Raw genomic sequence first — 112,724 nt, 5'->3', positions numbered from 1 at the left:
CCGCACCGGGTCTGACCACCGGTTCGATGCTGGCGATCGCTCGCGGTATCGGTGAGACGGCGCCGCTGCTGCTGACCGCCTTCGGCACGGGTCTGGTCGTGACGTCCTTCCAGGGCGACCCGCAGGGCGCGGTCCCGATGCAGCTGTACAGGGGCGCCACGCAGCCCTTCGAGTCCGGTATCGACCGTGCGTGGGGCGCCGCGCTGTGCCTGTTCGTCCTGGTGCTGGCCTTCACCGTGGTCGCCCGCTGGGTGGGCTCGAAGGCGTCCACGAACACGCACTGATCGCCGGAGTCCCCGGAGGGGCCGTCTCCCGCCCACCGTGCGGGGGACGGCCCCTCTCTCGTGTCGCGGGACACGGGCCGGTGGGTCCTCCGGTCGGGGGCAGACCTCCCGGTGGCCCCGCGGGGCGTGCCTCGATAGCCTGGCGCGAGCCCGTTCCCCAGCAGATCCGGAGAGCCACCGATGGCCGACACCACCGAGTACGCCGCCACCTTCACCCTCGTGGACACCGACAACGACGGCCTCATCTCCGCCCAGGAGCTGGCCGCGCTGATGCGCAACCTCGGTGACCAGACCACCGACGAGCAGGCCGCCGAGGTCGTCCGTGCGATGGACGGCGACGGCGACCAGCGGATCTCCCTGGAGGAGTTCGCCAGCTACATGTCCCGCAACCAGGGCTGACCGCGCCTCAGAGGGGGTTCGAGGCCAGGTAGACCACGTCCGGGACGCCCCGGGCCACCACCACCTCCACGACCTCCACCGTGGCGAAGCGCCCCCGCAGCAGGGCCTCGAAGCTGTCCACGGCGTTGGCGCTCCAGAACGAGAGGACCCCGCCGGGGGTGAGCAGCCGGGTCAGCTGTTCGAGCCCGGCCGCCTCGTACAGGCGGTTGTTGTTCTCGACCACGGTCCAGTCCGGGCCGTTGTCGGTGTCCAGGCACACGACGTCGTAGCGGCCGGGCCGGTCGGCTGCGGAGGCCTCCGCCAGCCAGGTGACGATGTCGGCGTTGTGGACGCGGCAGCGGGGGTCGCGGTGGACGTACTCGGCGGCCTCACCGAGTTCGTCCTCGTGCCAGGCGATCACCTGGGGTTCGAGCTCCACCACGTCCACTCGGGAGACCCGGGGGTTGTCGAGCGCCTCGCGGGCGGAGAAGCCGACGCCGAGCCCGCCGACCAGCACGCGCGCGTGCGAGCGGCCCGGGGGAAGCGCCGCCAGGCTCGCGCGCACCATCTCGCGCTCGGACGTGCCGTCGCGGGTGTCCATCAGGAAGAGCCCGTTGGAGTAGATCTCATAGTGGGCGCCCACCCGGCGTAGTACCAGGTCACCGCCGGTCTCGCCGGTCACCCGGGCCAGGGTGACCGTCTCTCCCTCGGATGCGGGATCTCGTGTTCGCTGGTTCATGACCCACATTGTGCCCGTTCCCCTCGCGGCGGACCGGTGGTATCCGGTCGGCGGGCCGGTGGAGGACCGCTGGTTGACTCACGAGTAGGTTGGGTTCCGGCGCGTCACGTGAGGAGTGTGTATGTCCATGGGTGAACGCCTGGAGAAGCTGCGCGGAGCGGCCCCGCTCGCTCTGGGAGCCCTGTTCGTGGGTTCGGGGGTGCTGCACTTCGCGGCGCCCCGGCCGTTCGAGTCGATCATGCCGCGCCGCCTGCCCGCGCACCGCGCGTTCGTGTACGGCAGCGGTGTGGCCGAACTGGCCTGCGGCGCCGGACTGCTGACCCGCCGGAGGTGGGCGGGACCGGCCAGCGCGGCGCTGCTGCTGGCCGTGTGGCCCGCCAACGTCCAGATGGCGCTCGACTCCGGCTCCGGACGGCTGCCGTCGGTGGCCGACAACCGGGCCGTCGCCTGGGGACGCGTCGCCCTCCAGGTCCCCCTGGTCTGGGCCGCCCTCCAGTCCCGCCGCACACCGCGCGGCGACGCCTGAGGGCCGGGTCTCGTGCTCTCTGGATCGTTCCGCCCACCCGTCGCCCACCACCCTCGACGGACGCGGTCGAACCGTCGCCGCTGATCCGACTCCGCCACCACCGGCGACGGCATCCGGTCGCCTCCCTACGGTGAAACGGTCTCCGGGCGGGTGAGGCGGTGGGTCAGGGCGGCGGGCACCGCGCACAGCCAGCCCAGGCAGACCGCCCACAGCAGTCCGGACAGGGCCCCGGCGAGGGCGTAGGAGAACAGGGCCACCGGCCCCGCGCCCACGGCCAGGACGGCGGCGGACGCGCGCAGGGCGTTGGCCAGGGCCAGGCCCAGGACCACGCCGGACCAGGCGGACAGCAGGGTCCGCCAGGCGTTCGCCCGGGGGCGGACCCGCCGTGCCCGGTGGACCCACCCGGCGGTGACGGCGGCCAGCGCGGCGACGGCGACGAGCTCGGCCGCCAGGTGCCAGCCGGGCTGGCCCACGAGGGTGGTGGCGCTGAGTCTCGGGAAGGCGAAGGGGACGCCCAGTGACGTGGGCAGTGTCAGCCAGGCCGCGCGGGATCCCAGCCAGGTGAGGAAGGCGGCGTTCCCGAAGAGCAGGCACGGGACGAGGGTGGCGGCCCCGGCGACACCGGGGACGAGGAGGGGGCGGGTGGCCGGGGGGCTGTTGCGAATAACATTCACCTTTTGCATGATAGTGATCCAGGTCTCATCAGCACACCTCCCGGAGCCATCCTCCCCCCAGGAGCGAGATTGCAGCCCACCGGCAAGCGCAGGCTCGTCACCGCCGCCCTGACCGTGCTCGTGCTGGTGGCCGGTGGTCTCACCGCCGCCGCCACCCGGCACGAACCCGGGCCCACCCGGTACCTCACCGACGATCAGGGAAGGGCGCTCTTCCTCCACGGCCTCAACACGTCCGGGTCGGCCAAGGGCGACCCCGACCGGCTGCCGTGGATCACCGAGGACGACGTCCAGGCCGAGTACGACGCCATGGGCACCAACTTCGTCCGCTTCCTCATCCAGTGGCAGGCCCTGGAACCCGAGGAGGGCGTCTACGACGAGGAGTACCTGGACGCCGTGGCCGAGCGCGTGGAGTGGTACGCCGACCGCGGGTACCACGTACTGCTCGACATGCACCAGGATCTGTACGGCCGCCACACCAGCCCCGAGGAGCACTCCGGCAACGGCGCCCCCGAGTGGGCGACCCACAACGACGGGCTGCGGGTGGAGAGCCGGGAGATGTGGGAGCTGGTCTACCTGGAGCCCGGGGTGATGCGCTCCTTCGACCACTTCTGGGGCACCACCGGGGAGCACCCCGGGCTGATGGACGCCTACGCCGACGCCTGGGGCCACGTGGCCGAGCGCTTCTCCGGCCACCCGGCGGTGATCGGCTACGACCTCATGAACGAACCCTTCGGCGGCAGCCTCCAGGGCGCCGACTTCGAGACCGGTCCCCTCGCGGAGCTCTACCGCCGCTCCGTCGCGCGGGTCCGGGAGGTCGACCCGGACACGTGGATCTTCGTGGAGGGCCAGGCTGTGGGCGTGAACTGGGGCCTGCCCTCGTTCCTGCCCCGGATCGAGGACCCCCGCGAGGGTGAGCCCAGGATCGTCTACGCCCCGCACATGTACGCCCTGCCCATGGACCTGGGCCAGCCCTACGAGGGTGCGGCCCGGGAGCGGATCGACGCCAGCGTGGAGCTGTGGTCCCGCAACGTCCGCGTGGTGGGCGAACGCCTGGAGGCGCCGATCGTGCTGGGCGAGTTCGGCCTGGACATGTCCGGCGCGGGCGCCCCGGAGTTCGTCGGCCGGATGCTGGAGGAGACCGAGGCCATGGCGGCCGGGCGCGTCTACTGGTCCAACGACCACGACGGGTGGGGCCCCTGGGAGGACCGGGCCGAGGGTGCGGAACTCACCCCCGGCCCGTTGGCCCACGTCATGAACCGGGCCTACCCGCGCGCGGTGGCGGGTCAGCCCCTGGAGCTGGGGCTGGACGACGCCTCCGGGGCGCTGTCGGTGCGCTACGCCGAGAACGGGGCGTCCGGGGCGACCGAGCTGTACCTGCCCGAGGACGTCTTCGGGGAGGGGTACCAACTGACCGTGGACACCCCGGCCGGGGACGACGGCTGGACGTCGCGCTGGGACGACGCGAGACGGGTCCTGCACGTCACCGTCACGGGCGCCGCCGACGGCGACGAGACCCTGCTGACCGTCGCCCCCTCCTGAGCGGGGTCCCGGTCAGAGGCGGCAGGCGTAGATGTCGGTGACCAGGATGGCGCGGGCGCCGAGCTGCCAGAGGTCGTCCATGATCCGCTGGGCCTCCCTGCGCGGCACCATCGAACGGACCGCGACCCAGCCCTCGCGGTGCAGCGGGGAGACCGTCGGCCCCTCCATGCCCGGGGTCAGGGCGACCGCCGCCTCCAGGTTCTCGGCGTGCACGTCGTAGTCCATCATCACGTAGTCGCGGGCCACGAGGACGCCGCGCAGACGGCGCAGCAGCTGGTCGATCTGCCGGTCCTCGGGGGCGTCCGTCGGCCGGATGACCACGGCCTCGGAGACCAGGATCGGGTCACCGAAGGTCTCCATCCCCGCGTTGCGCAGCGTGGTGCCGGTGGAGACGACGTCGGCCACCGCGTCGGCCACGCCGAGCTGCACCGAGCTCTCCACGGCGCCGTCCAGGTGGATGACGCGGGCGTCGATGCCGCGCTCGTCCAGGTAGGCGCGGAGCAGGCCGTCGAAGGAGGTGGCGACGCGCTTTCCGTTGAGGTCGGAGACCTCCATGGCGCCACCGCCGGGCGCGGCGAAGCGGAAGGTGGAGCCGCCGAAGCCCAGCGGGAGGACCTCGTCCACCGGGGCGCCGGAGTCCAGCAGCATGTCGCGGCCGGTGATCCCCGCCTGGAGGATCCCCTCACCGACGTAGACGGCGATGTCCTTGGGGCGCAGGAAGAAGAACTCGGTGTTGTTGTCGGGGTCGACCAGCACGAGGTCGCGGCTGCTCTTGCGCTGCCGGTACCCGGCCTCGCCCAGCATCTGGACGGCGGGTTCGGACAGCTGGCCCTTGTTGGGCACGGCGATGCGGAGCATGTCGGGCATGACGGGTTCCTTCTCAGTTCTGGCGTGGTTCGGGGACGTCCGGTGGGCCGGTCCGCGCACGCGCCCGGTGAGGGGCGCGCGGTACCGGCCTACAGATGCTTGTAGACGTCCTCGAGGCGCAGGCCACGGGCCAGCATCAGAACCTGGAGGTGGTAGAGGAGCTGCGAGATCTCTTCGGCGGCCTCGTCGTCCGACTGGTACTCGGCGGCCATCCAGACCTCAGCGGCCTCCTCGACGACCTTCTTGCCGATGGCATGGACGCCGGCGTCGAGTTGGGCGACGGTCCCGGACCCCTCGGGGCGGGAGCGTGCCTTCTCTGACAGCTCGGCGAACAGCTCTTCGAAGGTCTTCATGGTCTCTTTCCTCGACCGGCAGTGCGGTACCAGGGTAGGCGCAACCGGCGGCCCGTGACCAACCGGGGACCGAATGTCTCAGTATGTGGGAGACCCAGGTCAGGCCATCCGGCGGGCGACGGCGCGGACCAGCGGGCGGGGCAGGAGGCGCAGGATGCCGTCGGCGGCCTTGTACTGGGCGCCGGGGATGACCGCCGAACGCCCGGCGGACCAGGCGGCCAGGGAGTCGCGGACGATGTGTTCCTTGGGCACGAAGGCGAAGGCGGGCATCCCCTGCTCCTGGACGCCCCGGGTCATGTCGGTGCGCACGAAGCCGGGCAGGACCACGGTGACCTGGACGCCGTGTTTGCGCACCTCGGCGGCGACGCTCTCGCTCCACAGGGTCACGAACTTCTTGCCCGCGCCGTACACGGACCCGCCCGGGTTGGCGGGGATCTCCCCGGCCATCGAGGCCACGTTCACCACGCCAAGCGGCTCCGTGTACCCGTTGGCGCGGCGGGCGATCTGCACCGGCAGGACGGCGCGGGCCAGCTGGAGGACGGCGCGGACGTTGAGGTCGATCATGGCGTCGATCTCGGCGGGGTCCTGGTCCGCGAAGGTTCCCCCGTCGCCGCGCCCGGCGTTGTTGACGAGCAGGTCCACCGGCGCGAGCGCACCGGTGCCGTCCTCGGTGAGGCGGGCGGCCACGGCGGCGACGCCCTCGGACGTGCCGAGGTCGGCGGGCAGGACCTCGACGGAGGTCCCGTACCGTTCCCGGACCTGTCCGGCGAGTTCGTCCAGGAGGTCGTGGCGGCGCGCGGCCACGACGAGGGCGTAGCCGCGCTGGGCGAGGCGCCGGGCGTACTCCTCCCCGATCCCGCCGGAGGCCCCGGTGACCAGTGCGGTCCGGGAGCGGGAGGGTGCGGGGGTCGTGTCGGCGTCGCTCATGCCCTCAGGGTAGGGCGTGCCGCCGCGCCCGCCCGGCGCGGGCGCACCGCGGGGTTCCCGTTCCGGTGGTGGTGATGGCCACGCGGTGTTTCCCGGACAAACGGCCGCGCGGTCTCCCCTGGGAGACACCGACGCGTTAGCGTTCACTCATGTCCGAGACCCAGAGCCCCACCGGACCCCTGGCCGCCCTCAGGCTGGAGGAACGTCTGCGTGACACCAGACTCTTCTTCAGCCAGGCGCTGCGCACCTTCCATGCGACGGGTTCCATCGTGCCCAGCAGCAGCGCCCTGGCCCACGCCATGGCCGAGCACATCCGCCACCGACCCGATCCGGACGAACCGTTGCGCATCCTGGAGGCGGGTGCCGGGACCGGCGCCATCAGCCGCGGGATCGCGGCGGCCATGCGTCCGGGTGACACCGTGGACTTCGTGGAGGCCAACCCGGAGTTCGCGTCCTACGTGGAGCACCTGTTGGAGACCGACCCGGTGATGTCACCGATCGCGGACGGCGCGGAGGTGCACGCCTGTCTCGTGGACGAGATGGGCACCGACCGCACCTACGACGTGATCGTCTCCGGCCTGCCGTTCGCCAACTTCACCGCCGACAACGTGCGCGGCATCCTCGACTACTACTTCACCGTGCTCCGCCCCGGCGGGACGCTCTCCTTCTACGGCTACCTGTACACGAAGGAGGTCAAGGCGGTGATCGCCCGCCGCGAGGACTACCTCCGCCAGGCGCGGACCAGCTGGGTGGTGCAGGACTGGCTGGACCGTTACGGGATCGGCTCGGAGAAGGTGTTCGCCAACATCCCGCCCGCGTGGGTCCACCACCTCCGCAAGCCGGAGTGGGAGTCGTCGAGCTCCTGACCCGGCGCTTCGGCGCGCCCACGATCACTCCCCGTCTTCCGCGCACCCCGTCCACCGGCCGTGGACCCCGCTCCACGGCCCGCGGGCGGGGTCCTGCGTGTCCGGACCACCCACCATGTGAGTGATCTGCATCACTCTCTTCACGTGCACGCGCACGTGTGGGGCGCAGGTAGTCTCGCGTTGACTTCTGAGGCACCTGATCTTTTACAGAGCAGCACGGATGACCGTTTTATCCGTTTGAATGCCAAATGTTCTTTAGGTCTACTCAAAGGCCCGCGAAGTTCATCCCGCGCCCTACGCCCCTGGGTCTACGTTTTCCGTACGAGACCCATGTGATCCGGAAACATGCGCGCGGAGTCCTACATCTCACCTATTTCCCAGGTCGGTAATGGACCAGTGGAGGAGGCAACGTGACGCTCACCCAGGTGGTCAGAGCGACTCCGGCGGTCCCGCAGGGACCAACCGACACGATCCTGGAGACCATGCCCCTCGACGTCCGGCAGCGCGTCTCCGCGCTGGCCCGCACCTCACGCCTGCTCGTGGCCTGCGACTACGACGGCGCCCTGGCCCCGGTCGACTCCGACCACCGGGGCCCGCTCCCCGAGGCCGTCCGCGCCCTGCGCGACCTCGCTGACCTGCCCGGCACCGTGTGCGCGGTGATCTCCGCGCGCCCCCTGCGCGACCTGGCCGCCCTCTCCCGGCTGCCCGCCGAGGTCCGCCTCGTGGGCGCCTACGGCACCGAGTTCGACACCGACCTCACCATCGACCCCCGCCACCCCGGCACCGGCCCCGACGCACCGCCCGCCGACAAGTCCGCCGCCCTCGAACTCCTGCGCGAACAGGTCGAGGCCACCGCGATCCTCTACATCGGCGGCGGCGAGGGCGAGGAGCCGGTGTTCGTGAACCTGCACGCCGGAGCCGACGCGGGTGTGCGGGTCGGTGAGGAGCCCACCGAGGCCGCGCACAGCGTCCCGGACACCCCCACCGCCGCGTCCCTGCTCACCCTCCTGGCCACCGAGCGCCGATCCTGGGTGTTCGGGGAGCGCCCCACGCCCATCGAGCGCATGTCGATGCTCTCCAACCAGGCGTCCGTCGCCCTGCTGGGCCCGGACGCGCGCCTGCTCTGGTTCTGCCACCCCGAGCCGGACTCCAACGCCCTGTTCGCGGAGGTCCTGGGCGGCCGTCAGGCGGGGGTCTTCGCGATCTCGCCCGCCCACGGCGGGCTCCCCCTCGGCCAGCGCTACCTGCCGGGCACCATGACCGTGCGCACCCGCTGGTCCCGCCTGGAGGTCACCGACTACCTCGCCCACGACACCGAGCCCGGCCGCACCGACCTCGTCCGCGTGATCGGCGGCGTCACCCCCGCCACCGTCGAGTTCGCCCCGCGCCCCGACTTCGGCCGCGCCCCCATCCGCATCACCGTCGAACCCGAGGGCCTGCGCGTCCAGGGCGCCGACTTCCCCATGGTCCTGCGCTCCCCCGGTGTGGAGTGGTGCGTGGACCACGACGGCACCGACGACGTCGCCCGCGCCACCGTCCACCCGAGGTCGGAGCGGCCCGTGGTGCTGGAACTGCGCTGCGGCACCGACTCCCTGGCCGCCGAGGAGCGCACCGAGGCGGAGCGCCAGGAACAGGCGGCCCTCCACTGGTCCTCGTGGGTGCGGGACCTGGACCTGCCGCGCACGGAGAACGCCCTCGCCGCCCGTTCGGCGTTGACGTTGCGTGGGTTGTGCACCCCGACCGGCGGGGTGATGGCGGCGGCGACCACGTCCCTGCCCGAGGAGATCGGCGGGGTACGGAACTGGGACTACCGGTACTGCTGGCTGCGTGATGGCGCCCTGACCGTGCAGGCCCTGGTCTCGCTGGGCTCGACCACCGAGGCCGAGGCGTTCCTGGACTGGGTCCACCGCGTCGTGGACTCCCTGCCCTCACCCGAACTCCTGCGCCCCCTCTACTCGCTGCGCGGCACCGACCTGGGCCCCGAAGAGGTCATCGAGTCCCTGTCCGGCTACGCCGGATCCCGCCCCGTGCGCATCGGCAACCTCGCCGACCACCAGGTCCAACTCGACGTGTTCGGCCCCGTCGTCGAACTCATCACCCACCTGTGCCGCGCCCGCGGGGAACTCACCGACCGCGACTGGGACCTGGTCCGCTCCATGGCCCAGGCCGTGGCCCGCCGCTGGCACGAGGCCGACCACGGCATCTGGGAGGAACGCGACGAACCCCGCCAGCGCGTCTACTCCAAGGTCATGTGCTGGCTCACCCTGGACCGCGCCATCACCCTGGCCCAGACCTACGGGCGCACGGTGGACCCCACCTGGCCCGACCTGCGCACCGACATCGCCCAGGAGGTACTGGAGAAGGGCTGGAACGAGCAGGCCCAGGCCTACACCACCGCCTACGACGGCACCGACCTGGACGCCGCGTCCCTGCACATCGGCCTGTCCGGGCTGATCGACCCCGCCGACGAACGCTTCCAGGCCACCGTCACCGCCGTGGAGGCCGAGCTGCGCTCCGGGCCCACCGTGTACCGGTACCACCGCGACGACGGCCTGCCCGGCGGCGAGGGCGGCTTCCACCTGTGCACGACCTGGCTGATCGAGGCCTACCTGCTCACCGGCAGGCGGGCCGAGGCCGAGGAGCTGTTCAAGCACCTGGTGGACAGCGCCGGACCCACCGGTCTGATCCCCGAGGAGTTCGACCCGGTCACCGAGCGCGCTCTGGGCAACCACCCCCAGGCCTACTCGCACCTGGGCCTGATCCGCTGCGCCCAACTCCTCGACCAACACTGACCCGCATGACCGCCGAAGGGGGTGTCCCGCCCGGGACGCCCCCTTCGGCGCGTCCGGGGGGCCGTTCCGTCAGAGTTCGGTCCGCTCGTCACCACGCCCGGGTCGGGACCGGACCCGGTACGGCGTGGATCACCCGGCTCCGTCCGAGGTGAGAGGTAGGGTTCCCGCACGTTCCGCACACCGGAAGGGACCCAGCATGGCCACGACCCTCACCCGACGCGAGCTCAACCGCGCCACCCTGGAGCGCCAGTTCCTGCTGGGCCGGGTGGCGCGACCGGCCACGGAGGTGCTGACCCGCCTGGCCGGACTCCAGGCACAGACCACGCACACCTGGTACGTGGGGTTCCAGAGCCGTGTGGAGGACTTCGACCCGCACGAGGTGGGCCGCCTGCTCACCGACGGGGCCCTGGTCCGCATGTCCCTCATGCGCTCCACCCTGCACCTGGTCACCGCCGAGGACGCCGCCTGGATGCGCCCGACCACCCAGGAGGTCATGGAGCGGGACCTGTCCCACGGCTCCCACGGGAAGGCCACCGCCGGGGTGGACCTGGAGGCGGTGGTGACCCTGGGACGCAAGATCCTGGAGGAGCGCCCGCTCACACCCAAGGAACTGGGGGACCAGATCGGTGCCCGCTGGGACGGGGTGGACGGAGCCGACCTGGCCTACGTGGTCCGCTGCCTGCTGCCGGTGGTGCAGCTCCCGCCGCGCGGCGTCTGGGGCGCCTCCGGACAGCCGGTGCTCGCCCCCGCCGACACCTGGACCGGTCTGCCGATGGCGCCCGGTCCCGACCGGGAGGCGCTGGTACTCAGGTACCTGGCGGCCTTCGGCCCGGCGAGCGTGCGGGACGTGCAGGCCTGGTCCGGGCTGACCCGGCTGAAGGAGGTCGTCGACGGCCTGCGTGAGCGGCTGGTGTCCTTCCGGGGCCCGTCGGGCACCGAGCTGTTCGACCTGCCGGAGGCCCCGCGTCCCTCGGCGGACGTCCCGGCTCCGGTGCGCTTCCTCTACGACTTCGACAACCTGCTGCGCGGGCACGCCGACCGGAGCCGGGTGATCTCCGACGACCACCTGCGCGGGCTCTCCGCGCGCAACGGCATGCCGCCCGCGACGGTGCTGGTGGACGGCGAGGTGGCCGCGTCCTGGAGGGTGGACCGGAGCCGCGGCAGGCCCTCGCTGGACGTCGCTCCGTTCCGCTCGCTCGACAGGGCGGACATCGAGGAGATCACCGCCGAGGGCACGCGCCTCCTCGCCTTCCTCCTCCCAGATGAGGAGGGTGTGCGCCTGCGCTTCACGGACCCCGACTGACTCCCCGCCCACACGGGATCCGCCCGTTTTGTGCACGTGCATCCTGACCACGGAGGGCACGGGCGGGTATGACAGGATTCTGGGGTGACTGAAGAGTTCCGCGCCGCGTTCCAACGTGTGCTCGACACCGCCGCCAGCCAGGCACCCGGCTTCCCCGAAGCCGTGCACGACGTGTTCCGGCTCTCCTCCCAGGTGTCCCGGGAGGAGCTGGCCATCGCGCTGGAGGCGCTGACTCCGGTCCTGGGGGACTGCGAACCGCACGCGGGGGTGGCCGCCGACCTCTCGGTCCTGGCCGGAGCCCTCGTCGAGTCCGGCGCGCCCGCCGGACAGGTGGGCCTGGAGGTGCTGCGCCAGCTCGGCAGCTACGGACAGGCCGCCGTGGCCTTCATCCACGCGTGGGAGAAGACCGGCGGCGGCTCCCTGCCCGCCCCGAACGACGTCGGCGAGGCCGAGGAGAAGCGGGTCGAGCAGGTCCTCGGGGACAACGCCCCGCTGGCCACCGTCGGCTGGTGGACCTCGCTCCGCTACGGCCTCGCGGCCAAGGCCATGCTCGGTGACTCCGGGGTGCGCGCCGCCGTGCGCGCCGACCCCGGCGCGCTGCACGAGCTGGGCCAGATCGTGCAGGCGCTCTCCACGCGGCTGAACGAGTTCGGTGAGGTGGGCGAGCTCCTGCGGATGTCCGAGGCGGACCGGCTCCTCGTCCTGGACCGGGCCTCCTGGCGGGGGTTCCGGGTCGCCTTCGACGGCGTGAGCGACAACTTCCAGCTCCACACCCTGCTCGCCGACGCGCTGATCGGCAAGGAGGGGCACCGCCTGCCCGGCACGCGCCCGGACCCGCGCTGGGTCGCGGCCTCCCTGGACGGCCCGGTGGACCCGCTGGCCGACGTCGTGCGCGGCGAATGGGACCTGGTCGGCGGGGACGGCACCTGGGTGGGGAACGAGGCCTGCCCCGGGGACGTCCCGGTGGTGGACGGCGAGCGGGTCCTCGTGCTGGAACCGCAGTCGCTGCTGCACTCCTGGCGGGCCGGGCGGCGCCATCCGCACATCACCGGCTCCCTCACCGTCCTGGAGGAGCTGCGCGCGGACCAGGCGACGGCCTGGTGGGCGCGGACGCACCCGGCCGGGGCGGTCCGCCACCCGCAGGCCCCGCCGATCGAGAACGACGACACCGGCGCGCACCGGCGCCCTCCCCGGCACTTCGGCGTGGCCGCGCACTTCGCGGAGGTGGACTCCGGTCCGATGTCGGCGCCGTTCGCCGCCCTGGACCCGGACCTGGACGCCCCCGGCGGCGGTCTGTCGACGTCCTTCGAGGACGTCACCATCAACCCCGGGACGGCCCCGGTGTTCCCGGACTCCCCCGCCTCGCTGTTCGACCCTCCCGCGCGACCTCCGGACGCCGGGGAGGAGGACGAGGACGACCTCGACGACTTCACCGTCCCCGCTGCCTGGTCCGGCGCGCTGTCCCCCGGTCCGGGACTCGACGGCCCCCTCGACGACCCCCTCGGCCCGCCCCTCGACGAACCCCTGTGGCGCGAACCCCGCTCCCTCTCGGAGTCGGACCCCCTTCCGGAGCCCGACCCCCTCGACGCCCCTCCCCCGGCGGACACCCCCGTCGCCGACGCTCCCCCCGCCGACGACCGGCCGCCCGGCGCCCGGCTGCTGCCGCCGATGCCTCCCGGGGTGTCGGACAGCAGCACCTGGGCCCCGCACTGGAAGTGGCCGATGGGGCCGCCCGGGCGCTGACCCCGCCCCGCCCGCGCACCCGACCCCTCCTCGGCGCGCGGGTACATGACAACTGTCATCCCCCTCGCACCGCGCCCCTCACACGAGGCCGGTGACGGCTGGGACTGTGGGCCGGGCGCCGGTTCACGGAATCATGGAGGACATGATGACGACGAGGGACACCCCTCAGGACCGCGGTCGCCCGGACGGGGACGGTGACTCCTCCCGGCCCACCCGCGAGGAGGCGCTCAAGGAGGCGGGCCGGGTCTGGGACGAGGAGGAGGCGCTCAGGGCCAAGGAGCAGTGGAGGAACCAGCGGCCCTGGCCGAGCACGATGCAGCGGCAGGACAAGGTCCTGGCCTGGATGCTCATCGGTATCCCGGCGTTCTTCCTCCTCACCATGCCGCTGCGCCCGCTCTTCATCGCGGACCACGCCATCCCCCTCGCCTTCGCCACCGGCAGCCACGCGGCCGTCGGCGCCGCCGCGGCCTTCGCCAGCATCGGTGAGGCGCCCCTGTGGCTCGTGGTCGTCGCGGGCGTGGTCGGCAAGGTGAAGATCGACTGGTTGTTCTGGTGGGTGGGCCGCCGCTGGGGACAGGGCATGATCACCTTCCTCGTCCCGAGCGAGCGGGGCCGCCGGTTCGCCGCGCGCCTCCAGACCATGAACCCCTGGGTGATGCGACTGCTGATCCCGCTGAGTTACCTGCCGGGTGTGCCCGGGGGCATCCCCCACGTCGTGGCCGGGGTGAACGGGATGCGCCTGGGCACCTACATGCTGCTGGACACCCTCGGCGCCCTGATGGTCACCGGCGTCGTGGCCGCCGTCGGGTACGGCTCGGGACAGGCGGGGGTGGACGTGGTCCTGCTCGTCGACAGCTACGCGCTGTGGCTGACGCTCGCGCTCATCTTCGGTATGGCGGCGATCCCCACCTACGGCGCGATCAGGGACCAGCGGGCGCGCCGGGCGCAGGCGCTCGGTGAGGCCGCCGAGGCCTACGACGCCGAGACGGACCGCCTCGCCGCCGGGGAGGGGAGCGCGGCCGGGCCCGCGGAGAAAGCGGTGGGGGAGGTTCCCACCACCCCCACACCCCCCAGCAGCGACGACGCCTGAAAGTCATCTCCCGGTCGCACCGGGTCGCGCGCGGAGGCGGACTCCTTGGCTAGGCTGGCGTTCGGCAATCCGACACCCCGGGCAAGCCGGCTGCGCTGGGTGCGTCACAAACACACTCAAGGAGATCCCGTCATGGGACAGCAACACTTCGATCTGGTCGTCCTAGGCGCCGGGCCCGGCGGCTACGTCGCGGCGATCCGCGCGGCCCAACTGGGCCTCAAGGCGGCCGTCGTCGAGGAGAAGTACTGGGGCGGCGTCTGCCTGAACGTGGGCTGCATCCCCTCCAAGGCCCTGCTGCGCAACGCGGAGCTCGCCCACCTGTTCAACAACGAGGCCGACGAGTTCGGCATCAAGGTGAACGGGACCGTGGAGTTCGACTACGGCAAGGCGTTCAGCCGCAGCCGTCAGGTGGCGGACGGCCGGGTCAAGGGCGTCCACTTCCTGATGAAGAAGAACAAGATCACCGAGCTCAACGGTCGCGGCACCTTCGTCGACGACCACACGATCGAGGTGCGCGGCGAGGACGGCTCGACCGAGACCGTCACCTTCGACAACGCGGTGATCGCGGCGGGCTCCTCCACCAAGCTGATCCCGGGCACCTCGCTGTCCGAGCGGGTCGTCACCTACGAGGAGCAGATCCTCAGCGAGGAGCTCCCCGGCAGCATCATCATCGCGGGCGCGGGCGCCATCGGCGTCGAGTTCGCCTACGTCATGCGCAACTACGGCGTCGACGTCACCATCGTGGAGTTCCTCGACCGGGTCGTGCCGATGGAGGACGAGGAGATCTCCAAGGAGATCGCCCGCGCCTACAAGAAGCTCGGCGTGAAGGTCCTGACCTCCACCAAGGTGGAGACGGTCGAGGACACCGGCGAGGGCGTCAAGGTCACGGTCACCGGCGCGGACGGGCAGAAGCAGACCCTGGAGGCGGACAAGCTCCTCCAGGCGATCGGGTTCGCGCCCAACGTCGAGGGCTACGGCCTGGAGAAGACCGGTGTGGCGCTGACCGACCGACGCGCCATCGAGATCGACGGGCGGGGCCGCACCAACGTCCCGCACATCTTCGCGATCGGTGACGTGACCGCCAAGCTCATGCTGGCGCACACGGCCGAGGCGATGGGGATCGTGGCGGTGGAGACCATCGCGGACGCCGAGACCCAGGAGATCGACTACCGGTTCATCCCGCGCGCCACCTACTGCCAGCCGCAGATCGCCAGCTTCGGCTACAGCGAGAAGGAGGCGCGGGAGGCGGGGTTCGACGTCCAGGTCGCCAAGTTCCCGTTCATGGCCAACGGCAAGGCGCACGGTCTGGGCGACACCCGGGGCTTCGTGAAGATCATCTCGGACGGGAAGTACGGCGAGTTCCTGGGCGCCCACATGGTCGGCCCGGACGTCACCGAGCTGCTGCCCGAGCTGACCCTGGCCCAGCAGTGGGACCTGACAGTGCACGAGGTCGCGCGCAACATCCACGCGCACCCGACCCTCAGCGAGGCGGTCAAGGAAGCGGTGCACGGCCTGGCCGGGCACATGATCAACTACTGATCCGCAGCGCCCGCACGTGAGTGAACGGGGCCGGTCCCTCGGTTGTCCGAGGGACCGGCCCCGTCGTCTCGGGGTCGCCGTTCCGCGTCAGCGGATGAGCGACTCCACGTAGCCGTCCAGGCCCACCGACGCGTAGTGGGCGCGGGCCATCTCGATCTTGGTGAAGACGTCCTCGTACCCGGTCTGGGTGCCGTCCTCGTCCACGTACACCATCGCGCCGCTGATGTTGAAGAAGGTGACCATGTGGTCGCAGTCCTCGGGGACGGCGAGGGTGTGGATCTCACCCGGCGGCTCGTAGACGAAGTGGCCGGCCTCGGCCACCCAGTCGTGCTCGTGGTAGTGCCAGCGGCCCTCGATGACGTAGCCGAAGACCGCACCGGGGTGGCGGTGCCGGGAGACGATCCCGGACGCGGTGACCTTGAGCAGGTTGCACCACTGGCCGGTGACCGTGTTGAGCATCAGGGGACGGAACCACACGTTGGGGGCCTGCGGCACCCACACGCGCGGGTCCTCGGGGACGGCCGGGATCGCGATCTCGTCGGGGATCCCGGCGGAGGGGTTGATGACGGGGGCTCGGTTCGGTGACACGGTTCCTCCAGGTGGACGGGGTGGGACGGAACTGGGGGCGGCTCAGGCGGCCAGGTAGCCGCCGTCGACGGGGAGGACCGCGCCCGTGACGAACCCGGCGTCCGGGCCGCACAGGAACTCGACCGCCCCGGCGACCTCGGCCGGGTCGCCCCAGCGGGCCATCGGGGTGCGGCCCAGGATGCGCGCCTCGGCCTCCTCGTCGGCGCGGACCCCCTCGGTGAGCTCGGTGCGGATCCAGCCGGGCGCGACCGCGTTCACACGGATGCCCTGGGACGCCCACGCGACCGCGAGCGACCTCGTGAGCTGGGTGACCCCGCCCTTGCTGGCGCTGTAGGCGGGGACCAGGGGACCGCCGAAGAAGCTGAGCATCGAGGCCACGTTGACGATGCTGCCCCCGGCCGCCTCCAGGGCGGGCCGGGCGGCGACGCACGCCCGCATGGCGCAGGTCAGGTTGATCTCCACGACCCTCGCGAACACCGCCGGGTCGAACTCCTCTTTCCTGCGGATGATCCCGGCCGCGTTGACCAGCGCGTCCACGCGCGTGAAGGAGGCCAGGTACTCCTCCAGCGCGTTCTCGCCGGTGACGTCGAGCTCGGTGACCTCGGCCCGTTCCCGGAGCCGGGCCGGGGCCCGGTCGGCGCCCAGGCCGCAGACGGCGACGCGGCGGCCCCGGTCGGTGAAGCGGGCGGCGACGGCCGCGCCGATGCCGCTGGTGCCCCCGACGACCACGACGGTCCCGTCGTCTGACCTGGGTTCGGGGACGTCCCCGGGTGCTGTCTCCATGCGCTGCTCCTTCTAGGCGTCGGAATCCGGGACGGCGAGGGACTCGATCCAGTACTCCCGGGCGAGGGCGTCGACCCCCGCCGGTGACACCCCTCTGAGGTGGACCGTGGTGTCGGTGGTCCCGGCGACCCGTCCGTGGTCCTGGAGCCTGAGGAAGTGGTAGCGCTCCGGCTGGAAGCCGAGGACCACGTCCACGTCGAAGCGGCCGCGCTCGTCGGGGGCGTCCCCGAGGCCGGGCTCGGCCTTGCCGACCGCCTGGACCCCCAGCCACCCCTGGTAGAGGAGGACGAGGAGCAGCACCAGCGCGATCCGCCGCAGGGTGGCGCTGCGGATCGCCCGCGACCCGAGGGACCTAGCGGACATCGGCGGGGCTCCCGTCACTCTCCTGGGTTCCGGCGCCGTCACGGTCCCGCTCGGCGTCGACCGCCAGGAGCCCGTTGATGCGGGCGACGGTCTCCCGGAAGCCGGGGTGGTCCACCGCCGCCTTCCAGGTGCGCGGGCGGGGCAGGTCCACGGTGACGATCTCCTGGACGGTGCTGGGCCGCGGGGACAGCACCACCACGCGGTCGGAGAGGAAGACCGCCTCGTCGATGTCGTGGGTCACGAAGAACACCGTGGGGCGGCGCTCCTCGAAGATGCGGGTCAGGTCCTCCTGGAGCCGACGCCGGGTCTGCGCGTCGATGCTCGCGAAGGGCTCGTCCATGAGCATCACGGCGGGTTCGTTGGCCAGCACGCGGGCCACGCCCAGCCGCTGGCGCATGCCGCCGGACAGCTCGTGCGGGTAGCGGTTCTCGAACCCGGCCAGCCCCACCAGTTCCAGGTACTCGCGGCCGCGCTCCTCGCGTTCGCGCCGTTTCACGCCCTTCATCCGCAGCCCGAAGACCACGTTGCCGAGCACGGTCTTCCACGGGAACAGGGCGTGCCCCTGGAACACCACGCCCCGGTCGGGGCCGGGGCCGCTGACCTCGCGGCCGTCCACCGACACCGTCCCCGCGGTGGGGTTCGCGAACCCCGCCACGGTGTTGAGGACGGTGGTCTTGCCGCAGCCGCTCGGGCCGAGGACCGACACGAACTCGCCCCGTTCCACCGTGAAGGAGACGTCACCGATGGCGACGACCTCGTCCCCGGTGTAGGTGTCGGTGTAGACCTTCTCCAGGTGCTCGATCACCAACGCGGTCATCTGTCGTCCTCCATGCTTCGCACCAACCCCCACCGCTCCACGGTGGCCCGCTCGAACGGAGCCAGCACCAGCGCGTCGAGCATGTACCAGAGCACCCCGAGCACGACCATGCCGAGGAACACCTGACTGACGTCGCCCACCCGGCGGGCGTCGAACATCATGAATCCGATCCCGCTGGTGCCGACGATGATCTCCGCCGCCACCAGCGCCCGCCAGCCGTAGCCCAGGCCGGTGCGCACACCGGTGGCCACGGACGGCAGCGCGCCCGGCAGGATCACCTCGAAGAACACCCGGACCCTTCCGGCGCCGAGGCTGCGCGCGGCCCGGATCAGCTCCTTGGGAACCTGCTCGACCCCGGAGACCACGCTCAGCATGAGCGGGAAGACGATCGTGTAGACGATGACGAACGTGACGGCGGTCAGGCTGAACCCGAACCACACGATGACGATCGGCAGCCACGCGATGTCCGCGATCGCCTGGAAGAACAGCAGGATCGGCCACACGGCCTTGCGCAGCCGCCAGAACAGGGCGGTGAGGAAGCCCATCGGGAGCCCGATGAGCAGGCCGAACCCCACCCCGTACGCCAGCCGCTCCAGGGAGTCGCCCAGGTAGCCGACGAGGATGCCCTTGCGGACCAGCTCGACGAACTCCAGCAGCACCCGGTCGGGGCCCACGAAGAAGGCCTGCGGGAAGAGTCCGCTCTCCGCGAGGACCCACCACAGGGCCACCACCGGCACGAACGGGCCCAGCGTGCGGAAGGCGGGGCTCCGGGTCAGCCGGAGCCAGACCCGCCTGTGCAGCGGGGCCCGGCGTCGGACCGCCCGTGCGGGCGCGGCTCCCCCTGGGGAACCGTCGCCCGCCGTAGCGGTTCCGGCGGGTCGGACGGTCCCGCCGGAAGTCTCACCCAACGACCGCATCAGCGACCACCCCCCGTCATGCCCCACCGCTCCACGGTGTTCCGCTCCAGCGGGGCGAGCAGGAGGCGGTCCATCAACAGCCACAGGACACCGATGACCACCATCGAGGCGATGATGACGTCGGTGGAGAAGGAGGTCTGGGCCAGGAACAGCGCGTAGCCCAGCCCCGCGCTGGTCGCGATGATCTCCGCCGCCACCAGACCGCGCCAGCCGTAGCCGAGGCCGATCCGCAGACCGCTGACCACGCTCGGCAGGGCGCCGGGGAGGAGGACCTCCCAGAACAGCCGCCAGGGCCCGGCCCCCAGCGAACGCGCCGACCTCAGCAGCTCGCCGGGGATGCTGCGCACGCCCAGCATGGTGTTGTAGGCGAGCGCGAAGAACATCGCGTTCCACACGATGAAGATGACCGCACCGTCCCCGTAGCCGAGCCACAGGGTCGCCACGGGGATCCAGGCGATCCCGGCGAGCGCCACGGAGAAGCGCAGCAGCGGGGTGAAGAAGGCGGAGAGGATCCGGCTGGCACCGAGCGCGATCCCGAACGGGATCGCGGTGACGATCGCGATGACCGCGCCGACCAGGACCCGGTACAGGCTCGCGCTCAGGTGCCGGGCCAGCTCACCGCTGACGGCCATCGCCCACAGGGCGTCGACCACGTCGGTGACCTGCGGGAAGACCCGTTTCGGCACTCCGGTCACGGCCACCGCGGCCGCCCAGGCTCCCACCAGGGCGACCAGCGGCAGCACGAACCAGAGGAAACCGGCGGCCCGGTCTCCGGTACGGCCGCGGCGTGGGGCGGCCGTACCGGATCGCGCGGTGCGTCCGGAACCACGCGTCGGGCCGTGCGTCATACGGCGCACGCCTCCTGGTCGACCTCACGGATGAACGTGTGGTCGGCCTTGATCTCGGCCGTGTTGGGAACCTCGGGGAGATCGTCGAACAGCTCCGGGTTGTTCTCCTCGACGGAGAGGATCGGGCCCGGGACGAACAGGTCGTTGATGTCGGTCTCGTACTCCAGCTGGCCCTGCTCCTCCAGCAGGAGCGCGACGGTGTCCAGCGCCAGGTAGTTGCAGGCGGAGAAGCGGCCGTCCAGCTGGGCGACGTTGTACTCCATGGCGGCCTGGGCGACCTCGGGGTCGGTGCCGGTCAGCCAGCGCGCGGCGGAGTCGGCCGCGTCCTCGGGGTTCTGCCGGATCCACTGGTCGGTGGCGGCGCGGGCGGTGAGGAAGGCCTCCACCATCTCGCCGTTCTCCTCCAGGTACTCCGGCGTGGTGATGATGTACCCGATGAAGGGGATGTAGCCGCCGCCGCGGAGGATCTCCTCGGAGCCCTCGACCTGGTCGGTGATGGTGATCGGCCACGGGTCCCAGATGACGGCGGCGTCGATGCCGCCGGTCTCCAGGGCGACCGGCATGTCCGGCGGAGCGGTGTTGACCATCTCGACGTCGTCCGGGTCGATCCGCAGGTCCTTGAGGAGGCCCAGCAGGTACAGGTGGTTGATGGAGCCGAAGGTGGTGCCGATCTTGGCGTCCTCCAGCGTGGAGAGGTCCTTCGGGTCGATGCCGGAGTCCTCGGCGGCGACGATCGCGGCCGTCTCGTCGATGCTGCGCTGGACGGCCGAGCCGGTGTAGTTGCCGACCAGGGCCAGGTCCACGCCCTCGCCCGCCGCGGCCAGGGCCGGGACGCCGACCTGGATGATGTCGACCTCACCCGCCTCCAGCGCGTTGATCGCGTCGACGCCCGTGGGGAACGGGTCGGCCAGGGTCACGTCGAGGCCGTGGTCCTCGAAGTAGCCGATCTCGGTGCCGACCGGGAGGCCGATCTGGTCGATCGCGGACACGTATCCGGCGCTGATGGAGCCGCTGACGGAGCCGCTGGCTCCCTCCACATCCTCGTCGACGGTGGACCCGCCGCCGCACGCCGTGGCGAGCAGCGCGACGGAACAGACAAGGGAAAGGGGTGTGAGCGGAAATCGCTGCATGAGGGTTCTTCCGGTACGGGGTGTGCGCCCTCACACGAACGCTTGCACGTGCCGTTTCCACTGGTGGAAGACGCACCTGGAACCCGCCCGCGCGGCGGTGAGGGAATGGGGCTGGAGGGCGTGCGAAGCTCCGGAGGACGAGGAGTCGCCCGGAACTTTCATGCTTTCGCTTGCCGACCGTATCGGGATATCGCCCCAACCGTGAAGTTCCCTTCGCTTATACCCTTATCAGGAAAGCGAATACTGCCCGGTCGGGGTGACCTATTCCTCACCGCGTCGTGTGTTCCGTACCCTTGTCGACAGCGTTCCCGCAGGTCGGGGCGCTTCGGTTACAGCCTGGAGAATTCTCCGCGCCGCCGGGGTGAGGGCGCGGGTGGAGTCCCAGCAGACGGCCACACGGCGTCTGGGGGCGCCTTCCAGGGGCCGCACCCGGACCCCCCGGGTGTCGGCGCTCCAGGCGGCCAGCCAGTTGGTGACCCCGACCCCGATCCCGTGCGCGACCAGCGACACGAGCGTCTGCGGCTGGTTGGTGGCCTGGACCGGGGTGATGGTCAGACCGTGTTCCTGGAAGACCCGGTAGGACTCGAACTCCGCCGTCTCGGGGGCGTCGAGGCGTCCTATGACCACGATGGGGTGTTCGGCCACGACCGCCATGGGGACGGGGTCGGGGACGTCGGAGAGCGGGTGGTCCTCCGCGTGCACCACGACCAGCGGTTCGGCCCACAGGGGCCTGCTGACCACCGAGGGGGACGCGGGCTCGGGGGTCATGGGTCTGAGGTAGAGGTCGATGCCGCCCGCAGCGAGGGCCTCGTCCAGTTCGAGGGTGGCGTGTTCCGTGAGCACCACCTTGATGTCCGGGTCGCTGACCGCGAGGGACTGGAGGAGTGCGGGCACGAAGGCCGCGCTGGCGCTGGGATAGGAGCCCAGGGAGACGATGCCGCGCGTGCCGCCCCGCCAGGGCGCCATCGCGGACTCGGCCCGTTCCAGGGCGCGCAGGACGTTGCGGGCCTGGACGGCCAGGGCGCCGCCCGCCTCGGTGAGCTGAACCGGACGCTTCTTCCGGTCGAAGAGCGGTTGGCCGATCTCCCGTTCGAGCGCGGCGACGTGTTGACTGACCCGTGGCTGTGACCTGCGAGTGGACTCTGCGGCGGCGACGAAACTGCCGGTGTCGACCACCGCCAGGAACGAGACGAACCACTCAAGGCGAATGTCCGTGTCGAGCATGTCGGGGGGTGCTCCGGATTGCCTAGGGGATGAGGGGGGTCACACAATACCGAAAAGGGAAACCAGGTGCGAAACCGGTCATAAATCACACTGGCACCTACGGCCCCTCCCTTTTCAGACTATTACCGATACTGATTCTGGCATTCCGGGAACCGGGCGCCGAGGCCGGATCGTCCCCTCCTGCCCCCACCCCCCGCGACGGGCCGCCCCGGAGCCCCGGACTTGCTAGGTTTCCCTGTGTGTCCCCCGCCGGAGCCGCCTCCGCCCGGCGCACCCCCGAACCGAAAGCCACCCATGCGCCTGATCCCGTCCTCACCCCTCTCGTGCCTGGGCACGGCCGTCGCCGCAGTCGTGATCGGCGGTGTCGTCCTCGTCGGCTGCGACGTGGTCGACCTCGACCTGGACCTGAGCATGTCGTCAGGCGGCGCGGACTCCCCCGAGGAGGAGGCGAGCGCCAGCCCGAGCCCCGAGGAGCAGCCGGAGGAGGAGTCGTCCGCCTACGGCCTCCCGGAGTCCTGTGAGGCGGCCGGCGCCGCGCAGATCGTCGGGGACCTGGCACCGGGCCAGGTGCTGACCGAGGAGAGCGGGGAGATCGACGGGATCGAGGACGCCGAGCAGCTCTCCTGCACGTTCAGCGACGGGAGCACGGGGCCCGGGACGCCGTCGTTCACCCTCGTGTTCACCTCGGGCGCCGACCCGAGCGCCAACCCGGACGTCGTCCAGGTGCCCGGCGCCGAGGCGGAGATGAACTGGGAGGTGGACGTCGACGTGGACGTGGACACCTACCACACGGAGGACTCCGACGACCTGGGCGGCGACCTGGAGTACGTCGGCACGGTGGACGGCTCCAGCCGCCACCTGTACCTCCAGCTGCCCGGCGACTTCCACGTCACCGCGATCGCCTACTTCGAGGACGTCGAGCGCGGCGACCTGGAGCGGGTGGTCCTCCAGGCCGCGGGCCAGATCCGCGACTAGACCCCCACGTGCGAGGGGCCGCCGACGCGTGTCGGCGGCCCCTCACGCGTTTTCGGGGTCGGCCGGAACTCCCCATCGGACGGCCGGTCCGGGTGTGCCCGGCCCGGCAAAAGCACCGTCGGCGGACGTTCCCACCCCCGGCCCACCCGGAATCCGCATCGCCTCACCGACGCGCTCAGAGGTTCCTTGCCACCGCCCCCACCTGCTGGGATTCTTCCCGCAACACCGCAGCGAGCCTGGTCTCGCACGTCGTGGCCCGATCCCCCTCCGCCCCTGTCACGCGGCCCCGTGCCGCCCGGAAGGAACCTCTCGTGACCGACGTACACACCACACCGGATCTCGCCCGCCAGTCGGGGACCTTCGCCATCGGTGGAGACCTCCCCGTCCACCGCCTCGGTTTCGGCGCCATGCAGCTGACCGGTCCCGGCGCGTGGGGAGAGCCCCAGGACCGCGACGAGGCCGTGGCCGTGCTGCGGCGCGCCGTCGAGCTGGGCGTCACCCTCATCGACACCGCCGACTCCTACGGCCCCGAGGTCAACGAACGGCTGATCCGCGAGGCCCTGCACCCCTACCCCTCGGACCTCCTCGTGACCACCAAGGTGGGAATGACGCACTCCGGCCCCGGGGAGTGGGAGGCCAACGGAAGGCCCGCGCACCTCAAGCGCCAGGTGGAGGCGAGCCTGCGCAACCTGGGCCTGGAGCGCATCGACCTGCTCCAGCTCCACTGGATCGACCCGGAGGTGCCGCTGTCCGAGCAGCTGGGTGCCCTGGTGGAACTGCGCGAGGAGGGCAAGATCCACCACATCGGGCTGACCGGTGTGACGAGGGAGCAGCTCCGGACCGCCCGCAAGACGACCCCCATCGCCTCGGTGCAGAACGAGTACAGCCTCAGCCAGCGCAGGTCCGAGGACGTGCTGGAGCGCTGTGAGCAGGACGGGATCGCGTTCCTGCCCTGGGCACCGATCGCCCGCGGTGAACTGGCCGGACCGGACTCCCCGCTGGCCCCGATGGCCGCCGAGCTCGGGGTGACCCCGGCCCAGCTCGCGCTCGCCTGGCTGCTGCACCGGTCCCCGGTGATGCTGCCGATCCCGGGCTGCGCGCGGGTCGGGCACCTGGAGGAGAACATGGCCGCCGCCTCGGTGAAGCTCACCGAGGAGCAGAGCGACCGCGTCCGGCGGCTCCTCGCCGTCTGACCCGCGACACGGTGGACGTGGAACGGCCCCGGTCGGCGTACGTACGCCGACCGGGGCCGTTCCCGCTTCCGTGTGCTCAGGAGATGTCGGTGGTGATGGTCTCCCCGAGACCGAACATCTCGTCCATCTCGACGGAGGCGACGTCGACGTCGTCACCGACCACCGCGATCTGGCCCTCGACGCGCTGGCCGGGGCTCAGGGTCACGGCGGAGAGCGGGTTGATGTCCGCGAAGATCGCGTCCGCCCAGTCCGACCGGACGGTCCCGTCGGCCAGGATCACGTTGAAGTAGATCGGGTTGACCTCAAGCGGTTCGTCGCTGTTGTTCTCGACGGTGACGTCGATGACGGTGTACACGGTGTCGTCGATCGTGTCACCGGCCGTGCCCGCGTGGGAGGCGGTCAGGACGATGTCGGAGACCTCCTCGGCGGCCTCCTCCTCGGCGGGCTCCTCCTCGGCCTCCTCGGTCTCCTCGACCGCGGCCTCCTCGGTGTCCGAGGAGCCGGACTCGGTGGAGGAGGACGTCTCGTCACCTCCGCTCAGGGCGGCCACGCACCCGACCATGAGGAGCAGGATCAGGAGGACGCCGAGGCAGCCACCGCACCCGAGGCCGACCTTCTTGCCGGTCGACATGCCGGACTTCGGCGGCACGGGCGGGGGCCCGTAGGGCGGCTGCCCGCCGTAGGGCTGGTTCGGGTCGTACGGACCCTGGTTCGGGTCGTAGGGGGGCGGCTGCGCCCCGTACGGCTGGTTCGGGTCGTACGGAGGCTGGTTGGGGTCGTACGGAGGCTGCTGACCGTACGGCTGGTTCGGGTCGTACGGGGGCTGCTGGCCGTACGGCTGATCGGAACCGTAGGGCTGGTTCGGGTCGTGGGGGTGGGACATGGGGCTCCCTCTCTGGGAACAGGAACGGCGGAGCGGGAGCCGCCGGGGGACGTGTGCGTCGTTCAGACGTGCGGGCCTGGTACCGGGTTCCCGCTCACGGCGCGTCTGTCGACAGACGTTAACCGGCTTCGGAGACACTTCGTCACGAAATGGGGACCAGTTCGGTCACAGGGGGCGAACCCGGTCGAACGCGGGTCCGCGCGGGCGACCGGCCCGGAACACGAGAGGGGCCGCCGACCCGTGGTCGGCGGCCCCCGTGGGTTCCCGGATCAGTACTCGACCGGGATCTCCTCGAACTCACCGAACGGACCCGCGCGCAGGGTCAGTTCCTCCACGTCCACGGGGGGCGCGGGGTAGACCGCGACCAGCTCGTGGGTGTTGCCGGGCTGGATCATGTGGACCTCCTCGGCGAAGCTGCTGTAGCGCCCCTCACCGAAGTCCATCTGGGCCACGTAGCGGACCAGGCCGTTCTCCGGCTCGAAGAGCTGGAAGCCGCCGAGGGTGCCCTTGTTGAACTGCTCGGGCCCGCCCGCGACCGACTCGGAGCCGCCCAGCTCGGGGGTGAGCGGCTGGTCCGTGGTGTTGGTCATCGCCACGGTTCCGATGACGTACGCGCCGTCGCGGCGGAGCGGATGGATCTCCAGACGGATGCCGTCCTTCTCCCCCTCCGCGACCACGGAGCCCGGGTCGTCGCTGTACGGCGCGGGCCACGTGACGTTGCGCTGGGCCACGCCCAGGCCGTCGTCGTCGTACTCCTCGTCCTCGGTGGCCTCGACGGTGGGGTTGAAGACGTACGAGAACTCGACGCGGCGGTTGCGCGCGCGGGCCTCCTCGTCGTCCGGACCGCCCTCGCGGGCGATCGGCTCGCGCTTGCCCCGGCCCTCGACCTCCAGCGCGTAGTCGGTGCCGAGCTCCTCCGCGAGGAGGTTCCGCACGGTCTCGGCGCGCTCCACGGACAGGTTGTCGTTGTACGAGGCGTCCCCGATGCCGTCGGTGTGGCCGATGACGGTGATGGTGGGGTCGTCGGGGTCGACGTTGTTGGCCAGCGTGGTCGCGGCCCTGCGCACGACGTCGGCGGCGGTGTCGGTCAGGTCCGAGCGGTCGAACTCGAACATGACGTCCGAGTGGAGGGAGATGATCTCGCGGTCGCCGTCACGCGTGGTGGAGGCGATCTCGGAGTCCACGAAGCTCTGTACCCAGCCCTCGTCGGCCACGGCGTCCTCGTCGGGACGGCGGTTGGCGAAGGTCAGGTTCTCCCCGCGTCCGGGCGGGTCGTCGAGGCTGAGGTGGTCCGGCCCGTTGGGGTTCTCGGGGTCCGCCCTCTCCTCGTCCACGTCCTGGACGGGGATGCCGGTCATCGCGCCCAGACCGCTGCCGACGAAGGTCACCTGGGACACCTCGTCGGGGATGCGGGGGAAGTACCGGGTGTACTCGTTGGTGACCCCGTCGTGCACGGGGTAGAGGCCGTCCTCGTTCGGGCTCTCGGATCCGTACTTGAGTCCCCCCTCGTCGAGGAACTGCCGGTACACGCGACCGGTCAGGGGGTCGACGAGCGTGTGGGCCATGCTCAGGTTCCGGTTGGGCCCGGCGAAGTCGTCCAGGTAGGTGACCTCGTAGTGCATGACCGTGTAGTCGTCGGTGCGCTCCAGGCCGGTGATCGAGAAGCGCATCTCGGCGTCCTGCCCGGTGTCCTGGAAGATCCGGCCCTCGCGGACGTAGGGGAACTCCTCCTTCACCTCCGGCGGGCCCGACGCGTCGCCGAAGGTCTCCGACCACCAGTCGGACACGGGGGTACAGCCACTGAGCAGGAGGGTGCCAGAGACCATGAGCGCGACCACGGTGAGGGGCGTCTTCCGCGCCATGTGGGGGAACTCCGATCGTTGAGGAGACGTACGGGCAACATCCTCCTGCACTCACGGGGTCGAACCGACCACTGCGTCCCCGTAGGGGCGGCGACGACCTGCCTGGCCAGGGGTGACCCGTATGGGGGATTCTTCGCCCGCGGAGCAGGACCGCCCCCTCCAAAGGTGCGGTCCGCCGGGCCCGGGCGGCGTGTGTTCGTGCCCGGGTGGTGTGAGTCGGGGACCACCCAACAAGCTACCGACGCGTAGCGTCGTATCCCGGTGACGGAAGGACATCACCCGAAGGAGTGACGCATGCGCAGATCCACTCGCGCCGCGGCGACGACCGCCGTGGCGCTCGTCCTCGCCCTCGGAGCCTGTGGTTCCGGGGGCGACGACGAGGACCCTGAAGGGGCGGAGCAGGAGACCGGGGAGGGCTCGGCCGGTGACGGGAGCGCGGCCGGACCCTTCGGCCCCGGGTGCTCGGACTTCCCCTCCGAGGGCGAGGGCAGCCTCGACGCGATGGCCGACCAGCCCTTCGCGACCGCTGTGGCGGGGAGTCCGGTGCTGGGCCGCCTGTCCGACGCCCTCAAGCGGGCCGGGCTCGACGGGGAACTGGACACGGCCGAGGGGATGACCGTGTTCGCCCCGACCAACGAGGCCTTCGACATGTACCCGGACCAGGAGATGGACGACCTCCTCGACGACCCGGACAGCCTGGCGTACCTGCTCAACTACCACGTCGTCGCGGGGGAGGTCGGCAGCGGGGAGCTGAACGGGGGCGTGTTCGACTCCCTCAACGGCGGCCGGGTGCGCACCTCGGGCTCGACCGGCGCGTACACGGTGGACGACTACTCGCCCGTGGTCTGCGCGGACGTGCGGACCGCCAACGCCACCGTGCACGTGGTGGACATGCTCCTCATGCCGTCCTGACCGGGGCGGACGGAGGGGCACGCCGGGGGCCGGGGGAGAAATCCCGGAAAAACCGCCCGTCCACCAATCCGGTTCCCTCCCGGCCCCGAATGACCCACGTGACTACCAGGACACGCGGGGAACAGCACCCGCCACACGACGGACGGCGCCGAGGCGTCGGGGCGGGTCTCGGCCTGCTCGTCGTCGGGGCGGCGCTCGGCTTCGGTGAACTCGCCGCCGGGCTCCTCGGCGTGACGTCCCCGGTGGTCACGGTCGGCGACGCGCTCGTCGACAACAGCCCCCGGTTCCTCATGTCATGGGCGATCGCGCTCTTCGGCACGGCCGACAAGGCCGTGCTGGTCACCGGAGTGCTGCTCGTGCTGGTCCTGTCCGGGGCGGCCCTGGGTGTCGTGGCTTCGCGCCGCCCCGTGGCGGGATACGTGGGACTGGGGTTGTTCACGGCGGCGGGGCTGACCGCCGTGGCCCTGCGCCGCGCCGACGACCTGGGGGCGGCCGCGGCCGTGGTCGTCGGCGGGGTCGCGGGGGCCGTCGCCCTCGCCCTGCTGCTGAGGAGCCTGGGCCCGGTCCGCGCAGAGGGGGCGGGGTCGGATCCCGGAGCCGGGCCGCGGCACGGAACCGACGCGGACCCGACCACCGGGACGGGTTCCGAGGGCGACACCGGGAACGGCTCCGAGGACGACACCGGGCAGGCCCGGGAGCCGGGCGCGAAGGGTGACGCCCCCGGCGTCTCCCGGACGGGCTCGGACGCGGGTCCCGGCCGGAGGGGCTTCGTGCTCACCGCCGCCGGGGTCCTGGCCGCCTCCGGGGCTGCGGGTGCGCTCGGACGCGCGCTGCCGTCCCTGCTGGGCGGCGCCGGTTCCGGAGCCTCGCTGTCCCTGCCCGCCCCGGCCGCGCCCCTGCCCGCCCTGCCGTCCGGCGCCGACCTCGGCGTTCCGGGGCTGGCCCCCTTCACGACCCCCAACAAGGACTTCTACCGGATCGACACCGCCCTGACGGTCCCCCGGCCGGACCCCGCCCAGTGGACGCTGCGCGTGCACGGGATGGTGGACCGCCCGTTCGAGATCACCATGGACGAACTGCTCTCCCGCGACCTCGTCGAGGCGGACGTCACCCTGTCGTGCGTGTCCAACCAGGTCGGCGGGGACCTGGTCGGCAACGCCCGCTGGCTCGGGTTCCCCCTGGCCGACCTGCTGCGGGAGGCCGGGGTGCACTCGGGCGCGGACCAGATCCTCAGCACCTCCAGCGACGGCTGGACCTGCGGCACCCCCACCGAGGTGGTCATGGACGGCCGCGACGCCCTCCTGGCCGTGGGCATGAACGGGCGGCCGCTCCCCCGCGAGCACGGCTACCCCGCCCGCCTGGTGGTCCCCGGTCTGTACGGCTTCGTCAGCGCCACCAAGTGGGTCACCGACATCCGGCTGACCCGCTTCGCCGACGAGGAGGCCTACTGGGCCCAGCGCGGCTGGGGTGTGCGGGCCCCGATCAAGACCATGTCCCGGATCGACGTGCCCTCCCCTCTGGGCCGGGTCGGGTCCGGCGAGGTGGTCCTGGCCGGGGTCGCCTGGGCCCAGCACACGGGGATCGCCGGAGTGGAGGTGCGCGTGGACGACGGCGACTGGTGGGAGGCCGAGCTCGCCGCCGTCCCCGGCATCGACACCTGGGTCCAGTGGGTCACGGAGACCACCGTCGACCCCGGAAACCACTCGGTGGAGGTCCGGGCCACCGACACCACCGGCTTCACCCAACCCTCCGAACGCGTGGACCCGATCCCCGACGGCGCCACCGGCTGGCACCGGATCCGGTTCACGGCCACCTGAGCGGCGGGGCCGAGAGCCGCCGCCGCGCACCGACACCCCCTCACACCGACCGAACGCAGTCACCGACAAGGGAGATCACGATGAACCGCATGACCGCCACCGCCCGCAGGAACACGCTCGCCGCCACCGCCGCGGCCGCCGCGCTCGCCTTCGGTCTGTCCGCCTGCGGTGGCATGGACGACTCCGCCGGTGAGAACACGGACGCCGGGGCCGCCGAGGAGACCGAGGGGACCGGTTCCGAGGAGGGCATGGACGAGGGCACCGACACCGCCGGTGAGAACTTCGGGCCGGGCTGCGCCGAGGTGCCCGCGGACGGCGACGGCAGCTTCGAGGGCATGGCCCAGGACCCGGTCGCCACGGCCGCGTCCAACAACCCGCTGCTGTCCACCCTGGTCACGGCGGTGGGCGAGGCCGACCTCGTCGACACGCTCAACTCGGCCGAGGACATCACCGTGTTCGCGCCCACCAACGAGGCCTTCGACAAGATCCCCGAGGAGGACCTCAACGCCCTGCTGGAGGACCAGGAGCAGCTCACCGAGGTGCTGACGTACCACGTGGTCGAGGGCGAGCAGGCTCCCGACGCCCTGGAGGACGGCACCTTCACCTCGCTCCAGGGTGACGACGTCACCACCGAGGGCGCTGGCGAGGACTTCACCGTCAACGGCGACTCCCGCGTGGTCTGCGGCAACGTGCAGACCTCCAACGCGACCGTCTACCTCGTCGACACGGTGCTGATGCCCTCCTGATGAGAGGCTTCGTCGGAAGGTCACCCGGGCGGTCCGCGCGTTGAGGCCGGGCCGTCCGGGTCCCCGCCGGGAAGCCGACCGGGCCAGCCCCGAGGCCGGGTCACGGAGAGAACGAACCACCGCCGAGACGAGAAGGGTCCGGATGGACAGGGCAGCCGCCGCGCCGCACGACGCGTCCCACGACGCCGATCCGCCCGGGTTGGAGGAGCTGTTGCGCCTCGTGGCGCGCGGCGACGAACAGGCCTTCGGCCGGGTCTACGACCTCATCAGCCCCACCGTGTACGGGCTGGTGCGCCGCATCCTGCGCGACCCCGCCCAGTCGGAGGAGGTCACGCAGGAGGTGCTCGTCGAGGTGTGGCGCAGCGCCTGCCGCTACGACGCCCGCCGGGGCAGCCCCCAGGCCTGGGTGATGACCCTGGCCCACCGGAGGGCCGTGGACCGGGTGCGGTCCGAGCAGGCCAGCAGCGACCGGGAGGCCCGGGCCGCGGCGGCCGACACCCAGCGGCCCTATGACGAGGTGGCCGAGGAGGCCACCAACCGGCTCGAACGAGAACGTGTGCGCCGATGTCTGGACACGCTGACCGAACTCCAGGAGCAGTCGGTGCGGCTGGCCTTCTACGGCGGCTACTCCTACCGTGAGGTGGCCAGACTGCTGTCGGCGCCCCTGGGCACCATCAAGACGCGTATGCGTGACGGGCTGATCAGGCTCAGAGACTGTCTGGGGGTGGAGTGGTGAGAGGGACGATGGGACAGGACACGCACACGCTGACGGGGGCCTACGCCCTCAACGCCCTCTCCCCGACCGAGAGCGCCCGGTTCGAGGACCACCTGGCCGACTGCGACTCCTGTGTCCAGGAGGTGCGGGGTTTCGCCGAGACCTCCGCGCGGCTGGCCGCCGCGACCGCGCAGACCCCGCCCGCCGAACTCCGGGCCCGGGTGCTGGAGGAGGTCGCCCGGACCCGGCAGCTCGCTCCGGCTCCGGAACGCCTCCCCGAGCCGCGCGCCCGCCGCACCTGGCCGTGGATGCTGGGTCTGGCTCTGGCGGCGTGTGTGGCGGCGATCGTCGCGCTGGGCGCCGTGGTGCTCGACCAGGGCCGACAGGTGGACGAGCTGCACGCCAACGAGCAGCGGATCGCGGCGGTGATCTCGGCTCCGGACGCGGTCTCCACCAGTGCGGAGCCCATGGAGGGCGTGAGCGTGACGGTGGTGAGCTCCGAGGCCCTGGGTGACCTGGTGTTCAGCGCGCACGGCCTGGAGGACCTGCACGAGGAGGACTACCAGCTCTGGCTGACCCGCGACGACGGCAGCGTGTACTCGGCGGGCGTGCTGTCCGTGGACGAGGCCGGGTTCGTGCTGCCGGTCCTGGCGGAGCCGGAGGAGGGCACCGAGGGCGTGGCGGTGACCGTCGAGCCTGAGGGCGGTTCGGACCAGCCCACGTCGGATCCGGTGATGGCGATGCCGGTCACCGGCTGACCGGTACGACTCCGGCGCCGTGCGGCGTTCGGACGCGGTGTGGCCCCCGTCCCCCTGGCGGGGGCCGCGCCGTGTCCGGAGCAGGGCGTTCCCCGAGCGAGCTGCACCCCGGGCCAGAGGATTCGGGGGCGCCGAGTACGACGGGGGGCGCCCCCGAGTAGGCACCACGGGACCGGAGGGGTTCAAGGGTCGCCTGGTCCGCCGTAAGGCGCCTTCTCCCCGGGCCAGCGACACCACGGGACCAGAGGTTCGGGGGCCGCGCCGTGTCCGGCGGAGGTCGATCCCCGGGCGAGCGGCACTCGGGGACCGAAGGGTTAGGGCCACGCCGTGTCCGACGAGGGGCGCTTCTCTCCCGGGGCAAGCGCCAAGGGACCGAAGGGTTCAGGACGCGACTGGCCCGGACCGGGGCTCAGCCCTGTGCGACCTCCTCCGGGCGGGGCAGGTCACGCATGGTGGGGCCGAGCGTGAACAGGGCGGCCAGTGCCGACACCACCGCCATCATCAGGAACACCAGGGTGGGTCCGGCGAGGTCGAAGAGCAGCCCGACCATGAGGATCCCGATCGGCTGGGAGAGCAGCGACATGAACGTCACCGCACCGAGCGCACGCCCCTGGTAGCGGTCGGGGACCGAGGTGGCGACGTAGCCGTAGAACACCGCGTTCACGCAGGGCACGGCGGCGAACACGAACCCCACGATCAGTCCGAGCGACAGCACGCCCGGCGCGACCAGGAGCGCGAGCGCGCACACCGGGGCCGTCCAGGCGGTGAAGAGGAAGATCGTGCTGGGGCGCACCTGGCGCACGACCACCCCGGCGGCCAGGGCGCCGAGCAGCCCGCCGGTGCCCGCGAGCGAGACGGTGAGGCCGACCACGAGGTGGGAGGCGCCCCGGTCGTCGGCCGTGGCGATCAGCGCCAGGAACGCTCCTGTCTGCGTGAAGGCCAGATTGAAGCAGACGATCCACGCGAGCATCGGCCGCAGGATCGGGTGCCGGGCGAGTAGCACGAAGCCCCGCACCGCACCGCGCGGGCTCATCCGCTCGGTCCCGTCGTGGCGGGCCTGCATGGGGCGCCGGATGCGCAGGATCAGCGCCCCCGACACCAGGTAGAGGAGCGCCTCCGTGAGGAAGGGGTAGGCGCGGCCCAGGCTGAACAGGAACCCGGCGAGGGGCGCGCCGAGGGCGGTCGTGGTGAAGAAGCGGATCTGGTTCTGCGCGGCGGCGTCGGCCATCTGCGCGGGTGGCACCAGCTGTTTGATCGCGGCCATGGCGACCGGGTTGGAGACGCCCATGAACGCCGAGGACACCACCGCCGTGCCGATCACCACGGGCACCGTGGCGTGCCCGCTGAGCAGGGTCCCGGCGAAGGCGAAGAGGAGCAGCAGGCGACCGAGGTCGCACACCAGCAGCACGGCGCGGCGGTTGACGCGGTCCGCGAGGGAGCCCCCGACGACCGCCGCGACCATGGTGGTCGCCACCTGGGCGGCACCGACGAATCCGGCCTCGGCGGCCGATCCGGCCAGCGTCAGCATGAGCAGGGGGTAGGCGACCTCGCCGCTCTCCTTGCCCAGCCCGGCGAGGAACCGGCTGGACCACAGGGACTGGAAGTCCTGGTTGCGCAGGAGCGGGGCCGACGCGGCCGGGCCCGCTGGTGCCCTGTCCGGGGGCGGGAGGGGGCGCCGCTGTTCGATCGTCATGGTGTCCGACCACCCGTCGTGATACCCGGTGGGTCCCGGGATGCCCCGCGGCCCCGCTCCGCGCTTCGCCCCAGGCACCCCCGTCGCGGTGTGCGTGCGGGTCGCGGGCGTCAGGAGGGGAAGGCGGGGATCACGAAGGAGGGTCTTTCGGGGGGTGGGTTGCTCAGATCGACATTATGCGTCCGTTGTGGGCATTGCGAGCTTGTGAGCACCCATCAGTCGCATATCCGACTATTTGGCCACTACCGGCCGCACCCTCACGAGCGGACGCCCGTGGGGTCGGATGTCGGGACCGGACCGTGGCGCTGGGCGGCCGCCTCGATCGTCCAGGGGGTGCGTTCCACGTAGGCGACCACGAGGGCCACCGCGAGCGAACCGCCAGCGATCACCGCGTAGGAGAGGGTCCACCCGCCGGTCAGCTCGTTGAACAGGCCGAACAGCAGCGGGCCGCCCAGGGCGATACCGCTGCCCGCACCCTGCACGAAGCCGGACAGCGCGGCCGCCCCCTGCGGCGTGGAGCTGCGGGCGTTGATCATGGTCATGGTGACCACGAACAGGCTGGTGCCCATGCCGAGGAAGAGCACCCACAGCGCGGCGTGCTCGGGGGCCAGGGCCACGCCGAGGTAGCCCACGCCGTAGCCCGCCAGCCCGAGGGCGACGATCGGGAAGGTGTTGGCCGCGCGCAGGGTGACGATCGGCGCGACCAGGCCGAACAGGAGGCTGGCGCCGACCATCAGGGAGACCAGGCTCCCGGCCAGGGCGGGGCTGTGTCCGGCGTCGTCGAGCAGGGCGGGTAGCCACGTGAACAGCGTGAAGACGTTCCAGGTGACCATGCCGAACAGCAGCGCCATCCGCCAGGCCATGCCCACGCGCCAGATCGGGCGGGCCAGGGCGGGACCCCCGGAGGGCACCACGGCGCGCGGGGCGCCGCCGGAGCGCCGCCACTGGACGGTCCACAGGAGCGCGGCGACCAGGGCCAGGACGGACCAGGCGCCCAGGGCCACCCGCCATCCGGCGGCCTCGGCCAGGGGGATCGCGACCAGCGGCGGGAAGAGGGCGCCCAGGTGGATGGCGACCATCTGCACGGTGCTGAGGGCGGCCAGCCGGTCCGGGAAGTACTGCTTGATCAGCGGCGGGACCACGACGTTGCCCAGGGCGGCGCCGACGAGCGCGATTCCGGTGAGCGCCAGCAGGGCGCCGGTGTCGGGCGCGAAGGCGCGCGTCACCTGACCCACTCCGGTGAGCAGCATGCTGAGCGCGGCCGTGGCCTCGGGGCCCAGGCGGCGCATGACGGCCGGGGTGATCAGGCCGAACACGGCGAAGGCCACCAGCGGCAGGGTGCCGAAGACACCCACGACGGTGGCGGTGAAGCCGAACTCCGCGCCGATGGTGGTCAGCAGGGGAGAGAGCGCGGTGACGACGAGGCGCAGGTTGAGCGCCGCGCAGACGATGGCGAGCAGGGCCAGGATGCGGCCCCGCGTTCGCGGGCCCACCGACGGTCGGTCGGTGACGGCCACGACGGAGGAAGGTCTCACGGTGACGGACGTCCCTTGTGTTGCGGTGGTGCGACGTTGCACCAGTGCTGGGCCGACCGGCGGGCGACACTGCCGACCGGGAAAGGATCACTTCCCGGCGAGCCAAATACGACCTTTTCGCTCAAATGTTACGCATGCTCCGGAGTCAAACACAACAACCCGTATTAAGTACGGGTAAACTCCGGTCATGGCTGATCTTGACGAACTAGATACGGCGATCCTGGCCGAACTCCAGTCAGACGCACGAAAAACCAACCGCGACGTGGCCGCAGCGGTGGGCGCGTCGCCCACGACGACGCTGGATCGGACCCGCGCGCTGCGAGAAAGGGGTGTGATTCGGGGCTCACTGCTGGACGTGGACCTCGAACTCATCGGCCGCCCCGTCCAGGCGCTCATCACCGTCAGCGTCGTGAAGCCCTCGCGCCACAACATCGAGGCCTTCCGCGACTGGGTCCGGGCCCTGCCGGACACCCTGTCGGTCTTCGTCACCTCGGGGAACGAGGACTTCCTGGTGCACGTGGCCCTGCCGGACAACAACAGCCTGTACGCCTTCGTGGTGGACAAGCTGACCGAGCGCCCGGAGGTGGCCGACGTGCGCGCCTCGATCGTCTACGAGCACCTGCGCAACAACCACATCGCACCCACCAACGTCCGGGCCCACCGCCCCTGACCGGCGCGGCGACCGGGTGAGGGCGGGGGCGCCGCCGGGTGGCGCGGGGGGTGGGGGCTAGCCTTGCGGGGTTCCCCTTCCCCTCTGCGAGACATCCAATGACCACACCCATCGTCTTCGCGGTGCTGGTGGCGGCCCTGCTGCACGCGGCGTGGAACGCGATCGCGCACGCGATCAGCGACCGGCTGCTCGGCTTCGCGCTCATCGGGCTCGGCGGGATGTTCGCGACCCTCCCGCTGCTGTTCGTGGTCGGGATGCCCCCGCCCGAGGCCTGGCCGCTCCTGCTGGGCTCCCTCGCCACCCACCTGATCTACCTGACCCTGCTGATGCTGTCCTACCGGACCGGCGACTTCGGGCAGGTCTACCCCCTGGCGCGCGGCACCGCGCCCTGGGTGGTGGCCCTCATCGGCGTGCTCCTGCTGGGTGATCACCTGCCACCCCAGGAGCTGGTCGGGGTCCTGGTCATCTCGGCCGGGCTCATGATCCTGGTGTTCGCGGGCGGGCTGCCGAAGCGGCACCACGTGCCCGCGCTCCTGGCCGCCTTCGCGACCGGTCTGGCGATCGCCTCCTACACCGTGGTGGACGCCTACGGCGTGCGTCTGACCCAGGACCCGCTCGGGTACATCACGTGGATCATGATGCTCCAGGGTCCCGTGTTCTTCCTCGTGGCCCTGGCCACCCGGCGGGGGAAGCTGGTCGGGCAGCTGAGGCCGATCTGGAAGGTCGGCCTGTTCGGCGGCGCGGTCAGCGCGGGCGCCTACGGGCTGGTCCTGTGGGCGCAGCTGTCCGGGGCGGTCGCCGGGATCGCCGCCCTGCGGGAGACCAGCATCGTCTTCGCGGCGCTGATCGGGCTGGTGTTCTTCAAGGAGCGCGTGGGGCCGATCCGGATCGTCGCCTCGACCGTGGTCGTCGCGGGCGTCCTCCTCCTGACCCTCTGACCCGGGACGCCTGCGCACCTCCACTCAGCGACCGCCTCGCACCGACGGCCCCACCCGCGAGTGGGACGAACAGCGGCTCCTGATCGTCATGCTCGTCGGCTCGGCCTCGATCAGCGGAGCCTGACTCCGGCCCCGGGCCCGAGCGCGGTTCGGATCGGTCGTAGGCTGACGGATGTGACTGGAATCTCACCGCTCCCCGAGGGCGACGAGGAGGCCGAGCTCCGCCGGATCCTGGGCGGGCTCGGGCTCCCCGGCCTCGTGGACGTGCACACGCACTTCATGCCGGACAACGTGCTGCGCAAGGTCTGGGCCTACTTCGACGCCCTCGGTGCGGGGGTCTGGCCGATCAACCCCCGCTACCGGACGGACGAGCGGGAACGGGTGGCGCTCCTGCGCGGGTTCGGTGTCCTGGGCTTCACCGCGCTCTCCTACCCCCACCGACCGGCCATGGCCACCTGGCTCAACGACTGGTCGGCCGACTTCGCGGAGCGCCACCCCGACTCCCTGCGCAGCGCCACCTTCTTCGCGGAGCCCGAGGCGGCCGACTACGTGCCCGAGGCGATCCGCTCCGGTGCCCGCGTCTTCAAGGCCCACCTCCAGGTCGGCGGCTACGACCCGCGCGACCCCCTGCTCTCCGACGTCTGGGGCGCCCTCTCCGACTCCGGGACCCCCGTGGTCGTCCACTGCGGCTCCGGGCCCACCCCCGGGAACTTCACCGGCCCCGGGCCGTTCTCCGAGGTGCTGCGCCAGCACCCGCACCTGACCGCCGTGGTCGCCCACGCGGGAGCACCCGAGTACACGGCCTTCCTCGACCTCGTCGAGAAACACGAACGCGTCCACCTGGACACCACCATGACGTTCACCCCGTTCACGGAGCGGCGGTCGCCCTTCCCCCGCGCCGAGCTGCCCCGCCTCCGGGAGTTCGGGCACCGCGTCCTCCTGGGCTCGGACTTCCCGAACATCCCGTACCGCTACCTCGACCAGATCCGGAGTCTGGTCGGGCTGGACCTGGGCGACGACTGGCTGCGCGGGGTGCTGCACGACAACGCGGCCGCGCTGTTCGGCCTCCGCACCGGTCCCGACCAGGTCCCCGACACCAGGCAGCACCACACAGAGAGGGCACGATGGAACTCACCCTGACCCCCCTGGAGTTCGCCCGCCGGACCCGCAGACTCCACCCCGACCGGGAGGCGCTGGTCGACCGGGAGCTCCGGCTCACCTACGAGGAGTTCTTCGACCGCTGCGACCGCTGGTCGACCGCGCTCCAGGGCATGGGGGTGGAGAAGGGCGACCGGGTCGCCTACATCGCCCCCAACACCCACGCCCAGCTGGAGTCCTTCTACGCGGTCCCGCAGCTGGGCGCGGTCCTGGTCCCGGTGAACTTCCGGCTGACCGCCGAGGACTTCGTGTACATCGTCAACCACTCCGGCGCCAGGGTGCTGTGCGTGCACTCCGACCAGCTCGACGCCGTGGACGGGGTGCGCGACCGGATGCCCGGTGTGGAGCGGTTCGTCGCCCTGGAGGGCGCCCGCGACGGGTGGGAGGACTACGAGTCCCTGGTGGCAGCGGCCTCCCCCGACTTCGCGCGACCGGAGATCGCGGAGACGGACCTGCTCACGATCAACTACACCTCCGGCACGACCGCACGCCCCAAGGGGGTGATGATCACCCACCGCAACGCGTACATGAACTCGGTGGGCACCCTGCTGCACCTGCGGATCGGGCTCGGGGAGAGGTACCTGTGGACGCTGCCGATGTTCCACGCCAACGGCTGGACCTACACGTGGACGGTCACGGCGGCCGGGGGGACCCACGTGTGCCTGCCCGCCATGGAACCGAAGCGGGTGTTCGAGCTCATCCGCACGGAGGAGGTCACCTGGCTGTGCGCGGCGCCGACGGTGCTGATCATGCTCTCCAACACGCCCGAGGCCGTGCGCGGTTCCGTCCCGCCGGGGGTGCACGTGGTCACCGCCGGGGCCTCGCCCGCCGCCGAGACCATCGAGCGGCTGGAGGAGGACTTCGGCTGGACGGTCACGCACGTCTACGGGCTGACGGAGACGACGCCCTTCATCACGGTCTGCGAGCCCCGGCCGGAGCACCGGGACCTGTCCGTGCGTGAACGCGGCGCGCTCAAGGCCCGCCAGGGGGTGGAGCTCATCACCTCCGGTGAGCTGCGCGTGGTGGACGAGACGGGTGCCGAGGTGCCCTGGGACGGGACGACCGTCGGCCAGATCACCGTGCGCGGCAACGTGGTGATGAAGGGCTACTACAACGATCCCGAGGCCACCGAACTCGCGATGGGCGACGGCTGGTTCCGGACCGGGGACGCGGCGGTCACGCACCCGGACGGCTACGTGGAGATCCAGGACCGGATCAAGGACGTGATCATCTCCGGGGGCGAGAACATCTCCTCCGTTGAGGTGGAGGGCGTGCTGCTCCGGCATCCGGCCGTGCTGGAGGTCGCGATCGTGGGTGTGCCGCACGAGCGCTGGGGCGAGACGCCGCGCGCCTCCGTGGTGCTGTGCGAGGGTGTGTCCGCCACGGAGGAGGAGGTCATCGCCTTCGCGCGTGAGCACCTCGCGCACTTCAAGGCGCCCACCCAGGTGGAGTTCGTGGAGCAGCTGCCCAAGACCGCCACCGGGAAGATCCAGAAGTTCGTGCTGCGCGGCGGCGCCTCCGCCGTCTCACGCCAGTAGAGGGCGGCCGAAGGCCCCGCTCCGTGGGTGCCACGGAGCGGGGGCGGACCTACCCGGGGTTCGGGGTGAGCAGCACGAACCCGGCGCCGAACGGGTCGGCGCCCACTGCCAGGCGTCCCACGCCCGGGACGTCGTCCGGTCCCATGTAGACGTGGGCGCCGGCGGAGGTCATCTCCGCCACGGTGGCGTCGCAGTCGGTGACGTGGAAGACCGGGTGCCAGTCGGCCGCGCCCCGGGTGGCGGGCAGGTCGGCTTCGGCGACCTCCATGACCCCGCCGAAGGCCCGGTCGTCGCCCAGACCGGCGGGGCGGGCCACGGAGTAGACGCTTCCGTCTCCGTCTCCGTCGCCCGGGAGCTCGAAGGCCTCGAACTCCCACCCGAAGAGGCCGCTGTAGAAGTCCCTGGCGCCCTGCGCCGAGGGGGTCCACAGTTCGGCCCACACGAGGGTGTTGGGGTCGTCGGTCCGTTCCATGCCCGGGAGGGTTCCGGCCTCCCAGAGTGAGACCGAGCCGCCCTGGGGGTCGGTCACGTAGGCCATTCTTCCCAGGCCCATGACGTCCATGGGTTCGACGTAGGGTGTGGCGCCCAGTTCGCGGGCGCGGTTGAACGTCGCGTCCAGATCGGGGGTGTTGAAGTAGAGGGACCAGCTGACGGGCTGGTCCTCGGACATCTTCGGCCCGAGTCCGCCGATCAGGGACCCCTCGTACCTGAGCAGCATGTAGCCGCCGGTGTCCGGACCTGCGGACTCCGCTGTCCAGCCGAAGACCCGGCTGTAGAAGTCGATCGCCCGGTCCACGTCGGCGGTGGTCAGCTCGATCCAGCAGGGCGAGCCGATCACGTAGTCGGTGGTGATCATGGTGCCTCCCGTCCGTGGCTCCATATTCGAGTCTGCTCCCGGGCACTGCCATGCCGGGGATGAGCGGGGCAAAGTCTTGACAACGAGCCGACGGGGAGACCGTCGGCCAGCGTGCGTCCAAGCCTTGCACTCGCTGGCGACAGGAGCCGTGACCAGGCGGAACGGGGGGAACGATCACGGGACGTGAGGGCGCGGGTGAATAGCATGAGGTGAGGCTGCACCCGCACGCCACGTCACTCGGGAACCCGGAGCACTCCGCCATGAAGTACACCGTCTCGATCGAGATCGCCCTCCCGCGGGAGAGGGTGGCACAGCTGCTCGCTGACCCGGCGCACATGGCGAAGTGGTTGCGGGGTCTGGTGTCGCATGAGCCGGTGAGTGGGGAGCACGGGGAGGTCGGTACCCGGTCGCGGGTCGTGTTTCGGACGGGGCAGCAGGAGATGGAGGCCACCGAGACCGTCACGCGCCGGGAGCCGGAGGAACTGCACGGGATCCCGGAGGACGTGGTTGTTCACTTCGACCGCGAGATCGTTGCTGAGGGCATGTGGAACGCGGTGCGGGACCGGCTGACCGAAGCCGGTCCGGAGACGACGCTCTGGGAGAGCGAGAACGAGTACCGGTTCGATGGACTGATGATGCGCCTGGTGGGGTTCGTGATGCCCGGAGCCTTCCGCAAGCAGTCGCTCCAGCACATGGAGGACTTCAAGGCGTTCGCGGAGCAGGGGAAGGACGTCCGCGACTCGGAGGGTTGATCCACGATCAGCGGTCGGCGCACAGCTGGTAGACGGGGCTCTGGGAGTGCCGGGCACCTCTGGTGAGCGGATGCCGATTCGGATCTTCCTCCCAGGTGCACGCGCGGCGCGGGCGCCCCACCGATGCCGAAGCTGTTCTTCCGAAGCTTCACCTTCAAGGAACTCGGACGACTCATGACCAACCGACCCGCCGACCTCGACCAGCGCCGCCGAGCGCACGAGATGGGCATCTACAAGCGGTACTTCGACCTGATCGCCTCGGGCGAGAAGACGACCGAGATCAGGGTCAACGACTCATCCCGCCAGAGGTTGAAGGAAGGCGACCTGTTGCGGTTCAAGTGCCGCGACGAAGACGAAGAAGTACTCACGCGGATCACCAGGCTGGCCCGCTATCGGGACTTCGACGAGATGTTCGACCACGAACCCGTTTCGTCGGTCAACCCGACCGCGTCCCGCGAAGACCAGCTTCGCAACATTCGGGAGATTTACCCGGCCGAGCGTGAAGCGCTGGGTGTGGTGGCCATCGGTATCGAACTCGTGCGGGACTGCTGAGTCTCACCGAGAGCAGTAGGTACGGCCGACGTGACGGCGGCCCGGACCAGCCTCTTTCGCCCCGGGAACTGGAGGAGTTCCTGAGTGCTCAAGAACGAGGAAGGCCCCGACCAGCACCAGTCGGGGCCTCCGTTGCTTAGCTACTTGGAGGCTCGAAGCAGCGCGGTCCACTCCGAGGACGGGAAGGACAGCGCACCGAGGCCCCTGTTCTGAGTGTCGCGGACAGCGGCGCCGGTGGGCAGGTCAGCGACCTCCACGCAGTCGCGGCTGGTGCTTGAGTAGCTGGACTTGCGGAAGCGGGCGACTTCCACACAGTTGTCGGTGCGGCCTCCGCTGTAGCTGGACTTGTGGAAGGTGAGTTCGTCGATGTGAGGGTGCATCCTGGGAACCTCCGCTGGGGGTGGGGCACTGACTGACTCATGCACAGTCCTGCCCGCTCCTACCCCCTGTGTGCAGAGGAGAACGTCCCGAGCCCGTGGCCTACTGCGGCCACGGGTCGGTCAACGGAGGATCCTTCCCACCTCAGGAGCACCCAGGTACAGTGCTCGCGGGAAATGCATTGGGTGATGCATGCAGAAGGCGCCGACCACTAGAACTCAAGGGGTCGGCGCCTTCTGCACGTGGGATTACCTGCGAATGACTCCAAGCAGCGCAGACCACTCAGCGGTAGGCACAGCCAGATACCCGGCCTCACGATTCTGGGTGTCGCGGACGGCAGCCGCGGACGGGAGGTCTGCGACCTCAACGCAGTTCTGGTCACGGGCGCCGCTGTAGCTGCTCTTGCGCCAGCCGGTGGGGAGGGTTCGGGAAACGCTCATGGGTTTGCTCTCTACGCTTTCTGCTTCTCAGTGATCAGGGTCCGGATCAGAGCCCGGGAGTCCTCGACCGACAGGGCGAACGCGGTGATGTGCCGCCACAGGCTCTCGTACTGCTCCAAGTGTGACGGCTTCTCCAAGAACAGCTCATCAGACCACGTGGAGACATAGACCGTGCCCGGGTCCGGATCAGGGAAATCGAGGATCACGAACGGTGCTGTGAGCGCTGCATGTGGACCGGCCGCGTCAGGAAGGACCTGGACACCCAGACGGGGACCTTGAACCTCCAAGAGGTGTTCCAGTTGTCCGCGAGGGCTCTTGCGGAAGGCAGCTTCGTCCACCACAGCCCAGTACAGGGGTGCGTCGGGACCGGACAGTACTTGCTTTCGGATCATGCGGGCCTGGACTCGACGATCGTCCTCGTCCTCGTCCTCGTCCTCGTCGGTGAACCTTCCCGCTTTGATCACCGCACGGGCGTACTCCTCTGTCTGGAGTAGACCGGGAATCGCGAGTGCCTCGAACGTTCGGACCGATCGGGCCTCGGCCTCCAGACCAACGAACGTTCCCGATCCCCACACATCGCTGTAGCTGACCCACCAGCCTTGCTGCCGGGACTGCTTGACGAGGGACAGGGTCGCCTCTCGACGCTCAGCATCGGTGATCTCGTAGATGTTGAGGAGGTCCTCAATGTCGCAGCGGTTCGGCCTCTTCCACCTTCATCTGGGGGCCTCCGCTGGGGGTGAGGGTATTGACTGGCTCATGCACAGTCCTGCCCGCTTCTACGCCCTGTGTGCAGAGAAAGATGTCCCGAACTCCTGTCCAGCTGTGGACAGAGGAGCCTGCTTCCCGGGGGCAAAGCGACGGGGTACTGTGTCCTCGGGAATAGGTGAAGGGCGCCGGACCAGCTCCGGCGCCCTTCCTTTCTGTCTGGACTACCGCGTGGTACGTACTTGGGCGAGCAGAGCCGTCCACTCGGTGGCAGAGAGCTCCAAGTGCCCCTGCGTAGGGTTCTGAGAATCGCGCACAGCGGAACCGTGAGGGAGACCAGCAACCTCCACACAGTTGTTGCGGTCGCTGTAGCTGGACTTGCGGAAGTTCAGATCTGCGGTCGGGAATAGGTTCATGGTCGGTCCTAGATCAGGTTCTTCAGGATCTGAAGGGATGCCTCAGGGTAGCGCGCAGACGCCCGGACATGGTCAAACAGCCGCGTGTACCGATCCAGCTCCTCGGGCTCCTCCAGGTACAGGTCATCCATGTCCATCTCGAGGTAGACCACAGGACTCACGCCTGGAACGAAGTCCAGAATGACGAACGGTCCCTGCAATCCAGCATGCATGCCGCTGGCGAACGGCAGAACCTGAAGCGTCACGCTGTTGTCACCTTCGGCCACCTCGATGAGGTGCTCCACCTGTTCTTTCAGCACGTCCTCGCGCTGGATACGGCGAAGAGCGGCCTCGTCGATGACCGCCCACAGCTCAGGAGCATCAGGCTTGGCGAGGATTTGCTGCCGCTTTCGTCGGGTTTCAACGGCACGCTCTATGTCGAACGAGCTCTGGTAGAGGCTCGCCCGCATCAGGCTCTCCACATACCGAGGTGTCTGGAGAAGGCCTGGGATTCGTGCGAGTTCGTAGGTGCGGATGCTCTGCGCCTCGCCCTCAAACGCGACGAAATCGTCAGTGAAGACATCACTGAACTTGGACCACCAACCCAGCTCGCGAGCTTGCCGAGTGAGGCTGAGGATCGCCTCGCGGCGACGTTCGTCAGTGACACCGTAGACATCGAGCAGCCCTCGGATCTCCATGACGGTGGGCTTCAAGCGGACACCGGTTTCGATGTTGCTGATCTTGCCCATCGACCACTCGGTGGCCTCCGAGACCTCTTCGATGGTCTTGCCCGCTTCGACCCGGGCCTTCTTGAGCTCAGCTGACAGGCGTCGGCGCCGGATGGACCTGCGGTTATCCGCCATGTCGCCTCCTGAAGTTTCCCGGTCTCGCTCTCGGATGTTACGGGCGGCGCCAGGGCTACGCGAATCGCTCATCTATGAATCTTTCGTTCATGAAGCCTAGAGGAATGAATGAGCCTTCTTTGAAGCAATATCTCATGAAGACTTGAAAACCTGAAGCTTCAGGGTGACACTGGATCTCACCTATTCCCGCCGGACCTCCCATCCGGCATCCGATCCAGGAGGTGCGTGCTCATGGCGCCCCGACCCCTGAAACTCTCCGCGCTGGCATGCGTGTGCCATCTCGCGTCCGTGGCGTTCCATCGCCGTCGTCCCCGGCAGGCCGCGCGTGTGCGGGCCTTCGCCACCAACCCCCGCACCACCACGTCTCGCTCTCGTGGTCCGTTGATCCCCGCGCCCCGGCGCCCGATCGACTCCGTCCCCATGCAGGTCCTGGGGGCCGTCCTGGTCGGTCTGCGGCGGTTGGCGGTGGCCTCGTGAGCGTGTTCTCCCCCGAACTGACCCACCGCGAGGCCACGGTCCCGCTGGCGAGTTTCATCAAGCCGTTTCACGCCCACTACTTCTCCCGGACCGTGGGCACCCCGTTCCGTAAGCGCAAGTACGCCTTCGCTGGATTGCCCGGTCTCATGCCTCTGGTGCGGGCGTTCCTGGACACCAGCGCCGCCGAACGCTCCACCGACTTCCGGTTCCTGTTCACCCTCCTGGGAGTGGAGTTGGCCAACAACGCCATCGCCCACTCCCTGTCGAGCGAGCACGGCAGCACCTACTCACTCACGGTGGACCGGGGCGCGACGGGCCTGACGCTGACCTGCCAGGACCAGGGCAGCCGCCTCCCCCTTGAACCGGGCCCGTTCACCGCGACTGACCTGGACACGCTCGACCCGGAATCGGGTCCGGGGAGCGGCCAGGGCATCGGTTTGGGGCTGGTGAACGCGTTGGCGGACCGGTGGGGCGACAACGGCAACCCCAGGTTCCGGCAGGTCTGGTTCCACCTCTCCTACGACCTCACCCACAACCCCTGGATGCACATCAACACCGAAAAGGACGAGGTGGAGTGCTGATGTTGGACGTCGACACCCGGGACCTGCTGGCCGTGGCCGAAGACGCCCTCACCGCCCCGGCCCATCTCACTCCCGCGCAGCTGGACGTGTGGCACAACCACACCCTGCGCAACCGCCTCCCCCTGGTCCTGGAAGCCCTGCGGACCGCTCGCGAGGAGAGCAACGCCGAACTGGCGATACAGCTGATCGACCAGTCCATCCACGACCACCCCGCACCCACCCGGGTACCCGGCAACAGGCCAGTAGCGAGCACGGTCCCGAAGCAGAACAGCCCCCACACGGAGTCCCTGCCGGTTCCGGAGCACGTGCTCTGCGCCCTGCTCTACAAGCACTGGAACATGACCGTGGAAGGCAAGGCACCCAAAGAGACCTACGTGGCCCGCCGCCCCCTGGGGTGGACCGGTGACGGCGACCCCTACGAGCGCATCACCGCACCCGACCGCACCGAACTCCTGCGGCTACTCACCCACCGCCACCTGGGCACCCACCCGCCCAAACTCCCGCCCAGCGCCTAGCCAGGACCCGATCCCGCCGAGGCTTCGCCCCCGGTCAGAGCTTCGGCGGGAACCCGAACCATGTCGTTCATCCCGGCACCCGCACCGCTCAGCGCCTTCATGGCGACCTGGCGGACCGCCCCCGCACGCCACACAGCCCACACCAGGACCATCGGAACCGGTGGCCCGCACCCCTAACAAGAAGGAGACCACCCGTGTCGACCATCGCCCCCACCCGCCCGACGACCCCCCGCAGCCCCAGCCGACCCCCTCAGTCCACGCCTCAGCCGTCCACCGCCGCGATGTGCGGCGCCTGCAACGGGCAGGGCGGCACGATGGTCACGAACGACGGCCAGACCCCCGGCAAGAGCATGGGGCGCTGGGTCCCCTGCCAGCCCTGCAAGGGGACGGGAAAGATCTGATGGGGCAGAACGTCACCATGGAGCACACCCCTTCGGCCCTCGCCGCCCGACTCCCGGACGAGACCCCCGACCACATCCGCCGGTTGTTCGCGGCCGTCCCCCGGCACCGGTTCCTCACCGACGTCATGTGGGGTCCGGGCTTCGCCCGCTACGACCGCACCTCCGACCCCGAGGCGTGGACGCGTGCGGTGTACACGGACCAGGCGCTCACCACCCAGCTCGACGACGGCCACGAGGGCGGCAGGCTCATGCCCTCCTCGTCCTCCTCCGCCCCCACCGTGATGGCGCGAATGCTCACCGCCGCCGACCTCGCCCCCACTCACCGGGTCCTGGAGGTGGGCACCGGCACCGGGTACAACGCCGCCCTCCTCTGCCAGATGTTGGGATCCAGCCAGGTCACCACCGTCGAGATCGACGCGACCGTGGCCGAGACCGCCCGCTCCGCGCTCTTCACCCACGGCGTCCACCCGACCGTGCTCACCGGAGACGGCGAAGCGGCCGCCGGGGACCTCCTCGGATACGACCGGGTGATCTCCACCTGCTCCGTGTCCCGGGTGCCGTCCGTCTGGCTGCGCCGGATGCGCGGACGGGGACGGATCGTCACGCCGTGGGCACCCACCCCCGGGTCCCCGAGCGGGGCCCTCGCCGTCCTGGACACGACCGCCACCACGGCCGAGGGGCGGTTCGAGGGAGCTCTGGCCTTCATGTGGGCGCGCGGTCAGCGAGACCCCGGAGGGACCCCGCCCCCACATCAGGGGATCGAGGCCCAGACCACCGAACGGGTCCCGGGCGACCCGCGCGCTCCGTGGCTCGACGGCGAGGAGGCACTGCTGCTGTCCCTGCTGATGCCCCACTGGGCCTTCGGAATGGGAATGGAGGAGGGCGGCACGGAGCCCTACGTGTGGGTGACCTCGACCTCCGCCGAGCCCGGGTGGGCGCGGCTGCACGCGGACGGTCGCGTGGAACAGGGCAGCGGCAGGCGACTGGTCGACGAGGCGGCCGGGGCCTGGGACGTGTGGCAGCGCTGGGACCGTCCGGCCGTGTCGGACTTCGGGCTGAGCGTTGACCTGGAACGGGGACTCCAGACCGTGTGGGTCCACGGACCCCAGCACACCCTGTGGAGTACGCCCAGGTAGCGAGTGAGGACCCCACGGCCTGTGGGGTCCCATGAAAAAGCTCTGGCGGGTGCTGACACACCCCCAGAGCAGGCCGACAACAACCCCTGGTTAAAGAAAGCAGATTGCCGACATGGCCATTGTGCCGCACACCCATGCCCTCGACCACACGAACAGCCCACCCGACAACGCCCCCCGGTGGGAGTGCCGCGTCTACCCCGGACAGCTCTCCCAGACCAGCCGGGTCCGCACCGACCTCGCCTTGGACCTAGACCGGATGACCAGCCTCCCGGTCGAGGTGCGGGAGGAGATGGTGTTGTGCGTGAGCGAGATGTTCGCCAACGCCTGTGAGCACTCCCGCTCCGGACAGGACCCCGACGGACGGGTGGTCCGGACCTTGGACCTGCCCCGGCCTGGGACGGTCCGGGTCTCGATCATCGATGACGGCACCCGAACCGACGCCCCCACCGACAGCGCTCCGAGGGTTCCGCGCAGGCGCACGAGGATGGAGTGGGACCGGTCCGAACGCGGCCGGGGCCTGCTCATGATCGGTGAACTGGCGTCCCGGTGGGGCACCCGGCCGGTGCTGGACTTCCCGTTCTGCGCCGGACTCGGCACCGTCATCTGGGCCGAGTTCACCCTGCCCGCCCTGGTCGCTGGTGGGGGTGGCCGATGACCGGCCACCAGCTCAGCCCGGCGGTGCGGTCGGTCCTGACCGCACCCCGAGGCCACCGCTTCCCCCGCCCCACCACCAGCACCCACCGGTCCAGGGCCACCCCACCTCGGCTCGCCTCTCCCCGGGCTGTCCCGCCTCCGGCATCAGGGTCGCCCCGGACCACCCCACCCCGGACCACCCCACCCCGGGCCACCCCACCCCGGGCCACCCCGCCTCCGGCGTCAGAGTCTCCTTGGGACGAGACCTACCAGGCCCGGCAGGAACGCCTGCTGCGCCAGATGGGCGACAACCCCCGCGTGGCCTACATGCTTCAACACGGACCCCTCCCGCACTGGGTCAAGGTGGCCCGCCAACAACGCGAACAGAAGACCCAAGAGGCCCAAAGGGCAGCCGACGCCTCGCGGGCAGAGCCGGAACCCGCCCTCCCCCGGGGCCGCCACCGCGCACCCCGCCCCTGGTGGGGATGGCCCGCCACCGCCATCAGCTCCACCCTCCTCCTGGGCCTGACCACCCTGGAGCTCCTGGGACGAACCCTCACGCACGACATCAGCATCCTGACCTAGGAGCTGTTCCTTGGAGGCGGGAGCGGAGCGGGGCCGACGCCGGTATAGCGGTCGATGTGTCCGGCCGTCATGAACTCTCCGATGCCGAGGGGCCCTGCTCGCCCGCTCCTGCCCAAAAGCAGTGCCTAGCTGTCCGTGAGGGGCATCGCGCGTTTGGCCCAGCCGTCGGTGGATCGGTGGGCGCCCAACCCGGCGGCGTCGAACTCGTCGAGGTCGTCGGGGCCGACGGTCACGCCCAGGTGACGCAGTGCCCGGGAGATCGGGCCGCCCTCCTCCGGGGTGGGAACGCCTTCCCGCTGGTGGAGGGGGCCCAGGACGATCTCGCCCCCGTCCCACACGACCGCGCTCTGGGAGCCGGTCCCGCCGAAGTACTCGGCCTCGACATAGGCCACCGGGCCCTGGTGCGACCACGCGGCGATCCGCTCGGCCAGGTGTTCGGTGAGGCGAACGAATCCGGGCGGGTTGTCGGCGGCCCGGGTGTCCACGGCGGCGAACCCGTCCGTGGCGGGCACCAGCCCCAGCCCTTGGTTCAGGGCCGCAGGCCGAAACGGGGTGGGGTCGTGGGCGACCGAACGCAGGAGCGTGGATTCGGCGATGACGGCTTCGAGGTCATAGCTCACGACGGCCTCCCGGGGTTGAGGTGACGGAACCACACGAGCCTAAGGGGCGAAAAGGCGCGGAAACTCCCAGATTCGCGGCGACACGCTCATGGCTGCGTCCGCTGGTCACGTACGTGACCTCACAGGGCCGCACGGTTCACACGCTGGACGAAGTGGTCACTGGCCTCCGCGACAGACAGCTCCATGGGGCTCAGTGCTCATACCCTCACGACACGCCAACCTAGCCAAGTTGGCCCTCTCAGTGCTTGAAGTGGACGAACAGGCGGCCGAAGTTCTTCGAGTCTTTCTCGACGCGGTGGTAGCGGGCCTTGACATCCTTGCGGTCGAGGAAGCGCAGCACCCGCTTCTTCAACTGCCCCGAGCCCTTGCCCGGGATGATCTCGATGGTCTTGGCCCGCTTCCGTTCGGCCTCGTCCATGATGTCGTTCAGGGCCTTGTCGATGCTGACGCCCTTGTTGAAAATGTCGTGCAGATCGAGCTTGAGTCGCACTCCCGCCCCTTCTCCGATGGCCCGGATAATGCGCGGGGAGACGGCTTCCACGTCTACGACAACTCCCACGTGCACATCGACACCATCACCAAGCCGCCGGAGTCGTCAAGGCCCCGCCCCCGGAACGCGACACCGACAACCCCGGCCCCCGGTCTAGAGCTGGAGCGCGAAGCACACCCGGTCGTCGCCCGGACCGTCGTAGTCCTCGAACGGACCGGTCACCGCGAACCCGAGCGAACGGTGGAACGCGATCGAGCGCTCGTTGGACGGCGAGGTGACCGCGCGCACCAGGGAACGCCCGTCGGCCCGCGCGGCGTCGGTGAACAGGCGGTACATCTCCCGCCCCACACCGGAGCGCCGATGCCTCGGAGCCACCCCGGTGAAGTGCACGTAGGCCTCCGCCGCCCGGTCGGGGCTGGGGAAGCCCACCAGGAACCCCGCGATCCCCTCGTCGTCCTCGACGACCAGGGACGTCCCACCGAAGTGGTCGAGGAACAGCCTCGGCAGGATGTGCGCCACCGGCCTCCCCCACCAGTCGTCGCACACGGCGATGATCCGCCCGTGGTCCTCGGGTACCGCGTTCCGAACCGCGACCCCACCGGGCCCCCGGCTCTCGAACTCACCGCTCCATGCGTTCATCGAAGGCCTCCTCGAAGGGTCTGCGTACCCCGGGATCCCGGTCCAACACCGCGAAGACCACCCGAGCGAACACCCCCGCCAAGTCCCCCTTCAGGTGCTTGGCGAACGCGGCGGCCACCGTCTCGGGACGGTTGCCGAACACCCCGCAGCCCCACGCCCCCAGCACGAGCCGGGTGGTGCCGTGGTGGGCGGCCACGGCCAGCACCGCGCGGACTCGTTCGTCCAGCGCGGGCGGCACCAGCGGCAGGAGTTCGGGCTGGTTCCTCTGGACCATGCGCCGGTTGGGCGCGGCCGCGGTGAGGAAGTCCACCAGCACCGGCTCGGGCAGCCACCCCGCGCGGTCGTCACGGAACACCGGAACGCCCGGTGACCAGATCACCCGGTCGCTGTACAGCAGACTCCGCTCCGCCACGTGGTGGTCGTAGTACTCGGGACAGCGGATCAGCGAGTCGTAGAGCGCGCTGGACCGGGCCAGGCTCTCCTCCTGGGCCTTCGCTCCGTTGGTCACCCCGCCCCCTGGTCTGCGGGCCGAGGCGAAGTTCAGCGCCGCCACCCGGCCCGGCTCCTCCGCGACCAGCCTCCGCGCCGCCGCCAGAGTGCTCTCCCCGGTGACCTCGAAGCGGGTCTCGCGACCAGCCGCCGGGACGGGCAGCTCCGCGATCTCCTCGGGCAGGTGGAGCCGCGTGCCCGCGCGCATCGTCCCCAGGGGCCCGGAAAGATCCACCCGAACGCCGTCGGCCTCGTAGCTCTCCCGCTCGTAGGCGGCACGGGTCTGGTTCCACACCTCACGCAGTCGCTGGGACACGCGGCTCCTCTCGTAGAGCCACGAAGCTACCGCCCGCCCAGGGCCGTCCCCAAGGGGTTTTGGCAGGCGGAAAACCCCTCGACCCCGCCGCGATCCGGCGCGATCATCGGGTCCGTGAAAAACGACAACAGAGAGCTCACCCGCACGTCCAGGTTCCTCTCCCTGGTCCTGCGCCACGACCCCGGCCGGGCCGGGGTCAGCCTCGACCCGCACGGCTGGGTCGAGATCGAGGCCCTGCTCGCGGGCTGCCGCCGTGCCGGGCACCACCTGACCCCGGAGCGTCTGCGGGAGATCGTCGAGACCAACGACAAGAAGCGCTTCGCACTCAGCCCCGACGGCCTGCGGATCCGGGCCCAACAGGGGCACTCGGTGGACGTGGACCTCTCGCTGACGGCGGAGACCCCACCGGAACTGCTCTTCCACGGCACCGTGAGCCGCTTCCTGCCCGCGATCCGCCGCGAGGGTCTGCGGCCGATGAACCGCCACCACGTCCACCTGTCGGCGGACCGGGAGACCGCCCGCCGGGTCGGCGCACGCCGGGGCTCCCCGGTCGTCCTCACCGTCGACGCGGCCCGCATGCACGCCGACGGGCACCGGTTCGGCGTGAGCGGGAACGGCGTGTGGCTGACCGACTCCGTCCCGCCCGCGTACCTGCTCGGCTGACGCGGAAACCGCTACCCCGGCTTGACCGCCGAGAAGATCGCCGTCCCCGGGATCATCCGGCCGCGTACCGGCCCCCAGCCGCCCCACACCTGGTCGTTGTCCTCGGGCCACTCCGGCTCGACCATGTCCCGGAACTCCAGCCCCGCCGCCACGATCCCCCGCAACCAGTCGCCCACGGTGTGGTGGTGCTCGACGTAGACCGCCCGGCCCTCGTCGTCCTCCTCCACGTAGGCGCGGCGGTCGAAGTAGCTCTGCCGCACGGTCATCCCCCGTTCGGTGGGGTCGTCCGGGAAGCACCAACGGATCGGGTGCGTCACCGAGAACACGAACCGCCCGCCGGGCCTGAGCACCCGACCGGCCTCGGCCAGCGCGGTCTCGGCGGCCGGCACGAACGGGAACGCCCCGAACGAGGAGAAGACGACGTCGAAGGAGTCCGCGGCGAACGGCATGCGCTGCGCGTCGGCCTGGACGGCGGGCAACCGGTGCCCGGTCTGCTCGTCGATCCTCCGGGAGTGCTGGAGCTGCCGCCAGGCCAGGTCGAACCCCACGACCTCGCGCACACCCTCCGCGCGCAGCCACCGGCCGCACTGCCCGGCGCCGCAGCCGACCTCCAGGACCCGCTTTCCGTCCAGGTCCCCGAGCAGCCGCACGTCGGCCTCGTCCACGCCCTCGGGCGACCAGACGAACCCCACGTCACGCAGGAAGTCACCGTGTTCGGCCTGGTAGGCGTCGGCGGCGCCGTCCCACCACAGGCGTCCGGCCCGCGCGCTCTCGTCGCCCCGCACCGCGCGCCGCTCCACCCGGCCGGGAGCCGGGTAGTCCATCTGATCGTCCACGTTGCTCCTCGGGCTGCTGACGCGGCTCAGGTCCGGGTCGGCCGGGCGCTCTCCGCCGGTGCCACCGGACCTTCGGGGCCCTCCGGGTCCCGGGCGTCTCCGCCACCAGTGTCCCCGTTCCCCGAACCCTTCGCGTCGGCCTCGCGGGCGTCGCGCAGCTCACGGCGGATCAGGACGACCCAGCCCACCACCGCGACGACGCTGAACACCCACCACTGGAAGGCGTAGGAGGCGCTCATCCCGGTGTTCTCCTCGCGCAGGGCGATGCGCTCGGGGGCCACCTCGGGCACCGGATCCTGGTCGGTGAGCTCCACGTACCCGCCGTAGATCGGGTACGGCAGCTCCTCGGCCAGCCGGTCCACGTCCACGAACATGATCTGGCCCTCGGGCATGCCGTCGCGTTCACGCAGCCCGGTGTTCTCCTCGGTCTCCCCGAACTGGAGGCGCCCGGTCACCCGGACCTCGCCCTCGGGGGCGGCGGGCGCCTCGGGTGTGTCCTGGGCGTTCTCGCCGCGCTCGATCCACCCCCGGTTCACCAGGACGGCCGTGCCGTCCCCGGTGACCAGCGGGGTGAGGACGTGGAAGCCCACCCCCTGGGAGCCGTCCCGGTTGCGGAGCAGGAGCTCGTGCTCCTGGTCCCAGGTGCCGGTGGCCTCGACGGTGCGCCAGCGGTCCGCCGGGGCGACGTCGCCGCCCACGGAGGTGAGCCGGTCCACGGCCACGGGCTCGGCGGCCACGTTGTCCCGTTGGAGGTCGACCGCGGCACTGCGCGTCTCGGCCCGGTCCAGCTGCCAGAACCCCAGCCAGACGAAGGCGGGCACCAGGATCACGACCAGCGCGTGGAAGGCCAGCATGCGTGAGGAGAACAGGACTTTGAGCACGTCTTCGAGGTTATGAGACGTTCCCGGCCGCCCCGCACCGGCCCCGCCCACGCGGACGGGGCCGCCGGTCTCCCGACGACCCCGCAGGTCGGGCGCTGGATCCACGCCCCCGGCCCGGTGCTCCGGGCGGATCCGACTACTCGTCGGCGGCGGCGGTGGCCCTGCGCCTGCGGGCGAAGTACAGACCGGCGCCACCGGCACCGATCGCGGCCACGGCGGCGGCGACCAGACCGCCCAGGGCGCTGCCGGTCATCGCCAGCTCCTCACCGGCCTCCTGCTTGGGGGCGGGCTTCTCGTCGGTCTCCTCGGGCTTCTGCTCCGGGTCCTTCGGAGCCTCGGACTCCTCGTGCTTCTCCGGGTCCTTCGGCTTCTCCGACTCCTCCGGCGTCTCGGGCTCCTCGGGCTTCTCCGACTCCTCGGGGGCCTCCGGCTCCTTCGGCTTCTCGGAGATGGTCTCCACGCAGGAGGCCTCCGCGATGCCGAGCACGGACACCGCGTTGCCGCAGATGTCGACGGCCGCGTTGACCGGGACGGAGACCTGGTTGCCGCTGGCCACGCCGCCCGCGCCGCTCGTGGCCGTCCCGGTGGAGGCGCCCTCGTTGTCCGGGGAGGCGTGGATGATGTTGATGATCGTGGTGCACTGCGCGCTGGAGGCGCCCAGGACGGCGATGGAGTTGCCGCAGATCTCGATGGCGGTGTCCACCGGGACGGTGATCTGGTTGCCGCTGGCCACACCACCGGACCCGTCGGTGTTCAGGGTGGTGGGAGCGTCCTCGGACTCCTTCTCCAGGACCTCGACCACCTCCACGCACTCCGCCTCGGAGATCCCGGCCACGGCCACGGAGTTACCGCACGCGTCCACGGCCGCGTCCACCGGGACGACGAGCTGGTTGCCGCTGGCCACACCGCCCGAACCGTCCGTGGCGGCGCCCTGACCGCTGCTCTCGTAGAGGACCTCGGAGACCTTGGTGCAGGTGGCCTTGGAGATGCCGAGCACCGCGAGCGAGTTGCCGCACAGGTTGGCCTCGACGTCGACGGGGACGACGATCTGGTTGCCGCTGAGCACACCGCCGGAGCCGTCGGTGGTGGTGTCGGCGAAGGCGGCGCCGAAGGGCGCCAGGACCAGCCCCGCGGTCAGTGCGGTGGCGAAGGAGTAACGGAACGTGTTTCGCATGGTGCGGCTTGGACCCTTTCACGAAGTGCTGCCAGGGGATGCGCCGAGCGGCGCGGCGCCGTGAGCCCGGACCCGGCGCCGTCGTCGCGGTCGCCCCGGGTCCCACGGCCAGCGAACCCGTCCACGAAGACGTCGGGACGGCGGGGTGGCCCGCTTGCTCAAGACATGGGTGGCAGCCCGGTTATCACGGAGTTCTTTCCGACCGGAACTGCCAACGGACCGAAACGTTAGCAGTCGAAGAGGCCGCGCAGGCCTATTCCGGAAATGTTGCCGCGAATCATGAACACCCTACGCCCATAGGATATTACGTAGAGTCATTCTTCCTGTTCAGGTGGGTCTGGTTCAACACGAAGCGCTCAAAGTCGATCACCAAGAGCAGTGGATCCCTACTAAGAGGCCTCGGGGAACCGCGCAACAAAAGGGAACTAACCGACTTCGTAGATTCGTTTCGGGCCACCCACTCAGCGCCTCATACCCTGCGCACACAAATAAGCCGATCGCACTTTATGACCGAATAGTCCTTCCTTTTCGCGACCCTCCCCGAACCCCGCCGCACGGCGACGCGCCACGCACCACCGAGGACCGAACATCGCTGGTCAGAGCGGTTCCACCTGCCCCGGACCCAGCACCGCACCGATCAGGCCGGGACCAGCCGGGTCACGTCCCGCGCAAGGACACGCCCTCGGCCCGCCACCGGAGCACGCGTGAACCCGGACCGACCCGCTCCAGGACCCCTCGGCTCAGCTCACGTGCACCACGGGACGGCGGTCGGCGTCCGGCTCGTTCTCCCGCAGGATCTCCCGGGTGAACCCGGCGGTGCCGCCGGCGCCCAACACCAGGAAGTGGAAGAACGCCCGCATCGGTGAGTAGTCCGACCACGCGAAGTAGCAGTGCGGGATGCTCCCCGTGGCGTCGCGCACGCACAGCAGCACCGCCGCCAGCGCGTTGGGGACCGCCGGGCTGCTCACCCGGAGCACGCGGTGCCCGTGGATCCAGGTCCCCCGCACGCTGAGCGTCCCCTCGAAGTCCGAGGGGTGGTGGACGCGCACCTCGACGAACAGGGGGGAGATCCGCAGCGTCACCGGGTTGAGCCGGTGCTGTTCGGCCTCGGTCGCCGCGTACTCGTCAGCCTCCCCCGAACGCGGCCGGTTCGCGAACAACAGCACCTTGCCGTGGCGGGCGGCCTCCCGGACGAACCGGAGGGCGGTCGGGTCCAGGTCCACCGAGTGGGCACGCAGTTCGGTGCTGCGCAGGGTCCGGGAGACCAGCGACACGACGATGATCGCCAGCACGAACAACAGCGCGATGGCCAACCCGTCCGGACGGCTCACGACGTTGTCCACCAGCGCGAACCCGAACACGGCGGTCAGCACCGAGAACCCGAACGTGGCCAACCACGCCCGCCTGCGGTGCACGATGATCGTCACCGCCACGGCGGAGGTCACCAGCATCGCCAGGATGCCCGTGGCGTACGCCCCGGCCTGCGAGTCCACGCTCGCGCCGAACGCGATCGTGATCAGGATCGTCACGGCCGTGTACACCAGGACCACCGGACGGACCGCGGTGCCCCAGGCCGGGGCCATCCCGAACCGGGGCAGGTAGCGCGGCACGATGTTGATCAGCCCGGCCATCGCGGAGGCCCCCGCGAACCACAGGATGAGGATCGTGGAGACGTCGTAGACGGTGCCGAACCCCTGACCCAGCAGGTCGTGCGCCAGGTAGGCCATGACCCGGTCCGCGGCCGGGCCGCCGACCTCCACGTCCTCGCGGGGGACCAGCACGCCGGTGACGAAGGTCGTCGCCAGCAGGTAGACGCTCATGATGACGGCGGCGGTGGTCAGGAGCCTGCGGGTGCCCGTGATGCGCGAGCGCATCCGCTCCTCCGCCGTCTCCCCCTCCGAACGCACCAGCGGCATCATGCTCACGCCGGTCTCGAACCCGGACAGGCCCAGGACCAGCAGCGGGAAGGCGAACAGCACCACGGCGGAGGTCGGCCAGAAACCGTCCCCGACCACGGCCACCTCCCACTGCGCCAGGGTCTCCGGGTGTGCGGCGATGTGGGCCAGGGCCGCCACCACGACCACCAGGTTCAGCAGGAGGAACAGCAGGACCAGGGGGATCGCCAGCCGGACCGCCTCCTTGAACCCCGCGAGGAACACCGCTCCCAGCAGTGCCAGGAGCACGATGGTGACCAGCACGGGGTGGTCGGCCAGCGCCCGCGGCGTGTAGGGGTTGGCCCCCAGGTGGGCGGTGGCGTCGGCGGTGGACAGGGTGATGGTGACGATCCACGAGGTCGCCACGAAGCCGAGGAGGCACAGCACCAGGAACTTGCCCCGCCACTCCGGGAGCAGGTGGGCCAGCATCGCCACCGAGCCCTGCCCGTGGGGGCTGCGCTCGGCCACCCTGCGGTAGATGGGCAGCATGCCGAACAGGGTCAGCAGCACGATCAGCAGCGTGGCGACCGGAGACAGGGCCCCGGCCGCGAGGATGGCGATGCTGGGCAGGTAGCTCAGCGTGGAGAAGTAGTCCACACCGGTCAGGCACATGACCTGCCACCAGTGGTGCTGGCGCTCGGTGCGCGGCCGGGACCCGGGGCCGCCCACGTCGTCCACCTGGTGGGCCGTCATCCACCGGCCGAGGGGGTCCGACCACCGCCCGCGCCGACGCCCCCGGCAGGGGACCTCCCAGTGGTATCCGTCCCGCGTGGCGTCCTGCTCCAACACGCCTCCCCCGGCCGACACGTACGCCCACAAGTCTGCGGGGGCGGACGGTCGAAAGGGGGCAGGTCACGGGTGTGTCGGGCGTTCCGGACCGGCCCCGTCGGGGTCCGACTGGCTCAGGCCGTGTCGGTGCCCTCGATCCAGGGGGCGAGTCCGTCGAGGAGGCGTGCCATGCCGGGCGCGAAGGTCGCGTCGACGTCGGGCGGCCCGGAGACGCTGAACATGGTGGGGAAGCGGCCCTCGACCGCGAGCTGCCGGAACTCCGGCCCCCGGGAGCGCCACCACTGCTCGGTGTCCATGTCGAGTTCGTGCTCCTCCAAAGCCACCCGCGTGGCCTGGAGCGCCATGCCGGAGTTGTAGGCGGACACGATGGTGAGGATCTGCAGGGCCTCGTCGGGGGTACGGCCCTGGGCGACGAGCACCCGCATCATCCACTCACCGTTCCGCAGGAGCGCCGGGGTGACGACCCCGCCCGACATCACCGTCAGCCGGGCGGCCCAGGGATGCTTCCGGTAGATCTCCCACTCACCCACCAAGGCGACCTGGAGGGCCTCCCGCCAGTCGGCGGGCGCCGGTTCGGGCAGCGCGTCGACCGTGTAGAGGTGGTCGACCATCGCCGTCAGCAGCTCGCCCTTGCTCGCCACGTGCCGGTACAGGGCCATGGTGCTCACCCCGAGTTCGACCGAGACCCGGCGCATGGACAGGCCTTCGAGCCCTTCGGCGTCGGCTACGGCGATCGCGGCCAGGACGATGCCCTCGCGGGTCAGACCCGACTCGGTGTGGGGGCGGCGTTCCACGGCGGTGGCGGAGCGGGGGTGTTCCCGCGTCCCGGGCGCGGACCCGGAGACCCGCTCGGACCCTGAGATCCGCTCGGGCTCGGAGACCCGCTCGGGCTCGGGGCCCGGCTCGGCCCCGGAAGCGGGTGCGACGGGGCCCCGGACGACGGTGCCGACCCCGCGCACCGCCTCCACCCGGCCCGCCAGGCGCAGCGCCGAGAGCGCCTTGGTGGCGGTGGCCATGGCCACGCCCCACTGCTGGGTGATCTCCCGCGTGGAGGGCACCCGGCTCCCCGGCGCCAGCTCCCCGGAATCGATGCACGCGCTGATGTCCGCGACGATCCGCTGGTAGGGCGCGAGCCCGTCTCCTGTGTCCATGGTCATCCTCTCCGAGCCAGGCCAAGGGCCAGCCAAGTGTACTAGTGCACCACCGCTGTGACGACACCGCAGCCCACGGAGCACCGCCACGCGAACCCCGCTCCACCACTCCAGGTGCACTAGTGCATTGATTGCGTATTCCCGCTAGAAAAAGGGCTTTGACAGAGTTATTTTTTGTTGTTTAGTGTGTACACACGGGTGCACTACCCGCCCGATCCCCACACCCTCCCACCCTGGCGTGTACATCGTCCACAACGAGCGTGCCGCCACCACCCCACCGGAGACCACCATGGCCCAGCCGTCCACGTCCGCCCCACCCACCCCGGACACCTCCGACCGCCCGCTCCCGCCGGACCGGCGCTCACTGGCACCGGACCTGGCGCGCGGGATCATGCTCCTGCTCATCGCACTCGCCCACGCGCACCTGTTCACCCTGTTCATCGGCGGCACCGAGGTCACCACGACCCTCCTCGACCGGATCGCCACCGGCGGCACGGTCATGTTCGTGGACCTGCGCGCGTACCCGATGTTCGCGGCGCTGTTCGGCTACGGCCTCGCCCAGATCCACCGTCGACGGACCGAACAGGGCCACGAGTGGCGCAGCACGCGGGGGCTGCTGCGCCGACGCGGCCTCTGGCTGGTCGTCTTCGGTGTGGCCCACGCCGCGCTGCTCTTCTTCGGGGACATCCTGGGCGTCTACGGCCTGGTGTCGCTGCTCCTCGTCGGGGTGCTGCGGTTCCGGGACCGGACCCTGGTGGTGCTGGCCCTGCTCTGGATGCCGCTGGCCGCCGCCGCGCACGCCCTGATGGCCGCCGGGCAGGCCATGACCGAGGAGACCCCCCTCCTGATGCCCGACGGCTTCGTGAACGAGCTCGTCTTCCGCCTGACCTTCTACGCGGTCCTCATCGTGGTGATGTTCCTCAGCACCGTGGTCCCGTTCCTGGTCGGCGTCCTCGCGGCCCGGCACCGCGTCCTGGAGAAGCCGCAGGAGCACCTGCGCCTGCTGCGCGCGACCGCGTTCGTCGGCGTCCCGCTGGCCGTGCTCGGCGGGCTCCCGCTGGCCCTCACGAAGGTCGGCGTGTGGGCCGACCCCACGCCCCTGGCGGTCCTGGTCATCTCGCCCCTGCACCAGGTGACCGGCTACGCGGGAGGCCTGGGCTACGCGGCGCTCATCGCCCTGGCCGCCATCCGGCTGAACGCACGGCGCGGGCCGGTGACCGACGCCCTGTCCGCCCTGGGCCAGCGCTCCATGACCTTCTACCTGGCCCAGTCGGTGGCGTGGACGGTGCTGTTCGCCTCGTACACCCTCCACGTGCAGCTCACGTCCCCTGCCGTCGCCGTCGGCATCGCCGTGGCCGTGTGGGCCGTCACCGTGGTCCTCGCGGACCTCATGCGCCGTCGCGGTCGGCGCGGCCCGGCCGAGACGGTGCTGCGCCGCCTCACCTACGGACCCAACCGCTGAGGTGGTCCGGGCCCGGGGGCTTCCCCGGGCCCGGACGGCGGTCAGGCCACCCCGTGCCGCTCGGCCACCGCGTCGATCTCCGCCAGCAGCGCGTGCCTGCGGGCCGCGCCCAGGTAGGAGGCGTGCACGCCGTTGCGGGCCAACCGCACCAGCCCCTCGGCGCCCACCAGGTCGTGCGCGATCCCGTACTCACCGCTCAGGTCGCTGCCGAACAGGGTGGGGTCGTCGCTGTTGAGGGTCACCAGCAGACCCGCGTCGAGCATGGCGGGCAACGGGTGCTCCTCGATCCGGTCCACCACGCGCGTGCGGATGTTGGAGGTCGGGCTGACGTCCACCGGGATCTGGGCGTCCACCATCCGCTCCACGAGGGCCGGATCCTTCATGGTGTCGATGCCGTGCCCGATCCGCTCGGCGCCCAGCAGGTCCAGCGCCTCCCGGACCCGTTCCGGCCCGGCCTGTTCACCGGCGTGCGGAAGGCTGGCCAGCCCGGCCGCGCGGGCCCGGCCGAACACGTCCGCGAACGGGCCGAGCGGGCCCTCCACACCGCCGACCCCGAACCCCACCACGCTGGGCGGGCCCTCCCGGAGCACCGCGTCCAGGGTGCGCTCCGCCGACTCCACCCCGAAGTCCACGGGGAAGTCCGGGATCCACCGCAGCTGGATGCCGTGCTCGCGCTCGGCGCGCATCCGCGCGTGCTCGATCCCGTCGAACACCACCTTCGCCGGAACACCGCGCATGAGGTGCGTGTACAGGCTCACGTGCACCTCCGCGTAGCGGACGTTCTGCGCGGCCAGCCGCTCCGCGACCACCGAGGCCAGCAGGTCGAAGTCGGCCTCCTCCCGCAGGGTGCGCACCGAGGCCAGGTACACCTCGATGAAGTGCGGGAAGTCGGTGAAGACGTACCACTCCCGGAGCTCCTCCAGGGTGGCCGGGATGTCCTCCACCCGGTGCCTCCCGGCGAGCTCGAAGAGGGTCTCGGCGGGCATGGAGCCCTCAAGGTGGACGTGCAGCTCGACCTTGGGCAGGTCGCGGACGAGCGGTCGGAGGTGTGACGCGGGGTTCTGGTCCATGGCGCCAACCTAGGAGCCCGGCGCGACCGCCCGCCACCGGAGGCCGACAACCTGACGAAAGTTGGGGAACTCCGCCCCCGGGTGCTGACCAAAGAGCATGGTGGCGCCCCCGCCACCTGCGTAGATTCTGGGCCATCACCCCCGGCGCAGAGCCAGGCGCAGAAGGAGCAGACGATGAACGCGCGACCCACGGCCCTTCCCCGACCCACCGCCCTCCAGGTGCTCGGCTCCCGGATCCGGGTCCACGCCCAGGGCCACCCGGGCGCCTTCGCGGTCGGCGGGGGTCTCGTCGCCGGAGCGGTCACGGCACTCCTGGCCCTGCTCTCCTCCACGCCCGGTCTGGCCGACCCGACCAGCGCCCCGGGCTGGCTGCTGGCCTCGATCCTGACGGCGACGCTGGTCGTCGCCGCCCTGTGCGGCCTGCTGCTGTTCTTCGAGGCCCGGAGCCTGCCGAAGGTGTCCGAGACCGACCCGGTCCGCTACGCCACGGCCCGGCTCCAGGCGGCCTCGGGCGAGCTGGGACCGGACCCGGAGACCAACCGCCTGGCCCGCCAGCTGGCCGACCGGCTGGAGCGCCGGAGCGACCCCCACCACCACCTCGCCCCGCTCTTCGTGATCATGGTCTTCGTGACGTTCCGCCCGCTCGCGGAGGTCATCGGCCCGGACTTCGAGCCCCTGACGCTGTTCCAGCTCACCCCGACCGTCCTGTTCCTGCTGCTGATCGTCCCCGCCTACCTCGGCGCCAGGGCCAGGTACTCCCGGATCGCGGCCTTCCGCAGCAGCTACGACGCCGCCCTGTCGTGAACGTGACGGCGGCGCGGCACCCGGGGGCGCCGCGCCGCACGTCACACGGGGTCGCTCACTCCGTCGGCAACCCGCCGTTCACCCTCCGGGGGACGGCCCTCGGGTTGCCGTCCCTCAGTTCCGGCGGCAGGAGCGGCTGCGGCACCGACTGGTACGTGACCGGCCGCAGGAACCTGCGGATCGCGGTGCTGCCCACCGAGGTGTACGCGGAGGCGGTCGTGGCCGGGTAGGGGCCGCCGTGGGTCATCGCGTGGGTGACCGCCACCCCGGTCGGCCAGCCGTTCCAGACCACCCGCCCGGCGACGGAGGCGCCCAGGGCCAGCAGCGCCGCGGCCATCGGGTCGTCCTCCTCACCGTGGACGGTCACGGTGAGCTGGCCGTGCAGGACGCCGCCCACCTCCAGCAGACGGCGTTCGTCGGGGTAGGTGACCACGAGGGTGGCCGGCCCGAAGCACTCGGTCAGCAGGTCCTCGGAGTGCTCCAGCAGGGAGTCCAGCCCGGTGCGCAGCAGGGTCGGGGACCACCCCTCGGCGCCCTCCCGGCCCCGGACCAGCACCTCCGTGGCCGGATGGGCGGACAGGGCGTCCACACCCCGCGCGAACCCCTCCGCCACCCGCCCGTTGAGCAGCGGGGCGGCGGCCCTGTCCTCGAAGTCACCGACCAGGGCGTCCAGCCCGGCCCCCTCCGGGACGAACAGCACCCCCGGCTTCGTGCAGAACTGGCCCGCGCCCAGCGTGGCCGAACCCGCGTACCCGTCGAGGATCTCCTCACCCCGGGCGGCCATCGCCGCGCGGGTCACGAAGACCGGGTTGACGCTGCCGAGCTCCCCGTAGAACGGGATGGGCTCCGGACGCGCGACGGCGAGGTCGTACAGGGCGCGGCCCCCGGGGATCGATCCGGTGAAGCCGACCGCCCGCGTGAGCGGGTGGGTGACCGCACTCCTACCCGCCTCGAAGCCGCTCACCAGGGCGAACGCCCCCTCCGGCACCTCGGCCTCGGCCAGCGCCGCCACGACCAGCTCCGTGGTGAGCCGGGCCAGCTCCGGGTGGCCGGGGTGCGCCTTGACCACCACCGGGCACCCGGCCGCCAGCGCGGAGGCGGTGTCGCCCCCGGCCGTGGAGAACGCGAAGGGGAAGTTGCTGGCCCCGAAGACCACCACCGGCCCGAGCGGCACCAGCAGGCGCCGCACGTCCGGCCGGGGCGTGCCCCAGTCCGGGTCGGCCGGGTCGATCATCGCCTCCAGGTACTCGCCCTCCTCCAGGACGTCCGCGAACAGGCGCAGCTGGAAGGTGGTCCGGCCCAGCTCACTCCGGCAGCGCGCCTCGGGGTAGCGGGCCTCGGCCATCGCGACGGGGACGAGGGCGTCGGCCGCGCCGTCCAGGGCGTCGGCCACGGCCCGCAGCGCGCGGGCCCGATCGGTGGCGGGCAGGGCGGCGAGGAGCGGGGCGGCGGCGGCCGCGCGCTCCATCACGGCGTCGAGTTCCTCGGGCGTGGTGTCGGGGGCTGCGGTGGTCATGGCCAGAACCTCCTGGAGGGGTGCGTGCACGGCGTCGGGCACGGGCCCCACGATGCCACGACCGCCCACGCGGGGCACGGCAGCGCCATTCACGACGCGACAACCCGACTACACAAAGCGACATCAGGGAACACAACAGACCAAAGGGGCAACTCCGTTTCCGACTCCGGACACCCGCCCCCACCTCGGAGAACGCCGCCCCCGCGGGGCGTCGGCGCCCCCGCACGAGGTTCCTCCGCACGAAACTGGAATTTCCCCGGAACCAGGTGATTCCGGAAAGGCATCATAGGTTTCGTGACGACTAATTCCCGAAGCTCAACGCCCCCTCGCGCACGACGGGCTCCCGGTGCGACCAACGGGACCGCCGCGACGCGTGAGGGCCGTGGGCCCTCCAGCGTCGCCAACGACGAACTCGCGTTCGCGCAGGCACCCCTGCGCAGGCTCCCGGCCCAACAGCGCAGCATGGTCCGGGTCCAGCGCATGCTCGACTGCTGCGCCGACCTCCTCGACGAGGTCGGGTACGACAACCTCTCCACCACCCGGATCGCCGAACGCGCCGGAGTGGCCATCGGCTCCGTCTACCAGTTCTTCCCGGACAAGAAGGCCATCACCCAGGCCCTCGGGCTCCGCTTCCTCGACCAGTTCGGCGCCCGGGTCACCGAACGGCTGGCCGACACCAAGTTCACCCACTGGACCATCGCCGTCGACGCCATCATCGACGAGTACATCGACATGCACCGCAACGTGCCCGGCTTCCGCAGCCTGCACTTCGGAGACATCGTCGACCCCCGGCTCCTCAGCGGCGGCAGCGACAACAACCGCGTGATCTCGGTGCGACTGCGCCGGATCATCGTCTCCGTCACCGGCATCCCCGACGACACCGAACTCGACCGCGCCATCCACGTGGCCGTCGAGGCCGCCGACGCCGTCCTCAAGCTCGCCTTCCGTGACAACCCCGAAGGCGACCCCGCCCTGGTCCACGAGGCCAAGCGACTCGTGAGCAGCTACCTGTCCCAATTCTCCGAACCAGACGGAGGCGACCGTTCTTGGTAGTCGACACCACAGGTCCCACCACGACCGCACCCGTCACCGGCACCGTCGCGGGTGTCCCCTTCCTCGCCCTGCCCCCCGCCGCCGCGACCGAGGGCCCGGCCCCGCTCGTCGTCGGCCTGCACGCCTTCGAGCCGCCGCGCAGCCAGGCCGCCCTGGCCGGAGCGATCCCCATGGCACCGCTTCCCGCCTGGCGGATCCACCTCGGCCTCCCCCAGTTCGGCGCCCGGCTGCCCGAAGGGGGCGTCGCCGAGATCAACCGGCGCGGCGAGCAGGACTACCTCCTCGAACTCTTCGGCCCCGTCGTGGAGGAGGCCGCCGCCGAACTGCCCCGGGTCACCGACGAACTGAGAGCGGTCTTCCCGGTCGCGGACACCCCCGTGGGCCTGGTCGGCGTGGGCGCGGGAGCCACCGCCGCCCTCCTGGCCCTGGCCGAGACCCGGCTCCCGGTGGGCGCCGCCGCGGTCATCAACCCCATCGTGGACCCCGCGCACGTGGTCGCCGCCCGCGAACACCGCACGGGCGCCCCCTACCAGTGGAGCGCCCAGGCCCACCGGGCCCGCGGCTGGTTGGACCTGACCGCGCACGCCGAGACGCTCTCCCGCACCGGCGTCCCCGTCCTCATCGTCAACGGCGGCCTGGACGAGGTCTCCCCTCCCGAGCACGGCCGCGCCCTCCACGACGCCCTCCAGGACGCGCTCGCGCGGTCCGGCACCGCACGCGCCCCCGAACATGCGCTCCGTCACATCGTGGTCCCCGACCTCGCCCACGCGATCGGCCCCGAGCCCGGCCTCGAACCGGGTCCGCTCACCCCCGCCGGGGTGCTCACCGACCGCGCCCTCACCGAGTGGTTCCACCTGCACCTGACCTCTTCACGGCAGGTCCAGGCACCCGCCCGCCACTGACCGGAGCCCGACCCGTCCCCGACCGCACGCGTGCGGACACGGTGACGGACGGTGTTCACCCACACCACCCCGCGGCCTTCCCCCGCGTCCGCCTCCCGGACGCCGTCGCGACAGTCGGCACGCGTTCCATGGGATCATCCAGTGGCGACCGCGTCCGCGGTCCCACCTGATCCGTTTCGACTCATCCATCAGGAGGGCGAACCACGTGACGGAACCGGCACCGGTCATTGCCAGCGGGGTCGACAACGAGCGGTTGAACGCGCAGCTGCGCTTCATCCTCGAAGTGGACAAACTCAAGCGCGTCCTGCGGCAGAACCTGCTGGTGGACGGCTCCCGGCGGGAGAACTCCGCCGAGCACTCCTGGCACCTGGCCCTGTCCGCCCGAACCTTCGCCGAGTACGCTCCCGAGGGCACCGACATCGACCGCGCCGCCGAGATGCTCCTCATCCACGACATCGTGGAGATTGACGCGGGCGACACCTTCCTCTTCGACCCGGTCAACACCGAGACGCAGGACGAGCGCGAACGCGCCGCCGCCGACCGCCTCTTCCCCCTGCTCCCCGAGGACCAGGCCGCGCGCGCCCGGGAACTGTGGGACGAGTTCGAGGCCCGCCGCACCCCGGAGGCGCGGTTCGCCCGCGCCGTCGACCGGCTGGCCCCCATGCTCGCCAACTGGCACAACGAGGGCGGCGCGTGGGTGCGCTTCGGCGTCACCAAGGCCCAGGTCCTGGAGAAGGTGAAGCTGGTCTCCGAGGGCTCCGAGGCCCTGGGCGCCTACGCCACCGCCCTGATCGACGACGCCGACCGGCGCGGCTACTTCAAGGGCTGACCGGTCTCAGGGGCTGGCTGGCTTCAGAGGCTGGCCGGCTTCCAGGGCAGACCCGGTCCAGGGGCCGACCGGTCGCGGACCGGGGTCAGATCCGGCCCATGAGCAGCTGGACGGCGGCCGTCAGGCCGACGACCACGAGGACCATCCTCAGCGCGGTCGGGCTGAGCCTTCGGCCGTAGTTGGCCCCGAAGTAGCCGCCGACGATCGTCCCGGCCGCGATGAGGCCCACCACCGGCCAGGCGGGCGACGCGAGGACGATGTAGAAGACCGCCGCCGTGCAGTTGGCGATGGTGGCGAGCGCGTTCTTCAGGGCGTTCAGCCGCTGGAGGTCGTCGTCCAGGGTCGCGCCGAGCAGGCTGACCAGGATGATCCCCTGCGCGGCGGCGAAGTACCCGCCGTAGGTGCCGGCACCGTAGGCGCCCAGCGGCATGAGGACGCCGCCGTTCTTGGAGGCGGGCCTGCGCGCCCGGACCCACTTGGTGATCCGGGGCTGGAAGATGATCAGCACGCAGGCGCCGCCGATCATGAACGGCACCACGGACTCGAACACGCCCGAGGGCAGGTAGATGAGCAGCATCGCTCCGGTCATCGCCCCGAAGAAGGACATGGTGCCGAACCGGATCAGCCGGGACCTCTGCCCGGCCAGTTCGCGCCGGTAGGCGATGGTGCCGCTGAGCGTCCCGGGGGCCAGGCCGATGCTGTTGGACACGGTCGCGGTGATCGGCGGGTAGCCGAGCGCGAGCAGCACCGGGAACGTGAAGAGCGTGCCCGAACCCGCGATGGCGTTGATCCCACCCGCGGCGACACCGGCGAGCAGGATGGCCAGCGCCTCCCAGAGTTCCATCGCGGCGCCCTCCCGATCCGTCGCTCCCCGACCGTCGAGGGCCAGAACAGACTACGAGACCCGGTCGGACGGCCTTCGGACCGGGGCTGGTCAGCCGGGGTGACCGGGACCACACCCGGGGGTCCGGGCCGGAGAACCGAGAGAGCCGGGAACACACGGGGAACCGGGAACGCGGGAGACCGGGAACACACGCGGGGCCCCGCCGAACGTACGTCGGCGGGGCCCCGGGTGGCCGGTACGGAACGGATCAGGTCGGGAGCTTCACGACCTCGTTCTGGATCCGGTCGAAGGCGGAGCTGACGCCCTGGAGCGCCTTGCCCATCTCCGCCGGGACCACCCACACCTTGTTGGCGTCGCCCTTGGCGATCTCCGGGAGCTTCTGGAGGTACTGGTAGGCGAGCACGTCCGGGTCGACCCGGCTCGTGTGCAGCGCCTTGAACACCATGTGGATGGCGTCGGCCTCACCCCGGGCGCGCAGGGTCTGCGCGTCCGCGTCGGCCTTGGCCGTGAGCATCTGCGCCTCGGCGCTACCCTGCGCCCGCAGCACGGACGAGGAACGCTCACCCTCGGCGCGCAGGACGGCGGCCTGCTTCTCACCCTCGGCGCTGAGCAGCTGGGCGCGCTTCTCGCGGTCCGCGCGCATCTGCATCTCCATCGCCTCCTGCACGGAGGACGGCGGCTCGATGCCCTTGAGCTCGATCCGGCTGATCTCGATGCCCCAGTCGCGCGTGGCCTCGTCCAGGACGGACTTCAGCTCGCGGTTGATCTGGTCCCGGGAGGTGAGCGTGCCCTCCAGGTTCATGCCACCGATCACGTTGCGCAGGGTCGCGAGCGTGAGCTGCTCGACGGCCTGGATGAAGTTGGCTACCTCGTAGGTGGCGCGGTAGGCGTCGACGACCCGGATGTAGACCGCCGAGTCGACCTCGACCGCGAGGTTGTCCTCGGTGATCGCGGACTGCGGCGGGAAGCTGACCACCTGGACACGGCGGTCGATCCGTTCGCGGACCTGGTCCACACCCGGAATCACGATGTTGAATCCGGAACTGAGCGTTCGGTGGAACTTACCGAAGCGCTCGACGACGTCCTCCATCGAGTGCGGCACGATACGCACACTTCGCCAGAAGATGATCAGAAGTACGGCAACGAAGAGAACGACGATGATGATCGGGGCCATGGGTTAACCCACCCTCCCGACGTCGAACCGGGTATCGGTGTTCAACAGCGGCATCTGCGGCAGCTCCGGATCTCCTGACGGGGGTGGCAGGCAGCGTGGGAGCGGACCGCACCCTCGCGGCTCGCCCCGGGGGATGATCCACGCGCGCCGAAATAGAGCGATCCGCTCACTGAACGTTGACGCTACCCCATACCCCTCCGGGACGACCACATCCGGACGGAAATAGGTTTTACGGACAATACATTCCGCGCATATAAACGTCCCCTATTTACGAGACGGCCTTCGCCGTCCACCGTTCGCCGTCCCGCTCCACCTTCAACGGAAGCCCGAAGGTCTCACCCAGGTTCTCGGCGGTCATGACCTCGTCCAACGGACCGGCCTGCACGACCCGGCCGTCACGGAGCAGCAGCCCGTGGGTGAAGCTCGGCGGGATCTCCTCCACGTGGTGCGAGACCACCACCAGCGCGGGCGCCATCTCGTTGGCCGCCAGCTTGCTCAGCCGACGCACCAGGTCCTCACGGCCGCCCAGGTCCAGACCGGCCGCGGGCTCGTCCAGGAGCAGCAGCTCCGGGTCGGACATCAGCGCGCGGGCGATCAGCACCCGCTTGCGCTCGCCCTCGGACAGGGTGTGGAAATCCCGGTCAGCGAGGTCGGCCACCCCCCAGTGGCCCAGCAGGGCACGCGCCCGCCCGTAGTCGGGGGTCCCGTACTCCTCACGGAACCGTCCGAGGTAGCCGTAGGCGGCGCTGACGACCAGGTCCAGGACCGGCGTCCCCCGCTCGATCCGACCGGACACGGAGGCCCCCGCGTAGCCGATCAGCGGGCGCAGCTCGAACACGTCCACACCGCCCAGGCGCTCCCCCAGGATCTCCACCCGGCCCTCGGTGGGGAACAGCTGGCTGGAGGCCACGTTCAGCAGGGTGGTCTTGCCCGCTCCGTTCGGGCCGAGCACCACCCAGCGCTCGCCCTCCAGCACCGACCAGTCGACACCGTCGAGAAGCCTCTCGCCGCCCCGTCGTACCGTGACCCCGTTCAGGCCCAGAACACGCCCGTCCATCATCCTCCTATCGTCACGTCCCACGCCGGTGCACGGGCCGCCCTACCCTGAAGTAATGCATCTGACGTCCGCACCGCTCGTCGCCTGGGGCAACGCCTGGCTGTCCGGCCACGTCGGGTTGGACGACGCCGTCGACGCCGTCGAGCGCCGGAGCGGCCCCAACCTGATCGGGACAGTACCCCCAGGCGACCTGCCGTTCGACAGCGGCGTACCGCTGCGGACGGCACTGGTACAGCTTCGTGGCCTGGGACTGTCCGGGTTCCGGTTGGCGCTGCCCACCTGGGGTGACCCGTTCGGACTGGTGGGACCGGCCGAACTCAACCAGGCCGCCATCGAGGCACAGGAGGGGGTGCTGGTGCGGCTCACCGGCCGGCAGGTGGGCCTGGTGCCCACCATCGACCGGCGTGGTTCATCCTACGTGGGCGTCTCGTGGGCCCCGTATCGGGCGAACGGGACCGATCCCCAGGTACCCGACCTGCCCGACGCGGAGCGGCAGATGAAGCTGACCCTGCTCCGCGTGGTCCAGGAGATGGAGTCCGTGGACGACGTGGCGGGGTTCTCGCCCGCCGTGCACGGGGAGCTGGGCGACACGGGTCCCCCGCTCCTCGCCCACGGCTACCCCGCGCGGGCGCACCGGGTCGCCGCGCAGGCGGTCCGGCTCGCGAAGATCGTGGAACTGGCCGAGCCCGGGTCGGGGCGCGGACTCAACGCCCACCAGGCCGACGCACGGGCTCGGGCCCTGCGCGACCTGGACGCCGCGGTCCGCCGTGCCCTGGTGGCCGCCCACGCCGCCCTGGGGTAGGAGTGTGGCGATGAGGCACTGGTCGACCAGCGCGATGTCGTGGGAGCGGTGGCAGCGCAGACCGGCCACCCATGGGTAGAGGACCCTCGGGTGGAGGACGACCCCGGGACCGGACCCGAGGCCCGTGACCCGCACTCGTGGAGGGCGTCCGCAGGTGGAGGACGTCCGTGGCCTCGGCTGGTGGATGTCCAGGGCCTCCTCCCCTCGTGACTGCCCAGGCCGCACGCGGCCAGAGGCCGCCCACGCCGCCCCGGGGTAGGGGCAGGGTCCGCACGCGCCCCCTGGATCAGAGGGGACCCTGGGAGGAGCGTCGGGTTTTCTCGGGGTGAAGCCAGGGGAATCACCTGATCCACCGTGGGACCGATCAGACCGATACTGGTGGGGAGAGGCCGTTCGTGGCCGACCCACCGAGGAGGAGAGCCGTCATCATGCAGCCCGAGCACATCCGAGCTTCGGACGCGGACCGGGACCAGGTTGCCGAACGGCTCCGCGAGGCCCTCGCCGAGGGACGGCTCTCGCCGGTGGAGCACGAGGAACGGCTGGACACCCTGTACCGGGCCAAGACCATCGGGGAACTCGCCCCGATCACCTCCGACCTGCCCGGCCCCGGAGGACCCGCCCTCCCCTCCTTCACCTCCATGTCCATGGACCGCAGCGACCCCGACAGCGGCATGGAGATCCTCGGCAGCGAGGCCCGTGACCTGGCCGGACAGAGCAAGGGCTCGGAGAACCTCGTGGCGGTCTTCGGCGGCTGCGAGCGGCGCGGCCGGTGGCTGGTGGAGCCCCGCACCAACGTGTCGGTGCTCTGCGGCGGGGTGGAACTGGACCTGCGCGAGGCGGTGCTGAGCCAGCACGAGGTCACCATCCAGGTCGCCGTCATCATGGGCGGGGTCGACATCACGGTGCCCCACGGCGTGCGGGTGATCAACAACACGTCAGCGATCCTGGGCGGCACGGACCTCCACGGAACGGACCAGGTGACGGACCCGAACGCGCCGGTCGTGCGCCTGACCGGCACCTGCATGCTGGGCGGGGTGGACGTGAAGGCCAAGAAGGTCAAGAAGAAGCGCAAGGGTCGCCGCGAGAAGTGAGCGCAGGGTGTCCACATAGTGAACTAGCTGCGAAAACCTCGGACCCTGCCCGTCACTTCCGCACCACGGCCGAGTACCGTGGGTGGTGCCATGAGTGATGAATCCACGTTGTTGGTCACGATGACCGGGCGCGATCGCCCAGGCATCAGCGCACGCCTTCTGAGCACCCTCTCCGTCTTTCCCGTCACCATCGTCGACCTGGAACAGGTCGTCCTGGGCGGCCGACTGGTCCTGGGTTCGGTCCTGGAGGTCGACCAGCGGGTCGCCCCCGGGGTCAGCGGACAGCGGGTCTTCGAGGAGATCCGTTCCGCCCTGGACAAGACCGCGATCGACCTCGACATGGAGGTCGAGTACGGCGGCGGAAACGGGCGCGTGAACGAGTTCGCCTCCGAGCGGCTCCACGTCACCGTCCTCGCCGCACCCCTGCGCCCCGGGGCCCTGGGCGCTATCACCTCGTGCGTGGCCCGGTCCGGCGCCAACATCGACCGCATCGAGCGGCTCTCCGGCTACCCGGTGACCTCCGTGGAGATGGAGATCTCCGGAGGCAACCCGGACCAGCTCCGGGCGGAACTGGCCATGGAGTCCGCCACCCAGGGTGTGGACGTCGCCGTGCAGTCCAGCGGGCTGCACCGCCGGGGCAAGCACCTCATCGTCATGGACGTCGACTCGACCCTGATCCAGGGCGAGGTCATCGAACTCCTCGCGGCCCATGCTGGCTGTGAGGAGGAGGTGGCCCGGGTGACGGAGGAGGCGATGCGCGGGGAGCTGGACTTCGAGGAGTCGCTCCGCCGCCGCGTGTCCCTCCTCAAGGGGCTGGACGCCTCCGCGATCGACCTGGTCCGGGACGAGATCCAGCTGACCCCCGGTGCCCGTACCCTGGTCCGCACCCTGAAGCGCCTCGGCTACGAGTGCGGCATCGTCAGCGGCGGATTCACGCAGATCACCGACGTTCTGGTCGAACGGCTCGGCCTGGACTACTCGGCCGCCAACACCCTGGAGATCGTCGACGGCGAGCTCACCGGCGAGCTGGTCGGCCCCATCATCGACCGCAAGGGCAAGGCCACCACGCTTCAGCGCTTCGCTGAGGAGGCCGGGGTCCCCCTGGAGCAGACCGTCGCCGTGGGCGACGGCGCCAACGACCTGGACATGCTCCAGACCGCCGGCCTGGGCGTGGCCTTCAACGCCAAGCCGGTGGTGCGGCAGCAGGCGGACACCTCGGTGAACGTGCCCTACCTGGACACCATCGCCTTCATCCTGGGCATCACCCGCGAGGAGATCGAGGCCGCCGACCTCCACGGTTGACCGCGGGGGTTGACTGCGGGGCCGCAGGCCCCTGCTGCTGATGAGCAACAAAGCCCCCGGCTGGCCGCCCCCAGGCCCCGGGGGTCTTTCGTACCCGTGGGGTCCTGCGTGCGCGTACCCGCTCTGAGGGGGTTTGCGCCGTACGGGTTCAACCACCGGGGGTGCCGGTTCGAGCACACCGCCCGCGGTTGAGGAAGCCACACACCTGTACGTCCACACCCCCGGGCTCCAGACCGTGCCGTCCGTTCACCGGTCCGGAGGTTGTCCCCGCAGGCTTCACAGCCCGCCATGGCCAACCCCCACCCACCACACCCAACCCCGATACCGGGGGAACATCCACCCCCACCCACACAGCCCTGCCCACCACCATTTTCACAAACGCACAAACCAGGGCAACAAAAAAGAGAAGGAGAAGAACCCACACCCCAAGGCGTGAACCCTTCCCCTCCCCTTCCAAGAAAAACCGTGGCGGCGACCTACTCTCCCACCCCATCACAGGGCAGTACCATCAGCGCAAGGAGACTTAACGACCGGGTTCGGAATGAGACCGGGTGTGACCCTCCTGCCAAAACCACCACGGAAACCAACACCCACAACCACCACTCAACCCCGAAAGGGAATGACAGCCACGAGCAAGCTTCGTGAACAAAGTGTGCGCGAACATCCAATTATCTGCAGCGGACAAGCCCTCGACCTATTAGTACCGGTCAGCTCCACCCCTCACAAGGCTTCCACACCCGGCCTATCAACCCTGTCGTCTACAGGGAGTCTTACCCTCTCAAGGAGGCAGGAGACCTCATCTCGAAGCAAGCTTCCCGCTTAGATGCTTTCAGCGGTTATCTCTCCCGAACGTAGCCAACCAGCCATGCCCTTGGCAGGACAACTGGCACACCAGAGGTTCGTCCGTCCCGGTCCTCTCGTACTAGGGACAGCCCTTCTCAAGTCTCCAACGCGCACAGCGGATAGGGACCGAACTGTCTCACGACGTTCTAAACCCAGCTCGCGTGCCGCTTTAATGGGCGAACAGCCCAACCCTTGGGACCAACTCCAGCCCCAGGATGCGACGAGCCGACATCGAGGTGCCAAACCATCCCGTCGATATGGACTCTTGGGGAAGATCAGCCTGTTATCCCCGGGGTACCTTTTAGCCGTTGAGCGACACCGCTTCCACACGCCGGTGCCGGATCACTAGTCCCAGCTTTCGCTCCTGCTCGACACGTCCGTCTCACAGTCAAGCTCCCTTGTGCACTTACACTCAACACCTGATTACCAACCAGGCTGAGGGAACCTTTGGGCGCCTCCGTTACTCTTTGGGAGGCAACCGCCCCAGTTAAACTACCCACCAGACACTGTCCCCGAACCGGATCACGGTCCAAAGTTAGATGCCCGAAACAGTCAGAGTGGTATTTCACCAACGCCTCCACCGCCACTAGCGTGACAGTCTCACAGGCTCCCACCTATCCTACACAAACCATCCCAAACACCAATGTCAAGCTATAGTGAAGGTCCCGGGGTCTTTCCGTCCTGCTGCGCGAAACGAGCATCTTTACTCGTAGTGCAATTTCACCGGGCCCATGGTTGAGACAGTGGGGAAGTCGTTACGCCATTCGTGCAGGTCGGAACTTACCCGACAAGGAATTTCGCTACCTTAGGATGGTTATAGTTACCACCGCCGTTTACTGGCGCTTAGATTCCTAGCTTCGCGGGCCGAAACCCACTAACCAGTCCTCTTAACGTTCCAGCACCGGGCAGGCGTCAGTCCGTATACAGCGTCTTACGACTTCGCACGGACCTGTGTTTTTAATAAACAGTCGCTTCCCCCCGCTATCTGCGACCCCACCCAGCTCCGAAGGCATGCTTCTTCACCGGACAGGGCTCCCCTTCTCCCAAAGTTACGGGGACAATTTGCCGAGTTCCTTAACCATGGTTCACCCGAACGCCTCGGTATTCTCTACCTGACCACCTGCGTCGGTTTAGGGTACTGGCCACACACGAACTCGCTAGAGGCTTTTCTCGACAGCATGGGATCACTCACTTCGCCAAAAACGGCTCGGCATCACGTCTCAACCTTCATGAGAGGCGGATTTACCTACCCCTCGGCCTACACGCTTACCCCCGGACAACCACCGCCGGGTAGAGCTACCCTCCTGCGTCACCCCATCACTTACCTACTACAAGCTCGGGTCCCAGACCAGTTCAGAGGCACTCCCCGAAGGGACCACCAAGAACCAGCGTGGTTAGCATCACCTGATTCGATACTGGACGCTCGTGCACGGGTACGGGAATATCAACCCGTTATCCATCGACTACGCCTGTCGGCCTCGCCTTAGGTCCAGACTCACCCTGGGCGGATTAACCTGCCCCAGGAACCCTTAGTCAATCGGCGGCAACGTTTCTCACGTTGCTTTCGCTACTCATGCCTGCATTCTCACTCGCACACCCTCCACCACTCGATCACTCGGCAGCTTCACTGGATGCACGACGCTCCCCTACCAACCCAAGAATAAACTTGGACTTCACAGCTTCGGCGGTGTACTTAAGCCCCGCTACATTATCGGCGCAGAACCACTTGACCAGTGAGCTATTACGCACTCTTTAAAGGATGGCTGCTTCTAAGCCAACCTCCTGGTTGTCTGGGCAACTCCACAACCTTTCCCACTTAGCACACGCTTAGGGGCCTTAGCTGATGATCTGGGCTGTTTCCCTCTCGACTACGAAGCTTATCCCCCGCAGTCTCACTGCCACGCTTCACTTAACCGGCATTCGGAGTTTGTCTGACGTCAGTAACCTTGTAGGGCCCATCAGCCAAACAGTAGCTCTACCTCCAGCAAGAAACACGCGACGCTGCACCTAAATGCATTTCGGGGAGAACCAGCTATCACGGAGTTTGATTGGCCTTTCACCCCTACCCACACCTCATCCCCCAGATTTTCAACTCTGGTGGGTTCGGGCCTCCACGAGGTCTTACCCCCGCTTCACCCTGGACATGGGTAGATCACTCCGCTTCGGGTCCACAGCATGCGACTCAAACGCCCTATTCAGACTCGGTTTCCCTACGGCTACCCCACCCGGGTTAACCTCGCCACACACCATGACTCGCAGGCTCATTCTTCAAAAGGCACGCCATCACAACCCCGAAGGACTGCTCTGACGGCTTGACAGCACACGGTTTCAGGTACTATTTCACGACCCCTCACCGGGGCACTTTTCACCTTTCCCTCACGGTACTAGTGCACTATCGGTCATCAGGACGTATTTTGGCTTAGCAGGTGGTCCTGCCAGATTCACACGGAATTTCTCGGGCTCCGCGCTACTCGGGAGAACATCAACACCTAGACTCTTCCTTCACCTACGGGACTCTCACCCACTCCGGTACCGCTTCCCAACGGATTCAGCTAGAAAAATCATCAGCGCTCCAGGCCGACAGACCTGAAAAGATGCATCCCACAACCCCGCACACGCAACGACTGTCGTCTATCACACGCGCACGGTTTAGCCTCTTCCCCGTTCGCTCACCACTACTAGGAGAATCACTGTTGTTTACTCTTCCTACGGGTACTGAGATGTTTCACTTCCCCGCGTCACCACCAACTACCCTATACATTCAGGTAGCGGCAACCCGACACAACTCGGGCTAGGTTTCCCCATTCGGACACCCGCGGATCAAAGCTCGGTTGACAGCTCCCCGCGGCCTATCGTGGCCTCCCACGTCCTTCATCGGCGCCTGATGCCAAGGCATCCACCGTGTGCCACTATCACTTGGCCACTACAGATAATAAGATGCTCGCGCACACTATTCACAAATCAAAACACCAACCACAAACTCCCCTACCTCAAACCACAAACCCAACCCGCAAGGGCCAGGATCGTGGGAGTTACTGGAGGTGGTAGCGGGAACCAACCACAAGGATTGCTTCCTCAGATACCCAACAGCGCGCCCCCCGACGCTTCTAGTCGCCGGAGGTTAAGTTCAATTTTCTATGAGCCACTCCCCATCACCCCGAAGGATGTGAGGTCCACTTTCGAGTCCGACCAACGATAGAAAGGTGTTGGTCTTCAAAAGACTCCTTAGAAAGGAGGTGATCCAGCCGCACCTTCCGGTACGGCTACCTTGTTACGACTTCGTCCCAATCGCCAGCCCCACCTTCACTCATTCCCTCCCCGAAGGGTTAGGCCACAAGTTTCGGGTGTTGCCGACTTTCATGACGTGACGGGCGGTGTGTACAAGGCCCGGGAACGTATTCACCGCGGCGTTGCTGATCCGCGATTACTAGCGACTCCACCTTCATGGGGTCGAGTTGCAGACCCCAATCCGAACTGAGACCGGCTTTAAGGGATTCGCTCCACCTTACGGTATCGCACGCCCATTGTACCGGCCATTGTAGCATGTTTGCAGCCCAAGACATAAGGGGCATGATGACTTGACGTCGTCCCCACCTTCCTCCGAGTTGACCCCGGCAGTCTCCCATGAGTCCCCACCATTACGTGCTGGCAACATGGAACAAGGGTTGCGCTCGTTGCGGGACTTAACCCAACATCTCACGACACGAGCTGACGACAGCCATGCACCACCTGTCACCCACCAACTAAATGACCCTGTATCTCTACAGGTCCACGGGTGATGTCAAACCTTGGTAAGGTTCTTCGCGTTGCGTCGAATTAAGCAACATGCTCCGCCGCTTGTGCGGGCCCCCGTCAATTCCTTTGAGTTTTAGCCTTGCGGCCGTACTCCCCAGGCGGGGCGCTTAATGCGTTAGCTACGGCGCGGAAACCGTGGAAAGTCCCCACACCTAGCGCCCAACGTTTACGGCATGGACTACCAGGGTATCTAATCCTGTTCGCTCCCCATGCTTTCGCTCCTCAGCGTCAGGTAAGGCCCAGAGACCCGCCTTCGCCACCGGTGTTCCTCCTGATATCTGCGCATTTCACCGCTACACCAGGAATTCCAGTCTCCCCTACCTACCTCTAGCATGCCCGTATCCACTGCAGAACCGGAGTTAAGCCCCGGTCTTTCACAGCAGACGCGACATGCCGCCTACGAGCTCTTTACGCCCAATAATTCCGGACAACGCTCGGACCCTACGTATTACCGCGGCTGCTGGCACGTAGTTAGCCGGTCCTTATTCCCCACCTACCGTCAACCCCACGAGAACGTGGAGCCTGCGTTGGTGGTAAAAGAGGTTTACAACCCGAAGGCCGTCATCCCCCACGCGGCGTCGCTGCATCAGGCTTTCGCCCATTGTGCAATATTCCCCACTGCTGCCTCCCGCAGGAGTCTGGGCCGTGTCTCAGTCCCAGTGTGGCCGGTCGCCCTCTCAGGCCGGCTACCCGTAATCGCCTTGGTAGGCCGTTACCCCACCAACAAGCTGATAGGCCGCGAGCCCATCCCTGACCGATAAAACTTTCCACCCTCCACCATGAGGTGGCGGGTCGTATCCGGTATTAGACGGCGTTTCCACCGCTTATCCCGGAGTCAGGGGCAGGTTGCTCACGTGTTACTCACCCGTTCGCCGCTCGTGTACCCCGAAGGGCCTTACCGCTCGACTTGCATGTGTTAAGCACGCCGCCAGCGTTCGTCCTGAGCCAGGATCAAACTCTCCATAAAGGTCAAACAACCCGTCCCGGCGACCAGAGGTCAGCCTGGGGCGAGTAAACCTAGAAGAAATCCTGACCAACCAACTCGCGTTGGTTAATCAAAGGAACCCTACGCACCGAAGTGCGTCGGGGCCAAAACAAACATGGCTTAAAGAAAATCAAACACGCGCTGTTGAGTTCTCAAGAAACAATCGCTCTTCCCGTACAAGCGCCAGAACCTCAAGGTTCCGTCTGCTCTTCCGGAGAAGGCCTCTGCGTTTCCACCGCTTTAGCGGCTTCTACGCTGTGTTGTGTCTTTACTTTATCAGGTGTTCCGCGCCCCGCCAAATCGGCGGTTTGTGTTGACCAGATCGGGGTAAAGCCCGTTTTGCTTCGTTTGGTTCCGAGTTGCTGCCTTGCGGCTTTTGCTCGTTTCCTTGAAGCGACTCTCCGAGTTTACATGGCCCGAGCAGTGCTCGAACCGGAGTGTTTCGGAGATTGTCTGACTCGAAGATCTGATCACGCCCACGGAGAACCCGTGTTCGTTTCGATCGAGAAGATCCTGATCCCTCCTTGCGACCTTGGGCCGGTCGGAGGCGACTCGGAGAACATTACCCCCCGCGCCGGAGCGCCGCAAACGGTTCTCCCTATGCCGTGGGTCACATCAGTTGAGGAGGCGTCCCTCGCCCGTCCCCGGGGCGGCGTACAGCCACTCCACCTCCAGTGACACGGCGGCGACCGTCGCCGGGACGAAGGCCGTCAGGGCCTCGTGTCCGACGAGCGACGCGGCCACCTGGGCGATGGTCGGGTTGTGTCCCACCACCAGGACGGTCTCGGCGTCGGCGTCGACCTGGTTGACCAGTTCCCACAGCTCGTCCACCCCTGCGAGGTAGGCCGACTCCGAGTAGTCGACGGCGAGGCCCGCGCGCACGGTCGGGTCCATGGCTCCCAGGACACCGTCCAGCGTCTGGCGGGTCCGCTCGGCCGTCGAGCAGATCACGTGATCGGGGACGTGACCGTGCTCGGCCAGGACCCGCCCCACCAGTGCGGCCTGTTTCCGGCCCCTGTCGGTGAGGGAGCGCCCGTGGTCGGTGACCCCGTGGCCGTCCTCCGCCTGCGCGTGGCGCATGAGCAGCAGCGTGCGACTCATGACGAGAGCGCCGTCGCGACGATGGCGAGCAGGGCCATGAAGCCCACCATCGCCCCCACGATGACCAACAAACCCTTCATCCCCGTCAAGGCCCACTCCCTCGCTCTGACTGTCCCCGCTGTCGGAGGCGTCCCCCCAGGTTAGGTGTGCGTCGAAGGTCCGGAACCGCCCCCTCACCCCACGCGGCGCGGCCGCCCGGGATGTCCCGGACGGCCGCGCCAGCTGTTCGGTCCGGCCCCGGTCGGGTCCGGACCCGGCATCAGCCCTGGTTGGCCTCCCCGGCCCGGGCCTCCTCCCTGTGCCCGCCGTCCTCCTCGGCGGGGTCGGCCGCGTCGCCGCCCGCGACGTCCGCGCCCTGGTCCCCGCCACCGGTGACGGCACCACCGTCTCCGGCCTCCGGGGCGTCCTTGGGCGCGGAGACACCGCTGGTCTCCGCGAGGTCCGTCTCGGTACCCGATCCACGGTTCTTCGACCAGAGGACCGCGCCGACCAGCACACCGACCGCGACCACGGTCACCCCGACCCGCAGGGCGACGTTGTCCGCGTAGATCACCACGCTGGGCGCGACGATCAGGGCGACGAGGTTCATCACCTTGAGCAGCGGGTTGATGGCCGGTCCGGCGGTGTCCTTGAAGGGGTCACCGACCGTGTCACCGATGACGGTCGCCTCGTGGGCGGCCGAACCCTTGCCGCCGTGGTGTCCGTCCTCCACCAGCTTCTTGGCGTTGTCCCAGGCGCCGCCGGAGTTGGAGAGGAACACCGCCATGAGCACACCCGCGGCGATCGCGCCGCCGAGGAAGGCGCCGAGCGGGGCGTACCCGAAGGCGAAGCCGACCGCGATGGGGGCCAGGACCGCGAGGAGGCCGGGGGTGACCAGCTCCCGCAGCGAGTCCTTCGTGCAGATGTCGACCACCCGCGCGTACTCCGGCTTCTCCGTGCCGTCCATGATCCCCGGGCGGGTGCGGAACTGGTTGCGCACCTCCAGGACCACGCGCTGGGCGGCCCGGCCGACCGCCATGATCGCCAGGCCGGAGAAGAAGAACACGACGCTGGCGCCGATGATGACGCCGACGAGCACGTCGGGCTGGTCCAGGGAGAGGGAGAAGACCTCGGTGTCCCCGAGCCGCTCCTGGACCGAGGTACGGAAGGCGCCGAAGAGGGCCGTGGCGGCCAGGACCGCCGTGGCGATCGCGATGCCCTTGGTGATCGCCTTCGTGGTGTTGCCGACCGCGTCGAGCCCGGTGAGGATGTCCGCGCCCTTGCCCTCGACGTCACCGGACATCTCCGCGATGCCCTGGGCGTTGTCGGAGACCGGGCCGAAGGTGTCCATCGCGACGATGATGCCGACCGTGGTCAGCAGGCCCGTGCCCGCGAGGGCGACGGCGAACAGGCTCAGGGTGATGGACCCGCCCCCGAGGAGGAAGGCGGCGTACACGGCACCGGCGATGAGCAGGGCCGAGTAGACCGCCGACTCCAGGCCGACGGAGATGCCGGACAGGATGACGGTGGCGGCACCGGTCTGCGAGCTCTCCCCGATGTCCCTGACCGGACGCTTGTCGGTCTCGGTGAAGTAGCCGGTGAGCAGCTGGATGGCGGCGGCGAGCACCAGGCCGATGAGGACCGCCGCGACCGCGATGAACCTGGGGTCGGGGTTGGTCCCGGCGTCCGCGATCTCCTGGAGGACGGTGTCGCTGACCCCGGACATCTGCTCGAAGCTGCTGGGCAGGTACCAGAAGGCCGTGACGGTGACCAGGACGGCGGAGATCGCGGCGGAGATGAAGAAGCCCCGGTTGATCGCGGTCATCGCGCTGCGGTCCCGGGTCCTGGGCGCCACGATGAAGATCCCGATGATGGCGGTGAGGACACCGATCATCGGGACCAGCAGCGGGAAGACCAGGCCCTCGGTACCGAAGGCGACGCGGCCGAGGATGAGCGAGGCGACGAGCACCACGGCGTAGGACTCGAAGAGGTCTGCGGCCATGCCCGCGCAGTCGCCCACGTTGTCACCGACGTTGTCCGCGATGGTCGCGGCGTTGCGCGGGTCGTCCTCGGGGATGCCCTGTTCGACCTTGCCGACGAGGTCGGCGCCGACGTCCGCGGCCTTGGTGAAGATGCCGCCGCCGACACGCATGAACATCGCGAGGAGGGCGGCGCCGAAGCCGAAGCCCTCCAGGACGATGGGAGCGTCGCCCCGGTAGAGGAGGACGACGAGGGCGGCGCCGAAGAGGCCGAGGCCGACGGTGATCATGCCCGCGACGCCGCCGGTGCGGAAGGCGATCCGCATGGCGGTGTGGTTGTCGCTCTCCGTGCCTCCCCGGGCGGCGGCCGCCACGCGGACGTTGCCGCGTACCGCGAGCCACATGCCGATGAACCCGGTGGCGGCCGAGAGCAGCGCGCCGAGCGCGAAGAAGACCGACCGGCCGATGGCGATGGCCCATGTGTCGGCCGGGAGCAGAAGCAGAAGAAGGGGAATGGCGACGACGAACACCGCGAGGGTGCGGAACTGCCGTTTCAGATAGGCCGCGGCTCCTTCCTGTACCGCGACCGCGATGTTGCGCATTCGCTCGGTGCCCTGGCCGGCGGCGAGAACCTCACGAACGAGCATCCCCGCGACGGCGAGCGCGAGTAGCGCGACCACCATGACGAGGATGACGAGGGTGAGGTCCCGGCCCTCCAGTGCCAGTGCCATGCCACTTCCCGTGGCTAGGTTGAGCCCAGACAATCCGTCCTCCTTGAGACGGGCACGTCCTTTTCGGCCCCTTGTCGGGGGTGCGCGGGCCGTCGGCCACGTGGGCTCCGGTGCCGCGCACCGCCGTGGACGTACCGCCGTCCGAAAGGCTCCTGAACTGGCTCGACGGCACGCTTGCCGGGGTCGAAGCGGTGCCACCTTCCTGTGTGGTGAACGCCGCCCGCAGTCACGCACGCGCGGACGGTGATCCCGGGATTCTACGCACGGAACCGAATAAAGCAGAGAGGCGGTTCGGCATTTGTCCAAGAGAGATTAAAGATGTGATCTCACGGTGATCCTGGGAATCGGATAAATGCCTTTAGTGGCATTGTTGGCCCCGCATGGCATCGTATAATGCGTTAACTCGATGTTAACGTTAAAGTACGCATAAAGCCTGGAACATGGAAGTTGCCCCTTAGGCCTCATCCGGCACGCAGGACCCAGGTTCAACATCGACACCGGGTCCGAGCCGGTGTTCCGCGCGATCGGGCTCCCCTCCGTGGCACGAGGCGCGGACCCTCTCCCGGAAAGGAGACGGGGAGAGGGCAGGAAGGGTTTTTCGGTCCGTACGGAACTACGCTCGGCGCAGCCGCATCCCCGAGGGATCGATGCCGTCCCCGGAGGTCGCGCGGCCGGAGTCGAGGTCGTCGGCCAGGCCCCGTGCGAACGCCGCCACTCCGGCCACGTCCACACCGTGCGGCGCGTCCGGACCGAAGGCCTCCACCCGGTCCGCGCCGCGCCTGAGCAGCCGCGCCGCCCCCACCCGGTTGCCTCGCTGCGCGTGGGTGACACCGACCGCCGTCTGCGCGAGGCCCCGCCACAGCTCCCGTTCCGGGTCCGGCACGGACTTCCAGACGGCTTCGAGCACCTCGTGCGCCGTGAACGCGAAACCACCGTCGAGCAGACGCTGCGCCTCCGCGATGCCCTCCTCCACGGTGAACACCGCGTCGTCGGGCACCCGGTCGACCTCACCGACACTGCCGTGCGGCATCGGACGGCCGTAGCGGTCACGCGGGCGCTGGTTCTGCGCCTGCCCGGACTCGTTGCGATCGCGGACGCCGTCCGCCCCGGGCCGAGGTCCCCTGGTCATACGTTCCTCACCGCCGTTCGCCGTCGGCGCCCCGGTCACCCGTGACGCCGAGTCCACCGTCGACTTCCCGCAACCACCCTACGAGAGCGCGTTCCACCTCACGTGGGCGCTCCTCGTGCGGGAAGTGTCCGGCGCCCGGAACCTCCACCCACCTGAAGGGACCGCGCACCCACCGGCGGGAGGAGCGCGCCACCCCGGGCGGACACACCCGGTCCAGGGCACCATGCAGCTGGAGGACGGGCACACCCACCGGGTGCCGCATGCTGCGGCCGTACCTGAACCCGTCCGAGCGGAACCGCGACCGGAAGATCCAGCGGTGGTACTCCAGCGAACAGTGCGAGACCTTCGGGATGGCGAACGCGAGGCGGTAGCGCTCCGCCGTCTCCGGGTCCGGCCAGCCCGGAGCGGACCAGGAGTCCAGGAGCTCGCCCACGCGGACACAGCCGTCAGTGAGGAGGCGGTGTTCGGGCAGGACCGGCACCTGGGCGCGGAGCAGGTGCGGGGTGCCCGGTCCCCCGGAGAACAGGACGCGGGCGGCACGGCGGGGGTGGGGGGCGGACACTGCGGCCAGGGCACGGACCGCGCCGGGGTGGTGGGCCGTCATGGTCCAGCCGACCAGTCCGCCGACCCCGTGGCCGACGACGACGGCGTCCGCAGCGCCGAGTGCGCGGACCAGGCTCGCCATGTCCTGGGCCAGTCCCACCAGGTCGTAGCCGCGCGGTGTCTTGTCGCTGGCGCCGTAGCCGCGCAGGTCGACCGCGACGGCGCGGTACCCGGCCTCGGCCAGGCCGGTCAGCTGGGCGCGCCAGGCCCACCAGAACTGGGGGAATCCGTGCAGGAGGAGGACGAGCGGGCCCTCACCGAGTTCGGCCACGTGGAACCGGGCACCGGCGGCGCTGAGCGTGCGGTGGGTCCAGGGGCCGTCGACGTAGGCGGCCGAGTCGTCCAGCACCGGAGGCTAACGGCTGGCGGGTTCGGCGGTCTCGCTGTCCGTGGCGGGCTCGACCGAACCGTCCCGGGGCGGGCGGATCTCGCCGCGCAGGATGCCCATGAGCCGGGAGGTGGTGACCGCGGTGCGGGCCAGTCCCTGGCGGCGGCGCAGGTTGATCACGGCGACCAGGACGAGGACGGCGGCGATCAGCAGGTAGAAGCCGGTGACGGTGAGGAAGGAGAGCCAGAAGGCCCACCCGACCACCTCGGCGAGGAAGAGTCCCACGGTGACCGAGAACAGGATCAGGACGAGGTGGAGGACGAAGGCCGCGGCCCCGAACTCACCGACGCTCTTGCCGATCTTCGTCGCGTCGGCCTTGGCCTCGAGCTTGGCGAGCTTGATCTCCAGCCGCACGATGCGGGAGAGGTTGTCGGTGGCGTCGGAGACCAGCTCACCGATGGAACGGTCGGAGTCGCTGGCAGTGCCAGGTCGGCCGGTACCCGGCTTGTCCACCATCGTGGGGGTTCCCTTCTCTCGGTCCGTACACGTGGATGATCCTCCGCATCCTCGCACATGCCCTCCCTCCCGTGTCTCTCACGGCACGCAAAACCGGAGGCTTCGGTTTCGTCACGTGGGTGAGCGGGAACGGCGCCCCGTCCCTTCGGAAGGGGCGGGGCGCCGTGGTGTCCGGGCCGGGCGGCGGCCGGGGACGTCGCGCGAGGTCGCGCGGTCAGACCGTTCAGTCGCCCTTCTTGGCGGAGGGCAGCTGCTTGGCGATCACGTCCATGATCGACGAGTCGGTCAGGGTCGAGGTGTCACCGATCTCCCGCTCCTCCGCGATGTCGCGCAGCAGACGGCGCATGATCTTGCCGGAGCGGGTCTTGGGCAGCTCGGGAACGGCGAGGAGCCGGGCGGGCTTGGCGATGGGGCCGAGCGAGGTGCCGACGTGGTTGCGCAGTTCCTGGACCAGGTCCGCGGGGACCTCCTCGGCACCGCCGCGCAGGATGACGAAGCCGACGATGGCCTGACCGGTCACCTTGTCGACGGCGCCCACGACGGCCGCCTCCGCGACCTTCGGGTGGGAGACCAGGGCGGACTCCACCTCGGTCGTGGAGATGTTGTGGCCGGAGACCAGCATGACGTCGTCCACGCGGCCGAGCAGCCACAGGTCGCCGTCCTCGTCCTTCTTGGCACCGTCACCCGGGAAGTAGAGGCCCTCGAAGCGCGACCAGTAGGTGTCCTTGTAGCGCTGGTCGTCGCCCCAGATGCCGCGCAGCATGGACGGCCACGGCTCGCGGATGACGATGAAGCCGCCCTCGCCGTCCGGGACGGACTTGCCCTCCTCGTCCACCACGTCCGCGACGATGCCCGGGACGGCGCGCATCGCGGCGCCGGGCTTGCCCGAGGTCACGCCGGGGAGCGGGCTGACCATGATCGCGCCGGTCTCGGTCTGCCACCAGGTGTCCACCACCGGGGTCTTCCCGCCGCCGATGTTCTCCCGGTACCACATGTAGGCCTCGGGGTTGATGGGCTCACCGACCGAGCCGATCACCCGCAGGCTGGAGAGGTCGTACCCGGCGGGGATCTCGTCGCCCCACTTCATGAAGGTGCGGATCGCCGTGGGCGCCATGTAGGCGATGGTGACCTTGTACTTCTCGATGATCTCCCAGAAGCGGCCCTTGTGCGGGGTGTCCGGGGTGCCCTCGTACATGACGACGGTGGCCGCGTTGGAGAGCGGGCCGTACACGATGTAGGAGTGGCCGGTCACCCAGCCGATGTCGGCGGCGCACCAGTAGACGTCGGTCTCCGGCTTGAGGTCGAAGACCGCCCAGTGGGTGTAGGAGGCCTGCGTGAGGTAGCCGCCGGTGGTGTGCAGGATGCCCTTGGGCTTGGCCGTGGTGCCGCTCGTGTACATGATGTACAGCGGGTGCTCGGCGTCGTGCGCCTCGGGGGTGTGCTCGGTGCTGGCGGTCTCGACGACGTCGTGCCACCAGACGTCGCGCTCGTTCCACTCGACGTCCTGGCCGGTGCGGCGCACCACGAGGACGTTCTCGACGGCGGGGCGGTCCGCGACGGCGCCGTCCACGGCGGGCTTGAGGGCGCTGGGCTTGCCGCGCCGGTAGCCGCCGTCCGCCGTGATGACGAGCTTGGCCTGGCTGTCGTCCAGGCGCTGGCCGAGGGCGTCCACGGAGAAGCCGCCGAAGACGACCATGTGCACGGCGCCGATGCGGGCGCAGGCGAGCATGGCGACGACGGTCTCGGGGATCATCGGCATGTAGATGGCGACGCGGTCGCCCTTGGTCACGCCCAGCGCGGTGAAGGCGTTGGCCGCCTGGGAGACCTGGTCCTTGAGTTCGGCGTAGGTGATCGCGCGGCTGTCGCCGGGCTCCCCCTCCCACTGGAGGGCGACGCGGTCCCCGATGCCGGCGTCGACGTGCCGGTCCAGACAGTTGACGGAGGCGTTGATCCGACCACCGACGAACCACTGCGCGTAGGGCGGCTGCCAGTCCAGGACGGTGTCCCAGGTCCGCTCCCACTGGAGCCTCCGGGCCTGCTCCTCCCAGAAGGCCAGGCGGTCACCGTTGGCCGTGTCGTAGGCGTCGGCCTTGACGTTGGCGTGCTCCGCGAGGTCCGCGGGCGGCGGGAAGCTCCTGGTCTCGTGGAGAAGGTTGGACAGTGTCTCCTGGCTCGGGGGAGTGCTGTCGGCCACTGTGATTCTCCTTACGTCGGCTGTGCGTCCAGCCTAATCATGTGGTCCATACCGGGGGAACAGCCGGGTCGGCGTACAGCGACCGCGTGGCGCGGGCGCGCGACGAACGGTCGGTGAACGGTCACCGGTCCGCGACGAGCGGTCCCTCGAAGCCCGCCCCGGGCCGTGGAGCAGCCGGTGTTACCGACGCGTAGTGTTGGTTTCCGTGAGCGAATCGACTTCTGCATCCCCGTCCGACCCACTGTCCCGGATCGCCGGGCTTCCGGGGGTGAGCGACGCGGTGAACGAGACGCGGACCCTGGTCGACAGGCTGCTGGGGCACCGCATCCTGCGCCGTCGGAGCAGCGACGTGTCCATGGAGTCCTCCCTGCGGGGCGCGTGCGCGTCGGCCGCCCTGGAGGGGGCCGAGGTCTCGATGGACGAGATCCGCGAGGGCCACGTGTACGACACCCGGATCAAGGGCGCGCTCCGTGTCGGCGGCGAGCTGGGCACGATGGTGGACACCTGGCCCCAGGCTCCCCGGCAGGCGCTGGCGCGACTGCACACCCTGGCCGCGGCCGACGCCGTGTCCGAGGACGCCCTGGGCCGCCCCCGACTGGAGGGTGAGCGGGTCGAGGACCCGATGGACCTCGGTCCGGCGCCGAGCGCGGCGGAGGCCGCCGCCCGGTTGGAGGGCCTGTACGCGCTGCTCGGCGCGCGGACGAAGGTTCCCGCCCTGGTGACGTCGGCGCTGGTGCACGGCGAGCTGATGGCGATCCGTCCGTTCGGCTGGGGGGACGGGCTGGTGGCGCGTGCCGCCGAGCGGCTGACCCTGGTGGAGCGCGGGCTGGACCCCAAGTCCCTGGTCACGTCCGAGCTGGGTCACCAGACCCTGAGGGACGAGTACGCCCCGGCGCTGCGCGCGTACATGTCGGGCACCGCCGAGGGGGTCGCGGAGTGGGTCGTGTACTGCTGCCGCGCGGTGCGGGCCGGCGCCCAGGACTCGCTCGCCACGTGTGAGGCGCTCAAGCGCGGCTGATCGGCCGCTCCAGCAGAACCGAACGGTGTTCGTCGAACCGCGTTCGGCTCTCTCGGATAATCGCCAGTTCGCCCCTCTCACTTGATTTACCAACGCGCAATGACGCGGACGCATCTCGTTTCGATCACGCTTGAACGTGCGCGAATGTTTCCTGATTGCTCACGCACATGCACGTGCATCTGAACGGCACCCCGGATGGCTGTCCGGGGTGCCGTTTACGGCGCGCGGGATCGCGATAGAAGTCGCCACCACATATGCCCCGACCTGGAAGAACGTGGCCCCACGAAAGCTCGGCCGACCCTGTGGGACCCCGCGTGGCGCGGCTTCTCGACCCGCACGCCGGAGCGGACCCGGACACCGTCTCCTTTGTTTGTAGGCCGGGGGATCCTTCTTCCAAAAGGTGGCGGGGCGAAGTTTTTCTGTTGGATTCCCGAACCGATAGTCAGTCTCTCGTGATAGCGTCTGTTCCGGAGTCGCGCGAAGGGTCGACAGCGACGGGCCAAAACTCCGGGCTTCTGTCCTAATGGACACAAGCCGCCAATACGGACATTGCGCCCACGAATCAGCGTCACCGTCGTTCCTCGCGAGAAGTACGAACCCGGACACCCCGCACGGGGTTCCGCGCGTACGGACCAGCGCTCCCGATGGACCCTTCCCCGGAGAGCGGACTCCGGCCTGTCCCCCCGAGGCCGGAACCGAGTGGCCCCCAGTTCCCCCTGTGGGGTCTGCTCGACGACCTCCGCTCCGTCTCACCTGACGGGCAGGGACGCACGACAGCCCCCGTACGTGTGTCCCGCCCGCCGGGTGGGGCCGCCGCCGGTCCCCTCCGCCGCACTCCCCGTCACCGGGTTATCCACAGATCCGCACCGGGCCTTCCGCCGCGCCCCCGATTCGGCGAAGGTCGAAAGGGCAGGTTCCCCGCCCTCCCGGAAGGTCCGATGGACGTCCCGCAGCGCACCCTCATCGCCACCGCAGACCCCGCCCTCCTCGACGACCTCCTCCGACTGACGGCTGCGGCCGCCACCGAGGTCACCGTCGCCCCCGACCCCGAACAGGCCCTGCGCGCGTGGGACCGCTCCCCGCTCGTCGTGGTCGGCCTCGACCTGGACCCCGCCCTGCGCGCCGCCGGTCCCCCGCCCCACCCACGGGTCGCGGTGGTCGGCCACGGCACCGAGGACACCCGCCGCGAGGGCGTCTACCTGCTGCCCCGGGACGAGTCGGCCCTCGTCGACCTGTTCTCCTCCGTCTCCGACCGCTCACCGGCACCCGTGGTCTCGGTGGTCGGCGGCCGGGGCGGCGCGGGGGCCAGCCTGCTCTCGGCCGCCCTCTCCCTCGCCGGGGAGCGGGCCGGACTGGCCACCGCCCTGCTCGACGCCGACCCCCTGGGCTGCGGAGCCGACGTCTACCTGGGCTGCGACCACACCGACCCACGGTCCCGCACCGGCTGGGCCGACCTGCTCCGACAACGCGGCCGCGTGCCCTGGCGGACCCTGCGGGAGGGCCTGCCCCGGGTCGGCCGGGTGGACGTGCTCACCTGGGACCGGCGCGACGGCGGCGAGCAAGGGCACCCGCTCCCCGTGGGGGCGGCCCGGGCCGCGCTGGACTCCGCCCGCCGGGGCACCGACCTGGTGGTGACGGACCTCCCCCGCTGCTTCGACCCGGGCACCACCGTCTTCCTCAACCACTCCACCCTCGTGCTCGTGGTGGTCCCCGCCGACGTGTACTCGGTGGTCTCCGCCGCGCGCATGACCCACCGGCTGCGGCAGGAGACGGCACGGGTGCGCGCGGTGGTACGCGGGGCCAGGGGCGGCCTGTCCACCGGGGTGGTCACCACGGCACTGGGGGTGGAGCTCGGCGCCGACCTGCCACCCGAACCGGGGCTGTCCCGGGCCCTGCGGGTGGGCGAGGTCCCCGCCCGGAACCCCCGGTCACCGCTGGCCCGCTACGCGGACCGGGTCGTGTGCTCCCTCCGGGAGGCCCGGTGAGCGCCGTCTGGGACCGGCGCGCCCCCCGCGCGGCGTCGGAGCCCTCGGTACTGGAGCGGGTCCGCGACCGGTTCGTGGCCTCCGGCGCGCCGGTCACCCCGGCCAACGTCGCCACCGCGATCCGCTCCGAGGGCGGCGCCCTGGGCGACCGGGAACTGCTCGCGATGACCAGGAGGCTGGCCGCCGACCTCTCCGGGGCCGGGCCCCTGGAGGAACTGCTCACCTCCGACGTCACCGACGTCCTGGTCAACGGCCCCGACCAGGTCTGGGTCGACTCCGGGGAGGGGCTGCGCCGGGTCCGCGAGGTGCGCTTCACGTCCGAGGACGAGGTCCGCAGGCTCGCCCAGCGGCTCGCCTTCCAGGCGGGTCGCCGCCTCGACGCGGCCGCGCCCTACGTGGACGCCCGCCTTCCCGGCGGGGCCCGACTGCACGCGGTACTGCCGCCGATCGCCCCCGAGGGGGCCTGCCTGTCCCTGCGGATCCCGCCACGGAAGGTGTTCGGCCTCGGGGAGCTGACCGCCAGCGGCACCCTCACCCCCTCGGGCGCGGACCTGCTCCGCGCCCTCGTCTCCCACCGTGAACCCTTCCTGGTCAGCGGTGGTACCGGGACAGGGAAGACCACGCTGCTCTCCTCGCTGCTGTCCCTGGTGGACCCGGAGGAGCGGATCGTGCTCGCGGAGGACTCCCCCGAGCTCCGCCCCGACCACCCGCACGTGGTGCGCCTCCAGACCCGCCCGGCCAACATCGAGGGCAGCGGGGAGGTCTCGCTGGAGACCCTGGTCCGCCAGGGGCTGCGGATGCGCCCGGACCGGCTCGTGGTCGGTGAGGCGCGCGGCCCGGAGATCGTGTCGCTGCTGGGTGCCCTCAACACCGGGCACCGGGGAGGCGCCGGGACCCTGCACGCCAACGGGGCGGAGGAGGTGCCCGCCCGGGTGGAGGCCATGGGGTGCGCCGCCGGGCTCAGCCGGGGCGCGGTGCACAGCCAGCTCGCCGCCACCGGGGTCCTGGTGGTCCACCTGGTCAGGGATCAGGGAGGGCGCCGCCTCTCCGAGATCAGGGTCCTCCGCCAGGGGTCCTCCGGTCTGGTGCGCGCCGAACCCGCGGTGGCCTTCACCCCGGACGGGCACAGACGGGAACACCCCGGCGCGGAGGAGGTGGCCGCCCGGCTGGGACGGGGGTGGCGACGGTGACCCTCCTGCTGGTGTGCGCGCTGGCGGCCGCCCTGGCCTGGTCCGCGCCGACCGGCTGGTACCGGCTGGCCGTGGTGCCCGCGCGCCCGCGCCGCCCCCTCCCCCGTCTGAAGGCGCCGCTCGCCCTCCTGACGCGGCCGCTCGCCCGCCGTGCGCAGGGGGCGGAACGTCGGTGGGCCGTGATCCAGCTCTGCCGGGTGATGGCGGTCGAGCTCCGCTCCGGGCAACCCCCGGAGACGGCGCTGAGGGTCGCGGTCCTGGAGACGGGTCCGCTGGTCGGCGCGGTGTCGGACGTGGCCTCGCTCCGCAGAGCGGCCGAACGGGACGAGGACCTGTGGGCGCTCGCCTACCTGGCGGCCTGCTGGGAGGTGGCGTCGGAGACCGGTGCCGGTCTGGCCGGGGTGGTGGACGAACTGGCGGAGAGCCTGACCGAACGCGAGGAGCAGCGGGCCGAGGTGCGGGCGCGGACCGCCGGTCCGCGCACCACCGCCCTGGTGCTGGCCGGGTTGCCGCTGGTCGGGATGGCGATGTCGGCGGGTCTGGGCGGTTCACCACTGGTGTTCCTGTTCACCACCCCCGTGGGCCTGCTCTGCCTGGGCGCCGGGGTGCTGCTGGATCTCCTCGGCGCCTGGTGGACCCTGCGCATGGTCCGAGGAGCGGTGGCGTGAACCCGGTGCGACACCCCAGACCCACGAGTCCGAGGCCTCGGGGGGCCAGACGGACACCGCCGTCCCGGGCATCCGGGCATCGGAACCGAAGGGGCCTCTCGGCCCGGACCTCAGACGTCCGCGCCTCACGCAGGTGCCCAGGAGTAAGAAGTCGCGTCGACCCGGTACCGGCAGGGTCCTCTCGGCCCAGACCTCTGATGTCCGAGCTCACCGAAGCCATCGAGGAGTTGAGTGCGCCGGGATCCGCTGGGGGCCGCTGACCCCGGACACCCGATGTCCATGCCTCGCGCGAGGGAGGCTGCGTGGTCCCGGATCCGACCACCGAGGGTGCGACGGGTGCGACGGGTGCGACGGGTGCGACGGGTGCGACGGGTGCGACGGGTGCGACGGGTGCGACGGGTGCGACGGGTGCGACGGGTGCGACGGGTGCGACCGAGGATCGTACTCCCCTGTCAGCAGGGGAGGTGGGTTCCCGGGACGGACGGGCGGGCCGTGGTCGGACCCGCTAGGAAACGACGAAGGAGGAGGGATGTTCTTCGAGGTGGCGGCGGTGCTGTGCGCGGCGGGGTCGGTGTGGGTCCTGTGCGGTTCGGACCGCCCACGGGTGCTCCGAGAGGTGCTCGGTACCCCGGAGCCGAGGAACCACGTCGGGCGGGTCGCCGGGATCTGGAACAGGGCGGGGCCGTGGCTACGGCTCGTCGCCCTGGTCGGTGCCGCGACACTGCTGGTCGCCCTCCTCGGAGGGGTGGGCGTGCTCGCCGCGCTGGGCGCGGGCGCCTACCTGTGGTGGCGTTCCCGCCAGGACCGGCAGCGCTCCCCACGGCTGCCGGTCACCGACGACCTCCCCGTGCTCATCGGCCTGCTCGCGTCGGGGGTCCGGGCCGGGGCCACACTCCCTTCCTGTCTGGGAGCGGTCGCCGGAGCGGCACGCGGCGACCTGGGCGCGGAGCTGTCCGCGGTGCGGGACCAACTGAGACTGGGAGCCGAGCCCGCCCTGGCCTGGGAGCGATCGGCGCTGCCCGCGCCGCTGGTGGCGGTCGGCGCGGACCTGGCCCGGGCCGCCGAGACCGGCGCGCCCGTGGCCGACCTGCTCGACCGGCACGTGCGGGACCTTCGCCGCCGGTCCAGGGCGGCGGCCACCGCCCGTGTCGAGCGGCTGGGCGTCCTGGTGGTCGCCCCACTGGGCCTGTGCTTCCTGCCCGCCTTCGTCCTGATCGGCATCGTGCCCATGGCGGCCGAACTCCTGTCGGCCGCCCTCGCACACTGAAGAAGGGGCGGTGGACCCCTGTCCACCGCCCCCCGCTTCAGGTCAGGGGCGCTGACCGATCTCGCCGACCCAGCCCGACCACACGAAGCCGACCTGCTCGGTGAGGAGCGGGTACTCCAGCCCGAAGTCGGCGGCGTCGCCGTAGTCGGGGTCCTGCTCCAGCACGGTGGTGTCGCGGTAGAGCAGCGCGCCGTCCTCGGCGTCGTACATGTACCGGACCTCGGACACCCGGCCCTCGTCCTCCACGGTGAAGGAGAACAGCTCGCCCTCACGGTTCAGGGTGTCGGTGGCGGTACCCAGATAGGTCACGTCCGCGACCTCCGCGAGCACCCGCTGGATCGCCGCCTCCTCGGCACCGGACAGCGGGCGCGACTCGTAGAGCCTTTCCGCCGCGTTGGCCACTGCGGGCAGGGACTCGTCGAGCGGCCCCTCACCGAAGTCCGCCAGCACCTCGAGCATGCCGTCCGTGTCGGTGGGCAGCTCGGCGGGCCACACCAGGCTCTCGTGCAGGGTGTCCTCGTGGGACTCGCTGCCCTGCTCCAGGAACCACTCGTGGTCGGCCTCCTCACCACCGGTCTCCAGCGGGGGCTTCGGCTCGGTGTCCAGGCGCGTGTTGCCCTCCAGGTCCTCCCACCCCGTCCAGTCGTAGGGCACGAACCGGTAGCCGTACGTCTCGTCGGGGTCCTCGTCACCGGCGTTGGCGGTGAGCAGGTGCAGATGCGTGCCGGTGGTGGACACGAAGGCGACGTCGCCCTCGCCCGGAGCCGCGCCGCGCGCCTCGGTGACGTCGGCCAGTTCCGTCAGCGGCTCGGTGCCGTCGACCGGTTCGCCTCCGGCCACCTCGATGGGTTCGGGCTGCGCGGCGTAGGCGAGGGGGATGCCCGCGGGGTCGTCACCGGGCAGGATGACCACTCCCGCGCCGACGGCGAGGGCGGCGGTGGCCGCACCGGCGGCCAGGACGGGGATGCGCTTCCACAGGGGACGGGCCATGGTGTTCTCTTCCTCCAGTTTCGCGATGGCGTTCAGGCGCGCCCGCTGTCGGGACTCGGGGGTGGGGCGAGCGTCCTTGGCGGGGTCGGTGCCCTCGAACGCGTTGCGCAGGGCGGTCAGGTCGTCCACGGGGCCTCCTTCAGGACGCGGACCCGAGCGGGTGCGGGGGCGTCTTCCTTCATGTACGCGGTCAGTTTTCTTCGAGCCCGGTGCAGACGCCCGCGAGCGGTGACGTGGGTGCAGCCGACCACCTTCGCCGCCTGTCGGCAGTCGAGCCCCTCCCAGGTCACGAGCATCACGAGTTCGCGTTCGACCTCCGTCAGCCGGGCCAGCGCCGCGAGGGCACCGGCACGGTCGAGGAACTGGTTGGCGTCGTCGTGGTGGTCCGACCCGGTCTCACGCCCGAGCGATGCGGCGATCAGCCCCTGGCGTCGCGCCGTACGCATCTGGGCGAGCCCGATCCGGCGCGCACAGGCGTACAGCCAGGGCAGTTCCTGGCCCGGGGTCACACGCCCCCGGCGCTGCCAGGCCACCGCGAAGGCCTCCGAGGCGACGTCATCGGCCTGGTCGGGCCCCACACGCCGTCGCGCGTAGCGGTAGACCGCGTCGTAGTGCTCTTCGAACATGTCGTTGAAGTCGCGTCGGTCGGAGTGTTCGTCTCCGGCCCGGCCTTCTCGCATCGGCGTTCCTCCCGTTCTCTCACCCGTCTATGTCTGTGGAGGGGTGTGTGTTCGGTCGGGAGCCGAAACTTTTTCGAGGACCCACGTATGTCCTGGGTCACAGGGGCCCACCCTGTCACTGGAGGCGGGAGGGGCACCCGTGGCCAGTCTCGCCTCGAAGGTGAGGACCGCGCACATCACGGACGCACCCCACAGCGGCTGGAAGAGGACGGCCGTGGGGTGCCGATCACCGCCGGTCACTCGGGATCAGAGGAGCACCACGACCGTCGACCGGGTTCGTCGCGGGCCGGGGACTCACCTGTCCCGGGGGCTCGGGCGGTCACACGCCCCCGGGAATCGGGCTTCGGAACCGGAAAGGCCCCAGAGGGGGCACGATCCCCGTCCGCCGGGGAATCTGGCCCGGTTCTGCCCGAACCCCCTGACGAACGGCGTGGACGGGCGTCCACTGGGGGACCTGGGCCGATTCTGCCCGAACCCCCTGGCGAACCGCGCGGACGGGCTTCCGCCGGGTGCGTCACCCGGGAGGGTGGGCGGGTCCGGCTCGGGAGCGGGCGGTGACCCCTTGGGACAGGGCCGAGGTGGTGCGGGAGACCGTCACCTCGACGGTGAGGTCGTCCAGGTCACAGCTGTCGAGGTCCGCCCCGTTGGCCTCGGCGGTCCGACGGGCCACCTCGCAGGCGGCGTGCGATCCCTCGTGCGCGCGGGCCGCCGCCGCGAGGGCGGCGAGGTCGGCGGCGGTCGCCGCGCGGTCCCGGTCCAGGCGTGCGGTCGAGGTGAGGAGCACGGCGTGGACCAGGAACCACAGAACCAGGCTCAGCGAGATCCACCAGACCGTCGCGGAACCCGAGTCCGGGAGGCCTCGGTTCATCGCGCGTGCGCCTCCAGGGGGACCGCCGCGTCGGCGCCGACGCTGAGCGGCGGGGCCCGGAGGGGGCCGATCCTGAGTTCGGCGCGGACGGTGACCCGCGCCGTTCCCTCACCTTCGGAGAACTCGACGCCGGCCCCCTCCGGCGCCGCCGACAGGGCCAGGGACCGGGCCCGTTCGGGCGGTTCCCCACGGGCCAGGGCCCGGGCCCCGATCCGGGCGGCGTCGGCACAGGAGAGTCGGGCCTCGGCCGCCGCGATCCCGCCGAGGGCGACGGCCAGCACGAGCATCAGGGTGGGCAGCAGCATGGCGGCCTCCATCGTCACGGAGCCGTGGTCAGTGGCGGGGCTGGAGGGCATCGACGAACACCTGGGTGAGGGCGGCCGAGACGGGTTCGCTGGTGGCGATGAGGTAGAGCACGCCCGCGATGGCGACGGCGGCGATCGTGCCGACCGCGTACTCCGCGGTGCTCATGCCCCGGTCGGGGGCGGGCGTCGGGCAAGGGAACACGGGACCTCCCTGGTGGTCCGGGAGGAGGGGGTTCCGCCCGGTCCTTCCAGAGTGCGGTGTGCTCTGGCGGAGGGGAAGGCGTTGTCCCCAGCCTGTGGACAACTCAGCTCGCGGCGCCCAGGACCTCGTCGAGGAGGCGCAGCGCCCCGGACTTGCTCAGGGGTTCGTTGCCGGTTCCGCACTTGGGCGACTGGATGCACGAGGGGCAGCCCTGCTCGCACTCGCAGTCCGCGATGGCCGCCCGGGTGGCGGTGAGCCACTCGCGGGCGGCCGCGTGGCCGCGTTCCGCGAACCCGGCTCCGCCCTCGTAGCCGTCGTAGACGAAGACCGTCAGCTTCCCGGTGTCCGCGTGCACGGCGGTGGACACCCCGCCGATGTCCCAGCGGTCGCAGGTGGCGAGCAGGGGCAGCAGACCGATCGCCGCGTGCTCGGCGGCGTGCGCGGCGCCGAGGAGGGGGACGTCCTCCCCGCGCAGCCGGTCCTCCCCCTCGCGGGGCAGCGTCCACCACACCGCACGGGTCTGGAGCGTGCGTTCGGGCATGTCCAGGGACTGCTCCCCCAGGACGGAACCGGTGCGCACGTCGCGCTTGAGGAAGCCCACCACCTGGCGGACCACCTCGACCTCCCCGAAGCAGACCGACGCCCCGCCGGGCCAGGTCTCCTCGCGGAGCACCGACCGCACGGTGATGTCGGTGGTGTCCCTCGCCCAGGTGCTGTACGGCGGCTCGGCGGCGTGCACCAGGGCCACCCCCTCGTCCAGGTCGAGGTCGTCGACCAGGTAGGTCGCCCCCCGGTGGAGGTAGACCGCCCCCGCGTGGACGGTGCCGTGCGCGGCGGCCTCGTCGATCTCCCCGAGCAGCTGCCCGCTGGCGGTGTCGACGATCTGGACCGGGGGGCCGCCCGCGCCCCGGATATCGGCCAGGTCACTTGCCCGTTCGTGGCTCGTCCAGAACCAGCCTCTGGGGCGCTTCCTCAGGAGTCCCCGGTCCACGAGTTCCGCGAGTTGGCCCTCGGTGGTCTCACCGAACAGGGTGAGGTCCTCGCCCGTGATCGGGAGCTCCTGGGCGGCGGCGCACAGGTGCGGGCCGAGGATGTGCGGGTTTTCCGGATCAAGGACGGTGGCCTCCACCGAGCGCCCGAAAATGGCCTCGGGATGGTGGGCCAGATAGGTGTCCAGGGGGTCGTCCCGCGCGATGAACACCGCCAGGGCGTCCTCCCCGCGCCGCCCGGCCCGACCCGCCTGCTGCCACAGGGACGCCAGCGTGCCCGGCCAACCGGCGATGAGCACGGCGTCCAGCCCGCTGATGTCCACACCCAGTTCCAGGGCGTTCGTGCTGGCCAGACCGAGGAGCTCCCCCGTGCGCAGGGACTCCTCCAGTTCGCGCCGCTCGCTCGCCAGGTACCCGCCCCGGTAGGCCGCGACCCGTCCGGCCAGGTCGTGTTCGCCGTTCTCGGTGAGCATCCGCCGGGCGTTCATCGCGACCACCTCCGCGCCCTGGCGCGAACGCACGAACACCAGCGTCCTGACCCCGTCCCGGACCAGGTCGACGAGCATCTCGGCGGCCTGTGAGGGCGCGGTGCGGCGGACCGGGGCGCCGTTCTCCCCGGTGAGGTCGGTGAGTTCGGGCTCGACCAGGGCCACGGACATCCCCGGCCGGGGCGATCCGTCCTCGCTCACGGCGGTGACCGGGACCCCGGTCAGCCGGGTCGCGCTCTCGGCGGGCGAGCCCGAGGTGGCCGAGGCCAGGACGAACACCGGCTCCGAGCGGTAGCGGGCGCACACCCTGCGCAGACGCCGCAGGATCTGGGCCACGTGCGAGCCGAAGACCCCCCGGTACCGGTGGGCCTCGTCGATCACCACGTAGCGGAGCCGCCGCAGGAACCGCGACCACGCCCCGTGCCGGGGCAGGATGCCGTGGTGCAGCATGTCCGGATTGGTCAGGACGTAGTTCCCGTGCTCGCGTACCCAGGAGCGTTCCTCGGGGGTGGTGTCACCGTCGTAGACGGCCGCGCGCATGCCCGAAAGTCCCAGGTCCGTAATCCATCTGAGCTGGTCCTGGGAAAGCGCTTTCGTGGGGGAGAGGTAGAGCACCGTTTCCCCTGAGTCAATCGCGTCCACAGCGGGCATAAGGAAGCCAAGCGACTTCCCCGAGGCGGTACCCGTGGCTATGATCACATCACGGCCCGAGCGTGCGAGGTCGGCGGCGGCTGCCTGGTGGGACCACGGACCCGTGATCCCCCGTTCGGCCAGTCGTTCGACCAGATGGGGGGCTGTCCACCGCGGCCAGTCCCCACTCACTCCCGCGTTGCGGGCCACATGCTCGATATGGGTGACCTGCGGGTATCGGGTGTCGTCACGCCACACACCGGGGAGCACGGGCTCCGATCGCCTCATCGAGTCCCCTCCTCACTGGACACGTTCACGAGTCGTCGGCCCTCGTTCCCAGGTTCGGGGCACCGCTCGACGTCGGTTTCAGTGTGACATCCGGGGTAGGAGTGGCGCGGGGTCGCCGTTCTTCCGTGCTTGACGGACGGACATTCGCGACACCCGTGGTTGAATGCGTGCTGGTGGGGTAACGCCCGGCAGAGATACTTCGCGATATTTCGCGGTTCGGCGCTGGAGGACTTGTGGATTTGAAGCTTGATCATTACACCGAGGGCGACACCGAGATCGTCGTCGTTGAGGGTGAGATCGATGTCTATACCGCGCCCCGGCTCCGCGAGCTGCTGATCGACCTGGTCAACAAGGGCAACTTCCACCTCGTGGTGAACATGGAGAAGGTGGAGTTCCTGGACTCGACGGGCCTCGGTGTGCTTGTGGGCGGGTTGAAGCGGGTCCGTGCTCACGACGGGACCCTGGACCTGGTCTGCACCCAGGAGCGGATTCTGAAGATCTTCCGGATCACCGGGCTGACCAAGGTGTTCGGTATCCACAGCTCGGTGCAGGAAGCCATCGACAAGCGTTCGTCGAAGTAACCCAGAGCGAGCGATGGCAACCATCACGCTCACGATCAGCGCGCTCCCGGCCCACGTGCGCACGGCCCGGCTCATGGCCGCGACCGTCGCACGTCGGGCGGGTATCGCCGCCTCCGCGATCGACGAGATCAGGCTGGCGGTCGGTGAGGCCTGCTCACGGGCGGTCGCGGCGCACAAGCTGCACTGCCCCACGCAGCCGATCCAGCTCCAGCTGATCGACGGCAGCGGACCCGATCCGGCGACGGATCCCCGGACCGACGCCTCGGCCCCGACGCCGCACTCCAACGGGAGCGCGACACGACGGTTCGAGGTGGTCGTCTCCGACCGTGCCCCCGCGAAGGACACCGAGGAGACGACCCACCTGGAGCCGTTGCTCGACGGCCTCTTCCTCGACGGAGAGGACACCCCTCCCGGCGGGATCTCCGGTTTCTCCCCCGGCCTCGGCCTGGCGGTGATCACCGGCCTCGCCGACGAGGTGAGCATCGATCCCGAGGAGTCGGGGACGGTGGTCCGGATGAGCTGGCCGATCCAGACGGACCAGACCCAGAACCCGAGCTCGAACTAGAAGTCACGTCACGAGGGGGCGCCTCCCACACGGGAGGCGCCCCCTCGTCGTTCCCGGGGCCCGGAGACCGGGCCCCGCCCCGGATCAGTCGCAGGTCTGGGACGAGACCTCCGCGGTGGCGGTCAATCCCTCCTCCGCGTTGGCCGCGACCTCGTCCGCGGTCAGCACGTACCCGGTCTCGTCCTCGTTGGTGGCGGCGGCGAACACCACGCCGTACACCGTGCCGTCGGGGGCCAGCAGCGGGCCGCCGGAGTTGCCCGGGCGCACCACCGCGCGCACCTGGTAGATCTCCCGGCTCACCTGCTGCGCGTGGTAGAAGTCCGAGCCCTGCGCCGTCTGCTTGGCGCGAACGCGCGCCGGGACCGCCGTGAACCCGCTGTTGCGCGGGAACCCGGCCACGACCGCGTCGTCGCCCTGGGCCGCCTCGGTGTTGAAGTCCAGGGGCTCCAGGTCCATCCCGGGCACGTGCAGCACGGCCAGGTCCTGCTGGGCGTCGAACAGCACCAGGGTGGCCTCCAGCTGGTGCCCGTCCCGGGTGACCACGCGCAGGTCCTCGGTGACCCCGGCGACCACGTGGGCGTTGGTCATGATGCGGTCCTGGCCGTAGGCGAAGCCGGTGCCCTCCACCCTGCGCTGGCACGAGGGGGCGGTGCCCAGCACCTTGACCACGCTGCGGCTGGACTCGATGAGCTCCGGGGTGGTGAGGACGTCGGGGTCCGGCGGTTCGACCTCCGCGAGCTCACCGGTACCCAGACCGCTGAACACCTGCGGGAAGGCGCTCTGGTCCACCACCCGCCGGAAGGTCGAGAAGCCCTGGTGGGCGGCGTCCGGCATCAGCGCGTCCACCGACTGGAGGATGCGCGACTCCTTGACCTGCTGGGACACGTACGGCAGGGCCGAGTTGGCCACCGTGCTGCCGATGAACCAGGCGACCAGGAGCACCGAGATCCCGCTGACCACGGCCCCGCCGAGCGCGTCCACGACGCGCGCCGAGTCCCAGGTGACCCTGTTGCGGACCATGGTGCCCAGGTAGGACGCGAGAAACTGGCCCAGTGCGGCGGACAGGAACACCACGGCGATGGCCAGCAGCGCCTGTCGGCCGGGGTCGGCCACCCAGTCCTGGATGAGCCCCGGCGCGGTGAGCGCCGCGACGATCCCCCCGCCGATGAAGCCGACGAAGCTGAAGACGCCGACGATGAATCCCTGCCGGTACCCGGTCACCGCGAAGAGCAGCAACAGGATGACCAGAACCGCGTCGAGCACGGATGCCCTCCAAGAAGTGAGCGTTACCCGACCGGGCGCAGGCCCTGCGGGGTGGCTTCGAACACGTCAGTGAGACCCCGGTCGCGCCAGGGAAGTTCCCATCCGCCGAGCACGAGCAGGCTGTCGATGATCGCGCCGGTGAATCCCCACACGAGCATGCCGTCCACCCGGAAGCCCGGGCCCCACATGGGGCCGCCCCCGTAGCGGACCTTGACCCTGTTGGCGGGCTCGGCCAGGTCCGCGACGGGGACCCGGGCCACGGCGGCGACCTCTCCGGCGTCGGCGGCGCGCACCTCGGAGGGTTCACGCCACCAGCCGAGGATGGGGGCGACCCGGAAGTCGCTGAAGCTCAGGTAGAGCTCGGGGAGGCGGCCGACCACGTCGATCCCGTCCGGCACCGCACCGGTCTCCTCCTCCGCCTCGCGCAGCGCGGCCGCCTCGGGTGAGGCGTCGATGGGCTCGATCCGCCCGCCGGGGAAGGCGGGCTGGCCCGCGTGGCGGCGCAGCCCGTCGTTGCGCTGGATGAGCAGGAGGTCGGGGCCCCGGTCGGTCTCTCCGAAGAGGATGAGCACCGCCGACTCCCGCCCTCCCCGCTCCGGCGGGCGCATCGGCTTGGGTACCGGCATCGTCCGGGCGGCGTCCGCGAGAGCGGACAGCCAGAGCGGGGTCGAGTTCATACGCAGGGAACCTGTTCCGGGGGTTGTCGCGCCGACGTCTGTGCGGGTGCGGACGCCTCGGGAGCCGGTGTGCGCGCACTCACGTGATTCAGGGTACAAACCGCGGCGACCCGCGCCCGCGTCCCCGGGTGCGCGGGCGGTCAGGCGAAGGAGCGCATGCGGAGCAGTTTGGTGGCGGTGGCGGTGTCCGTGGGCCCCTCCCCGAAGGACGGGCACCAGCGGGCCACCGCGCACGCGCCGCAGGCGGGCCTGCGGGCGTGGCACACGCGGCGGCCGTGCCACACCACGCGGTGGGAGAGCATCGTCCAGTCCTTCGGTGGGAAGAGCTCCCCGATCGCGTGTTCGACCTTGACCGGGTCCTCCTCGTCGGTCCACCCGAAACGCCTGACCAGGCGCCCGAAGTGGGTGTCCACGGTGATCCCCGGCACATCGAAGGCGTTTCCGAGCAGTACGTTTGCGGTTTTTCGCCCTACACCGGGTAGTTTGACCAGGTCGGTGAGGTTTCCAGGGACCTCGCCGCCGTGTCGTTCGCACAGGGCCTGGCCCAGCCCCAACAGGCTGTTGGCCTTGGCCCGGAAGAACCCCGTCGAACGAATCATCTCCTCCAGCTCCTCACGCCTGGCCGACGCGTAGGCCTCGGCGTCGGGGTAGCGCGCGAAGAGCGCCGGAGTGACCAGGTTGACCCGCTTGTCCGTGCACTGCGCGGACAGGATCGTCGCGACCAGGAGCTCCAGCGGGGTGGTGAAGTTCAGTTCGGCGTGGGCGTCCGGATACAGCTCCGAGAGCTCCCGGTACATCTTCCGGGCGCGGCGGACCAGCGCGAGTCGGCTCTCACCGGTGGGCGTGGCGTTCTCCGGCACGGCGGCGTCCTCTTCGGACGCGGTGTGGCGGGACTCTGGAGTGTGGGACATCGTCACAGGGTAGGCGTCCGGTCGTGGGGCACGTCCGGGTCGACTCACCCCGGCGCCGGGATTGGTCCGCGCGCCGACGTTTCGGCTGGTGACCGAGATTATGTAACCAATGTCCGGTCACCCGGCGCGGACAAGCCCTGACCCAAGTCGACAACGACTAGGATCCAATGGGCTGACGTCGGCTGTTGTGGGCACGTTGTCTCCCGGCGGACAAGCCGTGGTAACGAACTGGTTTCCCACCCGGTTGCGATATACGTCACACTGTTGACGGTCAGGTTTTAGGAGGACGTGTGGACGAGATCAACGAGGTGCTCCGGAAGGCCCCTCTGTTCGAGGCGCTGGACGAGGAGGACACGGCCGCGCTCCGCTCCTCGGTGAACGAGGTGCGTCTCGGTCGCGGTCAGACCCTGTTCAACGAGGGTGACGAGGGCGACCGCCTGTACGTGATCCTCAGCGGGAAGGTGAAGCTCACCCGCACGGCCGTCGACGGCCGCGAGAACCTGCTGGGCGTGCTCGGCCCCAGCGAGATGTTCGGTGAACTGTCGCTGTTCGACCCGCGCCCGCGCACCGCGAGCGCCGTGGCCGTCACCGACTCCGTGCTCGCCGGGCTCGGCCACGACGACCTGCGGCCCTTCCTGTCCAGCCGCCCGCAGGTGGGGCTCCAGCTGCTGAAGTCGCTGGCCGCCCGACTGCGCCGGACCAACGACGTGATGGCCGACCTGGTCTTCACCGACGTGCCCGGCCGCGTGGCCAAGGCGCTGCTCGAACTCGCCGACAAGTTCGGCAAGGAGGGCGACGACGGCCTGCACGTGCACCACGACCTCACCCAGGAGGAGCTGGCCCAGCTGGTGGGCGCCTCCCGCGAGACGGTCAACAAGGCCCTGGCCGAGTTCGCCCTGCGCGGCTGGCTGCGGATCGAGGCCAAGGCCGTGGTCCTGCTGGACGTCGAGCGCATGCGCCGCCGCGCCCGCTAGACGACCTCAGCCGAACCACAGACGCTGTGCGGCCGTCACCCTCCGGGGTGGCGGCCGCAGCGCTGTCAGGGGCCTCTCAGCCGCTCTCCGGGCCGTGTGGGGCCCCTGTGGCGGCGCGGACCCTACTCCACGAACCCCTCGGGGAGCTCGCCCTTGGTCGCGAGGTAGCGCAGCTGCGCCCGGACCGAGGAGGCCGCGGCCGGACGGATGCTCTCCACCACGTCCGGGTAGACGCGGTCGATGATCGCCTCGACGCCCTCCGCCCCGGCCGCCACGGCGTCCCGGACCTGCGCCAGGCGCGCCTCGCGGTGGTCGATGTAGGAGGTCAGCGCCGCCGCCGGTGAGGTCAGGACCGGTCCGTGCCCGGGCAGCAGCGTCCGCACCTGGTACTCCTCCACCAGGCCGCGGAGCCGGTACAGCGAGTCCAGATAGGGGGCCAGGCCGTCGTCTCCGTCGATCACCGTGGTGCCGTGGCCCAGGATGGTGTCGCCGGTCAGGATGGCGCTGTCGGCCTCCACCAGCAGGCTCACCGAGTCGTCGGTGTGCCCGGGCGTGGCGATGACGCGTACCTCCAGGCCGTCCACGTCGAGCAGCTGGCCGTCCTCCAGCCCCGCGCCGCCCACCCGCACCTCCGGGTCCACCGCGTGCACCGGCGCCCCGGTCAGCTCGGAGAGGTACCGGGCGCCCTCGGCGTGGTCGAAGTGCCGGTGCGTCACCACGGCCATCTGGACCTGTGCGCCCTGTTCCTGCACGGTCCGCGCCACCCGTTCCAGGTGCCGTTCGTCGTGCGGGCCCGGATCGACGACCATCACCCCGCGTCCACCCGGTTCACGCAGGATCCAGGTGTTGGTCCCCTCCAACGTCATCGGGCCTGGGTTGGGGCAGAGCACGCAGGCGGCGCGCAGTGTCCCGGAACCGTCGATCCTCATCGCACCTCGCTTCGATCGGCCGACCCGGACCCGTCCGGCGGGACCCGCTGGGGGCCGCTCGGTGACGGGGAGCCGCGCACCGCCCGGGGCGGACGCTCACCTCGTGGCGTCGGCCCCCGGCAGGGGGAAGTCGCTGCCGTCCGGCGCCACGACACGGATCTGACCGTCTATCTCCCGAACGTCCGGTTCGATGGGAACGATATCCCGTCGGGCCTCCCGCACCCCCTGGAGGGTCCGCCGCTCGGCCAGCTCGGCGCAGGCGATCACGGTCGGCGGCAGCATGGGCATCCGCCCGGCGCTCCACTCGGAGGCGACCACGGACGGGTCGGTCCACCGCGTGAGGTCCGCCTCCCCGCCGACGTCGCGCGACTCCTGCCCCGGAGGGAGTTCGGCGGTGAAGAACCAGGTGTCGAAGCGGCGCGGCTGGTTCCTCGGGGTGACCCACCTCGCCCACGCGCGCAGCCACTCCGAGCGCAGTACCAGGCCGCGCCGTCGCAGCACCTCCGTGAACGCGTGGGTGCGGTCGATCAGGCCGAGCCGGTCCCGCTCCCAGTCGTCAGTGGCTGTGTCGAGGGTGATCGCCTCCTCGCCCGCCCGCTCGGGCTCGCTGGCGAGCAGCACGCCGGTCTCCTCGAAGGTCTCCCGCACGGCCGCGCACACCAGGGCGCGCGCCCGGGGCACGTCCGTTCCCAGGATCCCGGCCCACTCCGCCGGGGACGGGCCGGTCCAGGGGAGGTCGCCGTCGGAGTCCCGTTCGTCCACCCGGCCGCCGGGAAAGACGTAGGCGCCCGGGGCGAACCCCATGGACGGCACCCTGCGCATGAGCAGGACCTCCATGGGGCGCTCGGCCCGCACGGCGTCGGAGCCCGCCGCCGGACGCAGCAGCATCACGGTGGCGGCGGGGCGGGGCCGGGCCACACCGTCGTCCTCGGTCATCGACACACTCCCGTCGTTCACGAAGGCCGCGCTGTGGCCCGGGTCGTCCCCGGGTCCGGTCAGCGGACCTCGACGATCATGTCAACCTCGACCGGAGAGTCCAGCGGCAGGGAGGCGACTCCGACTGCGGCCCGGGCGTGCACCCCGGCCGCCCCGAAGACCTCGCCCAGCAGCTCGCTGGCCCCGTTGATCACACCGGGGTGCCCGGTGAACTCGGGTGAGCTGGCCACGAAGCCGCCCACCTTCACGATCCGCACCACGTCGGACAGGTCACCGACCTCGGCCCGCACCGCCGCGATGGCGTTCAGCGCGCACACGGCGGCCAGTTCCTTGGCGGTCTCGGGGCTGACCCCGGCACCGACCTTCCCGGTCGCCGGAAGGGCGCCGTCCACGAACGGCAGCTGGCCGGAGACGTAGACGTGGGCACCGCTGCGAACGGTCGGCTGGTAGGCCGCGACCGGGGGAACCACCTCGGGCAGGGTGAGCCCCAGCTCCGCGATGCGCTCCTCGGGGGTCGCCATCTACTTGGCCCGCTTCATGTAGGCGACGTACTGCTGGTTACGCGGGTCCGTGCCCTCGGGCAGCGGCGCGGGCACGACGGAGACCAGCTCCCAGCCGTCCTCGCCCCAGTTGTCCAGGATCTGCTTGGTGGCGTGCGACAGCAGAGCCACGCTCTGGTACTCCCACTTGGTCATCGTCTACCCCTCTCGGTCACCGGCGGCCCCAGGGGCCGCCCCTCAACGCCGCTCACCTTACTCACCCGCGCCCACCCGGGAGGTCAGGCGGACCCGGTGACGCCCCCCTCAGGACGGGTCCCTCCGAGTGCCCGCCGGGTTCCAGGGGGAAGCCGACTCCGGTCAGGGCCTCCGAGACCGCCCACAGCCGACGCGCCACGGAGGCGTCCCGCGCTCTGCGCGCCCGTCCGACCAGCTTCGGAGCTCCCCGGAGCCCCATGAGTCGGCCCGGACCGGCGTAGCCGTTCCCAGGGATCTCGGCGACGGCCGCGTAGAGCGTGGGAAGGGCACCGTCGTCCTGACTCTGTGTGAGCGCGCCGATCAGGGCCTGCCCCAGCCGAAAGCCCGGGCCCGGGTCCTCGGACCTCATCAGGTTCGTGGCCGAGATCCCCGGGTGCGCGGCCGTCGCGATCACCGGTGAGCCGACCGCCTCCAGTCGGCGCTGGAGTTCGCTGGTGAAGAGCAGGTTGGCGAGCTTGGACTGCCCGTACGCGGCCATGCCCCGGTAGCGCTTGCGGTGCTGGTTGAGGTCGCCGAAATCGATCGAGCCGATCAGGTGGGCGAGCGAGGCCACCGTGACGACCCGCTGCCGGATCCGCGGGAGCAGCAGGTTCGTCAGCGCGAAGTGGCCGAGGTGGTTGGTCCCGAGCTGCGGTTCGAAGTCGTCGGCGGTGCGGATGGGGGGCGGGAGTGACACACCCGCGTTGTTGATCAGCAGGTCGACGGGGTCGGTGAGGTCCCGGGCGAACGCACGAACCGAGGAGAGGTCGGCGAGGTCGAGTCGTCGGACCTCGACCTCACCGGTCATCTCCGCGGCTGCGGAGCGCCCCTTCTCCTCGCTGCGCACCGCCAGCACCACCCGTGCGCCCCGTTCGGCGAACACCCGGGCGGTGACCCGGCCGATGCCGCTGTTCGCGCCGGTGACGACAACGGTGCGGCCCCGCATCGGGGGCACGCTCGAAGCCGAGAACGCTGCCCGCACACCGCCCGCGGGGGCGGCACCGTCCACCGGGTCGTGCGGGGGACGAGATTCATATGACTTTGTCATATGAATGATGATGGGAGATTCATGTGACACTGTCAAGTAGAATTCGGCCATGGTGACCAGAGCTGAGACGGCTGCGGCGACCCGTAGCGCCCTCCTTCGAGCCGCGTCCGAACTGCTGGACGAGGGCGGTGCGGCGATGGTCACCCTCCGCGGAGTCGGCGCGCGGGCCGGGGTCTCACGCGGTGCGCCGTACGGGCACTTCACGAACAAGGAGCAGCTGCTGGCCACGCTCGCGATCGCGGCGTGGGACTCCCTCGCCGCCGAGGTCGAGCAGCTGCGCACGGGCTCGGGCGACCCGGGCGCCAGGCTGGAGAGCGCGGTCATGGCGCTCATCGGACGCGCACGCGAGCGACCGCATCTGTACGCGCTCATGTTCGCGACGCCCGCCGAGGACCGCGAGGCCGCGGAGTCCGCCGGTCGTCTCCAGGACGGGTTCCTCGACCTGCTCGGTGATCTGGTCGGTACGACCGATGCCCCCCGATACGGCGCGCTGCTGATGTCCACCGCGCACGGCATCGCGGAACTCGAGCGCAGCGGTCACCTCGGGGTCGAGACGTGGCGGGTCGACAGCGAAGAACTCGTGCGTATGACGATCGAGGGCATCCGGCTCGGCGCGCGGAGCTGACCCGGGACCGCCCCGGGGGCAGCAAGGGCGCGGGACGCCTCCGCGCCCGACGACACCTCACCCGTGCCCACCCGGGAGGTCAGGCGGACCCGGGCGCACCCGCGTCCGACTCCCGAAGAGGCACGCACATAGACTCCGTGGGGTGAGCGATCGTGAACAGGGACCGCGCGGAGACGACCCGGGAGCGGCGTTCGCCGGTGCCCGACTGCACATCGTGACCGGCAAGGGCGGCACGGGCAAGACGACGGCCGCCACCGCGTTGGCCCTCTCCCTGGCCTCCCGGGGCGGCCGCGTGCTCCTGGTCGAGGTCGAGGGCCGCCAGGGGGTGGCCTCCCTGCTCGGGAGCCCCGCCCTGCCCTACGAGGAGCGCGAGATGATCTCCGCACCGGGCGGCGGTTCCGTGCACGTGCTCGCGGCGGACCCCGAGGCGGCGCTGCTGGAGTACCTGGAGCTCTTCTACGGCATGCGCCGGGCCGGGCAGGCACTCACCAGGCTGGGCGCCGTCGACTTCGCCACCACCATCGCCCCCGGGCTCCGCGACGTCCTCCTCACCGGCAAGGCCACCGAGGCGGTCCGGCGGCCCACGGGCGCCCGGCGCCGGTCCTCCGACGCCCCCGCCGGAGCACCCTTCCACTACGAGGCCGTGGTCATGGACGCGCCGCCCACCGGGAGGATCGGGCGGTTCCTGAACGTCAACTCCGAGGTGGCCGGGCTCGCCCGGGTGGGTCCGGTCCGCGACCACGCCGACCGGGTCATGGAGGTGATCCGGTCCGACCGCACCCGCGTGCACCTCGTGACCCTCCTGGAGGAGATGCCCGCGCAGGAGACCCGGGACGGGATCGCGGAACTCCGTGAACTGGGGCTGCGCCCGGGCGCCGTCCTCGTGAACATGGTCGCCCCGCCGCTGCTGGATGCGGCCGACCTCGCCGCCGCCGTCGCGGGCGAGACGGACACCGCCGCGATCGCGTCGGGGCTCGGGGCCGCGAACCTGGACCCGGCCCTGCTGGAGGCGCCCGGGGCGCTGGCCGCCGACCTCGCGGGCGAGGTGCGCGCGCACGCGCTGCGCCAGCTCCTGGAGGAACGGGTCCGCGGCGAGCTGGAGGACCTGGGCCCGCCCCTGGTGGAGCTGCCCCGGGTGGAGGGCGGTGTGGACCGCGCGGCGCTGGGCGACCTGGCCCGGCGGCTGACCGATCAGGGGGTGGGACGTTGACCGAGGGCCCGAGAGCGGGAGGTCCGGGTGCGCGGGGCGCGCGTGAGGGCGCGCCGCTGGACGTGGACGCCCTCCTGGACGACCCCCGCAGGCGGATCATCGTGTGCTGCGGGTCGGGCGGGGTCGGCAAGACCACCACCGCCGCCGCGCTGGGGCTGCGCGCCGCCGAACGCGGACGGCGCACCGTGGTGATCACCGTGGACCCGGCCCGGCGTCTCGCGCAGTCGATGGGCCTGGTGGAGCTGGACAACACCCCGCGCCCGGTGCCGCTCCCCGAGACGGCCAAGGGCAGCCTGCACGCGATGATGCTCGACATGAAGCGGACCTTCGACGAGGTCGTCAGGGAGCACGCCGACCCCGAGCGGGCCCGCCAGATCCTGGCCAACCCCTTCTACCGGACCCTCTCCACGAGCTTCTCCGGCACGCAGGAGTACATGGCCATGGAGAAGCTGGGGCAGCTGCGCCAGTCCGGCGAGTGGGACCTGATCGTGGTGGACACCCCGCCCAGCCGCTCCGCGCTGGACTTCCTCGACGCTCCCAAGCGGCTCGGCCGGTTCCTGGACGGCAGGCTCATCCGGTTTCTCAGTCCCCCGGCCAACGGCGCGTTCCGGCTGCTGGGTGCCGGGGTCAACGTGGTGGGGGCGGTGGTGGGGAAGATCGTCGGTGCCCAGTTCCTGGCCGACCTGCGGTCGTTCGTCTCGGCCTTCGACACGGTGTTCGGCGGGTTCCAGAAGCGCGCCGAGCGCACGTACCGCCTGCTCCGGACACCGGGGACGGCGTTCGTCGTGGTGGCGGTCCCGGACACGGACGCGCTGCGGGAGGCCTCGTACTTCATGGACCGCCTGGCGACGGAGTCCATGCCGTTGGCGGGACTGGTGGTCAACCGGACGCACCCGCTGCCGCCCGGCCCGGGCTCCCGGCTGGGCGCCGAGGAGGCGCTGAAGGCCGCCGTGTCCCTGACGGAGGCCGGAACCCACCCGATCGCGGCGGCGGCGCTGCGGTTGCACGCGGAGCGGGTCCGGACGCACGAGCGCGAGGAGCGGCTGCGGTCCCGGATGCTGGCGGCGCACCGGGGGGCGCGGGTGGTCGAGGTCCCGGCGCGGCCCGAGGACGTGCACGACCTCGCCGGGCTGCGGGAGATCGGCGTCGCGCTCGCCGGGGGCGCGCCGGGGTCGGCGGACACCGATGAGCCCGGTACCGATGAGACCGATCCGGGGGAGGCCACGGGTCCCGGGGAGGCAGGTTCGGGGGAGGCCGGTCCGGGGGCCGCCTGAGGCCGCGCCGGACGGAGGGGTCAGGCGGGCGAGTCCCGCAGGGTGCGCGCGATGCGGGAGAGATCGTCCGCGCCCTCCCGGCGCGCCTCCTCCAGCACGGGTGCCCAGTCGGTGACCTCGGGGTGCTTGCGCAGCAGGGAACGGCGTTCCCGCTCGGTCATGCCGCCCCACACACCGAACTCGACCCGGTGGTCGAGGGCGTCAGCGAGGCACTCGACACGCACGGGACAGCCGTGGCAGAAGAGCTTGGCGCGGTTCTGCGCGGCGCCCTGGACAAAAAGGGCGTCGGGGTCGATCTGACGGCACAGGGCCTCGGTCGTCCACTGATTGGTCCACATGTGGCCCACTTCCCAGACGTGTGCTAGCGCTCGCGGTCAAAGGTGGTTGGTGTGCTCTGGTTGAGTGGAGGTGAACACGGTGGCCTCCCGCTACCGCGTGGGGCGCGACGTGCACGTACCGTCACGGCGCCCCCGTATCTCGAAAGTACGGTTCGGATCGCCGCGCCAACAGAACCCACTCGACCCACTTTCCGTCTCACGGATATGGCCCGAGCGGGCCATTGCGCGACCGGCCGACCACCCTCCCCGACCGGGGCAGGGGCGCGTGTCGGCCGAACCGCTCCCGGAGCTCCCCGCGTTAACCGTGGAAGGATGGTCCGGGGGTACGGCTCGTGCGTAGTCATGGGCGATTCGGCGTGAGAACGCACCGTCCGTTACCGATCGCACCGCTTCTGAGCGTTCGTGGTCACTTAGTCTGATGGGGTGGGTCAGGGGACATTGCTTCAAAGAATCAGCCAACTGGTCGTCGTCGGTGTGATCGCCGGCCTCCTCGTCGCCGCACTCGCCCTTCCGGCGGTCGGCGGCATGGGGATCACCGCCCGCAACATCGCCAGCGGCTTCCTGGACATGCCCAGCCAACTTGAGACACCTCCGCCACCTCAGCGGTCGACCATCTACGACAGCGAGGGCGGCGTCATCGCCGAGATCTTCGACCAGAACCGCGAGCTCGTCGACATCGACGACGTCTCGCCGGTCATGGTCGACGCGATCCTGGCCATAGAGGACTCCCGCTTCTACGACCACGGCGGTCTGGACGTCTCCGGCACCCTGCGTGCCGCGCTCCGGACCGTGGGAGGCAACACCGAGGGTGCCTCCTCCATCACCCAGCAGTACGTGAAGAACGTGCAGATCGAGGCCGCCACCTCCCAGGAGGAGCTGGAGGAGGCCCGCGAGGAGACCATCGCCCGCAAGATCCGGGAGCTGCGCTACGCCGTCGCCCTGGAACAGCGGATGTCCAAGGACGAGATCCTCGAGGGCTACCTCAACATCGCCTACTTCAGTGACGGCGCCTACGGCGTCGAGTCCGCCGCACAGCACTTCTTCCAGGTGCCCGCGAGCGAGCTGGAGCTGCACCAGGCGGCGACCATCGCCGGTCTCGTGCGCTATCCGTACCTGTACAACCCGCGCTTCTTCCCCGAGCAGACCACCGAGCGGCGCAACGTCGTCCTGGACCGCATGGTCGCCACCGGGGCCATCACCGAGGCGGAGGCCGAGGAGGCCAAGGCCGAGGACATGGAGCTGGAGCTGGACACCCCGCCCAACGGGTGCGTCCCCAGCGACGAGCCCTTCTTCTGTGACTACGTCGTGCAGGAGATCGAGCAGGACGAGCGGTTCGGCCCCAACGAGACCGAGCGGGCGCGCTGGCTGCGCACCGCTGGCCTGGAGATCCACACGACCCTGGACCCGCAGACGCAGGAGGCGGGGCAGAAGGCCGTGGACAAGTGGGTGCCGCGCAAGAACGACTCCCGCAAGGTCGCCGCGCAGGCGGTCGTGGAGCCGGGCACCGGCCACATCCTCGGCATGATGCAGAGCCGCAACTACGGTCCCGACGAGAGCAAGCTCGGCGAGACCTCGATCAACTTCACCACCGACTCGGACCGGGGCGGCAGCAGCGGCTTCCAGGCCGGGTCGACGTTCAAGGCGATCACCCTCGCCGCCGCGCTGGAACAGGGGCTGCCCTTCAGTACCTCGTTCAACTCACCGAGCTCCACCACGGTGAGCGGCCAGACCTCCTGCAACGGGGGGCGGCTGGAGTCGTGGTCGCTGAGCAACGCCGGTGACAGCAACGCGGGCAACCACAACATGATCTCCGGCACGAAGGCCTCGTCCAACACCTTCTTCGCGCAGCTCCAGGCCCGCGCGGGCCTGTGCAACACGATGAAGATGGCCGAGAAGATCGGGCTGAAGCGCGCCGACGGCACCCTGTTCACGGAGAACGACAACTCGCTCGCCAACAGCAGCTTCACGCTGGGCAGCGAGGAGGTCTCCCCGCTGCGGGTGTCCAACGCCTACGCGACCTTCGCCTCCGGTGGCATGTACTGCGAGCCGCAGGCCATCACCAGGATCG

109 protein-coding genes and 3 rRNA genes (2 of these 112 running past the window's edge) are annotated in these 112,724 nt (G+C 70.4%); 51 read left to right on the top strand and 61 right to left on the bottom strand.

Annotated features, from left to right (window positions below; all coding sequences use genetic code 11):
• Positions 1-284: the end of a phosphate ABC transporter permease PstA gene (gene pstA, locus AC0VYL_RS01085; protein ID WP_475458147.1), read on the top strand. 625 nt of this gene lie to the left of the window's left edge; only the last 284 of its 909 coding nucleotides appear in the window; the start codon falls outside the window, past its left edge; its stop codon occupies positions 282-284.
• A 180-nt stretch (positions 285-464) separates the two neighbouring features.
• Positions 465-683, top strand: a complete 219-nt coding sequence (locus AC0VYL_RS01080) for an EF-hand domain-containing protein (protein ID WP_475458144.1) — start codon at positions 465-467, stop codon at positions 681-683.
• A 7-nt stretch (positions 684-690) separates the two neighbouring features.
• Here the strand turns inward: AC0VYL_RS01080 and AC0VYL_RS01075 are convergent, their stop codons facing one another.
• Complete coding sequence (locus AC0VYL_RS01075) at positions 691-1,401, bottom strand: spermine/spermidine synthase domain-containing protein (protein ID WP_475458142.1); 711 nt, start codon at positions 1,399-1,401, stop codon at positions 691-693.
• 121 nt (positions 1,402-1,522) lie between these two features.
• Between AC0VYL_RS01075 and AC0VYL_RS01070 the strand changes: the two genes are divergently transcribed.
• Complete coding sequence (locus tag AC0VYL_RS01070) at positions 1,523-1,927, top strand: DoxX family protein (RefSeq protein ID WP_475458139.1); 405 nt, start codon at positions 1,523-1,525, stop codon at positions 1,925-1,927.
• Between the two features lie 125 nt (positions 1,928-2,052).
• On the opposite strand, the gene AC0VYL_RS01065 is transcribed toward AC0VYL_RS01070, so the two are convergent.
• Positions 2,053-2,610, bottom strand: a complete 558-nt coding sequence (locus AC0VYL_RS01065; RefSeq protein WP_475482049.1) for a hypothetical protein — start codon at positions 2,608-2,610, stop codon at positions 2,053-2,055.
• 60 nt (positions 2,611-2,670) lie between these two features.
• On the opposite strand from AC0VYL_RS01065, the gene AC0VYL_RS01060 reads away from it, so the two are divergent.
• Positions 2,671-4,140: a cellulase family glycosylhydrolase gene (locus AC0VYL_RS01060; RefSeq protein WP_475482048.1), complete on the top strand. Its 1,470-nt coding sequence runs from the start codon at positions 2,671-2,673 to the stop codon at positions 4,138-4,140.
• Positions 4,141-4,152: 12 nt separating this feature from the next.
• On the opposite strand, the gene hisG is transcribed toward AC0VYL_RS01060, so the two are convergent.
• The 3 genes from hisG to AC0VYL_RS01045 all read right to left on the bottom strand — a co-directional run bounded on the left by hisG (position 4,153) and on the right by AC0VYL_RS01045 (position 6,287).
• A complete protein-coding gene (gene hisG / locus AC0VYL_RS01055; RefSeq protein WP_475458133.1) occupies positions 4,153-5,007 on the bottom strand; it encodes an ATP phosphoribosyltransferase in 855 nt (284 codons plus the stop codon).
• Positions 5,008-5,096: 89 nt separating this feature from the next.
• Complete coding sequence (locus tag AC0VYL_RS01050) at positions 5,097-5,360, bottom strand: phosphoribosyl-ATP diphosphatase (protein WP_211715077.1); 264 nt, start codon at positions 5,358-5,360, stop codon at positions 5,097-5,099.
• 99 nt (positions 5,361-5,459) lie between these two features.
• On the bottom strand, positions 5,460-6,287 hold the full coding sequence (locus AC0VYL_RS01045; protein ID WP_475482047.1) for an SDR family NAD(P)-dependent oxidoreductase: 828 nt from the start codon (positions 6,285-6,287) through the stop codon (positions 5,460-5,462).
• A 149-nt stretch (positions 6,288-6,436) separates the two neighbouring features.
• Between AC0VYL_RS01045 and AC0VYL_RS01040 the strand changes: the two genes are divergently transcribed.
• From AC0VYL_RS01040 to lpdA, 6 genes are all read left to right on the top strand, one after another.
• Positions 6,437-7,153 carry a class I SAM-dependent methyltransferase gene (locus AC0VYL_RS01040; protein ID WP_475482046.1) on the top strand — a complete coding sequence of 239 codons (717 nt, stop codon included), beginning with the start codon at positions 6,437-6,439 and terminating at the stop codon, positions 7,151-7,153.
• A 410-nt stretch (positions 7,154-7,563) separates the two neighbouring features.
• On the top strand, positions 7,564-9,945 hold the full coding sequence (locus AC0VYL_RS01035) for a trehalase-like domain-containing protein (protein WP_475482045.1): 2,382 nt from the start codon (positions 7,564-7,566) through the stop codon (positions 9,943-9,945).
• Between the two features lie 196 nt (positions 9,946-10,141).
• On the top strand, positions 10,142-11,248 hold the full coding sequence (locus AC0VYL_RS01030) for a winged helix DNA-binding domain-containing protein (RefSeq protein WP_475458124.1): 1,107 nt from the start codon (positions 10,142-10,144) through the stop codon (positions 11,246-11,248).
• A gap of 84 nt (positions 11,249-11,332) precedes the next feature.
• Positions 11,333-12,991: a hypothetical protein gene (locus AC0VYL_RS01025; RefSeq protein ID WP_475482044.1), complete on the top strand. Its 1,659-nt coding sequence runs from the start codon at positions 11,333-11,335 to the stop codon at positions 12,989-12,991.
• Between the two features lie 142 nt (positions 12,992-13,133).
• Entirely contained in the window at positions 13,134-14,081 is a 948-nt protein-coding gene (locus AC0VYL_RS01020; RefSeq protein WP_475482043.1) for a DedA family protein, read from the top strand.
• Between the two features lie 132 nt (positions 14,082-14,213).
• On the top strand, positions 14,214-15,620 hold the full coding sequence (gene lpdA / locus AC0VYL_RS01015) for a dihydrolipoyl dehydrogenase (RefSeq protein ID WP_475458118.1): 1,407 nt from the start codon (positions 14,214-14,216) through the stop codon (positions 15,618-15,620).
• A gap of 87 nt (positions 15,621-15,707) precedes the next feature.
• Here lpdA and AC0VYL_RS01010 read toward each other — a convergent pair whose 3' ends face one another.
• The 8 genes from AC0VYL_RS01010 to AC0VYL_RS00975 form a co-directional block, all read right to left on the bottom strand.
• Positions 15,708-16,208 carry a 2,4'-dihydroxyacetophenone dioxygenase family protein gene (locus AC0VYL_RS01010; RefSeq protein WP_475458116.1) on the bottom strand — a complete coding sequence of 167 codons (501 nt, stop codon included), beginning with the start codon at positions 16,206-16,208 and terminating at the stop codon, positions 15,708-15,710.
• A 42-nt stretch (positions 16,209-16,250) separates the two neighbouring features.
• Positions 16,251-16,991 carry an SDR family NAD(P)-dependent oxidoreductase gene (locus AC0VYL_RS01005; protein WP_475458113.1) on the bottom strand — a complete coding sequence of 247 codons (741 nt, stop codon included), beginning with the start codon at positions 16,989-16,991 and terminating at the stop codon, positions 16,251-16,253.
• A 12-nt stretch (positions 16,992-17,003) separates the two neighbouring features.
• Complete coding sequence (locus AC0VYL_RS01000; protein WP_475482042.1) at positions 17,004-17,354, bottom strand: hypothetical protein; 351 nt, start codon at positions 17,352-17,354, stop codon at positions 17,004-17,006.
• Positions 17,344-18,171, bottom strand: a complete 828-nt coding sequence (locus tag AC0VYL_RS00995; RefSeq protein ID WP_475458109.1) for an ABC transporter ATP-binding protein — start codon at positions 18,169-18,171, stop codon at positions 17,344-17,346. Before AC0VYL_RS00995 ends, AC0VYL_RS01000 begins: the two co-directional genes overlap by 11 nt.
• The gene (locus AC0VYL_RS00990; protein WP_475458107.1) at positions 18,168-19,079 is read right to left on the bottom strand and encodes an ABC transporter permease; all 912 of its coding nucleotides are present in this window, start codon (positions 19,077-19,079) and stop codon (positions 18,168-18,170) included. Before AC0VYL_RS00990 ends, AC0VYL_RS00995 begins: the two co-directional genes overlap by 4 nt.
• A gap of 8 nt (positions 19,080-19,087) precedes the next feature.
• Entirely contained in the window at positions 19,088-19,936 is an 849-nt protein-coding gene (locus AC0VYL_RS00985) for an ABC transporter permease (RefSeq protein WP_475458105.1), read from the bottom strand.
• On the bottom strand, positions 19,933-21,066 hold the full coding sequence (locus AC0VYL_RS00980; protein WP_475458103.1) for an ABC transporter substrate-binding protein: 1,134 nt from the start codon (positions 21,064-21,066) through the stop codon (positions 19,933-19,935). Before AC0VYL_RS00980 ends, AC0VYL_RS00985 begins: the two co-directional genes overlap by 4 nt.
• A gap of 261 nt (positions 21,067-21,327) precedes the next feature.
• On the bottom strand, positions 21,328-22,290 hold the full coding sequence (locus AC0VYL_RS00975) for a LysR family transcriptional regulator (protein WP_475458101.1): 963 nt from the start codon (positions 22,288-22,290) through the stop codon (positions 21,328-21,330).
• Positions 22,291-22,584: 294 nt separating this feature from the next.
• Here AC0VYL_RS00975 and AC0VYL_RS00970 point away from each other — a divergent pair, with 294 nt between their 5' ends.
• Together AC0VYL_RS00970 and AC0VYL_RS00965 are read left to right on the top strand one after the other, a co-directional pair.
• Positions 22,585-23,265 (top strand): hypothetical protein, encoded by a 681-nt coding sequence (locus AC0VYL_RS00970; protein ID WP_475482041.1) that lies wholly within the window; start codon positions 22,585-22,587, stop codon positions 23,263-23,265.
• Positions 23,266-23,576: 311 nt separating this feature from the next.
• Positions 23,577-24,458 carry an aldo/keto reductase gene (locus AC0VYL_RS00965; protein WP_475482040.1) on the top strand — a complete coding sequence of 294 codons (882 nt, stop codon included), beginning with the start codon at positions 23,577-23,579 and terminating at the stop codon, positions 24,456-24,458.
• A gap of 76 nt (positions 24,459-24,534) precedes the next feature.
• On the opposite strand, the gene AC0VYL_RS00960 is transcribed toward AC0VYL_RS00965, so the two are convergent.
• Together AC0VYL_RS00960 and AC0VYL_RS00955 are read right to left on the bottom strand one after the other, a co-directional pair.
• Positions 24,535-25,341 (bottom strand): DUF4352 domain-containing protein, encoded by an 807-nt coding sequence (locus tag AC0VYL_RS00960; protein WP_475458094.1) that lies wholly within the window; start codon positions 25,339-25,341, stop codon positions 24,535-24,537.
• A 269-nt stretch (positions 25,342-25,610) separates the two neighbouring features.
• Positions 25,611-27,203: an OmpA family protein gene (locus AC0VYL_RS00955; protein WP_475482039.1), complete on the bottom strand. Its 1,593-nt coding sequence runs from the start codon at positions 27,201-27,203 to the stop codon at positions 25,611-25,613.
• Positions 27,204-27,497: 294 nt separating this feature from the next.
• Between AC0VYL_RS00955 and AC0VYL_RS00950 the strand changes: the two genes are divergently transcribed.
• The 5 genes from AC0VYL_RS00950 (at position 27,498) to AC0VYL_RS00930 (ending at position 32,151) form a co-directional block, all read left to right on the top strand.
• On the top strand, positions 27,498-28,115 hold the full coding sequence (locus AC0VYL_RS00950) for a fasciclin domain-containing protein (protein WP_475458089.1): 618 nt from the start codon (positions 27,498-27,500) through the stop codon (positions 28,113-28,115).
• A 98-nt stretch (positions 28,116-28,213) separates the two neighbouring features.
• Positions 28,214-29,932, top strand: coding sequence for a molybdopterin-dependent oxidoreductase (locus AC0VYL_RS00945; protein WP_475482038.1), 1,719 nt, complete (start codon positions 28,214-28,216; stop codon positions 29,930-29,932).
• An 80-nt stretch (positions 29,933-30,012) separates the two neighbouring features.
• Positions 30,013-30,678: a fasciclin domain-containing protein gene (locus tag AC0VYL_RS00940; protein WP_475458084.1), complete on the top strand. Its 666-nt coding sequence runs from the start codon at positions 30,013-30,015 to the stop codon at positions 30,676-30,678.
• Between the two features lie 142 nt (positions 30,679-30,820).
• Entirely contained in the window at positions 30,821-31,414 is a 594-nt protein-coding gene (locus tag AC0VYL_RS00935; protein WP_475458082.1) for a sigma-70 family RNA polymerase sigma factor, read from the top strand.
• Positions 31,415-31,422: 8 nt separating this feature from the next.
• Positions 31,423-32,151, top strand: coding sequence for an anti-sigma factor (locus AC0VYL_RS00930; RefSeq protein ID WP_475482037.1), 729 nt, complete (start codon positions 31,423-31,425; stop codon positions 32,149-32,151).
• Positions 32,152-32,560: 409 nt separating this feature from the next.
• Here AC0VYL_RS00930 and AC0VYL_RS00925 read toward each other — a convergent pair whose 3' ends face one another.
• Together AC0VYL_RS00925 and AC0VYL_RS00920 are read right to left on the bottom strand one after the other, a co-directional pair.
• Complete coding sequence (locus AC0VYL_RS00925) at positions 32,561-33,844, bottom strand: MFS transporter (protein WP_475482036.1); 1,284 nt, start codon at positions 33,842-33,844, stop codon at positions 32,561-32,563.
• A 257-nt stretch (positions 33,845-34,101) separates the two neighbouring features.
• The gene (locus AC0VYL_RS00920) at positions 34,102-35,379 is read right to left on the bottom strand and encodes an MFS transporter (protein WP_475457963.1); all 1,278 of its coding nucleotides are present in this window, start codon (positions 35,377-35,379) and stop codon (positions 34,102-34,104) included.
• Between the two features lie 187 nt (positions 35,380-35,566).
• On the opposite strand from AC0VYL_RS00920, the gene AC0VYL_RS00915 reads away from it, so the two are divergent.
• From AC0VYL_RS00915 to AC0VYL_RS00900, 4 genes are all read left to right on the top strand, one after another.
• A complete protein-coding gene (locus AC0VYL_RS00915; protein WP_475457960.1) occupies positions 35,567-36,049 on the top strand; it encodes an Lrp/AsnC family transcriptional regulator in 483 nt (160 codons plus the stop codon).
• Between the two features lie 98 nt (positions 36,050-36,147).
• Entirely contained in the window at positions 36,148-36,987 is an 840-nt protein-coding gene (locus AC0VYL_RS00910; RefSeq protein WP_475457958.1) for an EamA family transporter, read from the top strand.
• A 174-nt stretch (positions 36,988-37,161) separates the two neighbouring features.
• Positions 37,162-38,127, top strand: coding sequence for an amidohydrolase family protein (locus AC0VYL_RS00905; RefSeq protein WP_475482035.1), 966 nt, complete (start codon positions 37,162-37,164; stop codon positions 38,125-38,127).
• Positions 38,112-39,683 (top strand): long-chain-fatty-acid--CoA ligase, encoded by a 1,572-nt coding sequence (locus AC0VYL_RS00900; RefSeq protein WP_475482034.1) that lies wholly within the window; start codon positions 38,112-38,114, stop codon positions 39,681-39,683. The genes AC0VYL_RS00905 and AC0VYL_RS00900 overlap by 16 nt, the downstream gene beginning before the upstream one ends.
• A gap of 49 nt (positions 39,684-39,732) precedes the next feature.
• Here the strand turns inward: AC0VYL_RS00900 and AC0VYL_RS00895 are convergent, their stop codons facing one another.
• Entirely contained in the window at positions 39,733-40,539 is an 807-nt protein-coding gene (locus AC0VYL_RS00895; RefSeq protein WP_475482033.1) for a VOC family protein, read from the bottom strand.
• A gap of 260 nt (positions 40,540-40,799) precedes the next feature.
• Between AC0VYL_RS00895 and AC0VYL_RS00890 the strand changes: the two genes are divergently transcribed.
• A complete protein-coding gene (locus tag AC0VYL_RS00890; RefSeq protein ID WP_475457947.1) occupies positions 40,800-41,291 on the top strand; it encodes an SRPBCC family protein in 492 nt (163 codons plus the stop codon).
• Between the two features lie 123 nt (positions 41,292-41,414).
• Positions 41,415-41,843, top strand: coding sequence for an ASCH domain-containing protein (locus AC0VYL_RS00885; RefSeq protein ID WP_475482032.1), 429 nt, complete (start codon positions 41,415-41,417; stop codon positions 41,841-41,843).
• Positions 41,844-41,983: 140 nt separating this feature from the next.
• Here AC0VYL_RS00885 and AC0VYL_RS00880 read toward each other — a convergent pair whose 3' ends face one another.
• From AC0VYL_RS00880 to AC0VYL_RS00860, 5 genes are all read right to left on the bottom strand, one after another.
• Positions 41,984-42,223: a DUF397 domain-containing protein gene (locus AC0VYL_RS00880; protein WP_475482031.1), complete on the bottom strand. Its 240-nt coding sequence runs from the start codon at positions 42,221-42,223 to the stop codon at positions 41,984-41,986.
• A gap of 246 nt (positions 42,224-42,469) precedes the next feature.
• Positions 42,470-42,661, bottom strand: coding sequence for a DUF397 domain-containing protein (locus tag AC0VYL_RS00875; RefSeq protein WP_475482030.1), 192 nt, complete (start codon positions 42,659-42,661; stop codon positions 42,470-42,472).
• 11 nt (positions 42,662-42,672) lie between these two features.
• The gene (locus tag AC0VYL_RS00870; RefSeq protein ID WP_475482029.1) at positions 42,673-43,236 is read right to left on the bottom strand and encodes a DUF5753 domain-containing protein; all 564 of its coding nucleotides are present in this window, start codon (positions 43,234-43,236) and stop codon (positions 42,673-42,675) included.
• Between the two features lie 354 nt (positions 43,237-43,590).
• On the bottom strand, positions 43,591-43,782 hold the full coding sequence (locus AC0VYL_RS00865) for a DUF397 domain-containing protein (RefSeq protein WP_475482028.1): 192 nt from the start codon (positions 43,780-43,782) through the stop codon (positions 43,591-43,593).
• Between the two features lie 8 nt (positions 43,783-43,790).
• Positions 43,791-44,624, bottom strand: coding sequence for a helix-turn-helix domain-containing protein (locus AC0VYL_RS00860; protein WP_475482027.1), 834 nt, complete (start codon positions 44,622-44,624; stop codon positions 43,791-43,793).
• Positions 44,625-44,855: 231 nt separating this feature from the next.
• On the opposite strand from AC0VYL_RS00860, the gene AC0VYL_RS00855 reads away from it, so the two are divergent.
• The 7 genes from AC0VYL_RS00855 to AC0VYL_RS00825 all read left to right on the top strand — a co-directional run bounded on the left by AC0VYL_RS00855 (position 44,856) and on the right by AC0VYL_RS00825 (position 48,952).
• Complete coding sequence (locus AC0VYL_RS00855; RefSeq protein WP_475482026.1) at positions 44,856-45,101, top strand: hypothetical protein; 246 nt, start codon at positions 44,856-44,858, stop codon at positions 45,099-45,101.
• On the top strand, positions 45,098-45,682 hold the full coding sequence (locus AC0VYL_RS00850) for an ATP-binding protein (protein WP_475482025.1): 585 nt from the start codon (positions 45,098-45,100) through the stop codon (positions 45,680-45,682). The genes AC0VYL_RS00855 and AC0VYL_RS00850 overlap by 4 nt, the downstream gene beginning before the upstream one ends.
• The gene (locus tag AC0VYL_RS00845) at positions 45,682-46,197 is read left to right on the top strand and encodes a hypothetical protein (protein ID WP_475482024.1); all 516 of its coding nucleotides are present in this window, start codon (positions 45,682-45,684) and stop codon (positions 46,195-46,197) included. The genes AC0VYL_RS00850 and AC0VYL_RS00845 overlap by 1 nt, the downstream gene beginning before the upstream one ends.
• A gap of 194 nt (positions 46,198-46,391) precedes the next feature.
• Positions 46,392-46,598: a hypothetical protein gene (locus AC0VYL_RS00840; RefSeq protein ID WP_210843780.1), complete on the top strand. Its 207-nt coding sequence runs from the start codon at positions 46,392-46,394 to the stop codon at positions 46,596-46,598.
• Positions 46,598-47,734 carry a methyltransferase domain-containing protein gene (locus AC0VYL_RS00835; RefSeq protein WP_475482023.1) on the top strand — a complete coding sequence of 379 codons (1,137 nt, stop codon included), beginning with the start codon at positions 46,598-46,600 and terminating at the stop codon, positions 47,732-47,734. Before AC0VYL_RS00840 ends, AC0VYL_RS00835 begins: the two co-directional genes overlap by 1 nt.
• A 112-nt stretch (positions 47,735-47,846) precedes the next feature.
• Positions 47,847-48,389 carry an ATP-binding protein gene (locus AC0VYL_RS00830; protein ID WP_475482022.1) on the top strand — a complete coding sequence of 181 codons (543 nt, stop codon included), beginning with the start codon at positions 47,847-47,849 and terminating at the stop codon, positions 48,387-48,389.
• 278 nt (positions 48,390-48,667) lie between these two features.
• Positions 48,668-48,952: a hypothetical protein gene (locus AC0VYL_RS00825; protein WP_475482021.1), complete on the top strand. Its 285-nt coding sequence runs from the start codon at positions 48,668-48,670 to the stop codon at positions 48,950-48,952.
• Between the two features lie 125 nt (positions 48,953-49,077).
• Here the strand turns inward: AC0VYL_RS00825 and AC0VYL_RS00820 are convergent, their stop codons facing one another.
• From AC0VYL_RS00820 to AC0VYL_RS00805, 4 genes are all read right to left on the bottom strand, one after another.
• Positions 49,078-49,572, bottom strand: coding sequence for a hypothetical protein (locus AC0VYL_RS00820; protein WP_475482020.1), 495 nt, complete (start codon positions 49,570-49,572; stop codon positions 49,078-49,080).
• A 238-nt stretch (positions 49,573-49,810) separates the two neighbouring features.
• Positions 49,811-50,062 (bottom strand): Smr/MutS family protein, encoded by a 252-nt coding sequence (locus AC0VYL_RS00815; protein ID WP_475483444.1) that lies wholly within the window; start codon positions 50,060-50,062, stop codon positions 49,811-49,813.
• Positions 50,063-50,215: 153 nt separating this feature from the next.
• Positions 50,216-50,701 (bottom strand): N-acetyltransferase family protein, encoded by a 486-nt coding sequence (locus AC0VYL_RS00810; protein ID WP_475482019.1) that lies wholly within the window; start codon positions 50,699-50,701, stop codon positions 50,216-50,218.
• Positions 50,682-51,506: a TIGR02452 family protein gene (locus tag AC0VYL_RS00805; protein WP_475482018.1), complete on the bottom strand. Its 825-nt coding sequence runs from the start codon at positions 51,504-51,506 to the stop codon at positions 50,682-50,684. Before AC0VYL_RS00805 ends, AC0VYL_RS00810 begins: the two co-directional genes overlap by 20 nt.
• 114 nt (positions 51,507-51,620) lie before the next feature.
• On the opposite strand from AC0VYL_RS00805, the gene AC0VYL_RS00800 reads away from it, so the two are divergent.
• Positions 51,621-52,169: an RNA 2'-phosphotransferase gene (locus tag AC0VYL_RS00800; RefSeq protein WP_475482017.1), complete on the top strand. Its 549-nt coding sequence runs from the start codon at positions 51,621-51,623 to the stop codon at positions 52,167-52,169.
• Between the two features lie 11 nt (positions 52,170-52,180).
• Here the strand turns inward: AC0VYL_RS00800 and AC0VYL_RS00795 are convergent, their stop codons facing one another.
• From AC0VYL_RS00795 to AC0VYL_RS00775, 5 genes are all read right to left on the bottom strand, one after another.
• Entirely contained in the window at positions 52,181-53,005 is an 825-nt protein-coding gene (locus tag AC0VYL_RS00795; RefSeq protein ID WP_475457927.1) for a class I SAM-dependent methyltransferase, read from the bottom strand.
• A gap of 26 nt (positions 53,006-53,031) precedes the next feature.
• A complete protein-coding gene (locus tag AC0VYL_RS00790) occupies positions 53,032-53,886 on the bottom strand; it encodes an SURF1 family cytochrome oxidase biogenesis protein (protein ID WP_475482016.1) in 855 nt (284 codons plus the stop codon).
• 136 nt (positions 53,887-54,022) lie between these two features.
• Positions 54,023-55,060, bottom strand: a complete 1,038-nt coding sequence (locus tag AC0VYL_RS00785) for a chaplin family protein (protein ID WP_475457922.1) — start codon at positions 55,058-55,060, stop codon at positions 54,023-54,025.
• A gap of 740 nt (positions 55,061-55,800) precedes the next feature.
• Entirely contained in the window at positions 55,801-57,783 is a 1,983-nt protein-coding gene (locus AC0VYL_RS00780; RefSeq protein ID WP_475482015.1) for an APC family permease, read from the bottom strand.
• Positions 57,784-57,896: 113 nt separating this feature from the next.
• Complete coding sequence (locus AC0VYL_RS00775) at positions 57,897-58,940, bottom strand: GntR family transcriptional regulator (protein ID WP_475482014.1); 1,044 nt, start codon at positions 58,938-58,940, stop codon at positions 57,897-57,899.
• 283 nt (positions 58,941-59,223) lie between these two features.
• On the opposite strand from AC0VYL_RS00775, the gene AC0VYL_RS00770 reads away from it, so the two are divergent.
• Positions 59,224-60,396: a DUF418 domain-containing protein gene (locus tag AC0VYL_RS00770; protein WP_475483443.1), complete on the top strand. Its 1,173-nt coding sequence runs from the start codon at positions 59,224-59,226 to the stop codon at positions 60,394-60,396.
• Positions 60,397-60,437: 41 nt separating this feature from the next.
• Here the strand turns inward: AC0VYL_RS00770 and add are convergent, their stop codons facing one another.
• A complete protein-coding gene (gene add / locus AC0VYL_RS00765) occupies positions 60,438-61,466 on the bottom strand; it encodes an adenosine deaminase (protein ID WP_475457916.1) in 1,029 nt (342 codons plus the stop codon).
• Positions 61,467-61,640: 174 nt separating this feature from the next.
• On the opposite strand from add, the gene AC0VYL_RS00760 reads away from it, so the two are divergent.
• Positions 61,641-62,270 carry a hypothetical protein gene (locus AC0VYL_RS00760; protein WP_475482013.1) on the top strand — a complete coding sequence of 210 codons (630 nt, stop codon included), beginning with the start codon at positions 61,641-61,643 and terminating at the stop codon, positions 62,268-62,270.
• Positions 62,271-62,325: 55 nt separating this feature from the next.
• Here AC0VYL_RS00760 and AC0VYL_RS00755 read toward each other — a convergent pair whose 3' ends face one another.
• Entirely contained in the window at positions 62,326-63,786 is a 1,461-nt protein-coding gene (locus AC0VYL_RS00755; RefSeq protein ID WP_475482012.1) for an aldehyde dehydrogenase (NADP(+)), read from the bottom strand.
• Between the two features lie 462 nt (positions 63,787-64,248).
• Here AC0VYL_RS00755 and AC0VYL_RS00750 point away from each other — a divergent pair, with 462 nt between their 5' ends.
• The 3 genes from AC0VYL_RS00750 (at position 64,249) to AC0VYL_RS00740 (ending at position 66,570) form a co-directional block, all read left to right on the top strand.
• Positions 64,249-64,839: a TetR/AcrR family transcriptional regulator gene (locus tag AC0VYL_RS00750; protein ID WP_475483442.1), complete on the top strand. Its 591-nt coding sequence runs from the start codon at positions 64,249-64,251 to the stop codon at positions 64,837-64,839.
• Positions 64,833-65,741, top strand: coding sequence for an alpha/beta hydrolase family protein (locus tag AC0VYL_RS00745; RefSeq protein ID WP_475482011.1), 909 nt, complete (start codon positions 64,833-64,835; stop codon positions 65,739-65,741). Before AC0VYL_RS00750 ends, AC0VYL_RS00745 begins: the two co-directional genes overlap by 7 nt.
• Positions 65,742-65,946: 205 nt before the next feature.
• Entirely contained in the window at positions 65,947-66,570 is a 624-nt protein-coding gene (locus tag AC0VYL_RS00740) for an HD domain-containing protein (RefSeq protein WP_475457908.1), read from the top strand.
• 85 nt (positions 66,571-66,655) lie between these two features.
• On the opposite strand, the gene AC0VYL_RS00735 is transcribed toward AC0VYL_RS00740, so the two are convergent.
• From AC0VYL_RS00735 to AC0VYL_RS00725, 3 genes are all read right to left on the bottom strand, one after another.
• Positions 66,656-67,414: a sulfite exporter TauE/SafE family protein gene (locus tag AC0VYL_RS00735; protein WP_475457906.1), complete on the bottom strand. Its 759-nt coding sequence runs from the start codon at positions 67,412-67,414 to the stop codon at positions 66,656-66,658.
• Between the two features lie 247 nt (positions 67,415-67,661).
• Positions 67,662-68,588, bottom strand: a complete 927-nt coding sequence (locus AC0VYL_RS00730) for an SPFH domain-containing protein (protein ID WP_475457903.1) — start codon at positions 68,586-68,588, stop codon at positions 67,662-67,664.
• A 268-nt stretch (positions 68,589-68,856) separates the two neighbouring features.
• Complete coding sequence (locus AC0VYL_RS00725; protein ID WP_475457901.1) at positions 68,857-69,645, bottom strand: ABC transporter ATP-binding protein; 789 nt, start codon at positions 69,643-69,645, stop codon at positions 68,857-68,859.
• A gap of 55 nt (positions 69,646-69,700) precedes the next feature.
• Between AC0VYL_RS00725 and AC0VYL_RS00720 the strand changes: the two genes are divergently transcribed.
• The 3 genes from AC0VYL_RS00720 (at position 69,701) to serB (ending at position 72,840) form a co-directional block, all read left to right on the top strand.
• Positions 69,701-70,447, top strand: a complete 747-nt coding sequence (locus AC0VYL_RS00720; protein ID WP_475457899.1) for a hypothetical protein — start codon at positions 69,701-69,703, stop codon at positions 70,445-70,447.
• Positions 70,448-70,875: 428 nt separating this feature from the next.
• Positions 70,876-71,538, top strand: coding sequence for a DUF1707 SHOCT-like domain-containing protein (locus AC0VYL_RS00715; protein ID WP_475482010.1), 663 nt, complete (start codon positions 70,876-70,878; stop codon positions 71,536-71,538).
• 90 nt (positions 71,539-71,628) lie between these two features.
• Complete coding sequence (gene serB / locus AC0VYL_RS00710) at positions 71,629-72,840, top strand: phosphoserine phosphatase SerB (RefSeq protein ID WP_475457895.1); 1,212 nt, start codon at positions 71,629-71,631, stop codon at positions 72,838-72,840.
• A gap of 463 nt (positions 72,841-73,303) precedes the next feature.
• On the opposite strand, the gene rrf is transcribed toward serB, so the two are convergent.
• The 9 genes from rrf to acs form a co-directional block, all read right to left on the bottom strand.
• Positions 73,304-73,419, bottom strand: a 5S ribosomal RNA gene (gene rrf, locus AC0VYL_RS00705).
• A 97-nt stretch (positions 73,420-73,516) separates the two neighbouring features.
• A 23S ribosomal RNA gene (locus AC0VYL_RS00700) occupies positions 73,517-76,606 on the bottom strand.
• Positions 76,607-76,912: 306 nt separating this feature from the next.
• Positions 76,913-78,445, bottom strand: a 16S ribosomal RNA gene (locus tag AC0VYL_RS00695).
• The 16S, 23S and 5S rRNA genes sit together here, the layout of an rRNA operon.
• 633 nt (positions 78,446-79,078) lie before the next feature.
• Positions 79,079-79,564, bottom strand: a complete 486-nt coding sequence (locus tag AC0VYL_RS00690) for a SixA phosphatase family protein (protein ID WP_475482009.1) — start codon at positions 79,562-79,564, stop codon at positions 79,079-79,081.
• Between the two features lie 259 nt (positions 79,565-79,823).
• The gene (locus AC0VYL_RS00685) at positions 79,824-82,253 is read right to left on the bottom strand and encodes a sodium-translocating pyrophosphatase (protein ID WP_475482008.1); all 2,430 of its coding nucleotides are present in this window, start codon (positions 82,251-82,253) and stop codon (positions 79,824-79,826) included.
• A gap of 613 nt (positions 82,254-82,866) precedes the next feature.
• On the bottom strand, positions 82,867-83,382 hold the full coding sequence (locus AC0VYL_RS00680; RefSeq protein ID WP_475457888.1) for a DUF309 domain-containing protein: 516 nt from the start codon (positions 83,380-83,382) through the stop codon (positions 82,867-82,869).
• Between the two features lie 7 nt (positions 83,383-83,389).
• Positions 83,390-84,334, bottom strand: a complete 945-nt coding sequence (locus tag AC0VYL_RS00675) for an alpha/beta fold hydrolase (protein ID WP_475457886.1) — start codon at positions 84,332-84,334, stop codon at positions 83,390-83,392.
• A 6-nt stretch (positions 84,335-84,340) separates the two neighbouring features.
• Positions 84,341-84,829 carry a phage holin family protein gene (locus AC0VYL_RS00670; protein ID WP_475457884.1) on the bottom strand — a complete coding sequence of 163 codons (489 nt, stop codon included), beginning with the start codon at positions 84,827-84,829 and terminating at the stop codon, positions 84,341-84,343.
• A gap of 223 nt (positions 84,830-85,052) precedes the next feature.
• Positions 85,053-87,023, bottom strand: a complete 1,971-nt coding sequence (acs, locus tag AC0VYL_RS00665; protein WP_475482007.1) for an acetate--CoA ligase — start codon at positions 87,021-87,023, stop codon at positions 85,053-85,055.
• A gap of 205 nt (positions 87,024-87,228) precedes the next feature.
• Here acs and AC0VYL_RS00660 point away from each other — a divergent pair, with 205 nt between their 5' ends.
• From AC0VYL_RS00660 to AC0VYL_RS00640, 5 genes are all read left to right on the top strand, one after another.
• Positions 87,229-88,041 carry a Fic family protein gene (locus AC0VYL_RS00660; RefSeq protein ID WP_475457880.1) on the top strand — a complete coding sequence of 271 codons (813 nt, stop codon included), beginning with the start codon at positions 87,229-87,231 and terminating at the stop codon, positions 88,039-88,041.
• A 938-nt stretch (positions 88,042-88,979) separates the two neighbouring features.
• Positions 88,980-90,026, top strand: coding sequence for a septum site-determining protein Ssd (gene ssd, locus AC0VYL_RS00655; RefSeq protein ID WP_475482006.1), 1,047 nt, complete (start codon positions 88,980-88,982; stop codon positions 90,024-90,026).
• Complete coding sequence (locus AC0VYL_RS00650) at positions 90,023-91,216, top strand: TadA family conjugal transfer-associated ATPase (protein ID WP_475482005.1); 1,194 nt, start codon at positions 90,023-90,025, stop codon at positions 91,214-91,216. The genes ssd and AC0VYL_RS00650 overlap by 4 nt, the downstream gene beginning before the upstream one ends.
• Positions 91,204-91,884 (top strand): type II secretion system F family protein, encoded by a 681-nt coding sequence (locus tag AC0VYL_RS00645; RefSeq protein WP_475482004.1) that lies wholly within the window; start codon positions 91,204-91,206, stop codon positions 91,882-91,884. The genes AC0VYL_RS00650 and AC0VYL_RS00645 overlap by 13 nt, the downstream gene beginning before the upstream one ends.
• 529 nt (positions 91,885-92,413) lie before the next feature.
• Complete coding sequence (locus AC0VYL_RS00640) at positions 92,414-93,151, top strand: type II secretion system F family protein (protein ID WP_475482003.1); 738 nt, start codon at positions 92,414-92,416, stop codon at positions 93,149-93,151.
• 42 nt (positions 93,152-93,193) lie between these two features.
• Here the strand turns inward: AC0VYL_RS00640 and AC0VYL_RS00635 are convergent, their stop codons facing one another.
• The 6 genes from AC0VYL_RS00635 to AC0VYL_RS00610 all read right to left on the bottom strand — a co-directional run bounded on the left by AC0VYL_RS00635 (position 93,194) and on the right by AC0VYL_RS00610 (position 98,591).
• Positions 93,194-94,270: a CU044_5270 family protein gene (locus tag AC0VYL_RS00635; protein WP_475482002.1), complete on the bottom strand. Its 1,077-nt coding sequence runs from the start codon at positions 94,268-94,270 to the stop codon at positions 93,194-93,196.
• Positions 94,258-94,821, bottom strand: coding sequence for an RNA polymerase sigma factor (locus AC0VYL_RS00630; protein WP_475482001.1), 564 nt, complete (start codon positions 94,819-94,821; stop codon positions 94,258-94,260). The genes AC0VYL_RS00635 and AC0VYL_RS00630 overlap by 13 nt, the downstream gene beginning before the upstream one ends.
• 514 nt (positions 94,822-95,335) lie before the next feature.
• Positions 95,336-95,689, bottom strand: a complete 354-nt coding sequence (locus tag AC0VYL_RS00625) for an Rv3654c family TadE-like protein (protein ID WP_475482000.1) — start codon at positions 95,687-95,689, stop codon at positions 95,336-95,338.
• Positions 95,686-96,045, bottom strand: a complete 360-nt coding sequence (locus tag AC0VYL_RS00620; protein WP_475481999.1) for a TadE family type IV pilus minor pilin — start codon at positions 96,043-96,045, stop codon at positions 95,686-95,688. The genes AC0VYL_RS00625 and AC0VYL_RS00620 overlap by 4 nt, the downstream gene beginning before the upstream one ends.
• Positions 96,023-96,196 (bottom strand): DUF4244 domain-containing protein, encoded by a 174-nt coding sequence (locus tag AC0VYL_RS00615; RefSeq protein WP_475457861.1) that lies wholly within the window; start codon positions 96,194-96,196, stop codon positions 96,023-96,025. Before AC0VYL_RS00615 ends, AC0VYL_RS00620 begins: the two co-directional genes overlap by 23 nt.
• 103 nt (positions 96,197-96,299) lie before the next feature.
• Positions 96,300-98,591, bottom strand: a complete 2,292-nt coding sequence (locus tag AC0VYL_RS00610; protein ID WP_475481998.1) for a DEAD/DEAH box helicase — start codon at positions 98,589-98,591, stop codon at positions 96,300-96,302.
• 233 nt (positions 98,592-98,824) lie between these two features.
• Between AC0VYL_RS00610 and AC0VYL_RS00605 the strand changes: the two genes are divergently transcribed.
• Both AC0VYL_RS00605 and AC0VYL_RS00600 read left to right on the top strand, forming a co-directional pair.
• Positions 98,825-99,172 carry an STAS domain-containing protein gene (locus tag AC0VYL_RS00605; RefSeq protein WP_026119772.1) on the top strand — a complete coding sequence of 116 codons (348 nt, stop codon included), beginning with the start codon at positions 98,825-98,827 and terminating at the stop codon, positions 99,170-99,172.
• 13 nt (positions 99,173-99,185) lie between these two features.
• Entirely contained in the window at positions 99,186-99,737 is a 552-nt protein-coding gene (locus tag AC0VYL_RS00600) for an ATP-binding protein (protein WP_475457857.1), read from the top strand.
• Positions 99,738-99,821: 84 nt separating this feature from the next.
• On the opposite strand, the gene AC0VYL_RS00595 is transcribed toward AC0VYL_RS00600, so the two are convergent.
• The 3 genes from AC0VYL_RS00595 to nth form a co-directional block, all read right to left on the bottom strand.
• Positions 99,822-101,000, bottom strand: a complete 1,179-nt coding sequence (locus AC0VYL_RS00595; protein WP_475457855.1) for a MarP family serine protease — start codon at positions 100,998-101,000, stop codon at positions 99,822-99,824.
• 23 nt (positions 101,001-101,023) lie between these two features.
• Positions 101,024-101,677, bottom strand: coding sequence for an NUDIX hydrolase (locus tag AC0VYL_RS00590; protein ID WP_475481997.1), 654 nt, complete (start codon positions 101,675-101,677; stop codon positions 101,024-101,026).
• Positions 101,678-101,817: 140 nt separating this feature from the next.
• Entirely contained in the window at positions 101,818-102,588 is a 771-nt protein-coding gene (nth, locus tag AC0VYL_RS00585; protein ID WP_475481996.1) for an endonuclease III, read from the bottom strand.
• 290 nt (positions 102,589-102,878) lie between these two features.
• Between nth and AC0VYL_RS00580 the strand changes: the two genes are divergently transcribed.
• On the top strand, positions 102,879-103,562 hold the full coding sequence (locus AC0VYL_RS00580) for a Crp/Fnr family transcriptional regulator (protein ID WP_014908639.1): 684 nt from the start codon (positions 102,879-102,881) through the stop codon (positions 103,560-103,562).
• Between the two features lie 122 nt (positions 103,563-103,684).
• Here AC0VYL_RS00580 and AC0VYL_RS00575 read toward each other — a convergent pair whose 3' ends face one another.
• The 5 genes from AC0VYL_RS00575 to AC0VYL_RS00555 all read right to left on the bottom strand — a co-directional run bounded on the left by AC0VYL_RS00575 (position 103,685) and on the right by AC0VYL_RS00555 (position 107,143).
• Positions 103,685-104,491, bottom strand: coding sequence for an MBL fold metallo-hydrolase (locus tag AC0VYL_RS00575; RefSeq protein ID WP_475457847.1), 807 nt, complete (start codon positions 104,489-104,491; stop codon positions 103,685-103,687).
• A gap of 96 nt (positions 104,492-104,587) precedes the next feature.
• On the bottom strand, positions 104,588-105,427 hold the full coding sequence (locus AC0VYL_RS00570; RefSeq protein WP_475481995.1) for an NUDIX hydrolase: 840 nt from the start codon (positions 105,425-105,427) through the stop codon (positions 104,588-104,590).
• A gap of 59 nt (positions 105,428-105,486) precedes the next feature.
• A complete protein-coding gene (locus AC0VYL_RS00565) occupies positions 105,487-105,948 on the bottom strand; it encodes a RidA family protein (protein ID WP_475457842.1) in 462 nt (153 codons plus the stop codon).
• Entirely contained in the window at positions 105,949-106,122 is a 174-nt protein-coding gene (locus tag AC0VYL_RS00560; protein ID WP_017546677.1) for a DUF4177 domain-containing protein, read from the bottom strand.
• Positions 106,123-106,183: 61 nt separating this feature from the next.
• A complete protein-coding gene (locus AC0VYL_RS00555) occupies positions 106,184-107,143 on the bottom strand; it encodes an oxidoreductase (protein ID WP_475483441.1) in 960 nt (319 codons plus the stop codon).
• A gap of 115 nt (positions 107,144-107,258) precedes the next feature.
• On the opposite strand from AC0VYL_RS00555, the gene AC0VYL_RS00550 reads away from it, so the two are divergent.
• The 3 genes from AC0VYL_RS00550 to bagB all read left to right on the top strand — a co-directional run bounded on the left by AC0VYL_RS00550 (position 107,259) and on the right by bagB (position 110,318).
• Positions 107,259-107,834: a TetR/AcrR family transcriptional regulator gene (locus tag AC0VYL_RS00550; RefSeq protein ID WP_086002877.1), complete on the top strand. Its 576-nt coding sequence runs from the start codon at positions 107,259-107,261 to the stop codon at positions 107,832-107,834.
• A gap of 142 nt (positions 107,835-107,976) precedes the next feature.
• Positions 107,977-109,044, top strand: coding sequence for an ATPase BagA (gene bagA / locus AC0VYL_RS00545; protein WP_475481994.1), 1,068 nt, complete (start codon positions 107,977-107,979; stop codon positions 109,042-109,044).
• Complete coding sequence (bagB, locus tag AC0VYL_RS00540) at positions 109,041-110,318, top strand: ATPase BagB (RefSeq protein ID WP_475481993.1); 1,278 nt, start codon at positions 109,041-109,043, stop codon at positions 110,316-110,318. The genes bagA and bagB overlap by 4 nt, the downstream gene beginning before the upstream one ends.
• Positions 110,319-110,338: 20 nt before the next feature.
• Here the strand turns inward: bagB and AC0VYL_RS00535 are convergent, their stop codons facing one another.
• A complete protein-coding gene (locus tag AC0VYL_RS00535) occupies positions 110,339-110,656 on the bottom strand; it encodes a WhiB family transcriptional regulator (protein ID WP_475457834.1) in 318 nt (105 codons plus the stop codon).
• A gap of 438 nt (positions 110,657-111,094) precedes the next feature.
• Between AC0VYL_RS00535 and AC0VYL_RS00530 the strand changes: the two genes are divergently transcribed.
• A protein-coding gene (locus AC0VYL_RS00530; protein WP_475457831.1) for a penicillin-binding protein crosses the window boundary here: on the top strand, positions 111,095-112,724 show its 5' portion. 758 nt of this gene lie beyond the right edge of the window; only the first 1,630 of its 2,388 coding nucleotides appear in the window; the start codon lies at positions 111,095-111,097; its stop codon lies off the right edge, out of view.

The sequence above is a fragment of the Nocardiopsis sp. iso_238 genome (assembly GCF_056173325.1).
Note: the sequence above shows the minus strand (reverse complement) of the source record. Positions and strands in the feature narration are given on the sequence as shown.

What these genes read in the sequence shown, in the direction of transcription:
- AC0VYL_RS01080 (WP_475458144.1), top strand. Translation starts at nt 465, where the DNA reads ATGGCCGACACCACCGAGTACGCCGCCACCTTCACCCTCGTGGACACC.
- AC0VYL_RS01075 (WP_475458142.1), bottom strand. Translation starts at nt 1,401, where the DNA reads ATGAACCAGCGAACACGAGATCCCGCATCCGAGGGAGAGACGGTCACC.
- AC0VYL_RS01070 (WP_475458139.1), top strand. Translation starts at nt 1,523, where the DNA reads ATGTCCATGGGTGAACGCCTGGAGAAGCTGCGCGGAGCGGCCCCGCTC.
- AC0VYL_RS01065 (WP_475482049.1), bottom strand. Translation starts at nt 2,610, where the DNA reads ATGCAAAAGGTGAATGTTATTCGCAACAGCCCCCCGGCCACCCGCCCC.
- hisG (WP_475458133.1), bottom strand. Translation starts at nt 5,007, where the DNA reads ATGCCCGACATGCTCCGCATCGCCGTGCCCAACAAGGGCCAGCTGTCC.
- AC0VYL_RS01050 (WP_211715077.1), bottom strand. Translation starts at nt 5,360, where the DNA reads ATGAAGACCTTCGAAGAGCTGTTCGCCGAGCTGTCAGAGAAGGCACGC.
- AC0VYL_RS01045 (WP_475482047.1), bottom strand. Translation starts at nt 6,287, where the DNA reads ATGAGCGACGCCGACACGACCCCCGCACCCTCCCGCTCCCGGACCGCA.
- AC0VYL_RS01040 (WP_475482046.1), top strand. Translation starts at nt 6,437, where the DNA reads ATGTCCGAGACCCAGAGCCCCACCGGACCCCTGGCCGCCCTCAGGCTG.
- AC0VYL_RS01030 (WP_475458124.1), top strand. Translation starts at nt 10,142, where the DNA reads ATGGCCACGACCCTCACCCGACGCGAGCTCAACCGCGCCACCCTGGAG.
- AC0VYL_RS01020 (WP_475482043.1), top strand. Translation starts at nt 13,134, where the DNA reads ATGATGACGACGAGGGACACCCCTCAGGACCGCGGTCGCCCGGACGGG.
- lpdA (WP_475458118.1), top strand. Translation starts at nt 14,214, where the DNA reads ATGGGACAGCAACACTTCGATCTGGTCGTCCTAGGCGCCGGGCCCGGC.
- AC0VYL_RS01005 (WP_475458113.1), bottom strand. Translation starts at nt 16,991, where the DNA reads ATGGAGACAGCACCCGGGGACGTCCCCGAACCCAGGTCAGACGACGGG.
- AC0VYL_RS01000 (WP_475482042.1), bottom strand. Translation starts at nt 17,354, where the DNA reads ATGTCCGCTAGGTCCCTCGGGTCGCGGGCGATCCGCAGCGCCACCCTG.
- AC0VYL_RS00995 (WP_475458109.1), bottom strand. Translation starts at nt 18,171, where the DNA reads ATGACCGCGTTGGTGATCGAGCACCTGGAGAAGGTCTACACCGACACC.
- AC0VYL_RS00985 (WP_475458105.1), bottom strand. Translation starts at nt 19,936, where the DNA reads ATGACGCACGGCCCGACGCGTGGTTCCGGACGCACCGCGCGATCCGGT.
- AC0VYL_RS00980 (WP_475458103.1), bottom strand. Translation starts at nt 21,066, where the DNA reads ATGCAGCGATTTCCGCTCACACCCCTTTCCCTTGTCTGTTCCGTCGCG.
- AC0VYL_RS00975 (WP_475458101.1), bottom strand. Translation starts at nt 22,290, where the DNA reads ATGCTCGACACGGACATTCGCCTTGAGTGGTTCGTCTCGTTCCTGGCG.
- AC0VYL_RS00970 (WP_475482041.1), top strand. Translation starts at nt 22,585, where the DNA reads ATGCGCCTGATCCCGTCCTCACCCCTCTCGTGCCTGGGCACGGCCGTC.
- AC0VYL_RS00960 (WP_475458094.1), bottom strand. Translation starts at nt 25,341, where the DNA reads ATGTCCCACCCCCACGACCCGAACCAGCCCTACGGTTCCGATCAGCCG.
- AC0VYL_RS00955 (WP_475482039.1), bottom strand. Translation starts at nt 27,203, where the DNA reads ATGGCGCGGAAGACGCCCCTCACCGTGGTCGCGCTCATGGTCTCTGGC.
- AC0VYL_RS00950 (WP_475458089.1), top strand. Translation starts at nt 27,498, where the DNA reads ATGCGCAGATCCACTCGCGCCGCGGCGACGACCGCCGTGGCGCTCGTC.
- AC0VYL_RS00940 (WP_475458084.1), top strand. Translation starts at nt 30,013, where the DNA reads ATGAACCGCATGACCGCCACCGCCCGCAGGAACACGCTCGCCGCCACC.
- AC0VYL_RS00935 (WP_475458082.1), top strand. Translation starts at nt 30,821, where the DNA reads ATGGACAGGGCAGCCGCCGCGCCGCACGACGCGTCCCACGACGCCGAT.
- AC0VYL_RS00930 (WP_475482037.1), top strand. Translation starts at nt 31,423, where the DNA reads ATGGGACAGGACACGCACACGCTGACGGGGGCCTACGCCCTCAACGCC.
- AC0VYL_RS00925 (WP_475482036.1), bottom strand. Translation starts at nt 33,844, where the DNA reads ATGACGATCGAACAGCGGCGCCCCCTCCCGCCCCCGGACAGGGCACCA.
- AC0VYL_RS00915 (WP_475457960.1), top strand. Translation starts at nt 35,567, where the DNA reads ATGGCTGATCTTGACGAACTAGATACGGCGATCCTGGCCGAACTCCAG.
- AC0VYL_RS00910 (WP_475457958.1), top strand. Translation starts at nt 36,148, where the DNA reads ATGACCACACCCATCGTCTTCGCGGTGCTGGTGGCGGCCCTGCTGCAC.
- AC0VYL_RS00900 (WP_475482034.1), top strand. Translation starts at nt 38,112, where the DNA reads ATGGAACTCACCCTGACCCCCCTGGAGTTCGCCCGCCGGACCCGCAGA.
- AC0VYL_RS00895 (WP_475482033.1), bottom strand. Translation starts at nt 40,539, where the DNA reads ATGATCACCACCGACTACGTGATCGGCTCGCCCTGCTGGATCGAGCTG.
- AC0VYL_RS00890 (WP_475457947.1), top strand. Translation starts at nt 40,800, where the DNA reads ATGAAGTACACCGTCTCGATCGAGATCGCCCTCCCGCGGGAGAGGGTG.
- AC0VYL_RS00885 (WP_475482032.1), top strand. Translation starts at nt 41,415, where the DNA reads ATGCCGAAGCTGTTCTTCCGAAGCTTCACCTTCAAGGAACTCGGACGA.
- AC0VYL_RS00880 (WP_475482031.1), bottom strand. Translation starts at nt 42,223, where the DNA reads ATGCACCCTCACATCGACGAACTCACCTTCCACAAGTCCAGCTACAGC.
- AC0VYL_RS00875 (WP_475482030.1), bottom strand. Translation starts at nt 42,661, where the DNA reads ATGAGCGTTTCCCGAACCCTCCCCACCGGCTGGCGCAAGAGCAGCTAC.
- AC0VYL_RS00865 (WP_475482028.1), bottom strand. Translation starts at nt 43,782, where the DNA reads ATGAACCTATTCCCGACCGCAGATCTGAACTTCCGCAAGTCCAGCTAC.
- AC0VYL_RS00860 (WP_475482027.1), bottom strand. Translation starts at nt 44,624, where the DNA reads ATGGCGGATAACCGCAGGTCCATCCGGCGCCGACGCCTGTCAGCTGAG.
- AC0VYL_RS00855 (WP_475482026.1), top strand. Translation starts at nt 44,856, where the DNA reads ATGGCGCCCCGACCCCTGAAACTCTCCGCGCTGGCATGCGTGTGCCAT.
- AC0VYL_RS00845 (WP_475482024.1), top strand. Translation starts at nt 45,682, where the DNA reads ATGTTGGACGTCGACACCCGGGACCTGCTGGCCGTGGCCGAAGACGCC.
- AC0VYL_RS00835 (WP_475482023.1), top strand. Translation starts at nt 46,598, where the DNA reads ATGGGGCAGAACGTCACCATGGAGCACACCCCTTCGGCCCTCGCCGCC.
- AC0VYL_RS00830 (WP_475482022.1), top strand. Translation starts at nt 47,847, where the DNA reads ATGGCCATTGTGCCGCACACCCATGCCCTCGACCACACGAACAGCCCA.
- AC0VYL_RS00825 (WP_475482021.1), top strand. Translation starts at nt 48,668, where the DNA reads ATGGGCGACAACCCCCGCGTGGCCTACATGCTTCAACACGGACCCCTC.
- AC0VYL_RS00810 (WP_475482019.1), bottom strand. Translation starts at nt 50,701, where the DNA reads ATGAACGCATGGAGCGGTGAGTTCGAGAGCCGGGGGCCCGGTGGGGTC.
- AC0VYL_RS00785 (WP_475457922.1), bottom strand. Translation starts at nt 55,060, where the DNA reads ATGCGAAACACGTTCCGTTACTCCTTCGCCACCGCACTGACCGCGGGG.
- AC0VYL_RS00775 (WP_475482014.1), bottom strand. Translation starts at nt 58,940, where the DNA reads ATGACCATGGACACAGGAGACGGGCTCGCGCCCTACCAGCGGATCGTC.
- AC0VYL_RS00770 (WP_475483443.1), top strand. Translation starts at nt 59,224, where the DNA reads ATGGCCCAGCCGTCCACGTCCGCCCCACCCACCCCGGACACCTCCGAC.
- add (WP_475457916.1), bottom strand. Translation starts at nt 61,466, where the DNA reads ATGGACCAGAACCCCGCGTCACACCTCCGACCGCTCGTCCGCGACCTG.
- AC0VYL_RS00760 (WP_475482013.1), top strand. Translation starts at nt 61,641, where the DNA reads ATGAACGCGCGACCCACGGCCCTTCCCCGACCCACCGCCCTCCAGGTG.
- AC0VYL_RS00755 (WP_475482012.1), bottom strand. Translation starts at nt 63,786, where the DNA reads ATGACCACCGCAGCCCCCGACACCACGCCCGAGGAACTCGACGCCGTG.
- AC0VYL_RS00750 (WP_475483442.1), top strand. Translation starts at nt 64,249, where the DNA reads ATGGTCCGGGTCCAGCGCATGCTCGACTGCTGCGCCGACCTCCTCGAC.
- AC0VYL_RS00735 (WP_475457906.1), bottom strand. Translation starts at nt 67,414, where the DNA reads ATGGAACTCTGGGAGGCGCTGGCCATCCTGCTCGCCGGTGTCGCCGCG.
- AC0VYL_RS00730 (WP_475457903.1), bottom strand. Translation starts at nt 68,588, where the DNA reads ATGGCCCCGATCATCATCGTCGTTCTCTTCGTTGCCGTACTTCTGATC.
- AC0VYL_RS00725 (WP_475457901.1), bottom strand. Translation starts at nt 69,645, where the DNA reads ATGGACGGGCGTGTTCTGGGCCTGAACGGGGTCACGGTACGACGGGGC.
- AC0VYL_RS00720 (WP_475457899.1), top strand. Translation starts at nt 69,701, where the DNA reads ATGCATCTGACGTCCGCACCGCTCGTCGCCTGGGGCAACGCCTGGCTG.
- AC0VYL_RS00715 (WP_475482010.1), top strand. Translation starts at nt 70,876, where the DNA reads ATGCAGCCCGAGCACATCCGAGCTTCGGACGCGGACCGGGACCAGGTT.
- serB (WP_475457895.1), top strand. Translation starts at nt 71,629, where the DNA reads ATGAGTGATGAATCCACGTTGTTGGTCACGATGACCGGGCGCGATCGC.
- AC0VYL_RS00690 (WP_475482009.1), bottom strand. Translation starts at nt 79,564, where the DNA reads ATGAGTCGCACGCTGCTGCTCATGCGCCACGCGCAGGCGGAGGACGGC.
- AC0VYL_RS00685 (WP_475482008.1), bottom strand. Translation starts at nt 82,253, where the DNA reads ATGGCACTGGCACTGGAGGGCCGGGACCTCACCCTCGTCATCCTCGTC.
- AC0VYL_RS00680 (WP_475457888.1), bottom strand. Translation starts at nt 83,382, where the DNA reads ATGACCAGGGGACCTCGGCCCGGGGCGGACGGCGTCCGCGATCGCAAC.
- AC0VYL_RS00670 (WP_475457884.1), bottom strand. Translation starts at nt 84,829, where the DNA reads ATGGTGGACAAGCCGGGTACCGGCCGACCTGGCACTGCCAGCGACTCC.
- ssd (WP_475482006.1), top strand. Translation starts at nt 88,980, where the DNA reads ATGGACGTCCCGCAGCGCACCCTCATCGCCACCGCAGACCCCGCCCTC.
- AC0VYL_RS00640 (WP_475482003.1), top strand. Translation starts at nt 92,414, where the DNA reads ATGTTCTTCGAGGTGGCGGCGGTGCTGTGCGCGGCGGGGTCGGTGTGG.
- AC0VYL_RS00630 (WP_475482001.1), bottom strand. Translation starts at nt 94,821, where the DNA reads ATGCGAGAAGGCCGGGCCGGAGACGAACACTCCGACCGACGCGACTTC.
- AC0VYL_RS00625 (WP_475482000.1), bottom strand. Translation starts at nt 95,689, where the DNA reads ATGAACCGAGGCCTCCCGGACTCGGGTTCCGCGACGGTCTGGTGGATC.
- AC0VYL_RS00620 (WP_475481999.1), bottom strand. Translation starts at nt 96,045, where the DNA reads ATGCCCTCCAGCCCCGCCACTGACCACGGCTCCGTGACGATGGAGGCC.
- AC0VYL_RS00610 (WP_475481998.1), bottom strand. Translation starts at nt 98,591, where the DNA reads ATGAGGCGATCGGAGCCCGTGCTCCCCGGTGTGTGGCGTGACGACACC.
- AC0VYL_RS00600 (WP_475457857.1), top strand. Translation starts at nt 99,186, where the DNA reads ATGGCAACCATCACGCTCACGATCAGCGCGCTCCCGGCCCACGTGCGC.
- AC0VYL_RS00590 (WP_475481997.1), bottom strand. Translation starts at nt 101,677, where the DNA reads ATGAACTCGACCCCGCTCTGGCTGTCCGCTCTCGCGGACGCCGCCCGG.
- nth (WP_475481996.1), bottom strand. Translation starts at nt 102,588, where the DNA reads ATGTCCCACACTCCAGAGTCCCGCCACACCGCGTCCGAAGAGGACGCC.
- AC0VYL_RS00575 (WP_475457847.1), bottom strand. Translation starts at nt 104,491, where the DNA reads ATGAGGATCGACGGTTCCGGGACACTGCGCGCCGCCTGCGTGCTCTGC.
- AC0VYL_RS00570 (WP_475481995.1), bottom strand. Translation starts at nt 105,427, where the DNA reads ATGACCGAGGACGACGGTGTGGCCCGGCCCCGCCCCGCCGCCACCGTG.
- AC0VYL_RS00565 (WP_475457842.1), bottom strand. Translation starts at nt 105,948, where the DNA reads ATGGCGACCCCCGAGGAGCGCATCGCGGAGCTGGGGCTCACCCTGCCC.
- AC0VYL_RS00560 (WP_017546677.1), bottom strand. Translation starts at nt 106,122, where the DNA reads ATGACCAAGTGGGAGTACCAGAGCGTGGCTCTGCTGTCGCACGCCACC.
- AC0VYL_RS00550 (WP_086002877.1), top strand. Translation starts at nt 107,259, where the DNA reads ATGGTGACCAGAGCTGAGACGGCTGCGGCGACCCGTAGCGCCCTCCTT.
- AC0VYL_RS00535 (WP_475457834.1), bottom strand. Translation starts at nt 110,656, where the DNA reads ATGTGGACCAATCAGTGGACGACCGAGGCCCTGTGCCGTCAGATCGAC.